This is a genomic window from Candidatus Hydrogenedentota bacterium (assembly GCA_035450225.1).
Classification (GTDB): domain Bacteria; phylum Hydrogenedentota; class Hydrogenedentia; order Hydrogenedentales; family SLHB01; genus DSVR01.
Genome location: DAOTMJ010000017.1, coordinates 1 through 91,742, shown reverse-complemented (window position 1 = coordinate 91,742; position 91,742 = coordinate 1). Strand labels below are relative to the sequence as shown.

Genomic DNA, 91,742 nt, shown 5'->3' with positions numbered 1-91,742 from the left:
AAGGTGAGGGCGAGGGCGAAGGCGAAGGCGAGGGCGAAGGCGAAGGTGAGGGCGAGGGCGAAGGCGAGGGCGAAGGCGAAGGCGAAGGCGAGGGCGAGGGCGAGGGCGAGGGCGAAGGAGAAGGCGAGGGCGAAGGCGAAGGCGAATGCGAAGGCGAAGGCGAAGGCGAAGGTGAAGGTGAAGGTGAAGGGGAGGGTGAAGGCGAAGGCGAGGGACCGCTGCCGCCGGGTTGTTTTGGGCGACCCGTCTGATTTTTCGATTTTTTTAGGATCTTGACGCGGCGCGCGAAGTGTAGTAGTCTGGGGAAGGCTGTGTTGGGTGTAACAAGAGCCGTTGGGGCGGCACGAAGGGTAGTGGTATGTTGGATGTATTGATTCGCAACGGGTTGGTGGTGGACGGAACGGGCAAGCCGGGGATCAAGGCCGATGTCGGCATCGAGAAGGATCGCATCTCGCTGGTCGGGCACGCCAACGGCTTTACGGCGGCGCGCGAAATAGACGCTTCGGGCAAGGTGGTGTGCCCCGGTATCGTGGATCCGCATTCCCACGCCGACCTGACCATTTTCCGTCCGGATCACGCACAACTGCTCGAACCGCTTGTGCGGCAGGGCGTCACGACGTTTATCGGCGGTAATTGCGGCCTCTCGATGGCCCCGCTGGGCGTGAAACACCGCGCCGCCCTGCAACAGTACATCGAGGTGTTCACCAATCTCGATCTCGATCGGGAGTGTCCTTGGCAAAGCATGGGCGAATTTCTCGACACGCTCGAAAAACGGGGGGTGCTTCTCAATACCGGCGTGCTGGCGCCGCACGGCGTGATCCGCATCAACCAACTCGGCCCCGAACGGCGCTACGCCACCGATGCCGAGTGCGACGCGATGGCCGACGAGGTGGAACGCGCCGTGGACGAGGGCGCGCTCGGCCTGTCGGCGGGGCTGCAATATTATCCCGGCAGTCAAAGCGACACGCGCGAAATGGTGCGGTTGGGCCGTGCGCTCAAGCGGCACAATGGCGTCTTTGCCTGCCATCTGCGCAGTTATTCGGCGAACACCGTGGCCAAGGCCATTGACGAAGTCGTCGAAGTCGCCCGGACCAACGGGATCGCCGCGCAGATTTCACACATCTTTGCGCTGCCGGTTTTCGGACCCTTCGGACCGCCGATCCGCGCGGGAATCCGCGCACTGGCCAAACTGTCGGACCGCTGGACGCCCCCGCTCCCGCTCGACGGTCCCCTGCGGCATTGCGTGGACCGCATGCTGCGCGCCATCGAAAGCGGCGCGGACATCGGGATGGATGTCATGCCCACGACGACGGGGTTCACGCACCTGCTGGCGTTTTTCCCGCCGTGGGCCCTCGAGGGGAGCCGCGAAGACGTGATCGCCCGCCTGCGCGATCCGGAAAGCCGCAAGCGCATCCGACGCGCCATCGAGCACGGGAAGGGAAAATGGCCGCATGTCGAAAACGACTCGTGGTCGCTGAATCTGTTCCACCTGATGGGATGGGAATGCTGCCGCATCATGGCCGTCGTCTCGGAAAAGAACAAACGTTACGAGGGCATGCGGCTCGTGGACATCGCCCGCGAGCAGCACAAGCACCCGCTCGACGCCGCCTGCGATCTCCTCCTCGAAGAGGAAGGCCACGTCCTCGTCTTCGAATCGCTGGCGCACCCGGAAGACAAACTGACCGAACGTTCGACCTTTGCGCCCATCAAGCATCCGAAGGTCTCCATTTCGACGGACACCATTCTCATGGGCATGGGAAAACCCTCCATGCTCTTTTACGGCTGCTATCCAAAATTCTTCGGGCGGTACGTCCGCGAAAAACGGATGCTGCCCATCGAAACCGCCGTTCACAAGGTGACCGGCCTCCCTGCTGCCCATTTCAGACTGAAAGGGCGCGGACTCCTTGCCGAGGGCGCGTTTGCGGACGTGCTCGTGTTCGATCCGGAACGCATCGCGACAAACGCCACCTTCGACAAGCCCGATTGCCCCCCTGCGGGAATCGAACACGTCTTCATCAACGGGAAGCATGTGATCGAAGGCGACACCTTCCACGCGGATCTCCGGGCCGGCGCCGTCCTGCGCCGCGCGTGAAATCGGGAGACAACAACGCGACTGTTTTTACGCCGACCGCGGTTTGTGTTTCGGGCCGACGAAGGGTATCATGAGAAGAGGTGCGGCGAAAAATCCGATAAGGGTTGGAAAGGAATAGCACGGACAAGGTGACGGCAAACCACGTTTTGGTAGTGGACGATTTTGTGGAAAACACGCGGATCCTCGAGGCGTTTTTGGGCGCCAAGGGGTATCGCGTGTCCTGTGCGTCCGATGGACAGGAAGCCTTGGACAAGGTTGCGGCGGAACCGCCCGACATCATCCTGCTCGACCTGATGATGCCGGGCATGAACGGATTCGAGGTCTGCCAATACCTGAAGCAGGCGGCCGGCACGCGCCATATCCCCGTCATCATCGTCACGGGGCTGCATGAGCGCGAGGCCAACATCCAGGCGCTCGAAGCCGGCGCGGACGATTTTATCGTAAAGCCGTTCGACGCGCTCCTGCTCGATGCGCGCATCCGGAATTCGCTGCGCACCAAGGCACTTCAGGATCAAATCATCCAATACCAGAAGCGACTGGAAACGCAGAACGAGGAACTGGAACAGCGCGTGCGCGAGCGCACGGCGCAACTGCTTCGGACCCGGCAGGTTACTGTCTTCAGCCTGGCCAAACTGGCGGAATCCCGCGACACCGAAACCGGCGCGCATCTCGAACGGATCCGGTCCTATGCGCGCGCCATCGCGACGGAACTGGCCCGGCGCGGCCTGTATGGCGAAACGCTGACGCCGGCGTTCATCGAAGAGATATACCATTCGAGTCCGCTGCACGACATCGGAAAAGTCGGCATTCCCGACGGTATTCTGCTCAAGCCGGGCGCCTTGACGCCGGACGAATTCGATTTCATGAAAACGCACACCCTGATCGGCGGGGATACCTTGCGCGCGGCGGACATCGAGGCGGGCCGCGAATCGTTTCTGGCGATGGGCCGCGACATCGCCTATTTTCATCATGAACGTTGGGACGGCGCCGGATATCCGCATGGGCGGAAAGGGGCCGATATCCCGCTGGCGGCGCGGATTGTGGCCGTGAGCGACGTGTACGACGCCCTGTCGTCCAAGCGCCCCTACAAAGAGGCGTTTACACACGAAAAATCGAAAGGCATTATCATCGAGGGCCGCGGCACGGCGTTCGATCCGGCCGTCGTGGATGCCTTCTTGGCGTGCGAGGAGGACGTGCTCAGGACACAATGCCGGCTTCAGGACAGCGGCGTGGGCCACGTATACAAGGCCGCCGCCCGGGTGGGGATTCCCCAACGCGGCTCAGCCGCAATGCCTCAATCAAGGACATGATTTCTTTGTCCGCAACTTCTGTGTACCATGCACAGAAGTTGCGGACAAAGAAACTTGAACACCCCCTGAATTTTGTCATCCGGCGGGTGTGTTCCGATACAATTCTTCCTGTGAGATGGTTCCCTATTCGCGGAGACAACGATCATGCAGCATGTATTGCGGATTTTGTGGGCGGCACTATTTGTTTCAGGGACGGCGTTCGGTGGTACGGCCGAACGGCTGAACCTGAATCAGGGCGATGTCGTCTCCGGTGTGTCCGGCATTACGTTCGATGGAAGGCAGTTTACGATTCCGGGACATGATCCCGTGCCGCGTGACGCGGTCAAGTCCATCGAATTTCTCCGGGAAAAAGAATCGGGCGAAACGGATGCGGCGGCCGGCGGCGAGGGATTGTCGGAGGAGGCGCGCGCGGCGCTTCCCGGGGCGAAGCGGATGATCCAGGCGTTTCCCGGCATCGCCGGCGTCATGCTGGTGGACGATGGCCGGTTCGTTTACCGAAAAGACGGCACGCACGTGTACCGGTACCATTTCGCCGGGCTGGTCCTGAAAGAAGAGAAAAAGGAATGGGCGCAGGTCGGGGCGGGCTTCGAGGAAGGCCGCAGCCGCGCGCGCATTCTGTACGGGCGCGCAATAATGCCGGACGGAACCACGACCGTCCTGACGCCGGCCATGATCAAAACCAGCAGCCCGTCCGAGGAAATGATGTTTTTCAATCCGAACCGGAAGGTCCTCACGGGCGTCATTCCCGGCGTCGAAATCGGATGCATCGTCGAGTATTGCTACGAGTACGAGGAGTACAATCCCGAAGATCCGCGACTGTTCAGCCCGGGATTTTTCTTTCAGAGCACTGAACCCATGATCCTGTCGCGGCTTACGGTCGAAATGCCGAAGGACGTGCCGCTGAATTATGCAACGCGCAACTTTCCCGAACCGAAACAGGCCGATCCGGCCATTGAGGAAACGGGCGACACCCGGATTTACACATGGCAACTCGAAAACATGCCGCCCGTCGTCGAAGAGCCGATGATGCCGCCGGAGCCGGACGTCGTGCCCATGGTCGAATGCTCGGTGTTCAAGGATCACCAGGAAGTCTTCGCCCTTTTGCGCAGCCTGCAACAGGCGCGCATGAAATCCACACCGGCCATCGAGGAAAAAGTCCGGGAAATTGTGCGGGATGTGCAAACGGATGAAGAAAAACTCGCGCGCATTTACCATTGGGTCCAGGAAAACACGCGCTACATCTCCATCAAGGGAAGCCTTGGCGCCGGCTTTTCAGGGCATACCGCGCAGGAGACCTTCGAGAACCGGTACGGCGACTGCACGGACAAATCCATTCTGTTCTGCACGATGCTCAAGATCATCGGCATCGAGGCCTACCCCATTATCGTCATGACCAACGACGCGGGCGCGGCGGTCACGGAAATCCCCACGCTCAGCGGCAATCACTGCATCAGCGAAGTGTGCCTCGCCGGGCGCTGCTTCTACCTCGACACGACGGCGCAAACGTACCGTTACCCCTATTTTCGCGCGGACGACCACGGCATCGCGGCCGTCAACGCGATTCGCGGCGACATCCGGACGATTCCCGTGCCGCCGCCGGAAGACAACCGGCGCGTGTCGCGGCTGGACATTGCGTTGTCGGCCAACGGCGACGCGGAGGTCAAGACGCGCAACGACTACAACGGCACGGTCGAGGCAGGCATTCGCTCTTTTTGGAAAAACGCGCGCGAGGACCAGCGCAGACCGATGATGATGGAATACGTCAACGCGATCAGTCCGGGCGCAATCCTGCGCGATTTCACGCTGACGCCGGTTGATGATCTCGGTGTGCCGTTGGCGATGACGATTGACTACGCGCTGCCCGGACACGCGATTCGCGTAAAGGATCTCCTGTATCTGCGCATGCCGACGCTCGAACGGGATTTTCCCGAAGCCGCGCTCGAAAAACGGCGGTATCCAATCCAGTACATGACGACGGAGGAGCGCGTGCTCGAAATCGCTCTTGCGATGCCCGCCGGTTTTCATGTGAGATGGATGCCGCCCCCGCTCGATCTGTCGAGTCCCTATCTCGAATACCACGCGAAATACGAGGAACAGGAAGGCCGGGTACTGCTGAACGAGTCGTTCCGGCGTCTTGATCGCATCGTGCCGCCCGCCGATTACCCCGCCTATCGCGATGCATTGCGAAAAATCGCCGCTTTTGGAAAACAGGAAATTTTCCTGTCCGCAAAGGATTGATCGTATGAAAAAATTTTTTTCAAAAAAATCGTTTGGCGTGATTCGGCTGATCGTTCTGTTCCTTTGCGGCATGCCGTGTCCGGTTCCGGCGGACACCCTGTACCTGCGGGCGGGCGAACAGGCCGAAGGGGTGCTCAAAGCCATGGAACCGGAAACCGTAACCTTCGAGGAACCGGACGGCGTCAAAACCCATAAAAAGGAAGACGTCGCGCGCATTCAACTTCAAAAGGCGCGCCAATACGACGAAATATCCCGCGCCGACATGATTACCGATCCCGATCTTCGGGAGTGTATCGCGTCGCAGCCGTCCGAAAAGGATTATCCGGCCGACGGATCGGTCACGCTTCTGCACCGCCGCCTCCTCGACCTGACGACGCCCGGTCTCGTGCGGGAAACGACGCGCACGATTACCAAGATTCTCCGCCAACGCGGTGAAAACGCCGCCAGCACGACGATCCGGTATTTCGACGATGCCGACAAACCGGAAATTGATTTCGCGCTGACCGTCGCGCCGGACGGGCGCGTGTTGCATTTGAACGATACGGCGATCAAGGACGAATCGGTGCATGTGCGGTTTCCCGACTACCGCCGGCTGTCGCGACTTCGTTTTGCCTGCAAGGAACCGGCGCCGGGAAGCATTCTCGACGTTCAGTACACGGTCGAGCGCAGACGCGACTCCCCGCTTGAACCTTTCTACTCCGAGGAACCGTTCCGCTACGATTCGCCCCTGTTACGCAAGGAAGTCGTGGTGATTGCGCCTGCCGGAACGGACATTCCGCATGGCCTGAGCGCGGCAAGCGCCGGCAAGATTGACTATTCCGAAACCTCCGAAAATGGACGAATCCGCCGCGTCTGGCGCCTCAAACAGCCCGAAACCGGGATCGTGCAAGAACCGCTCATGCCGCCCCGCAACACGTTCATCCCCTTGCTGACATTGGGCGCTCCCGCCACATGGAACGATGCGGCGCAAGCCTATCGCGCCATGCTCGACGCCTTGCCGCCGCTGTCCGATCCGCTGCGCGGCAAAGCCGTCGAATTGGCGAAAGGCGGCGGGGCCGCGGCCATTTACGCGCACATCGCAAAAACGATTCGCACCGCGCCCGTCGGACAGCATGAATTTCGCTTCCAGCCCCATGTGCCGGACGAAACCGCCGCGCGCGGCCTCGCCAACGAACTGGACAAGAACATTTTGTATTGGGCCATGCTGAAAGCGGCTGGGTTCGACTGCGCGTTCGCGCTCGTGCGCAACCGCATGCAGGGACCGCTTGACGAGAATGTGCCTTCGATTCGGGCCTTTCATCGCTCGGCCGTGTATCTGGTGAAAAACGGCCTTTTTTCGACCACGATCAGCGACCGGCTGTCCTTCGGGACGGTTCCCGGCGACATGCAGGATTCGCCGGCCTTGGTATTCCTCGACAAGGGCGCCAAACGCATGACCATTCCCGCGGCAAAACCCGATTCCGAAAGAGACGAGACGCGTTTCGAGGCGCGCCTGCGTGAAGACGGCGAACTGGACCTTGAAATCGTTTACACCGCCACGGGCAACGGACAGGCGGGGCTGCGCGCGTTCAAGGATTTCGACGAGCAGCAGTTGCGCCACCAACTCGAGGCTGCGGCCGCGCGTCTGCATCCCGCGGCCCTTCTCAAGAGTTACAAGACCAGCGATCTGGCGGACCTTGCCGTACCTCCCTCGATTTCACTTTCGTGCCGGATTCCGGGTTTTGCCACAACGGCCGGCGGCGATCTCATGCTGTTCAATTTGCCGGCCGTGGATTACAGCGCGGCGGACGCAGGACGTTCCACGCGCGAATATGGCTTGTTCTGGTTTCACGCGGCCCGCGCGCGCGTGGCCGGTTCCATCGAGTTGCCGAAAGGGTTTGCGGTGTATGGCGGCCCCGGCAACATCCGCCTGAAAACCGGAATCGTCGCATACCGCGCCAAATTCAGCGCAAAGGGAAACACGATCGCCTTTGAAGACACCCACGACATCAGGACGTTGTGTGCGCCCGCGTCCGCCTACGCGGACTACAAGCGGGTGCAGGAAGCGCGCGCCAATCTTGCGCGCCGGCGTGTCATCATCGAGAAACGGCCATGATCCTCACGCTAACCCCCAATCCATGCGTTGACAAGACGGTATTTATCCCCGAATTGAATGTAGGAACCTTCATGCGGTCGCAGCGGTACACCTGCATCCCCGGAGGAAAAGGAACGAACGTGTCGCGGGCGGTCAAGGCGCTGGGCCGTTCGACGGCGGCGATGGTTATCGTGGGGGGCCATCCCGGCGCGCACGTCGTCGAAATGATTCGTGAGCAGGACGGCGTCGAGTGCATGCCGGCGTGGGTTGCATCGCAAACGCGAACCATCACGACTGTGCTGGAGGAAAAGATCCACCGGCAAACGGCCTTTTTCGAGCCGGGTCCGCGCGTTACGGAAGCGGAAGCGGCCTCCATACGGGAATTGTTTGCGAAGGCGGTGGCCAAGTCGCGGGTGGTTACCTTCAACGGCACCGTGCCCGATCCAGCGATTCGCGCATTGTACCGCGAATTGATTCCCATCGCGAAGGCGGCGGGCGCGATTACAATCCTCGATTCGCACGGGCCGGAGTTGGCGTTGGGCCTTGAGGCCATGCCGTATATGGTCAAGCCAAACGCCGCCGAGGCGCAGGAATGGGCCGGATTCGCGCTGGACGACGATGCGGCGCGTTGGCGGGCAATCGAATACTTTCACACGGGGGGTGTTGAGATGGTCGTGTTGTCGCTGGGCCGGGATGGCGCGCTGGTCTCTTGCGGCGGAATGCGTTTGCGCGTGACGCCGCCCACCATTCAGGAAGTCAATCCCGTCGGCAGCGGCGATGCGCTTGTGGCGGGATTCGCCATCGGCCTGCTCGAAGGGATGCCGATCGAAGACATGGCGCGGCTGGCCGTGGCGGCGGGAACGGCGAACGCCATGAGCTGGGATATCGGCCACTTCACGAAGGATGAAGTGGAGTCGCTGCTGCCGCGCGTCTCAGTGTCCAAGGCGTGAGATGACAACACTGACGTGGGCATTGTCCACAACCCCGTTTATCTTCATACTCGTGCTATTCAGCAAATCATCTCTGTCCAAATGGCGGCTTGCAGAAAGCCATTTTGAGTAAATAGACAACGTTTTTTCCGGGAAAGCGTTCTTGGGACACCTTTTCTTCGCGATGAAGAAGAAGTGTTCCCGATCAATCGTATTTTGGGCCGCTCTGACATGCGGATTTGAGTTCGGAATCGCCTGGCCCGAATATCCGTGCCCTGTTTTCCATCTGCGTATATCTGCGTCATCTGTGGATCATGTGATTTTCCGCAGATGACGCAGATAGTCGCAGCTATCGAACCGATGAACGGAATAAAGAGGTAAAACGTGGTTCCTTGCGGTTTTGTGGTTTTTTTACCATTCTTTTGGACAGCAATGTCAGCAAATACATCCGACCGCCATTCTGTCCGTGCTCGTGCGCGTGCTTGTAATCGTAATCGAAACAAGAAGTTACGATATCTTCAATCGCTTGCGCGATCATTCAGGGCTACTCATTTTCCTCCCTCATGGGGGAGATCCGAGGTCTCATGACAACTCGTCATCGTAATCACGTTCACGACATCGTAATCGCACTTAACCCCCCGCTATTTTCGCACTCGTCCAATCATGGAACTTCAATTGGTTGCACAAATTGCCCCAGATTTTCTTGTTATTTTTATCGAAGCCGGATTTTGGGCGCTGAAGAAGGAACCGCCCCGGTCTTCGGCTTATTTTCCCACCAGGCTGGACAGCATCAGAATCGGCATGAACAGCGCCACGACGATACCGCCGACGACGATGCCCATGAACATGATGAGAATCGGTTCGATGAGGCTGGTCATGCTGTCTACCATCGCCTTGACCTCGGAATCGTAGAATTCGGCAATCTTGAGCAGCATGCCCTCGAGCGCGCCGGTCTTTTCGCCGACGCCGATCATGCGTGTGACCATTGGCGGAAACTGTTCGCTGCGCGCGAGCGGTTCGGCCAGCGTTTCGCCGTTGCGGACGCTGTCGCCGGCGTTTTTGACGACGCGCGCGAAGACCTCGTTGCCGGCGGTGCGCTCGGCGATTTCGAGCGCGTGAAGAATTGCCACGCCGCTGCGGGTGAGTGTGCTCAACGTGCGTGTAAACCGGCTGATGGCCACCTTGCGCAGCAGGATTCCGAAAATGGGCAGGCGCAATTTCAGCACGTCGAGATTGTAGCGGCCGGATGGAGTGCGTCCATAGGCGCGGACGGCAAACACGACGGCAATCACCGCCCCCAGAACCGCAAGTCCGACCCAGCTTCCCAGCGTGTCGCTGATCTTAATCAAAATCAACGTCGGCGCCGGCAGCGGAACGGGTTTGTCCGGCGTTCCGAAACTTGCGAAAATGGTGGCGAATTGCGGAACGACCCACACGATCAATCCGATCGCAATCAACAGGATCATGCTGAACGCCACCACGGGATAGGTCATGGCCGACTTGATCCGGCGGCGCAGTTCCTCGCTCGCTTCCATGTAATCCGCCAACTGCAGCAACACGCCGTCCAGATCGCCGCCTGCTTCGCCCGCCCGGACCATGCTGACGTACAGGTCGGGAAATGCGCGTGGGAATTTTCCGATCGCGTTGGAGAACGATTCGCCGTTTTCGACATCTTGCGCGCAGGCAAGGATAACGGCGGAGAAATTCGGATCCTCGGACTGCTCGGCCAGGATATCGAGACCTTGCAGGAGGGGCAGGCCGGAACTGACGATGGTCGCCAACTGCCGCGTAAACACGAGCAGGTCGGTTGACTTGACCTTGCGCCGCGCATTGGCGCTGGCGACTGAGGGCTTGACGGTCTTGCCCGCTTCTGCGGCGTTCTCCACGATGAGTCCCTTGGCGGCCAGCATCTGCGTCAATGCCTGGCGACTTTCAGCCGTCATTGTCCCCTTCTGACGCTTTCCGTCGCGCGTGCGCGCTGTGTATGTAAACGTCGGCATGGCTGAATCCTTCCTCCGCTACACGGTTTGTTGATCCCTTTGCTCGTGCGTCCACGTAATTGGCGTGGATGGCGCGAACCAATAAACCACACACTCGACTGCGACCTTCCTGCCGGACTGCTTCAGGCAAAGTATACATGCAAAGCCACGATTCGGCAACTTGGCCCGGCATGTTGTTTTGCCGGCCTGTAGCCTTTACTATTCCGCCGTGATATCCATGTTTGTGCATGCCAACCGGCTGACAAGGTTTTGGGAGAACGTTTCCTTATGATTTTCGCCGCCATCGGCAACATTGATGGAAATGCCCGCGCCCTGGAATCGGCGCTGGACGACATTGACGCGGCGGGCATTCAGACGATCGTTCACACCGGGGATTGCGTCGGGTTCGGATCCACCCCGAATGAGACCGTCTCGTTGCTGCGCGCCCGCGCGATTCCCGGTGTCCAAGGCGATATGGATCGACGTGTGGCGCGATTCGTGCGCAAGCAGCGCACGCTTCGAACCGAATGCGCGCCGGATGTCTTGGCCGCCCTGCAACGGACCTATGACGCGCTCCACAGCGAGCACGTTGAATACCTTGCGGGACTGCCGCGCGAACGGCGGCTTGTCGTGGATGGTGTCGCCATTTTCATTTGCCACGGCAGTCCCCATGGACAGGATGAGGGGCTCCTTGAAAGCGACGATGTCAGCCGCTTTCGGCGCTTTCGCGAAACGGCCCGGGCGGATATCGTCGTCATGGGTCACACGCCCCATCCGTTTTCGCGCATGTGCGACGGCGTATTGTTTGTGAATCCGGGATTCCTGGCGGGCGAACTCCCGTGCTATGCCGTCGTGAACACGGAAACGGAACCGTGGTCGGTCGCGTTTCATCGTCCGGGCGATCGACATTCCCCCTGATCATGCGAAACAGGCTGCCTGTTTTGTCGTTTTCGGAGCGTTCCGCGGCTATTTTTTAGGGTTGGGGAATACCCCAGGCATACAGGGTCACGTCGCCGGTCGAGGCTTCCTCGATGCGGACCATGTGCTCGTTGACCCACGCGCGGTCCGCTTCCTGTTCGGGAAAGAAACCGAAACGATACCATTCGGCGATGAAATAGCCTTTCGGATGCCGCGCGACGAATGCCTTGAGATCGTCCAGCGTCTTGAGTCCTTCCGTTCCGATTTCCCATCGCTCGGACGGCAGACGGGCGCTGGGAAACCACTCGTCCACCCGCCCGATGTAGTAGAGCGCCGAAACGTAGGTGTCGGCAACGACCACCGTGTCCGGCGTCAGCCGTTCGCGGACGTACAGGCACGGTGTGCGAAATTGGGGATGCCGCGTGGCAAGCGTCGTGTCGGCGCCGCGCGCCGCCTCAAGACTGTCGCCGGCGAGCAGCATGCCCGACCACGCCACGCGCGCGATAAACAGGAATGCCGCGGCCGCGGCGATTTTGCGGCCCGGCGATCCGCATCGCGCGCGGAAAATCCATGGCGCGGCAACGGCGATCGCGTAACTGAATGCCGCCGTGTAGAAGGGAAAGGCGAAAAACAGGAACCGGTGGCGGCGGTAGGCAAGCGCCAGACTCAAGACGAGCAAGGGCCCCCAGAACGCCAGCGCCATGTACACGCCGCGCCGGCCTTCGCGGGCGATCATCAGGAGGGTTCCGGCGGCGGCCAGTAGAAAGAATCCGCTTCCGAGGTTGTCCCAAAGCCATCCGACATAATACATTGGACGGCCCTGCGCGGGATCGTACACATGCGCGTTGGACGATGCCGCGCTGAACACGACGCTGGCGTCGTGGGCGGGCAATGTCAGACGGTAGAAGACAAGCGTACCGGCGGCGAGCAGTCCCGTCGCGACAGCCAACACCGTCCAGCGGGATCGCAAGCGGCGTTCGCCCGCCGCCATCACCGCGCTGAACAACCCCGACACGCACAAAAACAGAAGGGAATGCAGCGAAACCATCAGGCCGGCGAGATAGGCGCCCAAAGCCGCCGCAGCGATGGGAACCGATGACGCCGCGCTTTGTTGAGGTTGATTTTCCGTCCCTTGGATTCCTTTCCAGAAGGCCCACACAAACAGCAAGTAACAAGTCTGCTGCATGGTGTAGAAACGCGCTTCGCGGGCCCACGCCACCGTCCACGGAGAAAACGCCATGGCGAAGGCGGCCAGAAGGGCGGGGCCGCTTCCAAGCAGCAGGCGCGTCACAAGGAATGTGAGCAGGACGTTGCCGGCGTTGAACAATACGGAGGGCGCCCGCACGGCCGCCTCCCCGTCGCCGAATAGCCTGATGAAGGCGGCCATCACGGCGTTGAAAGCCGGTGCGACCGGATGCGGCTTACCGCTCGGCAGGACCGCCTCGCCCGTTTCCGCGATGCGTTTCGCGACGAGGACCTGTACGGCCTCGTCGTGCCACAGGCTAGTCGCGCCAAGGTTGGCCCCGCCCAACACGAGGGCCGCGCAGACGGCGGTTATCGCCAGCGCCCATTCCCAACGCGCAATCGGCACACGTTCCATGCGGGCGATTCTACCGGGTAACCGTCGAACGAACAAGCGGGATAAATCCCCCGCGCGCAAGAAACGCGGCAGGATGCCGCGTCTACGGTGGCGGCATAAGCGTCTTCTTGCAGTTTTTTCTTTACACCGCCATCTAAGCCGGTCATTGATAAGAAACAGCCGCGCGTTTCGTCCGCTTCCGGCCGCTGTGATAGGATGACGACCATAATGGTCAAGAAAACAAGGAGATTCTTGTGAAACCGGTATGCGTGGCGGATTATGCGTGCGAATGCGGCGAGGGACCGCTCTGGCATCCCTTCGATGAGTTTGTGTATTGGGTGGACATACCGGCGGGGCGGCTTTTTCGCCATGACCCGGCATCGGGCACGCATGGCGTCTGCTACGAGGGCGAACCCCTGGGCGGTTTCACGATACAGGCGGACGGATCGCTCCTGCTGTTTATGGCGCGCGGCGCGGTATCCGTTTGGCGCAACGGCAACCTCACGACCGTCATTGACGAAATCCCCGACGAACAAACCACGCGTTTCAACGACGTCATAGCGGATCCCGTCGGCCGCGTGTTTTGCGGCACGATGCCCACGGCGGAACGGCCGGGACGCCTGTACCGGCTCAATACGGACGGGACGATCGTAAAACTGCTCGACGGTGTGGAATGTCCCAATGGGATGGGATTTACGCTGGACCGCCGGCAACTGTATTTCACCGATTCCGGCCGAGGCGAAATATCTCTTTTCGACTATGACGTCGCGACGGGCGACCTCGCAAACCGGCGCATTTTCGTTACGTTGCCGAAGAACGCGGGGTGTCCCGACGGCATGACGGTGGACGAGGACGGCTTTGTGTGGTCGGCCATTTGGGACGGGGGGCGCCTTATCCGTTTCGCGCCGGATGGACGCGAAGATCGGTGCATCGAATTTCCCGCGAGGAAAGTGTCGAGCTGCATCTTCGGCGGGCGGAATTATGGCGACCTGTACGTCACCACCGCCGGCGGAAACAACAAGGACGCCGAAGGACCCGGCGCGGGCGGCCTGTTCCGGGTGGATGCCGGAATCAAGGGCATGCCCGAATTTCTGTCGCGCGTCGGGTTGTCCTAATCGCTTTTCTTTGGGCGACGTTTCAACCCAAATTCGGCAACAAAAGCCGAGGGCTTCAGACTTATCCCTTGGGCCTCATCAGAACGACATTGGCAAACGGGAACGAAACACGGGGAAAATGCCAGAGCCGAATGCCGACCGGCCGACAGGACACCGGCCAAGACGTGAAATGGCGGGAGCGACGGGATTCGAACCCGCGACCTCTGCCGTGACAGGGCAGCGTTCTAAACCAGCTGAACTACGCCCCCGCATGGATGCGCGCCAGCAACGAAAATGGTAACACGCAAACGCGGCGAAGATCAAATTTCACGGCCAAGCGTGATGGCCGGGTCGTCTTGGATCGCCTCGTCTTCAACGGGCGGGGCCGTTTCGTGTATGCTTGAGTCGCCGCGAATGGCGCGGCCGGCAAAGGGGATTGTCTGGATGGATACAGAGCATCGGGTGCTTGTGGTGGACGATGAAGCCAGCATGCGCGAATTGCTGGAAATCATCTTGACGAACGCGGGGTACGGCGTGGCCACGGCGCCCAGCGTCGCCAAGGCCTGCGAAGCGCTGGAGCGGGAAATCTTCGACGCTGTGGTGACCGATTTGCGCATCGGCGCCGACCATTTTTCGGGCATGAAACTGCTTTCGTGGATGCACGAAAACACGCCCGCGATCCCCGCCATCATGATTACCGCCCACGGTTCGGTCGAGACGGCCATCGAGGCGATGAAGCGCGGCGCCGCCGATTACGTCATGAAACCCTTCAAGAACGAGGAGATCCGCCTCGTCGTGGCGCGCGCCATCGAGCAGCGGAATCTCGTGCGCGAGAATGTGGCCCTGCGCAAGGATCAGGCCGCGCGCGGCAGGATCGAAAACATGATCGGGGAAAGCGCGGCCATCGCCAAAGTGCGCGACATGATCCGCCGCGTCGCGTCGCTGCCCAGCACGGTGGCGATCCACGGCGAGAGTGGTTCCGGCAAGGAACTTGTCGCACGGGCCATTCATCAGCTCAGCGGCCGCGCGTCGAAGCCCTTCATCGCGATCAATTGCGGGGGCATACCCGAAACGTTGCTCGAAAGCGAATTGTTCGGCCACAAGAAAGGCGCGTTCACCGGCGCGGTCGAGGACAAAGAAGGCCTGTTCGTCGTGGCGAACGGCGGCACGCTATTTCTGGACGAAATCGGCGAGATGCCGCTCGCGCTGCAGGTCAAACTGCTGCGCGTGCTCGATAACAGCCGCGTCATGCCCATTGGCGGCACCAGCGAAATCCGGGTGGACGTCCGCATCATCTCCGCGACCAATCGGGACCTCGAAAAGATGGTCGGGGACAACACGTTCCGAAAAGATCTCTACTATCGTCTCAACGTCATTCCCCTGCGCGTGCCGCCCCTGCGCGAGCGGGTTGACGACATCCCGCTGCTTGCACGTCATTTTGTCGCCGTACACGGCGAGCGCCTCGGACGGCGCGGGCTAGAAATCGCGCCCGAGGCGGAAGCGGCGCTGTGCGCGTTCACATGGCCGGGCAATGTCCGCGAACTGGAAAACGTCCTCGAACGCGCGGTTGCCCTGTGCGGAAACGCCCGCATCGAACTGGCCGATCTGCCGCAGAACGTGCGCGATTTCGTGGCCGTGCCCAAGACGGTTCCCACGGAACTGCCGGCGGGCGGCGTCGATCTCGAATCGCTGGTCGCGGAACTGGAAACGAACCTCATTCGGCAGGCGCTGCACCAAGGCAAATACTCGCAAAAGCGCGCGGCGGAACTCTTGGGCCTCACGCCGCGATCCCTGCGGTATCGCCTGCGAAAATACGGCCTCGACGCGGATTGATCTATCGTTCTTGGTCCTTGCAGGGAAATGTGGAGGGATCGTCGTACACGATTCCTTCGGGGCGGAAGGGCAAATCCGATGCCGGCCATGGCCAGCGCAGGAACTCGACGGTTCCATCGAGCCACAACACGTTGCCGCCGCCGTGAACATGATTGAAGCGGGCGCCGCCTCCAGCCATCGTGATATCCCACATGACGGGAATTTTTGGAATCCCCTCTTCCGCGGGTGGAAGGATAATCGGGGTGTGGGTATAGGCCCCGAAGTAGTTGTAACAGGCCCGGACACTGAGTTTGGCATACACCTCGGCGTTGGTGGGAAAGACGATATCGCTTTTCGACCGCCCACTTTTTCCCGTACTGAACGGCTGTCCCCCGGAATAGGAAGGGCAGGCGAGAATCATCGGATCGGTGATATAGTCGCCCATTAGTTTCAACAGGCAGTCGGCATTGTTCTTGCCGCCGCTCCAAGGGAGCCGCCCGTCGTTCTCGTCCGCATACAACCGCAGCGCAAGCCCCAGCTCGGAAAGGTTGTTCAGGCACGAGGCGCGGCGGGCGGTTTCGCGCGCCCGCGCCAGCGCCGGCAGAAGGATCGCCGCCAGAATGCCAATGATCGAAATGACCGTCAGCAGTTCGATCAGCGTGAATCCGCGTGTGGGGCCCCTGCTCATGTTTTTTCCTCCAACCATCGCAGCAACGCGACACGACCGTCGGCGGCCAGTGAAACATCCGCGACGATGCGCGCCTGTTTCCGCGCCATGCCGCCGTCGCACAGGAATCCCTTTGACATCACCCGATACGCGAAGGGCGTTTCCGCGGGCGCGACTTCGACTGAAAAGCGTCCCTTGCCGAGAAGGACATCCTGTTCCCCCCGATATCCCGCCGGATTGCGCCGCAATTCCGCAATGGCCTTTTCAATGCCTGCCTCGGCCAGATTCCGGCAATACCGACTCTCCTCGCGCGCATGCGCCTGTGAAAGCGTGCCGTTCAACAGCGAAAAGAACACGGCGGATCCGGTCATCAGTACGGCCAGATAGCCCAATACCAGCAGCATTGCCAGCCCTTCGCGGTTTTTAAGGCGGTTCATGGCTTACCTCCCGCCGACCGGCTGCGCAGGGCCGCGCTGAACCGGTACGGGACCGGCGGCTTGCCCCGGTGCGTGTTGACGAGGCTCGCATCCACGGCGATCAGCCGCGCTTTCAACGGATCCGCGTTGTCGAACCCGAAGCGCACCGCCGCAACCGGCAAGGCGTAATGCGAGAAATGCGTGACCTCGTAGACGCCGTCCGTTTCGGACACGTCCATGCGGGAAAACCGGTTTTGGGGTCCCACTAGCCCCAGCACGGTATAGCGGCGCGTGCCGGATTGCGCCGGCATCGCAAGGACCAGCGTGTCCGGTCCCGTGCGATACGCGCCGACGCCTTCCGCCACGCTGCCCGCTTCGCGAATGAGGCGGGCGATGCCGTCGCGGAACTCATCGGCCATGTTCAGGCGATCCAGCCCGCGCGTGCCCATCGTGGACAGTTGCGTCGCGCTCACGAACGTGGACATGGACACGTTCACAATGACGGCGAAAATCGCCATGTAGGCCAGGCATTCAAGCAACGTCATGCCGGCATTTCCTCTCGACAGGTACGGTCTCATGATCCGCCGGCCTCCTTGTCGGCGATGAACGTCGTCGCGGAACGTTCCATCGTGCGGCCGTTGTCGCCGGACCATCGTATGGACACCTCGATTTCTTTCAGGCGCAGGGCAGAGTCCGCATAGGAACGTATGGTCAGCGCCGGCGTGGCATTGACCAAGGCCGAAAGGTCCGGTTTCGGTTCGACGAACGGCGCACGATCGCGGTCTTCCAGCGATGCGAAGGGTTTGCTCCTGAGCATTTCGATCTGATCCTGCACGGCGCGCGAGGCAACCGCCGCCTCGCGCAGGGTGCGCATCTTGTCCATGCCGAAATGGTAGGCCTGAATCGTGCCGAGCATCCCGATGGACAGAACGGCGATCGCGGTAATCAGTTCCACCAGGCTGAATCCGCCCGGACGTCCGATTCCGTTGTGTTGCGACAGGGTGTTCATCGTCACATCGCCCCCATCATGCGGTCCACCAATGCCGTGAGCAGGACAAACGGAAAACTGTACACCATGAAGACCCAGCAGGCCATCACCAGCACCACGGCGGGCAGGATGAACCGCGAGGCCACGATGCCCGCCGAAACGACATCGCGGCTATAGGCGTCCGCGATGCGCGCGAAGGCCATGGAAAGTTCGCCGGACGATTCGCCCATTGCCACCGTGCCGCGGAACCACGGCGGGAGCAGCGCCGCCTCGTTGTGGCCGGCCGCGCCCAGGCTTTCGCCGCGCCGTACCGCGTCGCGCAACCGCGCAAGGAGCCGCTTGAACGGGCCCATAATGTCGCAGGCCGCCGTCGTGTCCAGCGCCTCGTCCAGCGGATAGCCGGCCTTGGCCAGAAATTCCATGATGCGCGCCACATGGGCAAGGTTCGCCTTGACGACCAGCCGCTTCGCCAAGGGAATCATGAGCGCCGCACGAACCGCCGTGCGCCGAATGGTTCCGCGTTTCCAAAGCCATGCAAGCAACACAACGAGCAGGACGACCGCGCCGGTTTTCAACTCCATCGGTGTGATGCGCCCATGCGCCAAGTGTTTCGCAAGCGCGGGCGGCCGATCGAAGAATGCCATGACCGCCATCAGGGGACGGAAAAAGGCCGGCGGCGAGGCGCCGAAGTCGGACAACATGTCAATGAAAACCGGAAATACTTTCACGCACATAAACGTCGTTATGCCGGTGAACAGGATCAACATCGTCGCGAAATACATCAAGGGCAGCGCAAAGGCCCGGCGCAGGCGATCCGATTCGTCCAGCAGCGTGTCGAGATTCGCGAGAACGGGTCCGAGCGATCCGGTGCTTTCGCCTGCACGAATCAGATCGATGCAGTACGGCGGAAAGACGTGCTTTTGCTGCCGCATGGCCTCCGATAGGGGATGTCCCGCATCCAATGCGCCGCGCAATCGGTAGAGAGCCCGGCGCACGTTTCGGTACGGCGCATCCACCAACGCCGCATCCAACGCCGGGACGAGCGGCGCATTGCAGACGACAATCCGGCGGAGTTGCGCGATTACAATCTTCAGGCAGCGCGTGCGGTTGACGGGGATGATGCCGCGAATCACGTGACTGGAAAACGACAAAAGGCCCGTTTCCCATCGGCTGGGATGCGGCGGGCCGGCCACGACTTTCCCGCGCAACAAGGCGCCGAGATCGATATGGAGCAGATCCTGCAACTTCATCGAAAGCAACTTCCTGTTTGCGTCAGCCTAAAATGTTGCCAAGGGTAAAAGTGGGCAGATAGAGCGAAAGCACAATGAAACCCACGACCAGTCCTATGGCGACGACGACACTCGGTCCCGCGACAAGCAGGATGACATTGCGCAGGTGGGTGAGCGCCTGTTCGTATTCGTTTTCAAGCAGGAACAGCGCATTCTGGAGTTCTCCGCGCTGTTCCGCGTTGCGCAGCAGCCAGCAGAATCCGTTGTCGAAATAACGGGTGCGTTCGAGCGAATCGGCCAGCGCCGCGCCGCCCTCCACGTTTCGGGCCGCCGCGCCGACGGCCCGCTCCAGCACGGCATTGCCGGAAGCCGCCGCCGCCAGTTCGAGGCTCTCCAGGATCGGCACGTTGGATTCGATCATCATGCGCAGCGCCCGGCTGAAACGCACCAGCGACGCCTGCACAAAGAAACGCCCGTAGAGCGGAACGAACGATTTCAGCCGGTCGCGGACGTATCTGGACGGATCGATCCGTCCAAGCAGAACCGATCCCAGTAGCCCCGCCGCCACGATCAAGGCCAAGCCGACGATGATGTCGAAATGGTTGTGGTCAAGCCCGTCGCTCATGCGGATCAACAGACGCGTCGGCGCCGGCAGGCTTCCCCCGAAATCGGCGAACACATCCGCGAAGACGGGCACGACCTTTGTCATTAAAAAGCCCACGAGCACGCACGCCGTGACCAGCAGGATGATCGGATACGCCAAGATCTCCTTGAGCCGGTTTTTCAGTTCGATCATGCTCTTCGAATAGTCGCTCAGGTGCATGAAAACCACCGCGAGATTGCCCGCCCGTTCGCCCGCGCGAACCAGCGCAAGGTATACCGGCGGAAAACTGTCCGGATGCCGCGCAAACGCTTCGCCGAGCGGCTTGCCCGCTTCCAAGTCCATCCTCACCTCTTCGAGAACGGCCCGAAGCCGGGGATTGCGCAGGTCGCGCGCCATGCTGTCAAGGGACGGCGCGAGAGGGAGGCCCCCTCTTACGATCAGGGCCAACTGGTTATTCAGTTGTTCCAGATCGCTCCATGTCAGCGCCCCGCGCTTCGTGAAAAGACGCCGGCCGGAATCCATGCGCTCGACCGAAGGGGCCTTGAGACCCTGATCTTGCAGGAGCAATACGGCTTCCCGCGCCGAAGCGGCGTCCATGACGCCCTCCACGGGATTTTCCTGGGCGTCAAGCGCCCGGTATTTGAATCGGGCCATTTTCGATGTCTCCGGTTGCATTCCGTACATATATGGCCGCCCGGCGTGCAATCGATCAACGGATCGTTGGGTTTTTGCGAATCATTCGATTCGGCCATGCCGGAGGCGGAGGAAGGATAGATCGGTTTTTGCATTATCCTGCAAGCGAGGGTTATTACGGGCCTGCTTCGACCGCGCATTCGGAAACTGTCAATAACGGAAGAGTTCCCGCAATTGCCGGTGAGGTGTGTCGCATGGGACACGGCGGGCGTAGGCGCGGCAAGCGTCCATGCCCGCCGTCACGCACCACGATCCGCGTGCAAGATGCGGCCGAATACATTTCAGGCCCTGCCGGCCGCGTTTCAGTGGCAAAGGCATTGCCACGCGGTGTTTTCAACCGGCCGAAAAGCGAGCCCGCGAGGCTTCGATTCCGATTCGGTTCATGCTGTGTCAGCGCGGCAGCACGTGCACGCCGGAATATCCAAGGGCGATGTAGGCGTGTTCCGCGCCGAAACGGACCGACGTGGGGTATCCCATGGTTTCGGCCACGTCGCGCAGCGATCCCTGTCCGTCCGCGAAACCATATCGCGCGACGAGATTGCCGATGGTGACGTAGGCGGTGGCGGCGTCCGCCTCGAAAAGCGTCGCCCATTGATCGGTCAGGAGCAGTCCGTCGCCAAGGGCCAGTTTGCCGGCTGGGTCCATCGCGACGGCATACAGCAGGGTGCCGGCCTCGTAGGCCGTGAAATAGATCGCGGAGCCGCGCGGCAGCACGCTGCCCGCGCCGGGCGGTAAGGCCAGGGTGTCGGCCACTTCCCGGATCGGGCTGCGGCCGTCCCATGGCATGGTTACAAGGCTGCTCTTGAAGGTCCAATTCTCGCCCCATTGATCGTCGCGGGTGACCAAGATGCCGGCCGCGAATTGTTCAAACAGGCCGGGCACGTTGACGGCGGGGCCGATGGACGGCGCGGCGGGATCGATCTCCCGCAGATAGTGCGCGCAGATCGGCATCCAGGTTCCCGCCACGGCTCCCGCATCTTTTTGCGTGCCGAGATACAGTTTCGACCCGGCCGCGTTCAGCGAGGAGATTCCGGTGTAGCCGAAACCGATCGTATGGACGGCCTGCGTTGAAAGGTTCACCAAGGCGATTCCCTGATAGGGCGCGGTTTCATCGCCGAAGGTCTCGTCGAACTGTTGGCCGCCGCACCGAAGCGCCAGCAGGCCGTTCAGGAGGAATGCGCTGTCCGCTTGCGGATACCACCAGCGGTAGCCCCACCACGGCATGATGGATTTGTCCGCCTCGACGCCGCCCATGTACCAGTCGTACCAGTACCAGCCCCAATAGGGCTGCGCGTCCACTTTGAACACCGTGGCCACGGGCGCCTCCGGCGCCGTGCAGTCTATCGTGGCGACGAGATAGTAATACTCGTAGGAATACCCGCCGAGGGTGTCGTACCGGCTTTCATAAAACGTCCCGACAAGGACAACCGAGTCCCCGTTTGGAAGCGCTTTCATGAAGGATCCGATGTCCGCGTCCGTTTCGCCCAGTACGGCGCTGGCCGCGTCCAGCAGCCGCACCCGTGTCCGGCCGGTGTCGGAAACGGAAATAATTTCTGCGCGGATGCCGCCGTTCAACTCAAAACAGTCCACCACGTTTTCCGCAAGGGTCAGCCGGCGGATTACTTCCGGATGATCCAAATCGGAGGCGTCAATCGTGGCCAGTTGCTCCGTCGTCACGCCGAAGTAATACGGATCGTATTCGAAGGACCGCATGATCGATCCTTCGAGATCCGCGTAACCGCGCAGCGACAGCGTGTCGCGTGTGTAAGAAATGAACTGGAGCCGTTCATAGCCGCCGGTTTCTTCCCAGCCGCTGAAGGGCACAATCAACACGTCGTCAAGCACCGTGAAGGCCTTGACGTCGCTGTAGGCGGTGGACCATGCCCAGTTTTGGCCGAAGGTCACGCGATCCAACTGCGACGCGGAGGCCGGATTCGACACATCGAACAGGCTGACGCATACCTTGCGCCCGTCGGTGTCGTCCACGCCCAGCGCAATGAGCCGGTCACCGCGCGGTTCGATGTGCGTGGACCATCCCGGCGCCTTGATCTCGCCCGCGACGACGGGTTTCGCCGGATTCGACAAGTCAACGATGAACAGCGGGTCCACGACCAGATACGTCACGATATAGGCGAGGGGGCCGTCGAAACGCGTCGCGAAGAGCGTTTCGCCCGACGCCTCGTCCAGTTGCGTTTCGCCCAGTTTCGCGAGGTGGTCCGGATCGGCGAGATTGATGGTGGTGATGTATACGCGCCGCCAGCCCTCCTGCCAGTTCCATGCGCTCGACACGACGCGGAGCACGTTGTCGTACACGTCCATCTTGAATCGGTCGGCCACGACGCCCTGGACGGTTGCCGCGCCGCGCACCGCGATCTGGCCGTGCGGATCGCTGATGTCAATGTATCGTATCGTCGTGGTGCTGCTGTACCAATACGCGTTGTCCGGCGCGGCCACGAAAAGGGCGTCCGCCGTGGCTTGGATGATGTTGCCGTACCCGTCGAGCGACAGGCGGTTCACTTCGACGGGATGGTTCGGATCGGCGATGTCCAGGCTCGTGACCCACGACGACGACGTCTGTTCCTTGACGATCGCGGGTCCGTTTGAACCGGCCGCCGTTTCGTCGTCCGTCACCGTTCCGCCCGGGACGTCTTCCCAATACCACTCATAGCGCGCGCAAACGGCATACAACACCGAGCCGACCATTCGGCTGTCCACGAAATCGCCATCGAGATCGAAACTCGCCACAATCGGCACGCGGGTCGGATCCGAGATGTCGAGCACGTAGACGCGCGAGGCGATATCGTAGGTGAACTTGCCGTTGTCGTTGGTATAGGAGGCGGCATAACCGACCAGCACATAGGCGCGATTGCCGGTCACATACAGATCGCGGGGATATCCGATCGTCGGCGCCTGCGATAGTATCGCGTTCGTGTCAAGATTGACGATTGTCAGGCCGCGGTATTGGTTCAGTACATACAGCAGGTTGCCTATCCGCCGGATGACGTCCGGTTCGACGACTTCTCGGGGTTTATCGTTGCCTTCGCCTTCGCCTTCGCCCTCCGTGCCGGCAAGCACATCCGTGTACGAACGCCCGACGGCCGCGCTCGTAAACTGAAGGCCTTCACCCTCGCCTTCGCCTTCGCCTTCGCCTTCGCCTTCACCCTCGCCCTCGCCTACATGGCTGGTCACGGCGATCAACGCTTCACGCGTGACGGTGCTCGAGGTCTCGGCTGTTCGTACTTCGAGCGTGACCGTATAGGCGCCGGCCTGTTGGTACACATGGCGCGGGTTGCGCGCGTCGCTCGTGCCGCCGTCGCCGAAATTCCATGACCACGAAGTAATCGGCGAACCGGTGAGATTGACGGACATGTCCGTGAACCTCACTTCAAGGGGCGCGGAACCGGATCGCGGTGTCGCCGTAAAGGCCGCTATCAGCGGAAACCGGGGGCATCCCGTCAGCGCCACGCCGCCAGCCAGCAGCAGGACCGCCAGTGCCCATGACACACGTTTCGTTGCATGCATGTCCATATCCTCCATTTACAACGGTAATTCGCCCGTGCCGGAATAACCCAGCGCCACGTAGGCCCGTTCCGCGCCGAAACGAATCGCCGTGGCCGATCCCATGAATGTGTATACGCCCTGCAGCGCCGGTTCGCCCGTGAAATCGTACACGGCGATGGCGTTGCCGACAACGGCATAGGCTTTCACGCCGCGTGCGTCCAGCAGGTTGCCCCACTGGTCCGTCACTTTGACTTGTCCGGATTTGGCCAAGGCGCCGTCGGCGCCGACGCTTACGGCGGCAAGTTGGTACCCATTGTCGTATCCGTCCACGAAAATGCGGGAACCACGGCCCAAGATGGCGCCTGTTCCGTTGGCCAACGCCAGGGCTTGCAGCGGTTCGACGGTCGCGCCGCCCTGCCAACGGACGGTTTGCAGTTTGGTGGACACGCTCCAGTCGCTGTCCCATTGGTCGTTTCGGACCACCAGCAGATTACGGTCCGGCTCGTATTGCACGAAAGTGCCGGGCACGTTAACGAGCGGTCCCATCGTGCGAGTTTCGATGTCCAGCACGCCGAGGTAGTTCGCGACCATCGCCTTGAACCAGTCGTATCCTTCAAAGGTCTGCGTGCCGATATACAGTTTTCCGCCTACTTGATTTATGCCGGTAATGGTCGAAAAGCCGAGGCCGAGCGTGGCGGTCAGCGAACCTTCGGCCAGATTCACGAAGGCCAGGCCGTGGTAGGCCGTTTCCGTGCCGACGGTCGAGCCGTACGTCTCACCCAGGCAGCGCAGGACCAGCGTGTTGCCGCTGAGGAAAACCGTGTCCTGTGTCGAACCGTACGGCCAGCCCCACCACGGCATGGCGATTCGCGCCATACCGTCCGCGATCATGCCCATCGGGTAATAAGGATAGCCCCAATATCCCCAATACGGCGTGACGTTCACCTTGAAATCTTTTACCACGGCCGGCGCCGATGCCGTCGAGCAGTCTACCGTCGCGACATGATAATTCGAGGTGTAAAACGAATTGTCCCATTCGGTTCCCGCCAGCACGACGGTTGTGCCGGACGCGAACGCCTTGGTCAGGCTTCCGATGGCGACTTCCACCGATCCCGTCGTGCTGTTGGCCGAGTCGGACACGCGCACCAGCGTCTTGCCCGAATCGTACCGCGACACGATGTCAACCGTCAGCGAGGGCGACAATTCAAGCACGTCCGCGACGTATTCGGCCAAGGTCAGCCGATGCGTCACGGTCGGTGCGGAAAGATCGGAACCGTCTATCGTGGCCAATTGCTCCGCCGTGACGCCGTAATACAGCCCGTCGTAGGCAAAGGAACGCTGTACGCTGCCCTGTACATCCACATATCCGCCCGCTTCCAACCCGTCGCGTGTGTACGACACGAATTGCAGGCGGTCATAGGAACCGCCGTTTTCCGTCCAGCCCGAAAACGGCACAATCAGCACATCGTCCAGCACGGTAAACGCCTTTACGTCGTTGTATGCGCTCGACCACGCCCAGCCTTGGCCAAAAGACAGACGCTCGCCCACCACAGCCGGGTTGGCTGCGTCGGATACGTCGTACAGTGTGACCGCCACGCGCCGCTGGCCGTTCGTGTCGTCCACGCCCAGCGCGATGAGGCGATCGCCCCGCGGCTCGATGTGCGTGGACCAGCCCGGCACTTCCAGTTTGCCGGTTACCGCCGGGTGGGCCGGATCGCTCAGATCCACGATGAAAAGCGGATCAATCACGAAAAAGGTTACGATATAGGCCCGAGGACCGTCGAAACGCGTCGCAAAAAGCGATTCACCGGCGGCGTCCTCCAATTCCGTCTGGCCCAGTTTGACCAGATGGTCCGGATCGGACAAATCAATCGTCGTGATATGGTTCAGACGGCCCCGGCCTTGCCACTGCCACTCGTTGGACACCACGCGCAACACGCCCTCGTACGCGTCCATCTTGTATTTGTCCGGCACCATGCCGTCCACGGCGATGTTGCCCGCCACGCGCATCGCGCCCGCCGGATCGCTGATGTCCACATAGGTAATGGTCGTCTTGTTGGTCTGCCAATCCGGCGCCGCGACAAAGATCGCCGAGTCCGTCGCCTGGATCACGCTACCCATGCCGTCGAAGGAAACATCCGCCACGCGCTGCGGACTGGCGGGATTGCTCACGTTGACGCTCGTGACCCATGAAGACGATGTTTCCGCCTTCATGACCGCAGACACGACGCCGTCTTCCCACCAATAGGTGTACTCGGCGCAGACCGCATACAGCACATTACCCACCAGCCGGCTGTCCACGAGATCGCCTTCCAAGTCGAATTCGCCGGTAATGACGGCTTGCGCCGGCTCGGATAAATCCACCACATAGAGACGCGACGCCACCGAAAACGACACGGTGTTGCCTTCCGTCGTGTAGTCCGAAGCATAGCCGACCAGCACATAGGCCCGGCCGTCCACGATGTATAAATCGCGCGGATATCCCGCGGTCGGCACCCGCGCGACGATTTCCTGCGTGTCCAAGTCCACCAGCGTGAGTCCGCGATACTGATTCAGAATGTAGAGCAGGTTGCCCGCCCTGCGGATGACGTCCGGCTCGACCACCTCGCGGGATTCCCGCGACGTGGGCGTCGTGTTCGAATCAATTTCGCCCATGCCGGCTGTCGGTAGGGCGCCATCCAAACCGAAATACCGGCCCTGCGACGTGGCGGCGTTCAGAAAACGCGGCTTCTCGCGCGCCACCGGACAACCCGCCGATAAAAGAAGCACGATGACCCCGGCCAACCCCAAACGAAGCCCATTCATGACAGGTCTCCTCATCCTTAGGACAAACAATGCAGTCTGTTCTGTTTACCGCTCGAATGACAGGCTGGATGGTCTGACAGGCTAGACAGCCTGTCCTACTTGCAGACTATCCGCATCCCATTTGGCGAAAACACCTTCGCGCCGCACAAGGCTACAATTTCTCTATTCATTATACCACGTGCGGAAAGCGGCGTTACATATTTTTTTACCTTCTCCATAAACCATAAACCATTGAAAATAAAAGTGATACAAATAGTCTCCTTTCCGGTGTACGCTTGGATCGTATCTTGCAACAAAGAATTCGCAAAATTTACAGATGGCGAGTGACATGGAAGAATGAGAAGTAACGCCGACTTCATCTTGTCATGGATATGAGAAAAACCGTTTCAGGGCGTGAATCGCATTTGGACATTTCGCTGGATGGCCCTGCGAATTTCGAGTCCGGCGCCCAAATATTTTTGCTGTACAAGGGTGTCCAGGAGGGGCGTCATGGCGCCGTTGTACGGCAATAAGAACCGCGCCAGCCGCTCGGTGCAAACGAGCAATTCGGGTTCTTGACCGGCGAACGCGGCCGCGGCCTTCATGACTTCCCGGATGCGTTCTTCGGGGCCGGGTTCTTCGATCGTGATGACGACGTCTTCGGAAGGCCGCGTGCCGCCCGCCGCGATGGCTGCGGCCACTTGGATGTCGCCGGCGATTTTGGCGCAGGCGTCCTGCAGCGCGGCTTCGGCGCCGGCGCGGGCATTCGCGCCATGGACCAGCGCCTCCGCGGTGAAACTGTCAACCAGTTTTCCATCGGAAGCGCGAAAAAGGCGTAGCGTCACATTCGCCGTGGCGGCCACCAGATTCAGACTGCCTTCTTCCGGTGTGCTCGTTACCTCGGCTTTGCCCAACACCACCACGTCGGCAAAGCGTTCCCGGGCGAAACGGGCCGCCACCGCATTGTCGCCGATGGCCGCGGAAACAATTTCGTCGTCGCCATGGCAACCCCGCACATTTTCGACGGAGACGATCTCGAAACCGCGTTCCTTGAGCGATTCCGAGAGAGCGGCCGAGGCCTTTCCCCGCGCGCCGGTGTTCGCCGGGGCATCGTCGGCCGGTTCAACCACGACGACCAGGACGCTGGGCGGCGCGGGCATGCGCGCCAGAAGGAGGGCGGCAGTGTCCTTGAGGATGTCGCCGCGCCGAACATAACATTCGACTTCGACATGGACGAGGCCGTCGCGGATGTCGAGACGAAGCAGTTGGGTGGTGCGGATATAGCGGGCGGCTTGATCAAGCAGGCTTTTGACCAACGCGAAATGTTCCGAACTGAGCGTGGATTTGAGTACGTCGGCCACGATTTCGACCTGTGCGCGGGCAACCGCCTCTTCGCGCGCGGCGGGTCCGGTATCCGGCGCGGAGGCTTCCATGCGTACCTTGACCATTTCCTCCCGCGCGCCTTGGGCGGTACTCGCGGACAAAACGGCCCATGCGAAGAAGCCTATACATAAAAAGATCCTGGCCATGCCCATTTTCCAACAAGCCGTCACATGGGGTTTGTCCCAAACCAAAAAGTTAGACAATGATCCTACACTTCGCGTTACGGTTGTACAACCCGGCGTGGGCCGATACAATGTGCATTCATGACCGAATGGCGAAACCTTTTCAAACTGGCCGTGTTGATTGGACAATATTTGTTGTATCGCATGGGCCGCAAAAAACCGCCGGAAGTCGCGCGCTATTACGAGCCGGGGCTGGCCGCGCTTGATTTTCTGTTCGGGTGGTCGCGAAGGATGCGCATCGTCAACGGCGAACGGTGTCCGAAAGGCGGCCCGGTCGTATTTGCCGGGAATCATGTCTGTCTCGATGATCCGTTCGCCATGGGCACGGCCATTTTTCAATTGAGCCAAGGCGGGATTCGTCCGCATGCGATGATGCGCGACGATTTTTTTCGCGGGTTGCCGGGTTGGATCAAGCGAATCGTCGATCCGGATGAAGTCACACGGCTGATAGGCGCTCTGCAGATTTCGCGGCAGGGGGCGGAGCCGGGCCAATTGAAACCGTTTGTTGACTTGTTGCGGCAGTCGCATGCCTTTCTGATTTATCCGGGCCGGAGCCGATCGCGTTCGGGGCTTTTCGTCGAGTATCGCGACTGGATCAATTCGCCGGGCGCCACGTCGTTTTTTCTTGCGCAGGCGCAGGAAGGCTATCCGGAGGCCCGGGTGGCGGCCGTGCCGGTGGCCCGCACCTTCAACCCGGTCAAGAAAACGTGTGCGCTGGTCTTTGGCGCCCCGTTATTTCTGCCGCCGGGCGCGGATCGCGCGGCCCAGCGCGAGTTCGATTACCGGCTTGTCGTGGCCATGTCCGATTTGGTTGAGGTAAACGTTGCGCAAATTCTTGCCGCCTATGTGTATCTTCATAGCCTGCATGGTTTTTCCGATGAGATGGAAACCGAGGTGCTCAAGGAGTGTCTCCGCGCCATTTTCGGCAGGATTACGCGGCGTTATGTGGATCCGGCCGCATACGCGGATCTTGAAAATGAAATCCGGCGCACCCTTCGGTTTTTGGCCCGGCACGGTGTGGTGCGCCTTCGGGCCGGGCGTGTGCATTTGAATCGCGAGGCGATACTGTCCGTTCCCCGAACAATAGGGGATTATCGCAAACGAAATCCGGTCAAATATCTTGCAAACCAAATCCTACACATGTCCGATGTCGTGCGGGCCGTCGAACAGGAGGTTTGCCGATGAGGACGGTTTGCATTCGATAGGAAAGGCTCAAGGGATTATGAAGTATCTGGGACTTGCCCTCCTTTTTCTGCTCGTTTTCGGGCGCTGGTTGATCGTCCGGCACAGGGGCCACCGTTTTTCGCATTGGTGGCACAAGGGCGTCAAGGCATACGATGCGTCGAATTGGGTCGCGGCGGAGGCGGCATTTCGTGAATGCGTGCGCATGGAACCCATTGCGGCGCCCGCACGGCGTCTGTTGGGCGCGACGTTGGCCCGCCGGAACAAACTGGCCGAGGCGGAAGAGCACTTTCGCGCGGGCGCCCAACTCGAACCGAGGAATGCGGGCGGCTACTTGGACCTGGGATTCTTTCTGGCGTCCTATGTCCCGGATCGCGTCGAGGATGCCATCGAGGCGTTTGCGCAGGCCGTGGCCTGTTCACCGCAAGCCCGGACCGTCCTCGCGTCCGAATCGCGGCTTGCGCCGGCCATACGGGAACACCCGAAATTCCGTGCATTGTTGCAGGAATGAAATGAAAAGGACGGGTTGCCGTGTTTCAATTTAGACATTTCTCTGGCACGAAAGCGACGGTTCATGGTATAGTGAGTGCGGGTAGTAACAACCCAAACAAAGGGAGGATTTTCGCATGAAGAAATGGGTAGCGGTTTCCAAAGCGGCGGCGCTGGCATCGGTGATGCTGGTCATGGTTCTGGGCAATGTTTCGTGTTCGCAATCCTTCGAGGTGCCGGTGCCCCTCGGGGAGAGCGAATTTCCCGAATTTCCCGGTTTGCAGCCGGGCGATCCCATTCCCGCTGTGTTCGACGATCTGTCCTTACCGATTCCCAACGTTTTCCCCTCGCGCGCTACGCTGGAGGGCTATATCGAAGATGCCGGTTTCGGGTGGCTCCTGAATATCGTCCGCATTGAATCGGTCGAACTGGTCGAAATGCGGCTTGAAGCGACCCAAGGTAGTTTCAACGGTCTTACCCGCCTGGCGTTCACGTGGAAACTGGCGGCGGTGGGCGGTGTGACGCCGGATCCGGTTGATCTGGGCACGGCCTTATCGCCGACAGGCACGCTTGGCACGAATATCACGCTGACTCCCGCAGCGACGGTCAACATCCTGGATTTGGTGGACAATGCGGCCACGCACGACGAGGGCTCCAATCCGGAACTCAGCATTGGAGTGGCCGGTACCGTGCCCAATCCTTTGCCGGAATGGGATTTCAGCATGCGCATCCGAATTACCATCCGATTGTTCTAGAAACAAGCCGCCGAACAATCTGCGCCGCCATGCGGAAGATTTCCGCGTGGCGGTTTTTTTATGTGCCTTTCCCGTGAAAAAAAGATGAGAACGCCGCGCGCTTCTTGTGTTTTTCCGGCCGGTCCGGTATCTTGTTTTCGATGTGCTTTTTACGATGGGAAAGGGAATTATGACATCGCCAGACATGCCGGGCGGGTTCGGCGGACGCCTTGAACGGAATCTCGCCGCCATGGCGGCCAAATCGTACGACATGGTGATTGTGGGCGGCGGCATTACGGGGGCGTGCATTGCCCGAGACGCCGCCTTGCGCGGCTTGACGGTTGCGCTGATTGAAAAAAACGATTTCGCGGGGGCAACGACATCTTCCTCCTCGAAGCTGATACACGGGGGCCTGCGCTATCTCCAAAGCCTCGAACTGGGATTGGTGCGCGAGTCGTTGCGGGAACGCCGGATTTGGTCGAATACCGCGCCTCACATGATAGAGCCCCTGACGTTTCTGATGCCCCTGACCAAAAGCGGCATCAAGGATCGCATGGTCAAGGGCATCGGCCTGACGCTGTATGACTGGCTTGCCTATGATCGCAACCGGCTTGACGATCCGGAAAAATCCATCCCTTCTCATAAAAAATTGAGCCGCAAAGAGGCAATCGCACTCGAACCCGGTCTGGAAACCGAAGAATTGACCGGTGCGATGATATTTTACGATTACCAGATGTATTCGCCCGAACGTCTGGCGCTTGAATGCATTCTATCGGCGGCGGAAGCGGGGGCGGACGTGGCCAATTATGCCCAAGCGGAGGGATTTGCGCAGGAGGAAGGGGGGATAACCGGGGTGCATGTGCGCGATGTAATCAATCCGGACCACGGGCCGCTGTTGATCCGGGGCCGGATTGTCGTCAATGCGGCGGGGCCGTGGGCGGATTTGCTGATGGGACAGGCCAGCGGACACCCCTCGCGCCATTTGATTCGCTCGAAGGGCATCCATCTGCTGACGCGATCCCTGACACAAGGCCACGCCATCGCCGTGCCGTCCAAGGGCGGGCACTTCTTTATCCTGCCTTGGCGCGGTCACTCGATTTTGGGGACCACCGATACCGTCTACAAGGGTGAACCGGACAAAGTCCATGTAACCGAGAAAGACATTATCGAATTTTTGGGCGTAATCAACAAGGGGTATCCCCATGCCAAATTGAAACGATCCGATGTGTTGTATTTTTATTGTGGTTTGCGTCCCATTGTGGACACAACCACGCCTGTCAATTCGGCTGAAGATCAGGGACCGGAGGTGGAGGATTCGGATTCATACAAGGCCAGCCGGGCAGCGGAAGTGTATGATCATGAAGCACAGGAAGGCCTGAAAGGGCTGCTGACCGTTATCGGCGGGAAATGGACCACCTCGCGTCATCTGGCGGAAAAGGTCGTTGATCTTGCCTGTGCCAAACTGGGTAAAACGGGGGTGCCCTGCACAACGGAACACGTTCCGACCTATGGCGGACGGGGCGTTGGCCGTTTTGCGGAATTTCGGCAACTTGCCTTGGAGACCCACCCGGATTTGCCTGCTGACGTGGTCGAGAACCTTGCGCGCAACTACGGCGGGCGCATGGAGGATGTCCTCGCGTTGCTTGGCGAGAATCCCGCCTGGGCGGAGCGTGTTTCGGATCGGTTTCCCGACATTGCGGCGGAAGTCGTGTATGCGGTTCGCCGCGAAATGGCGCTCACCTTGGACGATGTGTTGTTTCGCCGGACGGGTCTCGGGACGATTGGCAGTCCGGGAGATGCCGCCATCGCGCGCACGGCGGATCTAATGGCCCGGGAATTGGGCTGGTCGCCGGCGGAACGCGCCGCGCAGATCAATCGCGCCATGGCGCGGTTTTCTTCGTGGGCACGATCGCGCGCCATTGTCAATCCCCACGCGTGGGGCGACCGAACCGGCGCACTTTGGCCGCGAATCGAGTCGAGCCTTGCCCACGCGATCGGGCCGGTCGAGGCCGTTTTCACGGACAGCCCCATGGCCGCGAAGCGGCTGGCGGCCAAAGCCCTGAAGGAAGGCATGGAGCAAATCATCGCGGTGGGCGGCGATGGCACCATCAACGAGGTTATCAACGGCTTTTTCGAAAACGGCCTTCCGATCAATCCCGACGCCGTGCTTGCCGTGCTGACCAGCGGGACCGGCCGCGATTTCCGAAGGACGTACGGCATGCCCGAAGGGGTGGATGAACAGATCGAGCGCATGGCCGCCAGCGAACTGCGCACCATTGACCTTGGAAAACTGACATTCATCAACGAACAGGGCGCCGAGGAAACGCGCTATTTCGGCAACATCGCCAGTTTCGGGTTGAGCGGCGCGACCGATCGCGCCGTGAACCGCCTCAAGTTTGCGAAACGGTTCGGGGGAAAGTTCGCCTTCTTCGTAGGCATGTTGAAGGCGCTGCTGATGTACCGCAACCAGCCGGTCCGCATTCAAATTGACGATGTCTTCGACAAAGTCCTGCGCGTCAGCACGGCGGCCGTATGCAACGGCCAATATTTCGGCGGAAGCATGCATATCGCGCCGCAGGCCGTGCCCGACGACGGGCTGTTCGACGTGGTCATCATCCATGATTTGAGCCTGCCGACTCTTCTACGCAACGTGGGGACCATTTACCGGGGCGAACACGTCGCAAACGAGCATGTGACGATCGTCCGCGGACGGCGCATCACCGCCTTGCCGGTCGAGGGGGCGGGCGAAGTGCTGCTCGACGTGGACGGCGAGGCGCCGGGACGGCTTCCGGCCACATTCGAAATTGTTCCCGCCGCCATCCATTTCCGTTGTTGATTCGCGCGACGAAATTTGTCACTCGGGAACGTTATTGAGTCCAAACGCAGGGGGCAATTTCTGATGATCGGGTGTATACGAAAACGGCAACTCCTTATGTCCAAAGAAATTCGACACGTCTTTTCAAAGTTGGCATGCCGTTTGTTTTCAAAAGACGACAGTTGAAACCAGTCGTGATGCGCACGGCCCGGTGTCCCGATATATGCGCCAAGGCAGCGGAGGGGTTTTTCACCTCCGGTGGGGAGAGTCGAGGTCCTTTTTCTTCGCGGGATTGCGGACCCCGTTGATTTGGCCGTTTGGCGCAGTTGCGGCAGTGACAACCGAGGTTCCCGAGCGCGCACGCCTTCGTGCGTGCCCACGAGCACGGCCGCCGGCAGGCAAGCCGGAGTCGCGTCCAGTCCTGAAGGCCTGCGGCCGTGCTCCCGCGCAAGGGATCTTTCTTAAAATCCGGCTTTTAAAAAAACAACAAGAAAGTCTTGGGCAATTTGTGCAACCAATTGAAGTTCCATGATTTAGCAAGTGCGAAAATCGCGCGGTTTTGAGAGCGCTTACGATAACGATTACGAGCACGATTACGAGCACGAATAGAAATTGGGTTGTGGGTGATACCCTCGTCGGTTTCTTTGTCCGCAACTTCTGTGCATGGCACACAGAAGTTGCGGACAAAGAAATCATATCCTTAGATTGAGGCATTGCGGCTGAGCCGCGTTAGGATGACGCAAGAAATGGCGACAATGAATCGGCGCCATTTCTTTGCCGTGTCATGCAAACCCTGCGACAACGGTATCCACCGCGCGAAGGCGCTGTGCGTCGAGCGGGGCAGGCGTTGACGATTGTTCAAGTTCGCGCATGCGTTCGCGCGCCAGAGCGGGGGTGTCTTTGGACCCGGCGGCTTCCCACATCGCGCGGGGACACCGAACCGACACGCGCGGCGTCAAGTGCTCGTCGGAATGCAGCCATTCGAGGGTGTGCGGCGCGGTCAGATAGGCGGGATTGCGCGGGCCAAGTTCGACAATCGTTTCTTTGGCGATGGTTTCATCGTCCACCTGAATGCCGCGGGCGATGCGCCGCGCCAAGGCGGACATTTCGGCGTCCATGATCAGTTGTTCATGGCTGCACGTCATGCCGGTCGCGAACATGCCGCAATTCACGATCAGGTCGTTGCCCGACGCGATGGCGCAGAACTGGCTCAGGGCCTTTTCCCATGCGTTTTGTTCGTCGTGGGCGTGATTGTCCGAATTCGGCGCGGTCGTATGCGACGGCACGCGGTAGCGCCGCGCCATCTGCGCGCCCGCCACGCGGCAGACGGTGGTCTCCGCGGACCCGACCAGCGCATAGCCGTTGCGCATGTCGGTCGTGGTCCACGAATTCGCGTACATGATGGGCGCGCCGGGCCGGATCAATTGTGTCATGACCATACCCGACAGCCATTCGGCGTTGTTCATCGCAATCAAACCCGCCAGTGTGTACGGGCACGACACGCCCGCGTTGGGTTCGGGCAGGATCGCCAGGGGCACGCCGAAGCGCACCGTGTCCTCGAGCGCATCGCACACGCTGCCCTCCCAGAACAGGGGACTGGTCGGCGAGAGCTGGGCGATTCCGTAGGCCTGCGCATGGAGATCCTTGGCGAATGCGGCATCCAGCATTTCCATGACGGCGCGATTGATCTCCGGGCGATCCGTCGAGAAGAATATCGGTTTACAGCTGTTGGCGATGCACGCCCGCACGCCGTACAACAGCGTGGCGCTCGGATTGGGCGCGTCCTGCGGCATGACGGGAATCCCGATGATGTCAATGTCGTCCAGCGCTTCGCACAGCCTCGCGAATTGTTCGACGTCGGCCACTGTCGAGGGACGTGTCACGCCCGTTTCGGAATCCACCCAGAAGACGGCGTTATGTCCCGCGGCGATGCGCGGCTTGCTTCCGCCCAGCGCGAACAGGCGGTTGCCCTCGCGATCGAACACGTCGAATCGGGGTGGCGCGGAGTCAAGGCAATCTTCGATGCAGCCGCGCGGAATCCGCGCCACGCCCGTCGCTTCGTCCACGGGCAATCCGTGTTCGGCCAGGAAGGTGCGCATGCGGCCGCTTCCCACTTTTACGCCGGCCTGTTCGAGGATATCGAGCGAAGCCTCGTGAATCATTTCAATTTCGTCCGGAGAAAGCACGTGCAATGCCGCCAGTTCCATTTTCCCTCTCCTAACGCGGCTCAGCCGCAATGCCTCAATCAAGGATATGATTTCTTTGTCCGCAACTTCTGTGCATGGCACACGGAAGTTGCGGACAAAGAAACTATTTGCTTGGATTCCAGAGTATGCCGTATCGGTTCTTTCGACTGCATCTTGCACGGATCCTTGCGGTTTGCCTGCCGGTCAAACGCGAACGGATCAGCGATCCGTTGAACCCGTGGCGAATTGGGTGGCGGCTCCGGTCGCGGCGAGCGCGAGCCATGCCGTGAGCAACATCAGCATGGCGCGCGGCGTCCAGGAAAAGTTTTGGCCGGCGGCTAAGACGCTGAACGTGCCGTAACAGACGAGCCATGCACCCACGGCGGCGGTTGCAAGGATCGTGACGCCCCGCTCGAACACCAGCGCGGCCAATCCGCCAAACACGGAAGCGGCGACGATGGCGGAAGGAATCCAGTCGTCGGGGCGACCGGCGAGCGCCATGTGCGCGGCGACGGCGCATCCCAGGGCGCCAACGCAAAACAAGCCCGCTTTATAAAGGAAAAAGAGGGCCATGGCGCCGGCGATTCCCCCGATGCAACCCGAAATGGCCATGGAAATAATCTGTCCTTCAGTAATGAATCCCGCCAGAATGGCCGCCATTCCGCCCGCGAGCAGGAATCCCGTCATGCCGATGGTGACTCGCACGAAACGATAGCCCAGGAAGCAGTACAGGGCGCCTAGGATCAATGCGCCGGCAAAGAAGGCGCGAATGTGTTCGGGCGATAATTCCGAAAAGCGCAGACGGGTTATTTCGGATATAACGGGCATGCGGCTTCTATGGATTTGAAGCGGCGTTGCGCGCGGCGACGATATCCGCGATGCGATCCGGCTTTCGGTAGACCATCCCGTGAAACAACGCGACGACCGTGCCCGTCTCGTCCGTGACCCGGACATCGTATGCCCCAAGGCGGGCCGAACACGATTGTTCGCGCGCTTCGGCATACAGCACGCCGCCCTTGGCTATGCCCACGTAGGAAATGTCGGCATGAATCGCCACCGCCGCCGTTCCGTGGGAGTTGCCGGCCACGGCAAACGCAAAATCCGCCAGCCCGAAAATTGCGCCGCCGTGGACCATCCGCAGTCCGTTTCGGTGCTTCCGATCCAGTTTCATTCGCGCCCGCGCATACCCGTCTTCGAATTCGAGCAAATCTATTCCCAATTCGGCCGCGTAGTAATCTTCCTTGAAATACTCGCGTAATATTGATTCGTCGGCATTCATGGCCTGCTTGTCCTCCAAACCGCTCACACGCTATCAGAGCTTGCCGGTTTTACGCAAACCGGCGGCAACGGGGCCGTTTTCATCACATTGGCTTTTGTATGCCGCCCGTGATGATCCAAATAAAAAGGGGCAATGGGTTTGCTTGATATGCTAGCCAGATAGCAGGGTAGTTTTTTTGACAGTTATGCTGCTATCTTTCTATGGAAAGGCGCCATTGGGCAAAATTCGGCTTTTTCGGTGGGTGTTGAAGATGCACAAAATGCAATTTTTCGGGTTAAGTTTTTATATCTTCTTTTCTGTCAATGGGTTACAAGCCTTATTTTTTCAAAAAAAAACACTTGCGTGTTTTACAATGATGTGCTAAAGTAGAAAGTGACGGTAGTGGAAGTTTTCTCAGAGAGAAAGGCTTGGGGTATGGATTGTGGGCTGTGGCTTCACAAGGCAGACGTAATTTTCCCGCCTGCCGCGGGTAGGCATGGCGCCAATTATTTCAACACGGAATCAAGAGGAGGATTTGAGGCATGTCATCGGAAAAGATAACCAAACACAGAGCAGTAAGCGCCCTTTGGGCGTGCTTGGCGGCTGTTGTGTTGTCGGTGCTGTGGGCGGCGCCGGGTCTTGCGGCCACATCGCCCTCGGACTACGACAGCAGCGGTGCGCTGGGTGATGTCACCGTATCATCGGGTATTATGACTATTGATACAGACACGCCCGTCATTCTGGTGGGGGCGACCCCCTACGCAGGCACAGTCACGGCGAATGGAATCGCCAAGTTCGAATTTAAGAACTTGACGGTGCATTCCGGCGTGACGGTTGTCGCGACAGGTTCGCGTCCGGCATCAATCTGCGCGAGCGGAAATCTGGTGTGGGCGGCGGACATTGACGCGTCGGCTGCCTCGGCTGTTACGACCAATCGCTGGGGCGGTGGCGCCGGCGGTGCGGGCGGCGCGGGCGGCAGCGGTGGCAAAGGCGGCAACGGCGGCGCAGGCGGCGCGGGCGGCAGCGGCGGCTTGGGCGGCCTTGGCGGCGCCAATGGCAACGGCGCCAATGGCGCGGCCGGCGCTGTGGGCACGGCCGGTTCGGCTGGCCAACCCGGTAGCGATGGCGTCAGCGGAACGGCCGGTAGCACCGGATCGCTCGGTTTTGGCGGCGATGGCACGGCGGGTGTCGGCGGCGCGGTGGGTATCCGCGGCACCGGCGGCGCAATCGCCGGTTCGGGAGGGACAGCCGGTCCCGCGACAGCAGCGCCGTCCAATGGTGGTTTGGCCGGTGGATTGACCGGACAGCCGGGTACGGCCGGCATCGCGGGCAATAATGGTGGAAATGCCAATACGACACCCCCTGCGGCAGGTAGTATTGGACAAAATGGCGGCAATGGTTCGAATGCCACATTTGCGAATTTGGCAACCGCTGTGAACTCCCTTGATCTGCTGGCTGGCAACGGCGGCGGCGGCGGCGGCGGCGGCGGTGGCGGCGGCGGCGGTGCAGGCGGTGGCGGCGGCGGCGACGGCGGTTCTTGCGTACGCGACCGGCGGCGGTGGTGGTGGCGGCGGCGGCGGCGCAGGCGGCGGCGGCGGCGGCGCAGGTTCGGCGGCCGGCGGCGGCGCTTCCGGCGCAAGCGGCAAGCTAGCGGGTGTTGTCGGCGGTGCGGCAAATGCCGAAGCCACCAGCCCGACAGCCGGAACTGCGCCAGTTGCGAACGGCGGCGTGGGCGGTAATGGCAATTTCCTGACGACCGGCTGGCCGGCGGCTGGAACGGCCGGCGCGGCCGGCGGCGGCGGTTCGGGCGGCAGCGGCGGCACGGGCGGTAATGGCGGCAATGGCGCGGCTGGCGGCACAGGTGCTTCCGGTGGTGGCGCGTTTATTCTTGCCGCGAAAGGCTTGTTGGACATCATTGGCGCCTGTGAGTTCAACGTGTCCGCAGCGCTTCCGACGAGCGGTGGCAACGGCGGTCTGGCCGACGCTTCCGCGGCTCCGGGCGCGGGCAGTGTGCCAGGCGCGCTCGGCGGCGCGGGCGGCGCCAGCGCCAGCGGCGGAGGCGTGACCTCCGGCGCGGGCGGCAGCAATGCGGCGGTCCGCGGCGGCAGCGGCGGTACGGGTGGCAGCGGCGCCTTGGGTGCGAACGGCGGCGCGGGCGGCAATGCCGGTTACGGCACGCCCGGCATGGTCAAACTGCAAGGCTCGGTGGTGCGGCTGGTGAACGCGACCATCACGGCGGATAATGTGTCCGGCGTGGGCGCCAATGTCAATGGCGGCGCAACCGTCATTTCGAACATGGCCTCGCCTCCGGCTCCACAAAAAACAGTGCTGACCACCGTGTTGGGCACTGCGGTCAACGATGCGGTTCTTACGCGCAATACCAATGTGCCGTACCAGGCCACGGGTACCCGGTATCCGTTGATTCCGGATATTGCGGGTGGCCCGTATACCTATGGCTGGTATGGACCGGCCAATTATTGGAATAAGAGCGCGGTGGATGCCGCGATTCCGTCCGGATTTGGTTCAGCCACGTTGACGGGTGTGTTTGCAGGTTATGAACAACTTGTCGTGAAGAACGGCACAGGCGCCGTGGTTTCCGACGTGCGTGTTAAAGTGGGCGCAAACGATCCGATCAGCATTCAGGCGAGTCCGGCTGACGGCGGCCATGCCACGCCCGATCTGGCCCCGGGCGAAGTCTGGAGTGTGGTGTTGGAGTCCGGTTCATCGGCCATTGCAGGCATTCCGCCGACCATTACGACGGATCCCACGAGCCAGACAGTGGACAACGACGCCGACGTCACGCTTTCGGCGGCGGCCACCGGTTCGGCCACGCTCAGTTACCAGTGGCGCAAGGATGGCCTTGATATTACGGATGCCACCAATGCGACCCTTGTTTTGAACAATGTCACGGATGCCGATCAAGGCTCCTATGATTGTGTGATCACGAACCAGTTCCTCAAGGCGGCCGAAGCGAAACCCGTCACAGCGGCGGCGACGTTGCGTGTGCGGCCGATCATTACCGATGTGGCTGTGGAGTCGGGCTTGACGGTCCTCGTGACCTTCAGCCAGGCCATGGGCACGGGTGTGACGGACGCCGGCAATTACGCGATCACGGGTTCGTCCGGCCAAGGCACCTTGGCGAATGCGCCGGACGCCGTCGAGTTGGTCTCGGGCAACCAGTATCGCTTGACGTGGGCAGCCGGCGAGATGCGTAACGGGTTCGATATCACGGTTACCGCCACAGGCATGGAAGATGCGGAAGGCGATGCCGTGGCTCCGGCCGGAACATCCGGCACGCATGTCGGCGGCGCCATCGGCGTGAACCCGACCGTGACGGTCGAGCAGGCGGCTGGCCAAGCTGATCCGGCGGACGACGTGATCGTCCACTTCACGGCCACGTTCAGTGAAGCCGTCACCGGGTTTGATGAGACCGACGTGACCCTTGGCGGCACCTCGGGCGGTGTCAAGACGGTTGCGGTCACCGGCGGTCCGGTGGAGTTCGACATCGCGGTGCAGGGTATGACCGAAGGCACGTTGATTTGCAGCGTGGCGGCCGATGTCTGCACGGACTTGGCGGGTAATCCCAACGAGGCCTCGACAAGCGTTGACAATACCATCCTTTATGACGCCAACCTGCCGAGCGTGGTGAGTGTCAACGTGGTAACATGGCGTTCGGTGGATGTCACCTTCGACGAGGCCGTGTACGATGGCGCGACGGATCCGGCCAATTACGCCATTTCGGGCAGCGGAAATAACTCGCTGGCGACGAATCCTGATAGCGTCGTGAACGTCGGCGGCAATACATACCGGTTGACGTGGACGGACGGCGAGATGTTCGATGGCCTTGACATCACGATTACCGTGACCAATGTGTTCGACGCCATTGGGCGCCCGATGGGTTCACAGAACTTTGGCACGCATGTCGGCGGCGGCATCGCTCCGGTTCATATCACGGGCGATCCGGTCTCGCTGACAGTCAATTGGCACCAGGCTGTTCCGGCCCAGTTCACCGTCTCGGCGACGGGCACCGCGCCGCTGGTGTACCAGTGGCGGAAAGACGGTCTCGACATGGCCGACGGCGGCAACATCAGCGGCGCCAGCACGGCCGCGCTCGATATCGCCAGTCCGGAAAACTCGGACGAAGCCGTCTATCTGTGCGCGGTCAACAACGTCGTGGGCAATGAGGTCACGTCGAACACGGCGACGCTTACGGTGAACGATCCGTACATTGCGACCCATCCGGTTTCGCAATCCGTGCTGCCGCACACGAACGTGAACTTCAGCGTGGAGGCATACGGCAGCGGCGTGCTCGATTACCGCTGGAGCAAGGACGGAACGCCGCTCGACGACGGCGGCAACATCAGCGGCGCCTCGACGGCATCGCTCGATCTGACCGATGTGAGCGCGGCCGACAACGGCGCTTACGTATGCACCGTCACGGGCGCGGATCCGGAACCGGTGGTCTCCAATGCGGCGACGCTTTCGGTGACGGATCCTGCAATCCTGACGCAGCCGGCGTCCATCACGGTTGATCCGGATCAACCCGCGTCGTTTACGGTGGTGCTGGTGACGGGCAGCACGCTTCCCGTTGATTACCAGTGGCTGAAGGACGGTTCGCCGCTTGCCAATACGGGCACGCTGGAGGCGGGCAACTATACGGCCACGCTGACCATCCCGGCGGCTCAACAGGCCGATGAGGGATTGTACAGCTGCCAGCTGGCCGGCGTGGACACGATCGTGTCCGACGCGGCGGAGTTGACGGTCAACGATCCTCCGGACATTGACTCGGTTGTCGTTACGCCGACAGGCGGTGTCGTGGCGATTGGCGCACCGGCCCAGTTCGAAGTCATCATGAAGCCTCACGATGACTACACCCCGTTCAGCTACCAGTGGAAACTTAACGGTGTGGATCTGGCCGATGGACCGGGTATCTCCGGCGCCAATGCGGCGGTGCTCCAGATAGCCGCGGCTCAAATTCCCGATGAAGGCGCATACACCTGTACGGTCACCAACAGCGCCGGTGAGGATACCAGCGATCCGGTGAACCTGTGGGTGGGAGGCGCTCCGCTGTCCATAGACAACGTGTTGCCGAACCTCAAACGGTATCTCGGCGAATGGGCGCAGTTCACCGTTTCCGTGTCGGGCGGACGTCCGCCGATCACGTACGAGTGGTGGTTTGTCGAAGAGCTGGCCAAGGCCAATACGACGCCGATTCAGGTCAACACCGAATCGTTGCCCGTCTACAACACCATGGCGCTCTTCGCGAACGAGGGCTTCTACACGGCACGGGTCATTGACGACCGCATCGCGCTGCAGTCGAACACGGCCTATCTGGACGTTGAGGACTTCCTGAGAATTCAGACGCATCCGCAGGGCGCGTCGAAGCTCACGAATCAGACTCACACGTTCAACGTGACCACGTCGGGCGGCTTCCTGCCGTTGTCGTATTCGTGGTACAAGATAGGGAATCCGGCGGTGCTGGGCACGACCCCGTCGTACACAATCCCGTCGTTGACCGTGTCGGATGCGGGTGCATACTTTGTGCAGATTTCCGACTCGAACACCAACGTGGTGGTCTCGAATTCGGCTGTGCTCGAAGTGGCGCCCGGAACGCCGGTGGCCGGTCTGATTGGACTGGGCCTGCTGGGCGGCATGGTCCTGTGCGGCGGCGCGTTCGTGGTGCGTCGGCGCAAGTAGTACTCCGGGCTTGACCCGGCCTAACGCATGATTGCGGGCCACCGATGGCGGCATCGGTGGCCCGCTTTGTATCCAAAGAGGCGGTGCGAATTCGCAAACAGAGTGTTTTCGTGCGGGATCGGAACGATGACAGAGATAGACCTGATACAAAGTCTGCTGAAAGAAGCGTCGGTTTATGTGCGCGAGCAATATGCGCGCAGGGATCGCGTCGGCGTGCAATCCAAGGGCAATCCCAACGACCTGCTGACGGAAGCGGATCTTGGCGTTCAGGATCTGATTGTGGAAGGCATCCGGAATTGTTTTCCCGGCGATGCGATTGCTGCGGAAGAGCGTGATTTCGCGCACGCGCCGGCGGATCGCGATGCGCGCTGCTGGGTTATCGATCCGATAGACGGCACGCAAAATTTCGTTCGCGGTTTTTTCCCGATGTTCGGGATTTCGATTGCATTTGTCCGTGGCGGCATGGCCGTTGCCGCCGGCGTGGCGCTTCCGATATCCGGCGGCTGCTTTCTGGCCGAGCGCGGCGCGGGATCGTTCCGAGACGAATGCCGGCTGCGGGTTTCGGATGTTGCCTCGGCGTCCGTGGCGCGGGTGGAAGTGGATTTTTCAGGACCGCCCGAGCGCGCCGAAACCCTGCGCAGGGCATCGCGCATCATTTGCGGCGCCGGCCAGATCCGGTGCGCCTGCGCGACGGTTGTGTCGCTTTGCCAGATAGCGGCCGGCGAGATGGACGGATTTGTTCACGTCGCCTTGCACCCGTGGGACTATGCAGCGGCGCAGTTGATTGTCGAGGAGGCCGGCGGACGCGCGACAAGGCTGGACGGCCGTCCGCTGGGCGTATTCGATGGCGGCAAGGGGGCCCTGCTCAGCAACGGGCACATTCACCCGGAACTGCTATCGCTGGTGGATTGTCCTTGACCAAACCGTTGCCGTAGTCGTTCAAGCACAATCGGCGGAACCGCATGCGAAACGTCCCCGCCGAGCCGGGCCACTTCCTTCACGACCCGCGAACTCAGAAACAGATACGGCTCGCTGGGCATGAGGCAAACTGTGTCCACCTCCGGATTAAGTTTTTGATTGGTTACGGCCATTCCGTGTTCGTATTCGAAATCGGAAATGGCGCGCAATCCCCGGACAATGGCCACTGCGGCGCGTTTGCGCGCAAATTCGGCGGTCAGTCCGGTAAAGGAGTCTATTTCGACGGTGGGCATGTCCCGTGTAATTGCCTGGAGCATCTCGATTCGTTCGGCCACGGTGAACAGGCACTGTTTTTCATTGTTGGTGGCCACGGCCACCACGAGCCGGGGGAAAATTCGGGCGGCGCGATAAATCAGATCCAAATGGCCGAAGGTCGGCGGATCGAAACTTCCCGGATACACAGCCAGGCGGTTAGGCATTCCCAAAATCTCCCTTGATGGCGGCGGCATGCGCCAGTTCATATACGGCCAGCACGCTGACCCCGTTGGCTTCCGCCAGACGGCGGCAATCCTCGTATTCCGGCGAAAGCGACGTGATCGTTTTACCGTGGCGCCCTATCTTGACCTGTACCGTACCCCAAGGGGTTCGGACAAGCCGGAATTCGCGCTCAAGGCATATCCGCCTTTCTTGGCGAATGCGGACGCCGAAAGTCGTCGAGGCATAGAAAATCGCCGGAACGACCTCCGGCACTTTTTCCTCGTCGCACAGGATCGTCACCAGATAGGCGGGCCGGCCTTTTTTGCCGAGAATCGGCGTGAGGAACGCGTCACGCGCGCCCTTTTCCAGCACGTTGGCGACGAGCGGCGGCAGCAATTCCGGCGTCATGTCGTCAATGTTGGCCTCGATGACCGTGATGTATTCCGCATCCGGCCATTCCGCCTTCGGCGCGTCGCTCGATTCACCGACCAGCACGCGCAACACGTTGGCGCGCCCGGGCATATCCCGCGAACCGGCGCCGTACCCCGACGAAACAATGCGCATGGCCGGCACGGGGCCGTACAGATGCGCGAATTGCGTGATCAGCGCGGCGCCCGTCGGCGTGACCAGTTCACCGGGGACCTCGCTGCCGTAACACGGCACGCCGCGCAGAAGCGCGGCGGTCGCCGGGGCCGGCACGGGCAAAGAGCCGTGCGCCATTTCGACAGTACCCGATCCCAGATTGAGCGGCGACGCGACCACGCGTTCGACGGCCAGGGCGTGCATGGCCCAATGCGCCCCCACAATGTCCGCGATGGAATCAATTGCGCCCACCTCGTGAAAATGGATTTTTTCGACCGTCGTTCCGTGAATGTCCGCCTCGCATCGGGCGATGCGTTCGAACGTTTCGATGCTGCCCCGCTTCACGGGGTCGGGCAACGCACTGTCCCCAATGATGGCGGCGATATCCGCAAGATGCCGGTGCGCGTGTTCGTGCGGAACATGAACGCGGAATTGCGTCGCCATGATGCCGTGTTTCTTGACACGATCCGCCGACACGGAAAGCCCCGGCGCCTTCAGCGATTCGAGCGCGATCCGAAGCGACGCCATATCCACGCCCGCGTCGAGCAACGCGCCCACGATCATGTCGCCGCTTGCGCCGCACGCGCAGTCAAAATAGAGGATCTTCATTTGTTCTTTCCCGGAGCGCGGCCGGCCAGCATGCGCCCGATAATCGCCGCATAGGCGCCCGCCCCGAAACCGTTGTCAATATTCACGACCGCAACGCCGGACGCGCACGAGTTCAGCATGCCGAGCAGCGCGGCGATGCCGCCGAAACTCGCGCCATAGCCGACGCTGGTCGGCACGGCGATGACAGGTTTGTCCACCAGTCCGCCGACGACGCTGGCCAGGGCGCCCTCCATTCCGGCGCAAACAATGACGGCGTAGGCTTCTTCCAACACCACGCGCCGGTCCAGCAGGCGGTGAATGCCGGCGACGCCGACGTCGTACACGCGCTGGACCGTTGCGCCCATCGCGCCGCAGGTGACTGCGGCTTCTTCGGCCACGGGAATATCGCTTGTGCCCGCGCACACCACGGCGGCATACCCCGGCAAGGGATTGGGAGGCTTTACGGTCAGCGTGAGCGCCCGCGCGGCCTCGTGATGCACCGCGCCGGGATAGGCCGCACACACCGCCGCCACGACCGCATCGGAACATCGCGTCGCCAGCACGTTGCTGCCGTGTGCGTGCATGCGCCCGACAATTTCGACGACCTGTTCCGGCGTCTTGCCTGCGCTGAAAATGACCTCCGGAAAACCCTTGCGCAGCGTGCGATGATGGTCAATCTTCGCGAAGCCCAGATCCTCGAAAGGAAGCGCGCGCAAACGCGCCAGCGCATCGTCCGGCGAGATTTCGCCCGATGCCACCGTTTCGAGGAGCGCTTTCAGCCTTGCGGGATCCATGTACTTTCCCATTTATTCCAAACGCACGCGTATGATACGCAAACGGTTCCCCAATTGAAAGTCGGGTCGCATCCCATGCAATAAGCCGTGTCTGTCTTGGTTTGCGTCAACACCGAGCATTTTATGTATGTCAATCCCGAATTCCGCGGCACAACGGTCCGGTGGGACGACATCCCGCGCGGCCCTATTCTTCGGACTCGATTTGTGTCCAGAACGTGAGGCCGGTCAAGTCTCGTTTCTGTTCGAAGAGGCTCGATAGAAGATAGGCCACCACAAAAGTCAGGAGATGCCCGGCCAATCCCACGTAATAGATGTGAACCGGCTTGAGCAACCACAGGGCGGCCGTCCGGGAACATCCAAGCAGGCTCATGAACTGTTCGGGCGTGACTTTCATGAACTCGATGACGGCCATGTATATCGAGAACACGAGCGTGGCGCCGATGCCGACCGCGACGGAGCGGCCCGTGCCGCGTGTGGTCAGAAATCCGAGGACATAGACGCCGAGAATCCCGCCGCCCAGTACGGATCCGAGCCGGGCGCCGAAATCCTGAAGCGTCAAATCGCTGGCGCGGTAGAACAACACGGCGCCGCCCATCATCAAAAGACAGGCGATGGCCGAAGTGATCCGCGCGACAAGGACATAGTGTCGTTCGCCGGCCTTCTTGACCAGATGGCGCCGGTAGATGTCCGTGATGAACACCGCCGAGATGCCGCTGATGCTCGCGGAAGAGGCCGACATCGCGGCGGCGAGAATACCGGTGATCACGATGCCCGCCAGACCGGCCGGAAGCATCTTGATGCAAAAGAAGGGGAGAATGGACTCGGGCTTGGCGCCATGGGCGCCGGAGAGAATGGCCGCCGCCGTCGGATCGGGATGCTGCTTGAAAAAGACGTACAGCGAGGTGCCCATGAGCATGAAGAAGGCCCATGTGGGCACGCTGCACGCACAGCAGATCCAGATGGCCTTGAAGGCTTCTTTCGGATTTTTGGCGGAAACGTATTTCTGAACCACGTTCTGGTTGCCGCTGTATTCGAAAACCCATCCGGCCAATCCGCCGATCAGCATCATGAGGATGGATTTATCCCAGATGGAGAACCATTTCGCGGGTTCGAGCTTGCCGGTGGCGATGTTGAGGTCGCCGAGCATGAACTTGCCGTCGGCCCAGCCGGTTGTGAACACGGCGCCGAGCCCGCCGTCTATGCCGCGAATAAGCGTCGCGAAACAGAGAATGGCGCCAAACCACAACAGGAATGCCTGAAGAAACTGCGCCCAGACAATCGCGCTGACACCGCCCAGCACCGAGTAAATCGCGATGACGCCGCCGCCCATCAGGATGCAGGCGTACGGCGATGCGCCCGTCATCTGCTGGAACACCAGCGACACGAGATAAAGGATGGTGGCTATCCGCATGACCTGTCCGATCACGAACGTCACGGACACATAGGTGCGCACCCCGTTGCCGAACCGGCCCTCGAGATACTCGTACGCGGACGTACATTTGTTGCGCCGATAGAACGGCAGGAAGAATTTCGAGCCGATGAGAATGCCGAACGGGAGCATGAGCGTGGGCAACCAGCGCAGATAGGCGGCCTTGTACGCGTCGCCCGGAAAGGCCACGACGGTGATCGAACTGATGGACGTGGCAAACATGGCCAGACCCAACAGCCACGCGGGAAACTGGCGGTTCCCGACGAAGAAACTCTCGGTGGACTTGTTGCGCCGGGCGAACAGCGGACCAATCGAAGCGACTGCGACAAAGTAGGCGATCAGGATTATCCAGTCAATCGTGCTGAATGGGGTTTGCATGAATGCCGTCTTTCTTTCGTTGGCCTTGAACGATGCCCTTCAGCCGATGCCTGCCGCCGGGCAAGCCGGACGGCCGGACCAATAATGAAGATGGGTCTCCCCAAGGTCGAACCATGCCGAATACTACTCCGCCACTCCCCCGGATTTCCATAGTCTGAATCGGGATTGCCTGTTCCGGGATGGAGCCGTCTACTTGATCGCGCCGGCCATGAGTCCCTTGATGAATCGCCGCTGCATGGCGAGATAAAGGATTGTTACCGGCATCGAGAGCACGACGACGCCCGCGAAGATGTAGTTCCAGTTCTTGACGTACTTGTCGGACAGGAATCGCCAGAGCTGGACGAATACCAGCTGCCCCTTGTTTGTGCCCATGATGATGAACGCCTGCATGAAATCGTTCCAGATCCAGAGTCCCCAGAAAATGACGACGGTGATCGTGCAGGGCGCGAGCAAGGGGAAGATGATCCGCCAGAACGTTGCAATCGGCCCGCAACCGTCAATGGAGGCGGATTCCTCCAATTCCTTCGGTATGGTCGCCATGAATCCGCTGTAAATGAAGATGCACAGCGGCAGGCCCCACGAAACGTAATGGACGAGCAGCGCCAAGTAGGTGAACTGGATGCCGAGCAGCCGGAACTGCTGGAGCAGCGGCACCATGATGATCTGAAAGGGAATCGTCAGGCCCGCGAGGAAAAACACGCGCAGGAACTTGCCGGTCCGCATATCGCGCCGCATGATCGAATACGCGGCCATCGGCGCGGTCGTGACCAGCGCCAGGATCACCGCGATGCACATGAGCAGGCTGTTGAGCATCGGCTGGGCGAGTTTCACGCCCGTGAACAGGTACGCGTAGTTGTCCCACGCAAGGGCGCTTGGCAGGGCGAGCGGCGACAGCGTGATTTCGCGCAGCGTCTTGAACGAATTCAACAGCGCGATGAAACACGGCGACACGAAAAGCAGGCCGAGCGCAAGCATGACGATCTCAAAGACGGGGACGCGGAGGCGCTTGCGTGTCATAACGCCACCTGCCTGCGCCGCAAGATCGCCACCTGGACCGCCGCAATCGCCACCAGCGCCGCGAAGGTGATGAACGAAATCGCGGCGGCGTAGCCTTGCCGGTTGCTGAGCACGCCGAGATGGTAGATGTAATAGCCGATGGAAAACGTCCGCCAGCCGGGGCCGCCCTGCGTCGTGACGACGATTTGCGGAAAGAGATTGATGCCCGTAATCAGCGCCAGCACGCTGTTCGTCGTCAGCGTCGGCAATAGCATCGGGAACTGGATGCGCGTGAACACCGTGAACGCGCCCGCGCCGTCAATCCGCGCGGCCTCGTAGAGGTCCGCCGGAATGGTTTGCAGGTTCGCGAGGTAGACGGTCGTGAAGAACCCCGCGCCGTTCCACGCCACCAGCGCGAAGATGAAATACGCCACCCATCGCGGATCGCCCATCCAATCCTGCGCGAACCGCCCGAGACCCGCGCCCCGAAGCAGCGTGTTGATCACGCCCTCGTTGTAGTTCGCCAGATACTGGAACAAAAGCGCGCTGACGAGGATGCTCAGGATGTACGGATAAAAGAACAGTCCGCGAATCGCGCCCTTGAACACCCGAAGCCGGTCGAGCAGGATGGCCAGCAGCATCGTGCCGAACGAGAAAAAGAACACGATCAGCGCCGTCTCGAACAACGTGAACCGTATCGCGTCGAAAAACCGGCTGTCCGTGAAGGCCTCGCGGAAATTCGCCAGCCCGATGAATCGAGGCGTTCGATTCCAGCCCGTCCAGTCCGTCAGGCTGTATGCAAAGCCCAGTATCGCCGGCGTTACGATGAACCCGGCATACAGGAACACCGCCGGTCCGCACAAAACCAGCGACGCCAGACTTTCGTGAATCACTTTCCGCGCGCGACGCGTCACATAATTTCCCATTTCGGCGACATTGGCAACCAGATTATGTACGCTTTTTCCAATAATCCGGCTTGCGGTGCAAATGCATTACCGCAAGGCTGTTAATTCTGTTCGGTTCGACGCTGTAAAGGATCCCGTATGGAAACGATTGACGAGGCAACGCCGTATTTGATCTTCCAAATGTGGCCACGCTTCCGGGAAGGCCAAAATATTCCGCACGCAAGCATACACTTCTTTTGAGAAGTCCGCCCCCAATCCAGTTTCACAGTCCTCATAGTATTCAATTGCTCCGGCGAGTTCCGCCTCTGCCTCTGGATGATCGCTCAAGACGTTCTTTGATCTTGTCGAATACGTCATCGCTAGAAACCGCCTTTACACGGCCTGTGCGCAGGCCGGCCAGGCGCCGCATGGCAGTCTCACACCACACATGGTCAATCTCCGGGGCGGGGGCATTCAACGTGCGCAAGAGCGAATCCGCCACGAACGCGCGCTCTTCGACAGGGAGGGCGGCCGCTTCTTCGATGATTTCCTTTGCGCCGTGCATGAGTATCTCCTTGAGTCCACCTATCATCGTAGCAAACCCCGTAAGTGTTGGCAATAATCCTTGATTCGGTCGTTTTGGCGGTACTGCTCCGTTATGTGTAGAATGGCTTGAAGCGCGCAAACAGAATGCGGTCGGTCGGGTTTGAAACGCCGATTTTCCTGGAGGGTTTGGGCGATGTCTCGAGTATCGCGCCGTGATTTCGTAAAGACGGCGGCGGCCGGGTTGGCGCTGGGCGGATGTTCGACAACGGGGGCCGGCGCGGACAGGGAGACACACAGGCCGCCGAATCTCGTGTTCGTTTTTCCGGACGAATTCCGACGGCAGGCAATCGGGTGCATGGGCGAGGATCCGGTCATTACGCCGAATCTGGACCGGTTCGCGTCGGAAGGGGTCGTGTTTACGCATGCCGTGAGCAACCGCCCCGTGTGCAGTCCGTACCGCGCATCGCTGCTGACGGGCAAATATCCCTTCTCGACCGGCATCACGACGAACTGCTACGACGAGACCGTGCCCTACAACGTGTTTCTTCGCGAATCGGAGCGGTGCATCTCGGACGTGCTGCACGATCGGGGCTATTGTTGCGGCTACATCGGCAAGTGGCACTTGGAAGCGCCGCGGGAGCCTCACCTGTATTCGCGCGGCAAGGGCGGCGTGTGGGACGAATACACGCCGCCGGGACCGCGCCGCCACGGCTTTGAATTCTGGCACTCGTACGGCTGCCACGACGATCATCTGCACCCGCATTATTGGATAGGCGACGCGCCGCGCGACAAGGAAACCACGTTCGACGAGTGGTCTCCCCGGCACGAAGCCTCGACGGCCATCGAGTTCATCCGCAACCGGGACGAGCGCCCGTTCGCGTTGTTCGTCTCGATGAACCCGCCCCACATGCCGTTTCACATGGTTCCGGATGAATACGTCGATCGGTACGGAGACAAGACCTGCGAGGATTTGCTCACGCGCCCCAACGTTGACCTGAACACGAAGCCCGGGCAAATCGCGAAGCGCTGGGCGAAACACTATTTCGCGGCGGTCACGGGCGTGGACGAACAGTTCGGGCGCATCCTGCAATGCCTGAAGGACGAGGGGTTGGAAAACGACACGATCGTCGTGTTTACCTCCGACCACGGCGAGATGATGGGCAGCCAGGGCCTGATGTACAAAAGCGTGTGGTACGAGGAATCGCTGGGCGTCCCGTTTCTGATCCGCTGGCCGGGGCGCATACGGCCCGGACGCGACGACCTGCTCCTGGGCGTGCCGGACGTGATGCCGACACTGCTGGGATTGATGGGACTCGGAAAAGAGATTCCCGCCGCGGTCGAAGGGACGAATTACGCGCCGCTGCTCTTGGGCATGGGCGGCAAGCGTCCGTCATCGGCGTTGTACCTGCTTCACGACCCGGCCATGCCCTACGCGGGCGCGCGCGGCATCCGCACAAATCGGTACACGTATGTAATCGAACGCCGGACGGATGGCGGGGAACGGTTCCTGTACGACAACGAAAAGGATCCGTATCAGAGGACCAACAAGGCGGGGAGCGATCCGGCCCTGGAAAAGGAACTTCAGGCGGAACTCGCCCGCTGGCTGGAACTCACGCGGGATCCATGGCGCAACACGCTCGCCTGATGAACCGGCGGATTGATGCCGCGGGTTGCCGCGATCAGGAAGCTGGAGACGCCGCCGCAGGGCGCTTGGGAGACAGGGTAACTACTTTTCGCCCGTCTTTGCCCTGCTTTTCGCGCAGGGCTCTTGCCAGCGCATGTACATCATAGTTGTACTTGGCCGCCATGGCGTCCTTCACGTTCCAGAGCTCACAGAGTACGTCATCTTCATACATCGTTCTGACCCAACAATTCGTCTGGCGTACATACGACAGGCGGGTGAAAACCCCTTTCAACGAGCAAGGCGCTCATCCCGCCCATCAACTCCGCATTGGCCAGATACCGACAGTTCCATGTTAAAAGGTAGTCTACTCCATGAACCGCCGCAACGCCAAGATGAAGTGCGTCTTGAACGGCTTTCGCTGGCAGACCGCCTCGATCCACGATGAAACCCGCCAAGTCTTCCGCCGCTTCCGTCAGGTTCAGCACAGGGAGCCCCGCAACCACTTCAAGGCGGCGTTGAACGGCATCCGAGTTACCCTGCGAGATTTCCTCGATGACTATCTCGGAGACGAATACTTCAAAATCGTGCCGCCTCTTAGCCCACCACTCGTGCGTGATTTGTTGGCGTGCGGTCTTGATCAAATCCCGGCTTGGCAGCGCGGCCAAATAGCTTACTATGCTGCTTTCAAGGTACAGATGCTTCATCCCGCGCCTCTTCAACTCCGCTTCATATTAGCAGACGAGGACCTGTCCAATCACGTGGATCGGTTTGGATCGGTTTGGCCAAGCCATGCTCGATACTCAGATTCTTCTACTTGCGGAAAGTGTCGGCGAACCCAATCTTCCGTGATTTCATAGAACATGAGAATACGAACAGGGTCATGTTCCTGGCTTCTTGCAATGTGGTAAAACTGACCACGCTGAAGGGTTTGAAGCAGATAGACTTTTTTTGGGTGCAGTTCCATTATTACCGATTTCTGGGTTTTGCCGGACCGGTTAGCCTGCTTGAGCAGGTTCCCCTTTGCACCCGCATTCATGCGGGGTGGAACAGGCCCCACGACTGCATTGAAGCGCGCTTCAGCGCGGCTTTTCAAAGGCTTCAGCAGGGCCGGCATGCTAGAGATCCGGGAAGCGACGCTAAAGCGCCCTGCCCGTGGCAATAAAAGCCTCCCACACCCCGCGTAAACGCGGGCGCAAAGAGGAGCGCGCTGAAGCGCGCTAACAAATGCCGTGCGCTTTCGGACGATAAGAGACCTTGCCTGACACACGATCAAATCCTGCATAATTCTTCCGGCGGATCCCGTCATCTGCCTGCAATTTCCACCCAGGATTCAACAATCCAACGGTAATAACAGAACTGCACCCCTTTTTTTGTACTCCTTGAGGATAATTCAGATGGAAGAACTGGAGTTCAAACGTGCCGTTACCCTTCTTCAACGGCGTCAGGCTGTTTACGCGAATAGGGCTGTAGCTCCTAAGATCACTGGCCCAAGTGAAGCCGTCGCCAATCAACTCACAAGAATACCAGTGTCCGATCTCCATAGTGAACAAGCGCATCAAACGCTCCACCCGCCGATGTTTTCAATTACAGATTGTTAAAGAGAAACACCCTATTTGTCTCTTATTCTTCTGCGTACGTGTCTTCGTAAATCTCTTGAATTCGTTTTCCGTTATAGGTCCAATGTGGACCCGGAGCAACAGGATAATCAATTTAACAGGTCAACGCGAAGCAGTGTGCGAGGACGCGCGCCCGCCCTTTCACCAAGAGGCGCTTGATGTTTTGGAGCCGTCGGAGACGTTGTGCCGGTGAAGCGACAGTGTGTTTGCACCGGCTTGTGTGTGAATTCTGGAGTGCATTCTTTGTGGCGCGGAGAGGCTGCATAGGTGTATAGTATGTGAAGTTTGTGCGGAAGATTGTGCAAAGGGCGGTATTTTTGGGCGGAATAGCCGGAAATGAAGGGTAGGGGATCTTGACGCTGAAAAAACGTGTCTTCATCGGCATGGGCGCGATCCTGGCCGCGCTGGCCTTGGTTGTCGCCGTGGTCGTCTTTTTGTTGGTTCATCGCGTCGAGGGCGAGTATTTCGACTCGAACGGCTGCCGCATCCACTACACGGTCGAGGGCCGGGGCGAGCCGGTGATCCTGGTGCACGGCGTCGCCGCGAACGCCGATCTGAATTGGCGGTATCCGGGCGTCATTCGCGCGTTGGCCAGGGATTTCAAGGTCATCGCGTTCGATCTGCGCGGCCACGGTCTCAGCGGCAAGCCGCACGAAGTGGACAAGTACGGCATTCAGATGGTCGAGGATATCGTCCGGTTGATGGACCATCTGCATATTCAAAAGGCGCACGTGGCCGGCTATTCGCTTGGGGGATTCCTGCTGTTGAAACTGCTCGCGACGCATCCGGATCGCGTGGCGAGCGCGGCGATTTGCGCGGCGGGATGGAAGAATCCCGACGATCCGTCGCCGCTGCCCAACCCGTACACCGCGCCCAAGGCGGACGCGCGGAAATGGCTCGACGCGGCGCTTTCGGCGCCCGTGGCGTCCACGTCGAAATCGCTGTTCCATCGCGTGCGCAACGCGGTCGGCGACCGGTTGATGGACAAGACGGCCAAGAAGGCCCTGAAACAGAAATACGTTGAACTGGCGGTCACGGAAGCGGAACTCAAAGCGATTCATGTCCCCGCGATATGCCTTATTGGGACGCAGGACGGTTTTCTCTTCCTTGCGCGCGATCTGCGCGCGCACATGCCGGGCATCGAGTTCTGCCAGATCGTCGGCGCGGGCCATTTCACGACGCCGTTCCGCCGCGTCTTCAAGGCGGATCTGCGCGACTTCTTCATCCGTCATCGCGGCACGGCGCAATAACGCCTTGGACGTTCACTCCTTGGCGTCCTTGAGCGTCTTGCGGAATCTGGGGGCGTTGACGGCGAATCGGTCGGAACGGAAATCCACGTGGACCTCGCCGCCGGGGGTGGACAGATCGAGGGCATTCGGCCTGCCGGGTTTGGCCGACACGGCGACGGGCGCATCGTTGAGCGTCATGAGGACGAGAAACTCGCGATGCCTGGCACGTTCGGCCGCATCGGCGGTGAGATGCCACTCTTTCCAGTTCATCTTGACCCAGTCGCCGGGCGGGATGTCGAACCGGTCGCTCTGCGAGAGTTCGAGCGTGGCGGGTTGAAGGAACCGCACGTCCACGGTTCCCGTTTTCGCCTCGCACCGCACGGTCCGATCCTCGATGGCGAAGGGCGCGATGGCATGGAGACGCCATTGGAACGTCGCGGGATGGGGCGTATCGAGCAGGTCGTGAATCAGGATCGCATGCGGCTTGAGAAAGACGATCCGGCGCGTCCACCGGTCGAGGTTTTCATACGAGCGCCCGGCCTCGCCCACAACGATGTCCACGTTGGGCGAGGTGTCGAACGCGACGATCCGCCCCCGTGCTTCGGGCGAATGCTTGATCTGCCCCTTGCCGTCCACCAGGATGGCGTTGTCGGCGAGCGATTCCCACATCCATTGCGCGTGGTGTTTGCTGCCGTACAGGTCGCGCGTGCCGGAACTGATGAACACGCGTTCGCCGCCCATGTGGAGCAGGAAGGCATTGTTCGAGTTGTAGCCGTGGCTTTGGCGTCCGAACGGGCTGCTCTTGAAATGCAGCGCGATGTTGTCGTCTGCGTCGAGCAGATTCGTGTTGAGCGTCGCGATACCCGTGCCGCGGAAACAGGCCGACGCCGGCATGCCGGACGGCGGCTGTCCCGTCAATCCCGGCGCATTGGCCGCGTAAATGAAATCGAGATAACCGCCGCCAAACGCGTAACCACACGCATCGGCGTACCATTTCCAGTGCGGATTGCGCGCGCCCTGCGCGAGCACGGCCACGAGCGGCGCAAGGCTATTCGAGGTCGTGGACAGCGACAGGTCGGCGAAGCCGCCCGTCTTGCTGCCCGGCGGCGCGATATAGAGGGCGTAATCGCCGATGCGCTTGTAGAACGGGCGCTCGAACACGTCGATTCCGAACGCCGCGCGGACGACATAGGCCCAGTACATGAACCGGCTGGTGTAACTGTTCCAGTAGGCGGCGCCTTCGTGCCAGCCGCCGTCGTCGTCGCCCCAGGCGGGATAGACCGTGTAAAAAATGGTCATGGCGTAATCGAGCCACTCGGGCGCTTCCGGAATCGTGTCGTAAAACGCGATGGCCAGTTCGCCCAGGAAATGCCATGCGCGGTTGCTGTGGCTGTTGTAGGGTTTCCAGAGATGCTGGCCGCGCTGGAGGCGCCCGAACGCCTGTGCGCCGCGTATGCGCATCGTTTCGACGATGGCCGCGCGATCCGCGTCCGAAAGCAGCGGATACGCCCACGTGTAGGCGCGCGACGCCAAATACAAGATCGGCATGGCCGCCTCGTCGTTGTACTCGTATTCCGTCGCGCCTTGCGGATCCCAGGCCGCCATGCCCATGAGCAGATCCCGCGCCGCCTTGCCGTACTTTTCATCGCCGCCGATGCGATAGGCAAACGCCAGGGTCGCGGCGGCGTTTCCCGCGGCCATCGAACGGTCGTGGTTGCCCCACCAGATCTTGCGCCATTGGTCGGGCGTGTCCTTGCGCGACACTTCCGGCGGATACTTGGGCGGTTCCGACAGGTCCGGAGGCGAGGCGAGGATCTGGTCGGCGGCATCCAACAACTTCGTCCAATTATCCGCAAGCGATCCCTTGGATAAATCATGAAAACGAGGCACGTCTTCCGGGCGGAAGAAGAGACGGGGATGCTCCTTCGGCATCCGTTCGGCCAGTTCCCCGCGCGTGGGCTGCGGGCATGCCGCCGCGTCTTCGGCGATATCGAACGCGCGCACCTTGCTCCAGTCCGACAATGCGCCGTCCTTGCCGCGCGCGGCGTAACGCCAATGGTACCGGCCCGGATCGAAGGGTTTTGCGGGACAGTGCGCGGACCACGGCACGTCTTGCGCCTCGTAGGCGATTCTCCGGAATTGTTTGTCCCGCGCGACTTGCAGCCGGTAACCGGCTGCATCCTTGCAGGGCCGCCACACGAACCCCGGCGGATTCAGGTTCAGCGTCTGCCCGTCGGGCCTGTAACCCCACTCGTTTTCGACGGCGGGCGATTCATTCAGAAGGGGCGCGGCCACGGCCGCATACCCCGCCGATACAATGGCAATGACAAGGATGCGTCGCATGAAAGTCTCCTCGTGATCTTTGCCTAGGCATTGCGTCGGGATGCCGGCTTTATCCGTACAAGGCGTCCAGCGCGTCCTCGATAAAATTGTCCGTAATGGGCGCTTCGTCCACGACGCTGAAGAACATTTTTTCCCTATCAACGAAGGTCTTGAGCGTTTCCAGGCATTGCCGGACTTCTGTGCGCGTCACGCCGGGCACGCGGTAGCGGAGTCCGAGGCGATCCATCAAATCAACGGCCCATTTATGGCGGTTGTCCTGCAGGCGGGTCATGAGGAAAATGCCGAGTGCGACGAGATCGCCATGTACGAAGTGGCGGCGAGTCAAGTGTTCGATGTTGTAGGCGACGAGATGCTCGGAACCCTCCTCGGGGCGGCTTGTGCCAATCCGCGCGCAGAATTCGACTTCGCGCCGGTACAGGTCCACGATGGCGTCAATGCCGCGCGGGGTGACGTCGTGCACGTCGGCGGCTGCGCGATCGAGTTCCGCGAGGCAGTCGGCGGCCAGTTGGGCGACCTCCGCATCAAACGCTTCGCCGCGCCGGCGATGGGCGAGATCCCAATCGTGGAGCGCCGTGTGAATGCTGGCGATATCCGCCGCGCCGGCGCGGTTGAGTTCGGGCGGCGCCTGGCGGATGAGATCGTGGTCCACAATCACCTCGCGGGGAAAGATATCGCCCACGTACTTCACGGCCTTGTTCACGCGGACCGCGACCATATTGGTCAGCGGGGCATCCACGGACACGATCGTGGGCACGAGAATCATGCGGCAGCCGCGCTTCCACGCGAGGTATTTGGCCGTGTCGCAACAGGAGCCGCCGCCGAGACCCACGACGATGTCGCACGGCGGCAGCGTGCGTTCCAGGCTTTCGAGCGTGGCCATGTCCATGTCTTCGACGAAATGAAGATGGAACGGTTCCCAATCCACCTGTTTCCGGAACAGGCTCCAGGGAATTTCCATGGAGGCCACCAGGACGGTTCCGGGCAAGGTCTTCAATTTCCGGGCGGCGCCGGCGCCGGATTCTATCATCGGGGCAATGTACATGCGGGTTTCCCTTTGGATGGCGAATGAATGGAGCAGGGCGAAAAAACGCGGGGCGCCGCGATCGTTGGGCGGCGCCCCGTCCCAAACAACATTATTTGGCGGAACCCAGCTTCAGATATTCGCTCAACTCAAGATTCTGGAACGGCTGGGCGCTCGCGTCGGCCGCGCCTTCGGCATAGGCAAAATACAACATCAACTTGTTGGCATCGTAGACGACATTGAGCAGGTTTGATCCGGGCTTGGCGATTTTCCGGGCAATCGCCTGCATCTTTTCGGCGTTCAAGGTCCCGTAATTGGCCTCGATGCCGTCCGAACCTTCCCATGCGCCGCGTCCCTGATCGTCGAACACCACACCGGGCTTGATGTTCGGGCTGTTTCCGTCGTTCGGATCATTGTCGCCGACGACCACGAAATCAGCCGGATGCGCAAGGCTGGTATTGGCGAGAATCTTGGCCGCGGACTGCTGCCAGCGCCCATCGGCGACGACGTAGTGGTAATTCTTGATTCGGCGGGCGGCATGGATAATGTCAACCGCCTCATCGAGATTCTTCGCGTCGTAAAGAATCGCGCGGAAGAACGAGAAGAAAGGTTCGCCGCGCAGATCGTACGGTTCGGGCGCGTCGGCGCTTATTTCCGCCAGCGATAGGCCGAAAAGATTGAACCCCGTGTGCGCGCCCACCATGCCTGCAAACGTCACGTTCAGGTGCGGCGTGCCGTTTTGCGGGATGTACACGACGATGCACGGATAGTCCTGCAGGCGCGCGTCGAGCGGCCAGTCGAGGTCGCGGGCATGCAGCATGCCGCCGTCGGCTGTCGCGGATTTCCATGCGGCCACGGAAGCGCAGGAGTAATTTTGCAGGACCGGGATCATGTGCGCCCGGCGCAGCAGATTGGTCCAATACGTCGCGTCCGTGGTAGCCGTGGCGACGCTTTCGGCGATGCCTTGTATCTCGTCGGTCAGGCGTGAGTCAATATAGGGCGATACCTTGACCCACGCCTTGTCCAGTTCCGTGTTCGAAAACTTGACGGGATCCTTTTGCTGCGCATTGGCGATGAACGCCGGCAGGAACGCCCGGATTTCCTGTGTCATGAGTTGGCCGTACCGCCGCCCCATCTGGTACGGCGTGCCGTTCAACACGACGACCGGCGCGGAATAGATCCCTTGGCCGGCTTCGGTGCGATACCCCCGGTTTTCATAGAGTTGCGGCTTGTGATACGTGTTGGGCAGCACGTTGACCTGCGTCGTGAAGATGTACGGTTGCGTCGGAAGTGGACTGCGGTACTTGAGTTGAACGAAGAAGGCGGTCCACTGCACGATCGGTTCGGCGGGTCGCGCAACATAAACGCCCTGATCTATGCTCGAAAGTTTCGTTGGGAACCAAACCGGGCCAGTGACTCCGAGGCGGAAATCGCGGGCGTCGGGGTTGGTTCCTTGCCACATGTTCACCTCAAGCGGCGCCAGATCCGTCGTCACTCGTATGCTGCCGTCCTCTTCGACGGTCCACTTGATATCGGGCAGGTTGGAACCGTTCAACACGGAATTGTAGAACGTCAGCACGGCGGCGACTGCCTCGTCCCAATTCGCGCTGGCTGTCGGATCCGCGGGATCGAACTGCTCGAGGCTGTGGTGCGAATTTGGAATGTAATGGAGCATGTTCTTGCCGAGCATCTTGTGGAAGTAGAACTGCGAAGAATCCGGCAGGAAGAATTCATCGCCCGTCGAATTCAGGATCAATTTCGGCAGCGTCAGTCGGTGGCGGTAGCGATAGGGATCCACGATATTCAGCAGCGCCTGGCCCGACGGGGTGTAAAAGTTGTCGAAGAGGTCAAATTCGACGTATTCCGCGACGGCGCTCGAATACCCCTTCCAAATATAGGGATACTGATCGTATTCTTCCTGGTTGGGTTGAAGTCCGTAGGAACTGGAATAGGCCAGTTTCTGATGCTGCATTTGAAGTCCCATGTTCAACACGTCAATGACCATGGGGGCGATCGCCTTTACGCGGCGTTGATCCGGCGGCAGATGGGCGTCCGCGGCCGCCGTCAGCCATGTCGTCCAGCCGCGCTTCGATCCGCCCGTGACCACGAAGTTCTCAACGTTGACGGGCGGAGTCAGCCCCGCGCAGATGTCCTGAACCGCATCCATGCCGCGGAACGCGCTCTTGACCATCGGCAGGAGCAGCGGCCACGTCGTGTTGGGGTTGTTCGGTTCTGTTTTTGCGAATTTGTCGTAGGTGTACGCGATGATTGCGTCCTCGGTCCGGCTTCGGCCGGGTTCGTCCGCGAAGGTAATGGGTTCGTTGGGCACGGCCTCGAGGAGTGTGACTACCGTTCCCGTTGTGGTGGAGAGTTTGGTCAGGTTCGACAAATAGGGATCGTCCGAACTGATATTCGACACGTTGGGTGGATTCGTGGGCGAGTAGGAGCCGCCGGACACGACCAGCAACGATGTCGTGTTTCGGATGATTTTCGGGACCACAATGGTCATCCAGTGGCACCAGTACGTGCGTTCCACGCCGAGGTTGTCCGGCCATCTTGGCGTCAGGATTTCGGATGTATTGCGCCATTCCTGCGACCGCAGGGAGGCCACGTAGATGGTGCAATCCTGTTGATAGGCGGTGGAACCGGTCTGGACTTGGAAGTCATAGGCGGGATCGGGATTTGGCGCCGCAATATAACGGTCCAAGGCTGTTTCCAATTCACCTTCGCCTTCACCTTCGCCTTCGCCCTCGCCTTCGCCTTCACCCTCGCCTTCACCCTCGCCTTCGCCCTCGCCTTCGCCTTCACCCTCGCCTTCACCCTCGCCTTCGCCTTCGCCCTCGCCTTCGCCTTCACCCTCGCCTTCGCCTTCACCTTCACCTCCGAGCCCCACATTGATCATTTTCGTGACGGAACTCGTTCCAGCCAGCGAAATGACATCGAGTTGCACTGTATAGGCGCCTGCCGCCGTATAGACATGCTGGGGATCTTTCACGCGGCTTACGGGGCTGTCGTCGCCGAAATCCCATGTCCAGGAGACCACGGGCGAGGTGCCTTCCGCGGTCAAATCGCTGAATTGGATGACTTGCCCCACGACGGGCGCATCCGTATCCCACGACAGGCCGGCCTTGGGCGGCACGGGGGTCTTGGGCGGCGCCACGCGCAATTCCGTACACATCTTGAAGGGCGTGGATTCGCCGTTCAGCGCATAGGCGCTTTCATAAATCACCTGCACGAAGAAACCGGTCCACGCGGTTTGCGACCGGGCCGGTTCCGCCACGTAACGGTTCAGCGCGGTCTGCGGCAGTTCGCTCGACGACCAATTGGTGCTCAACCGGAAATCGCGGTTTGACGAGGTTGCCTTCCACAACAGGACTCTGTCGGGCTTGGTTTGCGTGACGACTTCGATGCGGGTGTTGTCGTCCGAAGCCGTCCATGAAAACGCCGGGCGATCCGTCTTGCCCGCGGCAATGGACTGGAACCATGGCGCCAGAAGCGGCGCGGCGGTCGTGTAGCCGCCCATGCCGTGGTTCGTGTTCGGCGCATAGGTGAGATAATTTTCACCGCCGAGTTGCTTGAAATAGTACTGGGCGCTGTCCGGCACGAAAAATTCGTCGCCCGTCGAGTTGATGATCAGTTTCGGCATCGTGAGCCGGTCGCGATACTGGAAGGGGTCCACGATCTTGAGCAACGCTTGACCCGCAACGGTGTTGAACCGCTCGAAGACGTGCAGGTCCACATAATCCTGGATGGCCGACGAGAAACCGCCGTAGACCGCGCGGTGGTGTTCCATTTGCACGGCCATGTTCAGCACGTCTATCACGATGGGCGCGATGGCCGTGACACGCGGATCCGCGGCGCCGGTCAGCCACGTGGTCCATCCGCGTTTCGACGCGCCCGTGACGACGAATTGGCGAATCAGCGGCTCGTTGCGGTTCAGCGGGTTGCGCAGGAGATCCTGAACGGCGTCCATCGCCCGGACCGCGCTCTTCGTCATGGGCAAAAGCGCCGGCCATGTCGCGTCCATCGTCCGCAAATACCGGTCGTAGGAAAACGCGATGATTTCGTCCTCGGTGCGTCCGGAGGTCGTGTACCGTTTGTCGGGATCGTTCGCGAAAATCAGCGGCTCGTTGGGCACCTGCTCGATCAGGGCGACGACGGTGTTCGCCTCCTTGGCGAATTGGGCCAACTGGATCACGTCGGAACCCGGAGAGCACTCGCCGCCGTTGCTGCCGCCCTCGATGAGCAGGAGCCCGATCCGGTTTGTCGTGCCGGCCGGCTTCAGGACGGTCATGCAATGTTGCCAAAGCGAGCGATTGACTTCGTAGTCCGATGGATCGGCCTTTTCGCCCTCCTCCTCGTCCGCGCCTTTCCGCCAGCGCTGTGAAGTCATCTCGAACGTGTGGACCATGACGTCTTGAATGACGGTGGGCTGGGATTCCTCGCGGAACGCGAAGTTGTCGTCATTCAAAGCGATGTAGTTGTCGAGCGGGCGGCTGGCAAACACATGGACCATCTGCTGCGTCTTGGCCTTCGCGCCGCCCAAGCCGGTTACTTCAAGCGTAACCGTGTATTGTCCCGGCGTCGTGTACATGTGGATCGGATCGCGCTGCGTCGAGGATTGTCCGTCGCCGAATGTCCACAACCATTGCGAAATCGGGAGATTTCCCTGCTTGGATTCATCGGTAAACTTGACAATCGAGGATGTCAACGCGCGCGGTTTGTCGGTGAAGAACGCGGCCACGAGCGGCGGCGGCTCGACGCGGATCGTCTGTCGAATCTCGTTTTCGCCATGGGCCGTGGTGACTTTCAGCGAAAGATCGTAGTCGCCCGGCTGGGCAAAGGTACACGATAATTCGGGCAGCACGCTGTCAAAGGTCTGGCCCTGCCCCTCCACGTGCCAGCGACGCTGTGAAATCGGCATGGAACCGGCCGTGGAAGCATCCAAGAATTGCATTGTCGTGCCGACAAGGGCCGGCGTGCCCGCCATGCCATCCTGCTGCGTGACAACCGTAATTTCGGCCACCGGGTATACGTAATCGCGGTCCTCGCGCGCCGTGAGCTTCGCAGCGTTTCCGATCAGGGGTTCCAGATTCTTTTGCGCCAACGCGCCTTGGAACGTGCACCGGAACGGGCCGCCCGCCGCGCCGGTCACGGTAACGCCGCCCTGTCCGATGGACGGCAGGGCTTCGAGGGCTTTCTGTACGGCGGTTCCGTCCCCGTTATAGGCGATGGCGGCCGTGGTGTGGCCGCGGAAGGTCAGGGTGAACGATCCGGCCGATGACGGTGAGACGAAGACCCGTTGAATCTCGTTTATTCCTTGAACAAATGCGGCTTTGGGCGGCACTTTCGCGCGGACCAAGACCTCGCGCGTTGCAGTGGCCGAGGCGCCCTTGCTGTTTGTAATCGTCAGTTTGACGTTGTAAAGGCCCGATTTCGCGAAGACATGTGACGGATTGCGTAGGGAACTCGTCGTGCCATCGCCGAAATCCCAAAGCCAGCTGGAAATGGCCGCAAGGCCCGAAGAAGACGTATCCGTGAAGAGCACGGGATCGCCCGCGAATACGGAATCGCTGGACACGGTGAAACGGGCGGCGGTTTGTGAATCGCCCGCTTGGACATAGGCCTCTTTGGTGGTGGTCGCAACGCGGCCCAAGGCCGTGCGCACGGTCAGCGACACATTGTACGATCCGGCGTTCGCATACACATGGGTGGGATGTTGGGCCGTGCTGGCGGAACCGTCCCCAAAATCCCACTCCCACCGGACAATCGAATCCGCCCTGGACACAAGAGCGAGTTGGGATTGGTCCGTGAATTGGATCTGTTGTCCCGGTTCCGGCGTGCGATTGTTCACCGTGAAATCGGGCTTGACGAGCAGATCGGCCGTCACGGTGACCTCGACCGCCGCCGCGCCCGCCGATTCAACAAGCAGGGTTCCGGCGTTGGCGCCCAGCGACATGAGCGCGGGATTCAGGCGTACCGGAATAATCAACTCGTCCGACGGAGTCCGTAGGATGCACCCGTCGCCCGTCGATCGGCAGGCCCCGGCCACAATCCACGGCTCGATGGGCGTGACAACCAGGGGGGACATGGGGCGCGTCGTCGCATTGATGCGCACGGAAAAAGATAGAGGAAGAGTTTGTGTGCCGAAGTCCAGATGGGTCGGGCTTACACGGAGTTGAATGCCGATGTCATAGATCAGCCATGGGCATCCGGTCAATCCGATGCATAGCATTGCCAGAAGCGCCATTCGGGCCGGGGCGCCCCCCCGCCATCTTATTACACCATTCCGGAAGCCAGCCATGAAATTCACTCCTCGTTGCCGATGCACCGTCCCACACTCCACCCCGCCAGCAGGCAAAGTCCGGAAAAACCAGACACCTCCCGGGGTGTAGTTCAAAACACTTTCTTACCGTAAAACAATCATGCCAGTTTCCGCGTTCCGTGTCAACAGATGATTGGCCCGATTTCCGAAAAAAAGATAAGGCACGAATTTGACGCCGCAGCCGGTTTTGCGACCGAAGGCATGCCGCGCGTTGACGTTACGGAGGCGCGCCGGCAAGATGCGCTCTTTCAGCAGGATGTCCGGTCATTCTCTGGCGGCCGCGGCTTGCATAATGGCATCGCAAATCGCGTTGACCGCTTGCAGGGAGGGAAAATAGTGGATGTGTTCGGCGCGGAGGTCGGGTGCGCTGTTTGGGTCTCCTTCCTCGCCATACAACACAATGGGCAGCGACTCGAACGACTTGTTCGCGCGGATCAACCGGCAAACGTCCAATCCTTCCATATCCGGCAACGTGCGGCTTACGAGGAGTCCGATGGGATTGAGCATTTGCAACCGGAAAATGCCGTCCACCGTCGAATTGGCGGTAATGACTTCACACCCGCGCGCGTCGAAGGCTCTCCATAGAAGGCCACGATTGGCATGGCTTTGATCGATCACCAGAACGCGCGGGCGATCAGAGACCAGCCCGTCCGCGGTAGTCCGCTTACATGTGATGAAAAAGGCAATCTCGCTTCCAACGTGGGCTTGCTCTTCGGCGAATTCGCATCCCAGAAATTTGGAGGAAGCGTTTGTATCCATGCGCCGTACGATGGTTTCGACATCCTGCAGCGGGCCGCATCCCGGCAGGATAAACGAAAGTTTCAGGCGCGCATCTTTTTCGAAAGTCATGTCGCTGGCAATGCGGCATCCGCCCACGCTGATATCGCGAATCTCCCCGTTACCCGTCCGGCCGTCTTCCCCGACGAACGTGCAGGGGATGTTCGTCTCGACCCGTTGATGACGCCGGAAACCGACCGAGTGAACCTCGTCCGGCCATGCAATGCGGCACCAACTATCCGACTCGAAATTACTCCAGTCAATTACGGTGGAGGCGAATCCGCACGCGGCGCCCTCACGCACGAACCGAACCACGCAGGTCAAGCCCTCCGCCAGAGGCAGAAACCGGTCACGCATACGGGGCCGTTCCAGAAAAATGTACGATTTGGTTTTCCATCCCAGGATGTTCGTTCGTATGCTTGGAGCCGCGCCCGGTTGCAATCCCGGTTGAAACAGTGCCGTGCTCCCCACTTGCAGAAACTCCGAAAGGTCATTCTCGTTTGCCATTTAAGTTTCCTTCCCAAACATTGGATGGTTATGCCGGAAGAGTCGAAAGCCCCGAATCGTTTCCCCTTTTGCCGGCGCGATGCGCATGCTCGCTGTCGCTTGGACCGTTCACTTTTCCTCCGCTACAAAATCCCGGAATTGATTTTCGCAGTAGTCTAACGCGAACCGCAGAATGTGTCAATAGTTTTCTCCCAAACGACAGAAAAAATCAAATCGCGAACAAGTGGAATGTGGCGATCCTTGGGAAGTTGGTCTGGTTTGGAAAAAAGGTCCCGGGGCCATGCAGTACTCAAGTCGTGTATTCATTGTTTTGTTCCGTCTTGCCTCAATAGGGTAGAATTTTGGCGCTCGCAAATGGCCTAGATCAGGAGAATGTGGTGTCGTTGTTGCGCACGGTTGCAGCCCATGAGCGGATTCCCCCGGTTCGCGGGCTGGTTTTGTCGGAGAACAGCCGGAACCAGCCGATTGATCTCGTGGATATTCGCCGGTGGCTCCGCGTCAATCATGACCTTTTCAAAATGGAGAAGGTGGACCTTCTTTTTCACCGTGCGCGCAAACCTATCCTTTCTGCTGTGTTCGATTTGGCCGTCCAGTTGGATATTCGCATTTCCCTGCGAACCAATGTTTCTTTTTCGCCCTCGGAGTTGGGGTCCCTGCGCGATTATCCTTTTTTGGACGTGTTTTTGACCCCGGATTCGCCGGATTCGCCGTACCTTGCGGCATGGTTCGACGCGTGCCGCGAGGCGGATTTGAAGGCGCGCCTTCAACTCCATGCGCCGTTTTCCGGATCATTCGACGTTCAGGCCGTGGCGGATCGCGTTGCCGCCGAAAGCGTGACCGTGGTCAATATCGCCTTGTCGGATCCCTTTGTGAAGCGTCCGCCCTGCACGACGGCCACGGAGGCCATGAATACCATTCGCGTCATGAATGCGCTGGCGCGGACGCTGGCGGATCGCGACATCGAAACCAATCTTGTGGGACTGCCTTTCTGTCACGTCGAACCGGACAATCTGGTCCGCGCGGCCAATACCCAGCAATTTCTGCTGGATCATCAGCAATATGCCAGACCCGCGCATGAATTTGCGGCAAAAGTTTTTCTGTGCCGTCCAAACGCGATCGGCAAGGCCGTCATGATCCTTTTGGGCCGCGACACCATGACGACCGGATACGTGGACAACAAGTTGTTGCCGTGGATTGTCGAAGGGCCGTACCGTCACATGGTCTTGCTGGCGCTGCGGAAATTGACGCGACCGCTGCGTGCGGTTCGCGGCAAGCCGAAACCGCTGCCCGACAATGAAACGGCCTGTCTGCGGGAAATCGAACGCATACGGCAGAAAGCGGAGAAAAACATGGATCCGGCGTGCCGGCCTTGCCGGTTTCGGCGCATTTGCGATCACCGGTCGCCGGTCTTTGCGCGCATGGCGCCGTCTGTTCCGGTCAAGACGCAGGCGGGCGATGTCGTGCCCGCGCCCATGGCATTTGCCGCGATCCAGCCCAAATATTACGATGCGGTGGACGCCCCCCGCCTGGCCTTCGACGCACGGTATCTTGCCCTTGCGAAAGAAGCGCATGACCTTGTCATGAAACAGAGTCCAACGCGCGAAATAGACTCCGGCGATTACGAAGTCGAGGGCCAATGGACGCATCACATGCCCGGCGGCAACCGCTGGCACGCGTTCACCAACACCGAGAAACTGAGTACGATTCTTGCCCGCGTCACGCCCCCGGTCACGCTGTCGTACACCTTGGGCGGCGGTATTGCCGAATTCGCGGGGTTCAGTTTCGGGCGGCACAGCAAGGTTTTGTGCCCAATGGAATCCTATTCGCACAAACTGGTGCTGCATGTGGATGCCAAAGGCCGCTATGTGCTGCTGCGTGACGATGTGCCGGTGCGCCCGGCGGAATTCGAGGGGATGCCGTATGCCCCGCCGCGCTTGGCGGGCATGCTTGAGCCTCGCATTTCCCTGTGGAACATAGACAGTTCGATTGTGACCCAGACGGTGCTGGTATGGGAGGGCGATCCCGCCGCCGCGAAAGAGGCGGCGCGCGTCAAGTATTCGGTGGTCATTGTCAGCACGCGCTATGCCCGGCGTCTGCAGGCGGTTCTCCTCTCCATTGTCCATCAACAGAATGTGGACCTTTCGCGACTTGAAGTCGTCATTGGCTATGTGCCGGGCATTGACGCCACGGACGATCTGATCGAAAGCATGCGGCTGGTCCATCCCCAATTGCGCATTGTGCGATCCCCCTTCGATCCGGCCTATGCCCTTTCCAAGGGTTTTCTTATCAATGAATCGGTCCGCGCGGCTTCCGGCGAGTGGATTATCCTGTTGGATTCCGACATCCTCTTCGCGCCCAACTGGTTCGCAGAGATGGACAAGGTGGCCGCGGACGCTTCGTTTATCGCGCCCGACGGGCGCAAGATGCTGACAGCCGACACAACCGCACGCATCCTGTTGGGAGAAATCGAGCCGTGGCGCGACTGGGACGTCCTGCTGGCGGGGGCGGGTGAATTCCGGCTGCGCGAGGCGGACGGCGTTCCCATCGGGTTCTGCCAATGCGTCCGAAAAGAATGCTTGGACAAGGTAAAATACGTGGAACTGAACCATTTCGAGGGCGCCGACTGGTTGTTCGGCTTCAATATGCGCAAGGAATTTGGCGACGAAGTCCGCCTGGCCGGCATTCCCGTGCTACATCTCGATCACGGCGGCAGCCAATGGTACGGCACGCGCAAACACCGGTAAGATTGCGGGAAAAGGGAAGGTTGCGGCGGGACGGGCCTTGAAGGAACGGAAACGGGAGATCGTCATGAAAAGGAAGTGGCTGTATTTCATGTTCTTTGCGCTCGATGCCGTTCTGATGGCATGCATGGGGCTGGCGGCCTTTATTTATTATCTGGCCTATTCGCGCGTGCCCAATCATACCCTGTCCGTCGTTCATCGTTCGCTCACGGCCCCGGTGTCGGTCATACGGGACGATTGGGGCGTTCCCCACATCAAGGCCGACACGGAGACCGACGCCTATTTTGTGCTCGGATATGTCATGGCGCAGGACCGCCTGTTTCAGATGGAACTTGTTCTTCGTTTGGCCGGCGGCGAGTTGGCTGAAATATTGGGTCCCCCGGCCGTTCCCATAGACAAACTGGCGCGGACCTTTCAATTGCGCGCCCACGCCGCGAAATATCTCAAGGCCCGGGCGGAAGAGCGGCCCGAAATAAAGGCGGCCGCCGACGCCTTCGTCGCGGGGATCAATCACCGGGTGGATCGGGAAGCATTACCCTTCGAGTTTGCCGTTTTGCGAATTCCCAAACGGCATTACACGCCCGAGGATTGCCTTACCGTGGCGGCCATATTGCCCATCAGTTTCGCGGAGGGGCTGAGAAGCGATCCGCTGTATTCGCTGATCGAAGAGCGTTTTCGCCAATTAGGCATCCAGCGGAATGTTCAGGATCTGTTTCCCGGTTATTCAAAAGAAACTCCGATCACCGTCATGGAAACCATCGGGGAGGCAGAAGCCTTTCTCGCGGCGAAACAACCGCAAGCCCGTGGCGCGGCGGACGCAGCGGGCGGCGAGGCGCTGCGCGCATTCCTCGATTCCGCGGCTACACTGTCGAGGTTGTTCGGCCCCTCGCTGGGGAGCAATTCGTGGGTGCTGGGCCCCTCGCGCACGGAGTCGGGCAAGCCGATTCTAGCCAACGATCCCCACATCGCGCTTACCAATCCGGGCGTCTGGTACGAGGCGCATCTGATCTACGGCGAAATCAACACCTACGGGTATTTTCTACCCCTGATCCCTTTCGCGCTGATCGGCCACAACGGCGACTACGCATGGGCGCTGACCATGTTCGAAAACGACGATGTGGACCTCTATCGCGAAACCTTCGACCCCAATGATCCGGGCAAGGTCATGTATAAAGGCCAATGGACCGATGTCCGCACAACGACGGAAACCATCAGGGTCCGGTTCGGGCGCGATCAGACGATTGACGTGCGAAACACGCCGCACGGACCCATTATCACCGATCTGTTCCGAACCCTACACAAGTACGAGGGACCGGATATCGCATTGTCTTGGGTTTGGCAGCATACACAGTACACCGACATGGAAGCCCTGTACGACATGAACCACGCCCGGACTATGGAACAGTTCGGCGCGGCGCTCGCCAAGATCACCTCGCCGGGACTCAATGTCTCCTACGCCGACCGCGCGGGAAACATCGCGTGGTGGGCGGCCGGCCTTCTTCCCATACGACCCCGGCATGTCAACCCCAAGTGTTTGCTGGACGGGGCTTCCGGCGACGACGATATTCTCGGTTATGTGCCCTTCGATGCGAATCCACACCTGATCAACCCGCCGTCCGGATGCATCGTCTCCGCCAACAACAAATCCACCGTGAAGCCCGTCGGGCCCATCCAGGACCTTGAGGGATATTGGCAGCCCACCGATCGCGCCGGACGTATCGAGCAACTGCTCGACGCCCGTGAAAAATGGAACCTCAACGATCTGCGCGCCGTCCAACTGGACGACGTGGCCTACAACGGCCCCCGCATGGTGGGGGCGATCGCGAATGCGTTGAAGCCCGTTGCGGATCGTCTCAATCCCTTACAGCGCCAGGCGCTCGAACTATTGAACTCTTGGGATTTTGGGCACGACAAGGGATCGGCGGGCGCCGCGCTGTTCCAGGTGCTGTGCGACGAACTCCTCGACCGGATCCTTTCGGATGAACTGGGCGCCGATTATCTCGGCGTCTTTTTCATGTGCGCCGATCATTGGAATTTTTTCAAGTACGTTCTTGAAAACCCCGAATCGCCCTATTGGGACAATTGCACCACGTCCCAGGTCGAAACGCGAACGGACATCGTGTTGAATGCGCTGGAAGCCGCTGTGGGAAAACTTGCGCGCCTGCTTGGGCCGGATATGGCCCAGTGGACTTGGGGCGCCATTCATGTCATGGAGTTCAAGCATCCCTTTGGTTATCTTCCGCTGTTGGGGCGGATCTTCAATATCGGGCCGTTTCCGGCCGCCGGCGGAAGCCATTTGGTGAATAACATGCTGTATTCGCGGGGGAAATGGCCGTACAAGGTCGTGGCGGGTCCCTCGACGCGGCGGCTTATTGATTTTGCCGATCCGGCCCATTCCCTGACGGTCCTTCCCACGGGAAACGGCGGTAATTTCATGGGATTGAACTACGATGATCAGGCTGCGTTGTTCATGGCGGGCCAGTACCGGGAACCGCATTTTCTCATGGAGGAAATAAAGAAACACATGGCCAGCGCTATGATATTCCTGCCGGGCGATTCCGCGGGGAATATCATCCCGCGGGAAAAACAGATCGAGGCCCCCGCCGGTACGGATTTGGGCGAATCGTAAGGCCGCGCGCGCCTATGGATGGTCGTCTTCGGCGGAAAGCGGGGGAGGAGCCGCCATTTCAACGGTGCTGGCGGACACGCGGCGTTCGACGGGCGCGGACGGCTGAAATACGACGGTGTAGGTTATCCAGCCCAACAGCACCACGGAGGCGACCACGGCCCACGTCATGACCTCCTGAACCCAGTCCGGAATCCGGAATTCGCCGCCGTCCGGGCGACTCAAAAAACGGTTGCCGCAAACCGGGCGCAGGCAGGCGCGATAACTGTCCACGTAGCGTTCGGCGTTGAGTTCCAGGAACTCGCAATAACTTCGAATGAATCCGATGGCGTAACAGGCCGCGGGCAGGCCGCGCATGTCGCCGCGTTCCATCGCGGCGAGATACGGCGCGGGCACGCGCGTCCGTCGAAACGCCTCATACAAGCTCAACCCCAACTTCTCGCGCTTTTCGCGCAGCTCGTGGCCCGGAAAAGAAGTCTCTTTCATGGTTCCCTGTCCCCGGGAGCATAGTCCACGAGAATTTCGCGGGCCTTGCTCCCCAAATGTGGTCCCACAATGCCTTTCAGTTCCATCATGTCAATCAAACGAGCGGCTCTAGTATACCCCACCCGGAGCCTCCGTTGCACCATTGAAATCGAGGCCTGTCCCGTTTCCAGAACGACCCGCACCGCCTCGTCGAAAAGTTCGTCCGCCTCCGCGTTCAGTTCCTCCTCGAGTTCTTCCCGGCTTTTGCCGAAATTCTCGATTTCGTCGCGGTATTGCGGCGGGGCCTGCGTCTTCAGGTATCCCACCAGCGAGTTCATTTCATGGTCGCTGACAAACGCGCCCTGGATGCGCACCGGCACGGAACGTCCCGCGGGCAGATACAACATGTCGCCGTTTCCGATCAGACGCTCGGCGCCAATCTCGTCGAGAATGCACCGCGAATCCGTGCGCGAAGACACTTGGAACGAGATGCGCACCGGGAAATTCGCCTTGATCACGCCGGTCAGCACGTTCACCGACGGGCGCTGTGTCGCGATGATCAGGTGAATGCCGACCGCCCGCGCCAGTTGCGCAAGGCGCATGATGGCGTCTTCGACTTCCGCCCGCGCCAGCATCATCAGGTCCGCCAATTCGTCAATCACGCATACGATGTAGGGCAGTTTCCGAACCAGATTGACCGACTCGCCCGCGGCGTTGCCTTCCTCGTCGGGCATTTCGATTTCGCCGTTCTCGACACTCTCATTATAGACCTCGATGTTGCGCACGCGTAGTTGCGCGAACAGGCGGTATCGTTCCTCCATTTCCGTAATCAGCCAGTTCAGCGCGGTGGCGGCCTTCTTCGGCTCGGTCACCACGGGCGTGATGAGATGCGGAATGTCGTTGAAGATCGAAAACTCGACCATCTTCGGATCAATCAGCATCAATTGCACTTCCTCGGGCGTCTTCATGAACAACAGGCTCGCCAGGATGGACTTCACGCAGACGGTCTTTCCCTTGCCGGTGGCGCCCGCGATCAGCAGATGCGGCATGACGGCCAGATCGGTCGCGATTACATCGCCCGCGATATCTTTCCCCAGCGCAAGCACCAGCGGGCCTTTTGTCTTGCGGTATGTCTTCGATTGGAGCAGTTCGCGCAGCACGACCGGTTCGCGATCGATGTTGGGCAATTCGATGCCGACACGCCCCTTGCCCGGAATCGGCGCTTCGACGCGCACCCCGTCCGCTTTCAAGGCCAGCGCGAGATCGTCCGCGAGCGACGTGAACCGGTTCACTTTGATTCCGGGCGCGGGTTCGAGTTCGAATCGCGTGATTGTCGGTCCGCGGGTGATGTCGGTCACACGCGCTTCAATGCCGAACGTCTCAAGGGTGCGTTCGAGCAACAAACTCGTCTGGTGCAGCGATTCCGTCAGCAATTCGGGGGAACGGGGCGGGGGCGCCAGTTCAAGCAGATCAAGGCTGGGTTTCTTGTAATGGCGCGGATAGACGTAGTCCGGCGGCAACTCGTCGAGTTCCGCATTCTTGCGGCGGGGCATCGGACGGGCGGCGCGCGGCTTGTAGACGGGCGTGGCCGCCCCATTCGTGCCCATGGCCGCCGGTTCGTCCCTCTTGACTTCCTCCGGGGCGGGCAACGATATCCGGGTTGTTTCCGGCGGCGCTGTATCCGTCTCAACCGGCTCCGAAACGGCATGAAACGGGATTTCTTCCTGGACGATCTCGACGGGCGGAGGGGCCGTCCGGATGCGGATGCGCGCCGGAGCGCGCTCCGGGCGTTCCTGAACGGCCGGCGTTTCTTCGCGCGTGAAAGCGGCGTCCATTTGGGCGGTCATGGGAACGGACTCGGCCACATCGGACGGCGGATCCGGCTCGTGAAACACGCCGTGAATTCCGCGAAGCGGTTTTTCATCGCGTTTGCGCCGCAGGGCTGCGGCTTCCGCGTGGCGTTGCCAGGCACGGCCCAAAAGGCTGTACAGCGCGTTGCTTGCCCGGATGATTTGCACGGCGATGAAATAGAACCACGCCGCCACGCGCACGAACAGAAACTCCGTTGCCAGAAGGATGCCCACAATGCCCAGCGTGGCCGCGATGACATCCGAACCGATCCGGCCGAATGTGGGCAGGAGCAAACGGCCCACATACGCGCCTATCACCCCGCCCGGGAGACCCTCCAGCGCGCTTGAAAACAGGTGAATATGCAGAAGACCGGCCGCCGAACCCGACAGCAGCAGCAATCCGGCCAGTCGAAGCGCAAGCCGGTCGAGCGGACGATGCCAGATCAGCATCATCGCCCATACCCCGGTCATGATATACAATACATGCGCCGCATGGCCCAGCAATACCGACAAAAATCCGGCCGTGTAAGCCCCCGGACGTCCGCACAAATTGAACGCCGCGCCCAAATCGTCCAAGGGAACCGTACCTTGGTAATGAATCGAAGCCAGCGCGAAAAACAAAAAGCAGGTCACTGCCAACAAAGAAATTCCGAGGATCTCGCATGCCCGATCCCGCGGAAATTTCGCCGGTACGCTCATATTCCTAAACCCCAACATATCAACCATCCGCCGAACGCCTCGCATCCTAACACAAAAGCACGCAAAATGCAACAAAATATTGTGGTTGTCTAGGATTGATCCACTACCTGTTGTGCGCATTTCAAATATATTTCGTAATTTTATTATATTGCGCAGAAAAAGAGAGGGGGTTTTTACAAACATGATTTGCGGCACCAGGATGATTGTGATAAGGTGACGGCATTCCAAACGCAAGGAGTATCTTGAAATGAAAACGCCGTTTTCTGTGGCAATCGAACCCGATTGGCGCGGGTTGCTCGATGCCATTCTGCGCACGGGCCGGCCGAAGCGTGTGCATTTCATCGAATTGTTTCTGGATCCGGAGGTGTCCGAGGCGCTTGCGTCCCGTTATGGCATTCTTGACGACTTGAATCCGTCGGACCCCTATTACACGGAGAAGCGCGAGGTGGCCATCCAGTCGTTCCTTGGCTACGATTATGTCCGGTGCAGTCTTCGCGGAATGGATATGCCGCTCAACTATTCAAATACAAAAGATACGGCCGATCTCGCGCGGCGCGACGGACGCCAATACGTGGACGAACACAAAGGCCCCGTGACGACGTGGGAGGAATTCGAGCGGTATCCATGGCCCGATCCCGAGGCGGCGAGTTCGCGATCGCTCGAATGGTATGAGGCGCATTTGCCGGAAAACATGTGCGTGATCGGCAGCGGCGGTTTTGCTCATTTCGCCGAATACATCACATGGCTCATGGGATACGAAACGCTGTGCTTCGCGCTGTGCGAGCAGCGGGACCTTGTCGAGGCGATTGCGCGGCGCTTGGTTGATTCGTACCGGATCTTTTTGAAGCGCCTGCTCGCATTCGACCGCGTGAAGATCGTGTGGGGCAGCGACGACATGGGTTACCGCGGCGGGCCGTTGATCGGTCCGGACGACTTGCGCGCATTCGTGTTGCCCGGCCACAAACTGATGGCGGAGATGTCGCATGCCGCCGGGCGGCCGTATCTGCTGCACGCGTGCGGGAACCTGAGTCTCATCATGGACGACCTGCTGGACGATGTGCGCATTGACGGGAAACATTCCTTCGAGGACACCATCGAACGCGTGACGGACGCAAAAGACACCTACGGCCGCCGCATCGCGCTGCTCGGCGGGATTGACGTGGATTTTCTGTGCCGCGCGTCCGAATCGGACGTGCGCCGCCGCGTGCGCGAGACGCTCGAAAAGTGCATGCCCGGCGGCGGATATGTCCTTGGCACCGGCAACAGCGTCGCCAATTACATTCCCCTCGACAACTACCTTGCCATGCTCGACGAAGGCCGGAAGTTCTCGGTGTAGGGCGCCGCGCGGTCAACAGGATGAAAAAGCCCGGAGAGTCACCCATGGTTGCGGGCAAGACACGCCGATGATAGAAACGTTTCTCGACGATTTGAATCCCGCTCAACGGGAAGCGGTGCTCCACACCGAGGGGCCGTTGCTGGTGTTGGCCGGGGCGGGCAGCGGAAAGACGCGGGTGATCACGCGGCGCATAGCACACATTGTGGCGCGCAAACTTGCCAAGCCGTCGCACATCCTCGCCGTGACCTTCACAAACAAGGCCGCGGAGGAAATGCGCGATCGCGTCGGGGAACTCGTCGGCGCGAAAACGGCCCAAGACATCATGCTGACGACATTTCATGCGTTCTGTGTGCGCGTGCTTCGTGCGCATATCCATCGCATCGGATACCGCAAGGATTTTTCCATCTGTGGCGAGGGCGACGCACGGACGCTCGTGCGGCGCATTCTCGGCGATCTCGACGGAGTTCGCGAGACGTTCAGTCCGCAGCGCTTGCAATCCGCCATCAGTCTTCACAAAAACGGCTGCGACAGACCGCCGCCTTTTCCCGTGGACGACAAGATTCCGGCTGACACGGAAGCGAAATACAAGGCATGGCTGCCGGAATTCATCGGGCGCTATCAATCCGCGCTACGCGCCGCGAACAGCCTCGATTTCGACGACCTGCTGGCGTTGACGCTTGAATTGTGGCGCAAGGAGCCCGATCTTCTCGCGAAATTTCAGCAGCACTACCGTTACGTGCTGGTGGATGAATATCAGGACACGAACCGAATCCAGTACGATTTGTTGCGCGCGATTGCCGAACCCCGCCGCAATCTCTGCGTCGTCGGCGACGACGATCAATCCATCTACGGCTGGCGCGGCGCGGAGCCGGCCCACATCCTCGCGTTCGACCGCGACTACCCGGACGCGCGCGTGATCACGCTCGACCAAAACTACCGATCGACGGAAACGATCCTGTCGGCGGCCAATGCCGTCATTGCGAACAACGCCGAGCGGCGCGCCAAGAATCTTTGGAGCACGCTTGGCGCGGGGCGGCCCATCGAATGGATCGTGGCGGGCGACGAGGAACACGAGGCAAGGGCCATTATGCAATGGCTGACGCACATCCAAAAGAAAACGGATGCCGCGTGCGGCGATTTCGCCGTCTTGTACCGGTCAAACCTCCAGTCGCGTCCCATCGAAATGGCCCTGCGGCAGGCGGGAATACCCTATGTCGTCGTCGGGGGACAGGAATTTTTTGAACGGGCCGAGGTCAAGGACATTCTGGCCTATCTGAAACTCGCCGCAAACCCCCGCAATGAAACCGCGTTTCTGCGCGTGGTCAATGTGCCGCGACGCGGCATCGGCGACGCGGCGCTGCACCGCATTCACGATCTATGCGGGAACGGATCGCTTTCCATCTGGGACGCATCGCTTCAGGCCGTGCGCCGGGGACTTGTCGAAAAAAACGCCGCCGCAGGTCTGGAAAGTTTTCACCGTATCATTGAAACGTTTCGGAAGCGATTCCGGCAGCCGGACGCGCCTTTGCGCGCCATTGCCGAAGACCTTCTCGATGCGATCGCCTATCGCGCCGAGATTGGCCGGACCTCCAGGACGCCGCAGCAATTCGAACAACGCTGGGGCAATGCCGAGGCCGTGCTTCGCGCCATCGAAATCCATGAACAATCGGCGAAAGCGCCGTCTCTCGCCGGGTTTCTCGACGAGAATGCGCTGGACGGCGACGACGACCGCCAAAGCAGGGAAAAGCGGCGTGAAGACGCCGTTACGTTGATGACCATCCACAGCGCCAAGGGCCTTGAATTCCCGTTCGTGTTCATCGCCGGTTGCGAGGAGGGGCTTATCCCGCACGACCGATCGTTGCGCGAAAACGGGATCGAGGAGGAACGCCGCCTTTTTTATGTGGCGCTGACGCGCGCGAAACGCCATGTCACCGTGTTCGAGGCCCTTGCGCGCAACCGTTTTGGCCGCATCTGCATGACGAAAACCAGCCGGTTTCTTGGGGAGATTCCCTCGGAACTCGTGCGCAGACGTGTCCTGGCCGCCCGCGAAATGGTCGAATCGGCCATGACGCCAATGAAAACAAAACCGCGAAGGAAACGCCGTCCGCGACCACTCGCATGAATGCGTGGATGCGGCGTTTTTTGAATCAATCCGGCCGGACATGCTATAGTCGTGACGGTGCCGTAGTGCGTCTATTACGGCCTATAACTGGTGCGGAATCGGCAGTGCCGACAATCCCAAGGAGTACACGAACATGCCATTAGTTCCCATGCGTCAAATTCTGGATGAGGCCGCGAAGGGCGGATACGGTGTAGGCGCCTTCAACGTCAACAACATGGAGCAGATCCAGGCCATCATGCAGGCGGCCCACGACACAAAAAGCCCGGTAATCATCCAGGCTAGCCGCGGAGCGCTCAAATACAGCAAAATGATTTACCTGCGCAACCTGATCAAGGCCGCCGAGGAGGAATTTCCGGAAATTCCATTGGCGATGCACCTCGATCACGGCAACAGCGTCGAGACCTGTGAAAAGGCCATCGAACTCGGATTCACATCGGTCATGATTGACGGATCGCTCGCCGAAGACGGGAAGACTCCCAACACGTATGAGGCCAATGTGGCCATCACGAAAAAGGTCGTCGAGATGGCCCATCCGCTCGGCGTGACGGTCGAGGGCGAACTCGGCTGCCTGGGCGGCATCGAGGACGGGCACGGCGCGGGATTGAGCGTGGACGAAGTCAACGCCCATCTGACGGATCCGGCGCAGGCCGAAGAATTCGTCGCGGCGACGGGCGTTGATGCGCTGGCCGTCGCCATCGGCACCAGCCACGGCGCGTACAAGTCCGGCCGCAAGGATCCCGTCACGGGCAAAATGCTCCCGCCGATGCTTGCCATGGAGCGCATCCATCAAATCCACGCCCGCATGCCAAACTGCCACATGGTCATGCACGGATCGAGTTCGGTGCCACAGGAACTGGTGGACATTATCAACCAGTACGGCGGCAAAATGCCCGGTACTTTCGGCATCCCCATTGAGCAGATTCAGGATGGCATCAAGCACGGTGTGCGCAAGATCAACGTGGATACGGACAGCCGTCTTGCGATGACCGGCGCCGTTCGCAAGCTATTGGCCGAGAAGCCGGAGAAATTCGATCCGCGCGATTGGCTTGGACCTGCCCGCGAAGCGGCTTATCAAGTCTATGTGGCGCGCATGAAAGCGTTCGGCCAAGCCGGTCATGCGGGCGATTACGTCCCCATGACCCTCGACGACATGAAGAAGGTCTATGCCGCCGCCAAATAAGCGGAAAACATTCCGTTGTAAATGCCATTGCAGGAAATCCCGGCCGGGATTTCCTGCAATGTGTTGTGAATGGGGGGATTTACTTGTTCTGGGCCGGGGCGTTGGCGGGCGGATTAGGTATGATGGCCGTTCCCGGATCGGCCCGTTTTTCCGTGGTTTCCGCCGGTATGACTTCGAGCAATTCGACTTCGTAGATCAGCATTTTTCCCGGCGGGATATTCGGGCGTCCGGCATCTTTGTATGCGAGTTCGGACGGGATGAACAACTGCCACTTGTCCCCCTCTTTCATGAGTTGCAGGGCCTCGGTCCAGCCGGCGATTACCCGGCCAACCTGAAATTCGCCCGGCATGCCCCGCTTTTCCGTGCTGTCGAATTCGGCGCCGTCCGGCAGGGTGCCGCGGTAATTCACTTTCACGGTATCCGCGGCCGTGGGCGATTTCCCATGGCCCGATGCGAGAACTTTGTACTGCAGTCCGCTCGGCAGGCTGACAACGCCCTCTTTTTTCGCGTTTTCTTCCAAAAACGCGGTCTGTTCGGCCTTGTTTTCCTCGATTTGACGCTTTTGTTCTTCCTGGCGCTTCAGCATCATGCTCTGTTGGAACGATATCATGATCTGTTTCATCTCGTCGTCGGACATTAGCGTCTCTTTGCCATCCATGGCGTCTTGCAGTCCTTGAATGAGGTTTGGCAGGTCAATGTCCACTTTGGCCTTTTTCAGTCCGGCGCCCCATTGCGCCCCAAGGCTGTAACTCACTTTTTGAATTTCGCTCATCGCGCTGACGGCCGCGGCCTTTTCAGAGGTTTGCGTCTGATCCGGCGCGGGGGATTCCGCGGGCTTTTCATCCGCGGCGAAAATCGGTCCCATGGCCAACATCACCAACATGGCGCACAACAATGTCTTTGTCATTTCCGGTTCCTTTCCTTGTGGCAACCGGTAGTGTACGTCCGGCGGGTTGGGTTGAGCAAATGGCCCCGCTTGCATGCCCCGCATGCTTGGATCGCGATGGAAGCCCGTTTTTATGATTTTTCCTGAAAATTGTTGGGTTATTGCATTTTTTCCCAGGGTGTATTATCGTAATACCCGGATACAGTGAACGGGTGAAGTGCATGTCGGCGGGCCGGTGATTGACGCCGCGCGATCGAGGAGGCAATGCCATGAACCCGATGGAACTGGCCGGATTGGCCACGCGGTTTCTGGATGCGTGGAATTCGCAGGTGGTGGAGCGTGTGGTGGCGTGTTACACCGAAGACGTCCGGTATCGCGATCCGTATCTGCGCGAAGTCATCGTGGGGTCCGATGCGCTCCGGCGTTACCTCCGGAAACTGTTTTCCATGTGGGCGATGCACTGGACGCTTCTGGACGGCTATCCCCTTGCGGGGCGGGAGGGCGCCGCGATTCTCTGGCATGCGACGTTCCGTTACATGGAAGGAACCGAGGCGGTTGATGCCGACGGCATGGATCTGGTGTTGCTGCGGGACGGCAAGATTTCACGAAACGACGTCTTCTTCGACCGGACCGTCCTTCTCCAGTTGAGACCACCGGAGGAACGATAGCAACGGCTCCTGCACGGCTACTGTGCGATCGGCGTTGCCCGCTTCAAGGGGATGTGGCCCAGATCCACGGCATCGCCGGGGGGCAGCCTCACTTCCGCAAGGTCCGCCGAAGCGCCGTCCTGTGTTTTTATACGAATCGCGTAGATGCCCGCGGGCACGGCGCCGAAGCGGACACGCCCGGCGGCGTCGGATGTTTCGCGCGCCGGCCACCAGGGGCCTTGCCGGGGATGCAGCATCATGATGTCAACGGTTGTGCCGGGCGCGTCAACGGCCATTTCGAGCGATGCGCCCGGAACCATTACAACGTCCATGGTTTCCGTGCCGGGATTTCCGCCCGATTGCACTTCGAAAAAATTGTTTGCGAATTTCTTCAACGCCGGATCCCACATGCGCAGGTAAAGTGGCCGGTCGGAGGGAATGGCAAGCACGCTTAGGCCGTTGTCCGCCGAGGGGGCGCCGCGGCTCAGCGGTTCGTCGAAGGCGTTGGGTTCTCGCGTGGCTATGGGGATCATGCCGGCGACCGGACGTCCGTCGAGATCCACGGCGCGCAATGCGACCGAAAACGTTTCCGGGACGGGAGGGGGTGCGGGCGGCGACGGCTTGCCGCAACCGCTCGCGGCCATTAGGAACAGCATCGTCGCGGTAATGCGCGCACAATCACGATTCACGGCGCGCCTTTCCCTCGCCGGCGAACTGGACGTCGTAGAGACGGCGGTACAATCCGCCGCGCGCGATGAGTTCGTCATGCCGGCCTTGCTCCACCAATTCGCCGCCGTCAATGACCAAAATGCGGTCGGCGCGCTGCACCGTCGAAAGGCGGTGCGCGATGACGAGCGTTGTCCGTCCGACGACGAATTCCTCGATGGCGGCCTGGATGGCCCGCTCGCTTTCGGAATCGAGACTTGACGTCGCCTCGTCGAGAATCAAGATGGCGGGATCCTTGATGACGGCCCGCGCGATGGCGATCCGCTGGCGCTGACCGCCCGAAAGCGTTCCGCCGGATTCGCCGATGGGGGTGTCGTATCCCTGCGGCAGTTTTTCGATGAATTCGGCGGCATGGGCGGCTTTCGCGGCTTGGCGTATGCGTTCATCGGGGTAATTCTCGCTACCATAGGCGATATTCGCGCGGACCGTGTCGTTGAACAGGACGGTGTCCTGGGTGACGACACCGATCTGCGCCCTCAGACTCTTGAACGAAACCTCTCGAATGTCGGCGCCGTCAATGCGTATGACGCCGCGCTGCGGATCGTAAAAACGCGGGATTAATTTGGCGATGGTCGTCTTTCCCGAACCACTGAAACCCACCAGCGCGGCCATCTCGCCCTTGCGAATCTCGAATGAAATGCCCTTCAACACCGGCGTGACGCCGTCGTAGGAGAAATGGACGTCGTCAAAACGGATGGATTCGCGCAGCGGCGGCAGCGCGGGCGCATTGGGCGCCTCGATGATGTCCGGTTTCATGTCAATGAATTCGAACACGCGCTCGGCGCTTGCCACGCTGGTCTGAATCATGTTGTTCACGCCGGAAAGTTTCCGGAGGGGATCCATCATCGCCGCCAGCGCGCCGAACAGGATAACCAATCCGCCGCCGTCAATCTGGCCCGACTCGAAGGCGTTGTTGGCCATCAGGATGAAGAGGGCAAGCCCGACCATCATGAGAAATTCGGCGGCGGGATCGATGGCGGCGTCCGCCTTGACCATGCGGGTCATGTAACGCCGGATCCGTTGCAGTTCCTCATGGACGCGCCGGGCCTCGTAGGCTTCCATGCAATAGGCCTTCACGATGGCGATGCCGCCGACGGTTTCGGCCACCATGCCCGACATGGACGCGATGCGCTGCAACGAATTTTGTACGCTCTTTTTGACCTTCCGCCCGATGGCATAGATCACATAGCCGATGGCGGGCAGAACGAGCAGGACCGTCAGCGTCAGGCGCCAGTTCACGCTCAAGGCCAGGAAAAGGCAAAACAGGATTTTCACCGGTTCGCGAAACAGGCGAATGCAGACCATCGTAAGGCCGCGATTGACCATGAAAATGTCGTTTGTGAACCGCGCGAGGATTTCGCCCGTGGTCCGGCGCTCGAAAAACGGCATCGAAAGTCCGATCGTGTTTTCATACATTTCTTGGCCCAAGGTGATCGAAACGTTCACGCCGATGGCGCCCGCGAAATATTCCTGAAGGAACCGAGCAAATCCCGTCGAAAAGGAGATCAGCACCAACGCCAGCGCGAGATAGGAAAGCGCGGTGGGGCGATTGGCCCGAAGCATGGTGAAGAGGTTTCGCAGGCGCGGTTCCACATTGTCCGGGCGCCATCCCGTCACGCGCTGAACGACGCCCGCCATTTCCTCGGCGCGTGCGACCGCCGCGTCTATTTGCGGGGCCAACGTGGCTTCGTCCACATACAGCAGTTTGATGACGCCGCCGATGGTCAGGATCATCGAACTGAACAGCGAGGCCACGACCATTGCGAAAAACAGCGACAGCAACAGCCGGAATTTGTACTTCCAGGCGTAACCGAGCAGGCGGCGGTAAATCCGCCACGCGCTCGTTCGCGCTTGTAAGAGGTTCCGGGTGTTGTATTCGGGTTCGGCCAGATCGGTCATGGCATTTTGCGTCCGCGATCCATTTGGTTGTCCGGCTACCCTACTCGCTGGGCCTGCCCAAGGTCAAATGAAAAGGGCCGTGCCCTTGTGGCGGCGTGTGCGTGTGGGGAAAAAGGGGCGGGAAGAAAAAGGGATTATTAAGGGGGCGCATTGAGGATGCCGTATGAAACCGACTATGATTCGACCTCGGCGGCTTTCGGCGTAGGTTGCCTGTTCTTCAATGGCGATGACGGGCGTGAAGCCGGAATGCGGCAACAGCAGGTCCTGAAGAGATGACGTTCAAGAAATATTCAACGCTTTTCGCCAATGACACGGATTGCGAGGTCCGGTTTGATTCCCTCGCGCGACAACTCTATGCGACCGATGCTTCTATCTACCAGATCGAACCGTTTGCGGTGGCGTTTCCGCGCACGGCGGAACAGGCGTCGTCGGTCCTTCGAGCGGCCGTGGAGGCGGGCATTCCCGTCACGCCGCGCGGCGCGGGGACGGGGCTTGCGGGCGGCGCCATCGGCGATGGCCTCATACTCGAACTGGCGCGGCATACACGGTTTATTGCCGACCTCGATGTTGAACGACGCACCGTCCGTGTGGGCGCGGGCGTCGTGCTTGATCAATTGAACGAATTCCTACGGCCGCACGGGCTCTGTTTCGGTCCGGACGTGGCGACAAGTTCGCGCGCGACACTCGGCGGCATGATCGCGAACAATTCTTCCGGCGCGCGCGCGCCAATCTATGGCACCACAATCGATCATGTCGAGTCGGTCGAGGTTATCCTTGCCGATGGCACGATCGCGACCGTCGGCGCCAAACGGGATTCGCTGCCGCTGCTGCGGGAAGAAGTGGACGCAATTGTCGCCCGGCATGCAGACACGATTCGCGAGCGTTTCCCGGATACGCTGGTCAAGCGCTGGCCCGCGTATGCGCTGGATGATTGCCTGCGCGCGCCAGGCGACCTGTCTCGCGTTGTGATCGGAAGCGAGGGTACGCTGGCCGCCGTGTGGTCGGCGACGCTGCGACTCGTGACGCCGCCGAAGCGCAAGGGACTCGGCTTGGTCTTTTTCGGAACGGTCGAGGAGGCGATGCAGGCGACGGTGGCCATTCTCGATCTCAAACCCGCCGCCATCGAGCATGTGGATCAAGTCTTGTTCGATCAAACACGCGACCAACTCGAATTCAAGACCGCGCGGGAACTGCTCGAACTCGACACAAAACCCTGCGGCGCGTTTCTCATCGTCGAATTCTATGATGATGTGGACGCGCGGCTCGATGCGCTTGCGAAGCGCAAACTCGGCCTGCGTTTCACGGCCTGCACCGAACCCGCGCACATGCTGCAAGTCTGGGGTCTGCGCAAGCGGGGGCTTTCGCTTCTCAGCGGTTGCAAGGGGCCCGCGAAACCCATCGCGGGCGTCGAGGACGTCGCCGTGCGCCCCGAACGGCTGCCCGAATACGTCGCGGCGGCGAAAGCCGCGGCGGAGCCGCTCGGCCTTGAGATGTCGTTCTACGGCCATGCGGCGTCGGGGTTGCTGCATATTCGGCCTGTCGTCGATCTTCATAAAGCCGACAGCATCGCGCGCTATCGCCGGCTTGCCGAGCGCATTTCGTCCGTGACAAAGGAATTCGCGGGGTCGCTGACGGGCGAGCACGGCGTCGGCATTGCGCGCGCCGAGTTCATGGAAGAACACCTCGGACGGGAACTCATTGATGCGATGCGGGCCATCAAGGCCGTGTTCGATCCGAAGGGACTCATGAACCCGGGCAAGGTCTTTCCGGACGGCGCGCGAATAGATGCGCCGTTGCGCTGGGGCGATGGCTACCGGATTCCAACCCCGTTTGCGCCCGTGCTGGCGTTTGCCGCGAAGGACGAGTCCTTTGTGGGGAATCTTGAACAGTGCAACGGCTGCGGGGATTGCCGCAAGGATTCACCGACGATGTGCCCGACCTTTTCGGCGACGGGCGACGAGATCATGTGCACGCGGGGCCGAGCGAACATCATTCGCGCCGTGCTCGACGGACGCATTCCGTCGTCCGACCCGCTCGCGTGCGAAGAACTCGAAGCGGCGCTGGGCAACTGCCTGTCGTGCAAGGCGTGCAAGAAGGAATGCCCGTCGAATGTTGATCTCGCGCTGTTGAAAGCGGAGTTGTTGTATGCGCGGCAACGCCGGCACGGCGTGCGCCTGCTCGAACGCATGGTCAGCCGTTTCGATTTATTGGGCAAGATGGGTTGCCTTATGCCGGGGCTGGCCAATGCAATCCTGCAGACGAACGCCTCCCGTCTGCTTCTCGAAAAGATCGTGGGCCTCGCGTCGAAACGGCCCTTGCCGCGATACGCCCGCGAACGCTTCGACCATTGGTTCGCGAAACGGACATCAAACGGCCGTGGACCGCGCGGACGCGTCTTGCTGTGGGATGATTGCTCGGTGCGGTACTACGAACCGCATATCGGCATGGCGGCGGTCCGTGTACTGGAGGCGGCGGGCTACGAGGCCGTCTTACCCAAAGACACGGCCTGTTGCGGCCGTCCCGCGTTCAGCGTCGGGCGTCTTGACGTGGCGAAGCGCTTCGGCGAACGCAACATCGCGCGATTGCGCGGTGGCGACACGCCGATCGTTTTCCTGGAACCGTCGTGCTACTCGATGTTTCGGGGCGATTACCGCGAATTGGGGATTGCCGGCGCGGACGACGTCGCACGGCGCTGTTTTCTGTTCGAGGCGTTCGTCGAAGACCTGCTGGCGCGCGAACCGGACGCGATCGCGTTTCGGAGCGAATCCTGCCGCGTGGCGATTCACGCCCATTGCCACGCGAAAGCGCTTACGGATGTGAACGTCATGACGGCGCTGGCCGGCCGGCTGCCCGGACGCCAGGCGAAACTCATGGACACCGGCTGCTGCGGCATGGCGGGCAGTTTCGGCGCGCTTCGGTCGAAATACGATCTGTCGCTGCAAGTCGCCGCGCCGCTCATTCAACAGATCGCCGCGCTCGAACCCGGCACGCGCCTCGTCGCATCCGGGACCAGTTGCCGCCAGCAAATCGCCCATCTCAGCGACGTGCGGCCCCTGCATATCGCCGAACTGCTGGCCGCCGCGTTGCCGTAAACGTTCCGCCGCATATCCTCGATTGAGAGCGTGTACGGAAAGTCCCTTGGGCGCGAAACGTGGGACAGTCTATCCTGCGCCCTTTCCGTACACGCTTCGGGACATTGCGGGCGGGCCGCCGATCAGGGTTTTACGGATCGCGCACCGCTTTTCGTTCCCCGGCGAATGGCCATCCATGCCAGCGCAAGCGCCAAGACGCCCAGTATCGGGCCTCCGCCCGTTCCGGACGCCGGGGGCGGCGCCCCGTCAAGCGTGCCGCCGATGCAACCGCCGGTATCGGGTTCCTCGCCGGTTTCGCGGACCTCGATGTTCGCGTCAATCTTCTGTACCGCCGTGAACCACGCGAAACTGTCGCCGTACTGGCCCTTGAGATCGCACCGTTCGATACGCAGTTCCGCCTTGCCGTCTTCAGGCATCGCGATCACCTTGAAACGAAGCGTGACAAGCGTACCCGGCCCTTCCTTGGATGGCGCGATGCCGGTTGCCCGGCCCATGCCGATGTTGATGCGGCCGTCCGCGGCCTTGCAATCAATCTGGCCGCCGGCCAGGACGCTTCCCGCGAACTGTTTCAATGGCATTAGTTCGGGCGGATGCGAGATCCACATGTCGAATCCGCTCAATCCCTGCGGGGCGTCAATCAGTACCGGCACATCCACATTCGCACCCACCGGCGCCACCGCACTTCCGAGGGACACCGTGACGAAATCCGTGTCTTCGAGTATCACCCCCAGCAGCATCGGATCCAGCGCGTGGGCTTTTTCGGCCGGGAATGGATTGATGGGGAGGCCTGTCGCGAGACGCTGCAGCATAACCACGTCCGCGCTGTCTATGACGTTGTCGCCGTTCAGGTCGCCGGACTTGATCGAACAGTCGTCCGTTTCGCGTTCGCCGACGGAAATCTGGAGCGCATACAGCGCGTCGCCAATCTCGACCTCGTCGTTTCCGTTCAGATCGCCCAGGAGGCATTGATCGTTCGTGCACAATTCTCCCGTGTCGGAAAAATCCACCGGCAACGGGTTCACATCCTGATCGTACAGATAGACCTTGTCGAACCGGAGCGTGCCGCAAGTGTTCTCCGGCGCGTCGGCCCGGATACGGCCCAGCACGTCGAACAGATGGCCCACCCCGCGGATTTCACCCGTCGGTTGTCCCATGATGGTCATAATCGCCCTGCCCGGCGTGGACACGTTTGCCACGAAGGACATCCGGCCTGTCAGCGCCGTGGACTGCACCTCCAGGGAACTTGCATCGAGGAGGGTTTCGTCATAGCGGAACTCGATTTGGACGCCCCGCAGCACCGCGCCGTTCGGGGCCGACAGGTTCAGCGGAATGACCACGTCGTTCCCGGGCAGGGCCGACCGGTCCGGTATCCACATCGCGAGACCCTCGCCGGTGTCCGATACGGTGACATAGTCGGCCTTTGTCAGCGTGTCTCTGCCCGCGCTGGTCATTATCGTCAGCGAAACCGAATAATTGCCCGGCGAAAGGTAGTAGTGGCCTGGATCCTGCAACACACTTGAGCTGCCGTCGCCGAAGGTCCACAAGCGCGATAGCGCCGTTTGCCCGTGGGTGATCGTCGCGTCCTTGAATTGGACGTACAAGGGCGCCATCCCCCAAAGGGGCGTGCCGGTGAAGTCCACCAAGGGCGGCTGTGCGTTCACCGAGATATAACTTGTTTTCGTTTCGGTATCGCTTCCATCGTTCGTCGTGATCTTCAGGGATACCGAATAGGTTCCCGGCGACTGGTACGTGTGGATGGGATTCCGCCGCTCGCTCGTGCCGCCGTCGCCAAACGTCCATTCGCGCGAAATCGGCTCCCGGCCCTTGCAATCCGAGAGGTCCGTGAACAAAACGGACAACGGCGCGACGCCTGTTCGCGGCGATGCGATGAAATCCGCCTCCGGCGGTCGCAGGGGCGGCTTTACCGTTAGCGCCGCGCTGTTCGACGTGGCGCTCCCGACCATGTTGCTTACCATGCAGGCATAGAAGCCCGCGTCCGCCTCCTGGGCGCCCAAAATCGCAAAGCCGGCATTCGTCGCCCCCGGAATAATGTTTTCCTCCTTCTTCCATTGATAAATGAACGGTTCCGTTCCCGCGGCCCTGACAAAAAAGGAGACGGAATCGCCCGCTGTCACGGTCTGCGACACCGGCTGAAGGGCAATTTCCGGGGGATCGTTGACGTCCAGGAAGGCCACATCGCTCCTCGTGCCGCCGCAGGCATTGCTCACGTAACAGGCATACGCGCCCTCGAAGGCGTTCATGGCGTTTTCGATTATATACTGGTGCGATGTTGCGTCGGGCAGGTGGGCGCCGTCCTTTTTCCACTGAAAATGAAGGGGGCTGACCCCCGACGCCGTTACTTCGAATATCGCCATCCCTCCGGGGTTCACGGTTTGCGACCGGGGTTGCCCGGTTATCCGGGGCGGTTCCATTACCGTAAGCAGGGCATTTTCCGAAAGTTCGCCGCCGGCCGTGTTCCAGACATAGCACGAATAAGCGCCTTCGTAAGATTTCAATGCACTGGCGATGCTGTAACTGCTTTGCGTCGCGCCCCAAATGCAGATCCCGTCCTTGTGCCACTGATAATAAAAGGGCGTGGCGCCCGATACCGTCACGTTGAATTTTGCCACCTGTCCCTCCGGTACGGTCTGCGACTTCGGCTGTGACGTGATCAGCGGCGGATCGTTGACGATAAGCAATACGGGATTCGACGCGGCGTTTCCAACCGGGTTTCGGATGTAGCACGCATAGACGCCCTCATAGGCGTTCAGGGCGCTTGCGATGATGTACATGCTCAGGGTTGCGCCCGGAACAAGGCGGCCATCCTTGCTCCATTCGTAACTCAGCGGTTCCGTGCCTTGCGCCGCCACATGGAAGGAGGCGGATTCGCCCGGATTGACCGTCAGGGATTTGGGCTGTTCCGTAATCAGCGGGGGTTCGTGGCCCGACCAGTACCACGTGTCGTTCACGTATCCATTCGAAGTCGCCCCGCCCAAGATCCACAGTTTGTCGTCGAATACCGCTGTGGTGTGTTCGGACCGCTTTGACCAGCCGGTGTATATGGACGCCAACGTCCATGTGGCGCCGTCCGACGACCACCAGGTTTCGTTCGAAATTCCGGCGGAACCTTGTCCGCCCATTAGCCATAGCCTGCCCCTGTGCGCCGCGGCCGTGTGTTCGGCGCGCGTGGTCCAATGCGCTGTTGATGTGGCCTTTGTCCACGTTGCGCCATTCGGCGACCACCAGACATCGTTCTTGTAGGAGCCGTCGTATCCGCCGATGACCCACAACTTGTTGTCGTATGCCACGGCGGTATGTCCTTTACGCGGGGACCAGCCCGCATTTTCCGACATCTGCAGCCATGTCGTGCCGTCTTCAGAACACCAGACATCGTTTTTGTAGAGGGACGGCATGCCGGTATATCCCCCCAACACCCACAATTTATTGTTGAATACCGCCGTCGCGTGGTGGGTTCGCGGCGTCCAGCGCGCATCCGATGTTGCCAGCGTCCACGTGTTGCCATCCACCGACCACCATACGTCGTTCAAATAACCTGATGCCGCAATTCCGCCCATCACCCATAGTTTCTCACGGTGCGCCGCGGCCGTGTGTCCCTCCCGGGCGGTCCATGGCGCTTTCGAGGCAACACATGTCCAGATGGCGCCCTCCGACGAGCGCCACACATCGCTGAGATAGCGCGCGGAAGAGGTGTCGTATCCGCCCAATACCCATAATGAATGGTCGAAACTCGACGTTGCGTGGCTCCGGCGCTTGCTCCAAGTCGTGGATGATCCTGATACCTGTGTCCATGAGATGCCGTTGGAAGATTTCCATATGTCGGACGACCCGCCGCCCAACACCCATAAGTTATTCTGAAACACGGTTAGCGTGTGGCCCAATCGCCCGGACCATATGCCGGTGTTTGGCGAAAGGCGCCCCCACGTAATGCCGTCAAAAGAGGTCCATACATCGTTTTCAGCGTTTCCGCCGTAGCCGCCCATCACCCAGATCCGGTCGTTGAAGGCTGCCGAGGCATGGCCATGGCGCATGGACCAATCGGCGCTCATGGTGGCGATGCTCCACGTTGCGCCGTTCTCCGAACACCACACGTCGTTCAAATAGGGCCAGCCCGTGGCCGGGTCCTTTTTCCCGCCCATTACCCACAGTTTGTTTTGAAACACCACCGTCGTGTGGCTGCCGCGCGCGGGCCAGGCGGCATTCGATGTCGCCTGCGTCCATGTTGAGCCGTCTTCCGAATACCAGACATCGTTCAGGTAGGTGTTCTCGGCGATGCCGCCCAGGATCCAGATTTTGCCATCGAAAACGGCCGCGGTGTGTCCGCCGCGCCCGGACCACTCGGCATTGGCCGTCGCGCGGTTCCAGATCGCGCCGTCCTCCGACCACCACACGTCGTTATTCCCGCTGCCACCCATTACCCACATCTTGTTGTCGAAGACCACCGAGGCGTGATCGCTGCGTTCGAACCAGCCGGCGTTGGCGGCGGCCAGTTTCCACACCGATCCATCCGACGACCACCACACATCGTTTTTATTGTTGCCGCCCAGAATCCACATTTTTTTTTTGAACACCAACGTGGTGTGATCCGAGCGAGCGGTACTCGACACGCCGTTGCCGGCGTTGATCCAGCAGGGCGTGGCTTCGCCCTTGGCGGGTTCGGCGCCATCCGGGGTGTTTGCAAACGATTTCATCGCCGTGGCGCCTGCCAAGACCGCCAAGACGAGACAAGCCATCAATCGCATCTTGATTCGGTTCGTCATCGCGTTGTCCTCCTGTTGCAAGGAGTCCGCTTGCGCTTCGGGACGTCCGGCCAAACAACCTGCTTTCAAGCAAGGCAGGCTATTCCGTTACCCATGCGTCCTGTCGCGTATGCGTTCGCCTACAATGTCCTCTGCTGATAAAGACACACGACCCCGGAGAAAATGGAAGAAAAAATCCCCTCTTACCGGCAACTGCGCGCTGGAGAGCGACAAAATCCTGGCACGGTTTCATATTGCGCCTTTTCCCTTCCTGCAAGGCACTCTCGTTTGACGGAGGTTTTCGGCGCACAGGACGAAGTGATTCGTTAAGATATTATTCTTTACATGATCAATCTTATCTCAAGACCTTCCGGGAGTCAAGACAAATCTGAAAAAAGAATGATGCAAACCCTGTTGGGCGATTGATCGTACCGTTCGTGCGCTATCGCACGGTGCGCGAGGACGCGCACCCTTGGAGTTTCTACATTTTCCATGTTGAGTTGACGCCCTGAAAGGGCGCGACATCAAAGCCCAGGGCAACGCCCTGGGAAAAGCAACAAGAATAAGTCGAACAGCCCTGAAAGGGCGTAACCGAGCTGGCCACGGTCGTTACAACACATTGTTTCGCTCTTTCAGAGCTCAAATACAGAGAATACCTTCTTTCCCAGGGCGTTGCCCTAGGCTATCATATCCACGGCCTTTCAGGCCGAAATGTAGAAACTCCAGCGGTGCGCGAGGTCGCGCACCCTTGGAGTTTCTACATTTTCCATGTTGAGTTGACGCCCTGAAAGGGCGTGTCCCGGTTCAGCGGGAATTGGACAATCGCCGATTTTTCTAAGCGACTACAGT

At 60.3% G+C, this 91,742-nt stretch carries 59 protein-coding genes, 1 tRNA gene and 1 pseudogene; 25 read left to right on the top strand and 36 right to left on the bottom strand.

Translation table 11 applies throughout. The features are described 5' to 3' along the window. From P5540_11055 to P5540_11030, 6 genes are all read left to right on the top strand, one after another. A partial coding sequence (locus P5540_11055; protein HRT65351.1) for a hypothetical protein occupies positions 1–251 on the top strand: 251 nt, incomplete at its 5' end. A 107-nt stretch (positions 252–358) separates the two neighbouring features. Then, complete coding sequence (locus P5540_11050) at positions 359–2,092, top strand: amidohydrolase family protein (GenBank protein HRT65350.1); 1,734 nt, start codon at positions 359–361, stop codon at positions 2,090–2,092. 128 nt (positions 2,093–2,220) lie between these two features. After that, a complete protein-coding gene (locus P5540_11045) occupies positions 2,221–3,402 on the top strand; it encodes a response regulator (protein ID HRT65349.1) in 1,182 nt (393 codons plus the stop codon). A gap of 144 nt (positions 3,403–3,546) precedes the next feature. Beyond that, the gene (locus tag P5540_11040) at positions 3,547–5,640 is read left to right on the top strand and encodes a DUF3857 domain-containing protein (GenBank protein ID HRT65348.1); all 2,094 of its coding nucleotides are present in this window, start codon (positions 3,547–3,549) and stop codon (positions 5,638–5,640) included. Between the two features lie 4 nt (positions 5,641–5,644). Beyond that, positions 5,645–7,735 carry a DUF3857 domain-containing protein gene (locus P5540_11035; GenBank protein ID HRT65347.1) on the top strand — a complete coding sequence of 697 codons (2,091 nt, stop codon included), beginning with the start codon at positions 5,645–5,647 and terminating at the stop codon, positions 7,733–7,735. Then, positions 7,732–8,664: a 1-phosphofructokinase family hexose kinase gene (locus P5540_11030; GenBank protein ID HRT65346.1), complete on the top strand. Its 933-nt coding sequence runs from the start codon at positions 7,732–7,734 to the stop codon at positions 8,662–8,664. Before P5540_11035 ends, P5540_11030 begins: the two co-directional genes overlap by 4 nt. Before the next feature lie 743 nt (positions 8,665–9,407). Here the strand turns inward: P5540_11030 and P5540_11025 are convergent. After that, a complete protein-coding gene (locus P5540_11025) occupies positions 9,408–10,586 on the bottom strand; it encodes a type II secretion system F family protein (protein ID HRT65345.1) in 1,179 nt (392 codons plus the stop codon). Between the two features lie 324 nt (positions 10,587–10,910). Here P5540_11025 and P5540_11020 point away from each other — a divergent pair, with 324 nt between their 5' ends. Then, positions 10,911–11,540 carry a metallophosphoesterase family protein gene (locus P5540_11020; protein ID HRT65344.1) on the top strand — a complete coding sequence of 210 codons (630 nt, stop codon included), beginning with the start codon at positions 10,911–10,913 and terminating at the stop codon, positions 11,538–11,540. A gap of 55 nt (positions 11,541–11,595) precedes the next feature. Here the strand turns inward: P5540_11020 and P5540_11015 are convergent, their stop codons facing one another. Beyond that, positions 11,596–13,140 carry a glycosyltransferase family 39 protein gene (locus P5540_11015; protein ID HRT65343.1) on the bottom strand — a complete coding sequence of 515 codons (1,545 nt, stop codon included), beginning with the start codon at positions 13,138–13,140 and terminating at the stop codon, positions 11,596–11,598. A gap of 233 nt (positions 13,141–13,373) precedes the next feature. Between P5540_11015 and P5540_11010 the strand changes: the two genes are divergently transcribed. Further along, a complete protein-coding gene (locus P5540_11010; protein ID HRT65342.1) occupies positions 13,374–14,234 on the top strand; it encodes an SMP-30/gluconolactonase/LRE family protein in 861 nt (286 codons plus the stop codon). A gap of 170 nt (positions 14,235–14,404) precedes the next feature. Here P5540_11010 and P5540_11005 read toward each other — a convergent pair. Beyond that, positions 14,405–14,482, bottom strand: a tRNA-Asp gene (locus tag P5540_11005). Positions 14,483–14,657: 175 nt separating this feature from the next. On the opposite strand from P5540_11005, the gene P5540_11000 reads away from it, so the two are divergent. Continuing rightward, positions 14,658–16,046, top strand: coding sequence for a sigma-54 dependent transcriptional regulator (locus tag P5540_11000; GenBank protein HRT65341.1), 1,389 nt, complete (start codon positions 14,658–14,660; stop codon positions 16,044–16,046). A 1-nt stretch (position 16,047) separates the two neighbouring features. On the opposite strand, the gene P5540_10995 is transcribed toward P5540_11000, so the two are convergent. The 9 genes from P5540_10995 to P5540_10955 form a co-directional block, all read right to left on the bottom strand. Next, a complete protein-coding gene (locus P5540_10995) occupies positions 16,048–16,713 on the bottom strand; it encodes a prepilin-type N-terminal cleavage/methylation domain-containing protein (protein HRT65340.1) in 666 nt (221 codons plus the stop codon). Then, on the bottom strand, positions 16,710–17,129 hold the full coding sequence (locus P5540_10990) for a hypothetical protein (GenBank protein HRT65339.1): 420 nt from the start codon (positions 17,127–17,129) through the stop codon (positions 16,710–16,712). Before P5540_10990 ends, P5540_10995 begins: the two co-directional genes overlap by 4 nt. After that, positions 17,126–17,686 carry a hypothetical protein gene (locus tag P5540_10985; GenBank protein ID HRT65338.1) on the bottom strand — a complete coding sequence of 187 codons (561 nt, stop codon included), beginning with the start codon at positions 17,684–17,686 and terminating at the stop codon, positions 17,126–17,128. The genes P5540_10990 and P5540_10985 overlap by 4 nt, the downstream gene beginning before the upstream one ends. Next, positions 17,683–18,117 carry a prepilin-type N-terminal cleavage/methylation domain-containing protein gene (locus tag P5540_10980; GenBank protein HRT65337.1) on the bottom strand — a complete coding sequence of 145 codons (435 nt, stop codon included), beginning with the start codon at positions 18,115–18,117 and terminating at the stop codon, positions 17,683–17,685. The genes P5540_10985 and P5540_10980 overlap by 4 nt, the downstream gene beginning before the upstream one ends. Before the next feature lie 2 nt (positions 18,118–18,119). Then, on the bottom strand, positions 18,120–19,346 hold the full coding sequence (locus tag P5540_10975; protein HRT65336.1) for a type II secretion system F family protein: 1,227 nt from the start codon (positions 19,344–19,346) through the stop codon (positions 18,120–18,122). Between the two features lie 22 nt (positions 19,347–19,368). After that, entirely contained in the window at positions 19,369–20,583 is a 1,215-nt protein-coding gene (locus P5540_10970) for a type II secretion system F family protein (protein HRT65335.1), read from the bottom strand. A gap of 429 nt (positions 20,584–21,012) precedes the next feature. Further along, positions 21,013–24,144, bottom strand: a complete 3,132-nt coding sequence (locus tag P5540_10965) for a beta-propeller domain-containing protein (protein ID HRT65334.1) — start codon at positions 24,142–24,144, stop codon at positions 21,013–21,015. A gap of 15 nt (positions 24,145–24,159) precedes the next feature. Continuing rightward, positions 24,160–26,928, bottom strand: coding sequence for a beta-propeller domain-containing protein (locus tag P5540_10960; protein HRT65333.1), 2,769 nt, complete (start codon positions 26,926–26,928; stop codon positions 24,160–24,162). 386 nt (positions 26,929–27,314) lie between these two features. Continuing rightward, positions 27,315–28,436, bottom strand: a complete 1,122-nt coding sequence (locus P5540_10955) for a hypothetical protein (protein HRT65332.1) — start codon at positions 28,434–28,436, stop codon at positions 27,315–27,317. A 117-nt stretch (positions 28,437–28,553) separates the two neighbouring features. On the opposite strand from P5540_10955, the gene P5540_10950 reads away from it, so the two are divergent. The 4 genes from P5540_10950 (at position 28,554) to P5540_10935 (ending at position 33,713) form a co-directional block, all read left to right on the top strand. Continuing rightward, entirely contained in the window at positions 28,554–29,657 is a 1,104-nt protein-coding gene (locus P5540_10950; protein ID HRT65331.1) for a hypothetical protein, read from the top strand. Positions 29,658–29,694: 37 nt separating this feature from the next. Beyond that, the gene (locus P5540_10945) at positions 29,695–30,165 is read left to right on the top strand and encodes a hypothetical protein (GenBank protein ID HRT65330.1); all 471 of its coding nucleotides are present in this window, start codon (positions 29,695–29,697) and stop codon (positions 30,163–30,165) included. 115 nt (positions 30,166–30,280) lie between these two features. Next, entirely contained in the window at positions 30,281–30,898 is a 618-nt protein-coding gene (locus P5540_10940; GenBank protein ID HRT65329.1) for a hypothetical protein, read from the top strand. A gap of 169 nt (positions 30,899–31,067) precedes the next feature. Further along, a complete protein-coding gene (locus P5540_10935; protein HRT65328.1) occupies positions 31,068–33,713 on the top strand; it encodes an FAD-dependent oxidoreductase in 2,646 nt (881 codons plus the stop codon). Between the two features lie 761 nt (positions 33,714–34,474). Here the strand turns inward: P5540_10935 and P5540_10930 are convergent. The 3 genes from P5540_10930 to P5540_10920 form a co-directional block, all read right to left on the bottom strand. Continuing rightward, positions 34,475–35,899, bottom strand: a complete 1,425-nt coding sequence (locus P5540_10930; GenBank protein HRT65327.1) for a trimethylamine methyltransferase family protein — start codon at positions 35,897–35,899, stop codon at positions 34,475–34,477. Between the two features lie 198 nt (positions 35,900–36,097). Next, entirely contained in the window at positions 36,098–36,706 is a 609-nt protein-coding gene (locus P5540_10925; protein ID HRT65326.1) for a DUF4203 domain-containing protein, read from the bottom strand. Positions 36,707–36,713: 7 nt separating this feature from the next. Continuing rightward, positions 36,714–37,157, bottom strand: coding sequence for a PaaI family thioesterase (locus P5540_10920; GenBank protein ID HRT65325.1), 444 nt, complete (start codon positions 37,155–37,157; stop codon positions 36,714–36,716). Positions 37,158–37,678: 521 nt separating this feature from the next. Between P5540_10920 and P5540_10915 the strand changes: the two genes are divergently transcribed. From P5540_10915 to P5540_10905, 3 genes are all read left to right on the top strand, one after another. Further along, positions 37,679–38,875, top strand: coding sequence for a hypothetical protein (locus tag P5540_10915; GenBank protein HRT65324.1), 1,197 nt, complete (start codon positions 37,679–37,681; stop codon positions 38,873–38,875). 556 nt (positions 38,876–39,431) lie between these two features. Continuing rightward, positions 39,432–42,833, top strand: a complete 3,402-nt coding sequence (locus P5540_10910; GenBank protein ID HRT65323.1) for an immunoglobulin domain-containing protein — start codon at positions 39,432–39,434, stop codon at positions 42,831–42,833. 126 nt (positions 42,834–42,959) lie between these two features. After that, the gene (locus tag P5540_10905) at positions 42,960–43,751 is read left to right on the top strand and encodes an inositol monophosphatase (protein ID HRT65322.1); all 792 of its coding nucleotides are present in this window, start codon (positions 42,960–42,962) and stop codon (positions 43,749–43,751) included. Here P5540_10905 and coaD read toward each other — a convergent pair. From coaD to P5540_10865, 8 genes and pseudogenes are all read right to left on the bottom strand, one after another. Next, entirely contained in the window at positions 43,715–44,230 is a 516-nt protein-coding gene (gene coaD, locus P5540_10900; GenBank protein HRT65321.1) for a pantetheine-phosphate adenylyltransferase, read from the bottom strand. The two genes, P5540_10905 and coaD, sit on opposite strands and share 37 nt — an antisense overlap. Then, a complete protein-coding gene (gene larC / locus P5540_10895) occupies positions 44,223–45,419 on the bottom strand; it encodes a nickel pincer cofactor biosynthesis protein LarC (GenBank protein HRT65320.1) in 1,197 nt (398 codons plus the stop codon). Before larC ends, coaD begins: the two co-directional genes overlap by 8 nt. Continuing rightward, the gene (gene larB, locus P5540_10890) at positions 45,416–46,192 is read right to left on the bottom strand and encodes a nickel pincer cofactor biosynthesis protein LarB (GenBank protein HRT65319.1); all 777 of its coding nucleotides are present in this window, start codon (positions 46,190–46,192) and stop codon (positions 45,416–45,418) included. The genes larC and larB overlap by 4 nt, the downstream gene beginning before the upstream one ends. Before the next feature lie 184 nt (positions 46,193–46,376). Further along, the gene (locus P5540_10885) at positions 46,377–47,999 is read right to left on the bottom strand and encodes a sodium:solute symporter (GenBank protein HRT65318.1); all 1,623 of its coding nucleotides are present in this window, start codon (positions 47,997–47,999) and stop codon (positions 46,377–46,379) included. 189 nt (positions 48,000–48,188) lie between these two features. Continuing rightward, positions 48,189–49,016: a carbohydrate ABC transporter permease gene (locus P5540_10880; GenBank protein HRT65317.1), complete on the bottom strand. Its 828-nt coding sequence runs from the start codon at positions 49,014–49,016 to the stop codon at positions 48,189–48,191. Beyond that, on the bottom strand, positions 49,013–49,909 hold the full coding sequence (locus P5540_10875; protein ID HRT65316.1) for a sugar ABC transporter permease: 897 nt from the start codon (positions 49,907–49,909) through the stop codon (positions 49,013–49,015). Before P5540_10875 ends, P5540_10880 begins: the two co-directional genes overlap by 4 nt. Positions 49,910–49,943: 34 nt before the next feature. Continuing rightward, positions 49,944–50,257: pseudogene (locus P5540_10870) on the bottom strand (type II toxin-antitoxin system RelE/ParE family toxin). Then, the gene (locus tag P5540_10865) at positions 50,181–50,444 is read right to left on the bottom strand and encodes an addiction module protein (protein HRT65315.1); all 264 of its coding nucleotides are present in this window, start codon (positions 50,442–50,444) and stop codon (positions 50,181–50,183) included. The pseudogene P5540_10870 and the gene P5540_10865 overlap by 77 nt, the downstream one beginning before the upstream one ends. Positions 50,445–50,618: 174 nt before the next feature. Between P5540_10865 and P5540_10860 the strand changes: the two genes are divergently transcribed. Continuing rightward, on the top strand, positions 50,619–52,070 hold the full coding sequence (locus P5540_10860) for a sulfatase-like hydrolase/transferase (protein HRT65314.1): 1,452 nt from the start codon (positions 50,619–50,621) through the stop codon (positions 52,068–52,070). Between the two features lie 203 nt (positions 52,071–52,273). Here the strand turns inward: P5540_10860 and P5540_10855 are convergent, their stop codons facing one another. The 3 genes from P5540_10855 to P5540_10845 form a co-directional block, all read right to left on the bottom strand. Continuing rightward, positions 52,274–52,753: a type II toxin-antitoxin system VapC family toxin gene (locus tag P5540_10855; GenBank protein ID HRT65313.1), complete on the bottom strand. Its 480-nt coding sequence runs from the start codon at positions 52,751–52,753 to the stop codon at positions 52,274–52,276. A 50-nt stretch (positions 52,754–52,803) separates the two neighbouring features. Next, positions 52,804–53,163 (bottom strand): hypothetical protein, encoded by a 360-nt coding sequence (locus P5540_10850; GenBank protein HRT65312.1) that lies wholly within the window; start codon positions 53,161–53,163, stop codon positions 52,804–52,806. Between the two features lie 103 nt (positions 53,164–53,266). Then, positions 53,267–53,605 carry a hypothetical protein gene (locus P5540_10845; protein ID HRT65311.1) on the bottom strand — a complete coding sequence of 113 codons (339 nt, stop codon included), beginning with the start codon at positions 53,603–53,605 and terminating at the stop codon, positions 53,267–53,269. 413 nt (positions 53,606–54,018) lie between these two features. Between P5540_10845 and P5540_10840 the strand changes: the two genes are divergently transcribed. Further along, on the top strand, positions 54,019–54,915 hold the full coding sequence (locus tag P5540_10840) for an alpha/beta hydrolase (protein HRT65310.1): 897 nt from the start codon (positions 54,019–54,021) through the stop codon (positions 54,913–54,915). Between the two features lie 12 nt (positions 54,916–54,927). Here P5540_10840 and P5540_10835 read toward each other — a convergent pair whose 3' ends face one another. From P5540_10835 to P5540_10820, 4 genes are all read right to left on the bottom strand, one after another. Beyond that, on the bottom strand, positions 54,928–57,237 hold the full coding sequence (locus P5540_10835; GenBank protein HRT65309.1) for a DUF4962 domain-containing protein: 2,310 nt from the start codon (positions 57,235–57,237) through the stop codon (positions 54,928–54,930). A 49-nt stretch (positions 57,238–57,286) separates the two neighbouring features. After that, positions 57,287–58,279: an iron-containing alcohol dehydrogenase gene (locus tag P5540_10830; GenBank protein HRT65308.1), complete on the bottom strand. Its 993-nt coding sequence runs from the start codon at positions 58,277–58,279 to the stop codon at positions 57,287–57,289. Between the two features lie 91 nt (positions 58,280–58,370). Next, on the bottom strand, positions 58,371–64,508 hold the full coding sequence (locus P5540_10825) for a C45 family autoproteolytic acyltransferase/hydrolase (protein ID HRT65307.1): 6,138 nt from the start codon (positions 64,506–64,508) through the stop codon (positions 58,371–58,373). 339 nt (positions 64,509–64,847) lie between these two features. Continuing rightward, the gene (locus P5540_10820; protein ID HRT65306.1) at positions 64,848–65,867 is read right to left on the bottom strand and encodes a PilZ domain-containing protein; all 1,020 of its coding nucleotides are present in this window, start codon (positions 65,865–65,867) and stop codon (positions 64,848–64,850) included. A 377-nt stretch (positions 65,868–66,244) separates the two neighbouring features. On the opposite strand from P5540_10820, the gene P5540_10815 reads away from it, so the two are divergent. Further along, a complete protein-coding gene (locus P5540_10815) occupies positions 66,245–68,611 on the top strand; it encodes a hypothetical protein (protein ID HRT65305.1) in 2,367 nt (788 codons plus the stop codon). A 64-nt stretch (positions 68,612–68,675) separates the two neighbouring features. Next, positions 68,676–71,237 carry a penicillin acylase family protein gene (locus P5540_10810; protein ID HRT65304.1) on the top strand — a complete coding sequence of 854 codons (2,562 nt, stop codon included), beginning with the start codon at positions 68,676–68,678 and terminating at the stop codon, positions 71,235–71,237. A gap of 12 nt (positions 71,238–71,249) precedes the next feature. On the opposite strand, the gene P5540_10805 is transcribed toward P5540_10810, so the two are convergent. Both P5540_10805 and P5540_10800 read right to left on the bottom strand, forming a co-directional pair. After that, positions 71,250–71,720, bottom strand: coding sequence for a helix-turn-helix domain-containing protein (locus P5540_10805; protein HRT65303.1), 471 nt, complete (start codon positions 71,718–71,720; stop codon positions 71,250–71,252). Then, a complete protein-coding gene (locus P5540_10800) occupies positions 71,717–74,248 on the bottom strand; it encodes a DNA translocase FtsK (protein ID HRT65302.1) in 2,532 nt (843 codons plus the stop codon). The genes P5540_10805 and P5540_10800 overlap by 4 nt, the downstream gene beginning before the upstream one ends. A gap of 247 nt (positions 74,249–74,495) precedes the next feature. Between P5540_10800 and P5540_10795 the strand changes: the two genes are divergently transcribed. The 3 genes from P5540_10795 (at position 74,496) to P5540_10785 (ending at position 78,886) form a co-directional block, all read left to right on the top strand. Then, on the top strand, positions 74,496–75,584 hold the full coding sequence (locus tag P5540_10795; GenBank protein HRT65301.1) for a uroporphyrinogen decarboxylase family protein: 1,089 nt from the start codon (positions 74,496–74,498) through the stop codon (positions 75,582–75,584). 67 nt (positions 75,585–75,651) lie between these two features. Beyond that, positions 75,652–77,706: a UvrD-helicase domain-containing protein gene (locus P5540_10790; protein ID HRT65300.1), complete on the top strand. Its 2,055-nt coding sequence runs from the start codon at positions 75,652–75,654 to the stop codon at positions 77,704–77,706. A gap of 133 nt (positions 77,707–77,839) precedes the next feature. Next, positions 77,840–78,886 carry a ketose-bisphosphate aldolase gene (locus P5540_10785; protein HRT65299.1) on the top strand — a complete coding sequence of 349 codons (1,047 nt, stop codon included), beginning with the start codon at positions 77,840–77,842 and terminating at the stop codon, positions 78,884–78,886. A 79-nt stretch (positions 78,887–78,965) separates the two neighbouring features. On the opposite strand, the gene P5540_10780 is transcribed toward P5540_10785, so the two are convergent. Then, the gene (locus P5540_10780; protein HRT65298.1) at positions 78,966–79,793 is read right to left on the bottom strand and encodes an FKBP-type peptidyl-prolyl cis-trans isomerase; all 828 of its coding nucleotides are present in this window, start codon (positions 79,791–79,793) and stop codon (positions 78,966–78,968) included. A gap of 248 nt (positions 79,794–80,041) precedes the next feature. On the opposite strand from P5540_10780, the gene P5540_10775 reads away from it, so the two are divergent. Beyond that, the gene (locus tag P5540_10775) at positions 80,042–80,440 is read left to right on the top strand and encodes a nuclear transport factor 2 family protein (protein HRT65297.1); all 399 of its coding nucleotides are present in this window, start codon (positions 80,042–80,044) and stop codon (positions 80,438–80,440) included. A 17-nt stretch (positions 80,441–80,457) separates the two neighbouring features. Here P5540_10775 and P5540_10770 read toward each other — a convergent pair whose 3' ends face one another. Together P5540_10770 and P5540_10765 are read right to left on the bottom strand one after the other, a co-directional pair. Further along, positions 80,458–81,108, bottom strand: a complete 651-nt coding sequence (locus P5540_10770; protein ID HRT65296.1) for a carboxypeptidase-like regulatory domain-containing protein — start codon at positions 81,106–81,108, stop codon at positions 80,458–80,460. Next, entirely contained in the window at positions 81,098–83,044 is a 1,947-nt protein-coding gene (locus tag P5540_10765) for an ABC transporter ATP-binding protein (protein ID HRT65295.1), read from the bottom strand. Before P5540_10765 ends, P5540_10770 begins: the two co-directional genes overlap by 11 nt. 272 nt (positions 83,045–83,316) lie before the next feature. Between P5540_10765 and P5540_10760 the strand changes: the two genes are divergently transcribed. After that, positions 83,317–86,136, top strand: a complete 2,820-nt coding sequence (locus P5540_10760; GenBank protein ID HRT65294.1) for an FAD-linked oxidase C-terminal domain-containing protein — start codon at positions 83,317–83,319, stop codon at positions 86,134–86,136. Between the two features lie 122 nt (positions 86,137–86,258). Here the strand turns inward: P5540_10760 and P5540_10755 are convergent, their stop codons facing one another. Further along, positions 86,259–90,914 carry an immunoglobulin domain-containing protein gene (locus tag P5540_10755; protein ID HRT65293.1) on the bottom strand — a complete coding sequence of 1,552 codons (4,656 nt, stop codon included), beginning with the start codon at positions 90,912–90,914 and terminating at the stop codon, positions 86,259–86,261. Between the last annotated feature and the right edge of the window lie 828 nt (positions 90,915–91,742).

Excerpts from the sequence above, each read along its gene's own strand:
- P5540_11050 (HRT65350.1), top strand. The coding sequence starts at position 359 with ATGTTGGATGTATTGATTCGCAACGGGTTGGTGGTGGACGGAACGGGC.
- P5540_11040 (HRT65348.1), top strand. The coding sequence starts at position 3,547 with ATGCAGCATGTATTGCGGATTTTGTGGGCGGCACTATTTGTTTCAGGG.
- P5540_11035 (HRT65347.1), top strand. The coding sequence starts at position 5,645 with ATGAAAAAATTTTTTTCAAAAAAATCGTTTGGCGTGATTCGGCTGATC.
- P5540_11030 (HRT65346.1), top strand. The coding sequence starts at position 7,732 with ATGATCCTCACGCTAACCCCCAATCCATGCGTTGACAAGACGGTATTT.
- P5540_11025 (HRT65345.1), bottom strand. The coding sequence starts at position 10,586 with ATGACGGCTGAAAGTCGCCAGGCATTGACGCAGATGCTGGCCGCCAAG.
- P5540_11020 (HRT65344.1), top strand. The coding sequence starts at position 10,911 with ATGATTTTCGCCGCCATCGGCAACATTGATGGAAATGCCCGCGCCCTG.
- P5540_11015 (HRT65343.1), bottom strand. The coding sequence starts at position 13,140 with ATGGAACGTGTGCCGATTGCGCGTTGGGAATGGGCGCTGGCGATAACC.
- P5540_11000 (HRT65341.1), top strand. The coding sequence starts at position 14,658 with ATGGATACAGAGCATCGGGTGCTTGTGGTGGACGATGAAGCCAGCATG.
- P5540_10995 (HRT65340.1), bottom strand. The coding sequence starts at position 16,713 with ATGAGCAGGGGCCCCACACGCGGATTCACGCTGATCGAACTGCTGACG.
- P5540_10990 (HRT65339.1), bottom strand. The coding sequence starts at position 17,129 with ATGAACCGCCTTAAAAACCGCGAAGGGCTGGCAATGCTGCTGGTATTG.
- P5540_10985 (HRT65338.1), bottom strand. The coding sequence starts at position 17,686 with ATGAGACCGTACCTGTCGAGAGGAAATGCCGGCATGACGTTGCTTGAA.
- P5540_10980 (HRT65337.1), bottom strand. The coding sequence starts at position 18,117 with ATGAACACCCTGTCGCAACACAACGGAATCGGACGTCCGGGCGGATTC.
- P5540_10975 (HRT65336.1), bottom strand. The coding sequence starts at position 19,346 with ATGAAGTTGCAGGATCTGCTCCATATCGATCTCGGCGCCTTGTTGCGC.
- P5540_10970 (HRT65335.1), bottom strand. The coding sequence starts at position 20,583 with ATGGCCCGATTCAAATACCGGGCGCTTGACGCCCAGGAAAATCCCGTG.
- P5540_10965 (HRT65334.1), bottom strand. The coding sequence starts at position 24,144 with ATGCATGCAACGAAACGTGTGTCATGGGCACTGGCGGTCCTGCTGCTG.
- P5540_10960 (HRT65333.1), bottom strand. The coding sequence starts at position 26,928 with ATGAATGGGCTTCGTTTGGGGTTGGCCGGGGTCATCGTGCTTCTTTTA.
- P5540_10955 (HRT65332.1), bottom strand. The coding sequence starts at position 28,436 with ATGGCCAGGATCTTTTTATGTATAGGCTTCTTCGCATGGGCCGTTTTG.
- P5540_10950 (HRT65331.1), top strand. The coding sequence starts at position 28,554 with ATGACCGAATGGCGAAACCTTTTCAAACTGGCCGTGTTGATTGGACAA.
- P5540_10945 (HRT65330.1), top strand. The coding sequence starts at position 29,695 with ATGAAGTATCTGGGACTTGCCCTCCTTTTTCTGCTCGTTTTCGGGCGC.
- P5540_10940 (HRT65329.1), top strand. The coding sequence starts at position 30,281 with ATGAAGAAATGGGTAGCGGTTTCCAAAGCGGCGGCGCTGGCATCGGTG.
- P5540_10935 (HRT65328.1), top strand. The coding sequence starts at position 31,068 with ATGACATCGCCAGACATGCCGGGCGGGTTCGGCGGACGCCTTGAACGG.
- P5540_10930 (HRT65327.1), bottom strand. The coding sequence starts at position 35,899 with ATGGAACTGGCGGCATTGCACGTGCTTTCTCCGGACGAAATTGAAATG.
- P5540_10925 (HRT65326.1), bottom strand. The coding sequence starts at position 36,706 with ATGCCCGTTATATCCGAAATAACCCGTCTGCGCTTTTCGGAATTATCG.
- P5540_10920 (HRT65325.1), bottom strand. The coding sequence starts at position 37,157 with ATGAATGCCGACGAATCAATATTACGCGAGTATTTCAAGGAAGATTAC.
- P5540_10915 (HRT65324.1), top strand. The coding sequence starts at position 37,679 with ATGTCATCGGAAAAGATAACCAAACACAGAGCAGTAAGCGCCCTTTGG.
- P5540_10910 (HRT65323.1), top strand. The coding sequence starts at position 39,432 with ATGGCCTCGCCTCCGGCTCCACAAAAAACAGTGCTGACCACCGTGTTG.
- P5540_10905 (HRT65322.1), top strand. The coding sequence starts at position 42,960 with ATGACAGAGATAGACCTGATACAAAGTCTGCTGAAAGAAGCGTCGGTT.
- coaD (HRT65321.1), bottom strand. The coding sequence starts at position 44,230 with ATGCCTAACCGCCTGGCTGTGTATCCGGGAAGTTTCGATCCGCCGACC.
- larC (HRT65320.1), bottom strand. The coding sequence starts at position 45,419 with ATGAAGATCCTCTATTTTGACTGCGCGTGCGGCGCAAGCGGCGACATG.
- larB (HRT65319.1), bottom strand. The coding sequence starts at position 46,192 with ATGGATCCCGCAAGGCTGAAAGCGCTCCTCGAAACGGTGGCATCGGGC.
- P5540_10885 (HRT65318.1), bottom strand. The coding sequence starts at position 47,999 with ATGCAAACCCCATTCAGCACGATTGACTGGATAATCCTGATCGCCTAC.
- P5540_10880 (HRT65317.1), bottom strand. The coding sequence starts at position 49,016 with ATGACACGCAAGCGCCTCCGCGTCCCCGTCTTTGAGATCGTCATGCTT.
- P5540_10865 (HRT65315.1), bottom strand. The coding sequence starts at position 50,444 with ATGCACGGCGCAAAGGAAATCATCGAAGAAGCGGCCGCCCTCCCTGTC.
- P5540_10860 (HRT65314.1), top strand. The coding sequence starts at position 50,619 with ATGTCTCGAGTATCGCGCCGTGATTTCGTAAAGACGGCGGCGGCCGGG.
- P5540_10855 (HRT65313.1), bottom strand. The coding sequence starts at position 52,753 with ATGAAGCATCTGTACCTTGAAAGCAGCATAGTAAGCTATTTGGCCGCG.
- P5540_10850 (HRT65312.1), bottom strand. The coding sequence starts at position 53,163 with ATGCCGGCCCTGCTGAAGCCTTTGAAAAGCCGCGCTGAAGCGCGCTTC.
- P5540_10845 (HRT65311.1), bottom strand. The coding sequence starts at position 53,605 with ATGCGCTTGTTCACTATGGAGATCGGACACTGGTATTCTTGTGAGTTG.
- P5540_10835 (HRT65309.1), bottom strand. The coding sequence starts at position 57,237 with ATGCGACGCATCCTTGTCATTGCCATTGTATCGGCGGGGTATGCGGCC.
- P5540_10830 (HRT65308.1), bottom strand. The coding sequence starts at position 58,279 with ATGTACATTGCCCCGATGATAGAATCCGGCGCCGGCGCCGCCCGGAAA.
- P5540_10825 (HRT65307.1), bottom strand. The coding sequence starts at position 64,508 with ATGGCGCTTCTGGCAATGCTATGCATCGGATTGACCGGATGCCCATGG.
- P5540_10820 (HRT65306.1), bottom strand. The coding sequence starts at position 65,867 with ATGGCAAACGAGAATGACCTTTCGGAGTTTCTGCAAGTGGGGAGCACG.
- P5540_10810 (HRT65304.1), top strand. The coding sequence starts at position 68,676 with ATGAAAAGGAAGTGGCTGTATTTCATGTTCTTTGCGCTCGATGCCGTT.
- P5540_10805 (HRT65303.1), bottom strand. The coding sequence starts at position 71,720 with ATGAAAGAGACTTCTTTTCCGGGCCACGAGCTGCGCGAAAAGCGCGAG.
- P5540_10800 (HRT65302.1), bottom strand. The coding sequence starts at position 74,248 with ATGAGCGTACCGGCGAAATTTCCGCGGGATCGGGCATGCGAGATCCTC.
- P5540_10795 (HRT65301.1), top strand. The coding sequence starts at position 74,496 with ATGAAAACGCCGTTTTCTGTGGCAATCGAACCCGATTGGCGCGGGTTG.
- P5540_10790 (HRT65300.1), top strand. The coding sequence starts at position 75,652 with ATGATAGAAACGTTTCTCGACGATTTGAATCCCGCTCAACGGGAAGCG.
- P5540_10785 (HRT65299.1), top strand. The coding sequence starts at position 77,840 with ATGCCATTAGTTCCCATGCGTCAAATTCTGGATGAGGCCGCGAAGGGC.
- P5540_10780 (HRT65298.1), bottom strand. The coding sequence starts at position 79,793 with ATGACAAAGACATTGTTGTGCGCCATGTTGGTGATGTTGGCCATGGGA.
- P5540_10775 (HRT65297.1), top strand. The coding sequence starts at position 80,042 with ATGAACCCGATGGAACTGGCCGGATTGGCCACGCGGTTTCTGGATGCG.
- P5540_10765 (HRT65295.1), bottom strand. The coding sequence starts at position 83,044 with ATGACCGATCTGGCCGAACCCGAATACAACACCCGGAACCTCTTACAA.
- P5540_10760 (HRT65294.1), top strand. The coding sequence starts at position 83,317 with ATGACGTTCAAGAAATATTCAACGCTTTTCGCCAATGACACGGATTGC.
- P5540_10755 (HRT65293.1), bottom strand. The coding sequence starts at position 90,914 with ATGACGAACCGAATCAAGATGCGATTGATGGCTTGTCTCGTCTTGGCG.